Annotated in this window: 91 protein-coding genes and 2 pseudogenes (1 of these 93 running past the window's edge); 51 read left to right on the forward strand and 42 right to left on the reverse strand. The window is 73.4% G+C overall.

Annotated features, from left to right (window positions below):
- Positions 1-99 precede the first annotated feature (99 nt).
- Positions 100-747: an SRPBCC family protein gene (locus ACFYVL_RS30970; protein WP_389250705.1), complete on the forward strand. Its 648-nt coding sequence runs from the start codon at positions 100-102 to the stop codon at positions 745-747.
- A 4-nt stretch (positions 748-751) separates the two neighbouring features.
- On the opposite strand, the gene ACFYVL_RS30975 is transcribed toward ACFYVL_RS30970, so the two are convergent.
- From ACFYVL_RS30975 to ACFYVL_RS30990, 4 genes are all read right to left on the reverse strand, one after another.
- Positions 752-1,336: a hypothetical protein gene (locus tag ACFYVL_RS30975; RefSeq protein WP_389250707.1), complete on the reverse strand. Its 585-nt coding sequence runs from the start codon at positions 1,334-1,336 to the stop codon at positions 752-754.
- Positions 1,333-2,583 (reverse strand): DUF6286 domain-containing Asp23/Gls24 family envelope stress response protein, encoded by a 1,251-nt coding sequence (locus ACFYVL_RS30980; protein ID WP_389250709.1) that lies wholly within the window; start codon positions 2,581-2,583, stop codon positions 1,333-1,335. The genes ACFYVL_RS30975 and ACFYVL_RS30980 overlap by 4 nt, the downstream gene beginning before the upstream one ends.
- The gene (locus ACFYVL_RS30985) at positions 2,580-2,783 is read right to left on the reverse strand and encodes a hypothetical protein (RefSeq protein WP_389250711.1); all 204 of its coding nucleotides are present in this window, start codon (positions 2,781-2,783) and stop codon (positions 2,580-2,582) included. The genes ACFYVL_RS30980 and ACFYVL_RS30985 overlap by 4 nt, the downstream gene beginning before the upstream one ends.
- A 182-nt stretch (positions 2,784-2,965) precedes the next feature.
- Positions 2,966-3,478 (reverse strand): Asp23/Gls24 family envelope stress response protein, encoded by a 513-nt coding sequence (locus ACFYVL_RS30990; RefSeq protein ID WP_389250713.1) that lies wholly within the window; start codon positions 3,476-3,478, stop codon positions 2,966-2,968.
- Between the two features lie 397 nt (positions 3,479-3,875).
- Between ACFYVL_RS30990 and ACFYVL_RS30995 the strand changes: the two genes are divergently transcribed.
- The 3 genes from ACFYVL_RS30995 (at position 3,876) to ACFYVL_RS31005 (ending at position 5,778) form a co-directional block, all read left to right on the forward strand.
- Complete coding sequence (locus ACFYVL_RS30995; RefSeq protein ID WP_389251021.1) at positions 3,876-4,412, forward strand: RNA polymerase sigma factor; 537 nt, start codon at positions 3,876-3,878, stop codon at positions 4,410-4,412.
- The gene (locus tag ACFYVL_RS31000; protein WP_389250715.1) at positions 4,403-5,287 is read left to right on the forward strand and encodes a hypothetical protein; all 885 of its coding nucleotides are present in this window, start codon (positions 4,403-4,405) and stop codon (positions 5,285-5,287) included. The genes ACFYVL_RS30995 and ACFYVL_RS31000 overlap by 10 nt, the downstream gene beginning before the upstream one ends.
- Positions 5,288-5,511: 224 nt before the next feature.
- Positions 5,512-5,778 carry an Asp23/Gls24 family envelope stress response protein gene (locus ACFYVL_RS31005; protein ID WP_389250717.1) on the forward strand — a complete coding sequence of 89 codons (267 nt, stop codon included), beginning with the start codon at positions 5,512-5,514 and terminating at the stop codon, positions 5,776-5,778.
- A 132-nt stretch (positions 5,779-5,910) separates the two neighbouring features.
- Here ACFYVL_RS31005 and ACFYVL_RS31010 read toward each other — a convergent pair whose 3' ends face one another.
- The 8 genes from ACFYVL_RS31010 to ACFYVL_RS31045 all read right to left on the reverse strand — a co-directional run bounded on the left by ACFYVL_RS31010 (position 5,911) and on the right by ACFYVL_RS31045 (position 25,662).
- Complete coding sequence (locus ACFYVL_RS31010) at positions 5,911-6,522, reverse strand: helix-turn-helix domain-containing protein (protein WP_389250719.1); 612 nt, start codon at positions 6,520-6,522, stop codon at positions 5,911-5,913.
- Positions 6,523-6,654: 132 nt separating this feature from the next.
- Positions 6,655-7,821 carry a hypothetical protein gene (locus ACFYVL_RS31015; protein ID WP_389250720.1) on the reverse strand — a complete coding sequence of 389 codons (1,167 nt, stop codon included), beginning with the start codon at positions 7,819-7,821 and terminating at the stop codon, positions 6,655-6,657.
- Between the two features lie 141 nt (positions 7,822-7,962).
- Positions 7,963-8,643 carry a DUF4360 domain-containing protein gene (locus tag ACFYVL_RS31020; RefSeq protein ID WP_389250722.1) on the reverse strand — a complete coding sequence of 227 codons (681 nt, stop codon included), beginning with the start codon at positions 8,641-8,643 and terminating at the stop codon, positions 7,963-7,965.
- Between the two features lie 162 nt (positions 8,644-8,805).
- The gene (locus tag ACFYVL_RS31025) at positions 8,806-18,486 is read right to left on the reverse strand and encodes an amino acid adenylation domain-containing protein (RefSeq protein WP_389250724.1); all 9,681 of its coding nucleotides are present in this window, start codon (positions 18,484-18,486) and stop codon (positions 8,806-8,808) included.
- Positions 18,483-22,520 (reverse strand): amino acid adenylation domain-containing protein, encoded by a 4,038-nt coding sequence (locus ACFYVL_RS31030; RefSeq protein ID WP_389250726.1) that lies wholly within the window; start codon positions 22,518-22,520, stop codon positions 18,483-18,485. The genes ACFYVL_RS31025 and ACFYVL_RS31030 overlap by 4 nt, the downstream gene beginning before the upstream one ends.
- 390 nt (positions 22,521-22,910) lie before the next feature.
- Positions 22,911-24,074 (reverse strand): oxygenase MpaB family protein, encoded by a 1,164-nt coding sequence (locus ACFYVL_RS31035; protein ID WP_389250728.1) that lies wholly within the window; start codon positions 24,072-24,074, stop codon positions 22,911-22,913.
- Between the two features lie 186 nt (positions 24,075-24,260).
- A complete protein-coding gene (locus ACFYVL_RS31040; RefSeq protein ID WP_389250730.1) occupies positions 24,261-25,385 on the reverse strand; it encodes a polyprenyl synthetase family protein in 1,125 nt (374 codons plus the stop codon).
- On the reverse strand, positions 25,378-25,662 hold the full coding sequence (locus tag ACFYVL_RS31045) for a polyprenyl synthetase (protein WP_389250732.1): 285 nt from the start codon (positions 25,660-25,662) through the stop codon (positions 25,378-25,380). Before ACFYVL_RS31045 ends, ACFYVL_RS31040 begins: the two co-directional genes overlap by 8 nt.
- 176 nt (positions 25,663-25,838) lie before the next feature.
- On the opposite strand from ACFYVL_RS31045, the gene ACFYVL_RS31050 reads away from it, so the two are divergent.
- From ACFYVL_RS31050 to ACFYVL_RS31080, 7 genes are all read left to right on the forward strand, one after another.
- Positions 25,839-26,483, forward strand: coding sequence for a PadR family transcriptional regulator (locus ACFYVL_RS31050; protein ID WP_389250734.1), 645 nt, complete (start codon positions 25,839-25,841; stop codon positions 26,481-26,483).
- 77 nt (positions 26,484-26,560) lie between these two features.
- Positions 26,561-27,571, forward strand: coding sequence for an ATP-binding cassette domain-containing protein (locus ACFYVL_RS31055; RefSeq protein WP_389250736.1), 1,011 nt, complete (start codon positions 26,561-26,563; stop codon positions 27,569-27,571).
- On the forward strand, positions 27,571-28,353 hold the full coding sequence (locus ACFYVL_RS31060) for an ABC transporter permease (protein WP_389250738.1): 783 nt from the start codon (positions 27,571-27,573) through the stop codon (positions 28,351-28,353). Before ACFYVL_RS31055 ends, ACFYVL_RS31060 begins: the two co-directional genes overlap by 1 nt.
- A 257-nt stretch (positions 28,354-28,610) precedes the next feature.
- Positions 28,611-29,648, forward strand: a complete 1,038-nt coding sequence (locus ACFYVL_RS31065; RefSeq protein WP_389250740.1) for an aminoglycoside phosphotransferase family protein — start codon at positions 28,611-28,613, stop codon at positions 29,646-29,648.
- A gap of 63 nt (positions 29,649-29,711) precedes the next feature.
- Positions 29,712-30,392 carry a TetR/AcrR family transcriptional regulator gene (locus ACFYVL_RS31070; RefSeq protein WP_389250742.1) on the forward strand — a complete coding sequence of 227 codons (681 nt, stop codon included), beginning with the start codon at positions 29,712-29,714 and terminating at the stop codon, positions 30,390-30,392.
- A gap of 53 nt (positions 30,393-30,445) precedes the next feature.
- Complete coding sequence (locus ACFYVL_RS31075) at positions 30,446-32,416, forward strand: alpha/beta fold hydrolase (protein ID WP_389250744.1); 1,971 nt, start codon at positions 30,446-30,448, stop codon at positions 32,414-32,416.
- Positions 32,417-32,489: 73 nt separating this feature from the next.
- On the forward strand, positions 32,490-32,681 hold the full coding sequence (locus tag ACFYVL_RS31080; protein WP_389250746.1) for a DUF4177 domain-containing protein: 192 nt from the start codon (positions 32,490-32,492) through the stop codon (positions 32,679-32,681).
- Positions 32,682-32,736: 55 nt separating this feature from the next.
- Here the strand turns inward: ACFYVL_RS31080 and cynR are convergent, their stop codons facing one another.
- Positions 32,737-33,645: a transcriptional regulator CynR gene (cynR, locus tag ACFYVL_RS31085; protein ID WP_389250748.1), complete on the reverse strand. Its 909-nt coding sequence runs from the start codon at positions 33,643-33,645 to the stop codon at positions 32,737-32,739.
- Positions 33,646-33,834: 189 nt separating this feature from the next.
- Between cynR and ACFYVL_RS31090 the strand changes: the two genes are divergently transcribed.
- Complete coding sequence (locus tag ACFYVL_RS31090; protein WP_389250750.1) at positions 33,835-34,590, forward strand: hypothetical protein; 756 nt, start codon at positions 33,835-33,837, stop codon at positions 34,588-34,590.
- A gap of 42 nt (positions 34,591-34,632) precedes the next feature.
- Here the strand turns inward: ACFYVL_RS31090 and ACFYVL_RS31095 are convergent, their stop codons facing one another.
- The gene (locus ACFYVL_RS31095) at positions 34,633-35,085 is read right to left on the reverse strand and encodes a nuclear transport factor 2 family protein (RefSeq protein WP_389250752.1); all 453 of its coding nucleotides are present in this window, start codon (positions 35,083-35,085) and stop codon (positions 34,633-34,635) included.
- Positions 35,086-35,444: 359 nt separating this feature from the next.
- Here ACFYVL_RS31095 and ACFYVL_RS31100 point away from each other — a divergent pair, with 359 nt between their 5' ends.
- From ACFYVL_RS31100 to ACFYVL_RS31120, 5 genes are all read left to right on the forward strand, one after another.
- Positions 35,445-36,362 carry an ABC transporter permease gene (locus ACFYVL_RS31100; protein WP_389250754.1) on the forward strand — a complete coding sequence of 306 codons (918 nt, stop codon included), beginning with the start codon at positions 35,445-35,447 and terminating at the stop codon, positions 36,360-36,362.
- A 49-nt stretch (positions 36,363-36,411) separates the two neighbouring features.
- Positions 36,412-38,196: an ABC transporter substrate-binding protein gene (locus ACFYVL_RS31105; RefSeq protein WP_389250756.1), complete on the forward strand. Its 1,785-nt coding sequence runs from the start codon at positions 36,412-36,414 to the stop codon at positions 38,194-38,196.
- A gap of 7 nt (positions 38,197-38,203) precedes the next feature.
- Positions 38,204-39,196 carry an ABC transporter permease gene (locus ACFYVL_RS31110; protein ID WP_389250758.1) on the forward strand — a complete coding sequence of 331 codons (993 nt, stop codon included), beginning with the start codon at positions 38,204-38,206 and terminating at the stop codon, positions 39,194-39,196.
- Positions 39,193-40,911 carry a dipeptide ABC transporter ATP-binding protein gene (locus tag ACFYVL_RS31115; RefSeq protein ID WP_389250760.1) on the forward strand — a complete coding sequence of 573 codons (1,719 nt, stop codon included), beginning with the start codon at positions 39,193-39,195 and terminating at the stop codon, positions 40,909-40,911. Before ACFYVL_RS31110 ends, ACFYVL_RS31115 begins: the two co-directional genes overlap by 4 nt.
- Positions 40,912-41,034: 123 nt before the next feature.
- Positions 41,035-41,688, forward strand: coding sequence for a hypothetical protein (locus ACFYVL_RS31120; RefSeq protein ID WP_389250762.1), 654 nt, complete (start codon positions 41,035-41,037; stop codon positions 41,686-41,688).
- Between the two features lie 33 nt (positions 41,689-41,721).
- Here ACFYVL_RS31120 and ACFYVL_RS31125 read toward each other — a convergent pair whose 3' ends face one another.
- The 3 genes from ACFYVL_RS31125 to ACFYVL_RS31135 are packed head-to-tail and all read right to left on the reverse strand — an operon-like array spanning position 41,722 to position 46,453.
- The gene (locus tag ACFYVL_RS31125) at positions 41,722-43,077 is read right to left on the reverse strand and encodes an MFS transporter (RefSeq protein ID WP_389250764.1); all 1,356 of its coding nucleotides are present in this window, start codon (positions 43,075-43,077) and stop codon (positions 41,722-41,724) included.
- Entirely contained in the window at positions 43,074-45,083 is a 2,010-nt protein-coding gene (locus ACFYVL_RS31130) for a PEP/pyruvate-binding domain-containing protein (protein WP_389250766.1), read from the reverse strand. Before ACFYVL_RS31130 ends, ACFYVL_RS31125 begins: the two co-directional genes overlap by 4 nt.
- The gene (locus ACFYVL_RS31135; RefSeq protein ID WP_389250768.1) at positions 45,080-46,453 is read right to left on the reverse strand and encodes an acetyl-CoA carboxylase biotin carboxylase subunit family protein; all 1,374 of its coding nucleotides are present in this window, start codon (positions 46,451-46,453) and stop codon (positions 45,080-45,082) included. The genes ACFYVL_RS31130 and ACFYVL_RS31135 overlap by 4 nt, the downstream gene beginning before the upstream one ends.
- Positions 46,454-46,856: 403 nt before the next feature.
- Here ACFYVL_RS31135 and ACFYVL_RS31140 point away from each other — a divergent pair, with 403 nt between their 5' ends.
- A complete protein-coding gene (locus tag ACFYVL_RS31140; protein ID WP_389250770.1) occupies positions 46,857-48,152 on the forward strand; it encodes a PAS domain-containing protein in 1,296 nt (431 codons plus the stop codon).
- Positions 48,153-48,255: 103 nt separating this feature from the next.
- On the opposite strand, the gene ACFYVL_RS31145 is transcribed toward ACFYVL_RS31140, so the two are convergent.
- Positions 48,256-48,897 (reverse strand): hypothetical protein, encoded by a 642-nt coding sequence (locus tag ACFYVL_RS31145; RefSeq protein WP_389250772.1) that lies wholly within the window; start codon positions 48,895-48,897, stop codon positions 48,256-48,258.
- A gap of 91 nt (positions 48,898-48,988) precedes the next feature.
- On the opposite strand from ACFYVL_RS31145, the gene ACFYVL_RS31150 reads away from it, so the two are divergent.
- Entirely contained in the window at positions 48,989-49,657 is a 669-nt protein-coding gene (locus tag ACFYVL_RS31150; protein ID WP_389250774.1) for a M15 family metallopeptidase, read from the forward strand.
- A gap of 24 nt (positions 49,658-49,681) precedes the next feature.
- On the opposite strand, the gene ACFYVL_RS31155 is transcribed toward ACFYVL_RS31150, so the two are convergent.
- Entirely contained in the window at positions 49,682-50,722 is a 1,041-nt protein-coding gene (locus ACFYVL_RS31155; RefSeq protein ID WP_389250776.1) for an NAD(P)/FAD-dependent oxidoreductase, read from the reverse strand.
- A 210-nt stretch (positions 50,723-50,932) separates the two neighbouring features.
- Here ACFYVL_RS31155 and ACFYVL_RS31160 point away from each other — a divergent pair, with 210 nt between their 5' ends.
- From ACFYVL_RS31160 to ACFYVL_RS31170, 3 genes are all read left to right on the forward strand, one after another.
- Positions 50,933-51,832, forward strand: coding sequence for a hypothetical protein (locus ACFYVL_RS31160; protein WP_389250778.1), 900 nt, complete (start codon positions 50,933-50,935; stop codon positions 51,830-51,832).
- Between the two features lie 86 nt (positions 51,833-51,918).
- On the forward strand, positions 51,919-52,569 hold the full coding sequence (locus ACFYVL_RS31165) for a GNAT family N-acetyltransferase (RefSeq protein ID WP_389250780.1): 651 nt from the start codon (positions 51,919-51,921) through the stop codon (positions 52,567-52,569).
- Positions 52,566-53,504 (forward strand): PaaX family transcriptional regulator C-terminal domain-containing protein, encoded by a 939-nt coding sequence (locus tag ACFYVL_RS31170; protein ID WP_389250782.1) that lies wholly within the window; start codon positions 52,566-52,568, stop codon positions 53,502-53,504. Before ACFYVL_RS31165 ends, ACFYVL_RS31170 begins: the two co-directional genes overlap by 4 nt.
- On the opposite strand, the gene ACFYVL_RS31175 is transcribed toward ACFYVL_RS31170, so the two are convergent.
- A complete protein-coding gene (locus ACFYVL_RS31175) occupies positions 53,494-56,661 on the reverse strand; it encodes an acyltransferase family protein (RefSeq protein ID WP_389250784.1) in 3,168 nt (1,055 codons plus the stop codon). The genes ACFYVL_RS31170 and ACFYVL_RS31175 overlap by 11 nt on opposite strands.
- Before the next feature lie 24 nt (positions 56,662-56,685).
- Entirely contained in the window at positions 56,686-58,347 is a 1,662-nt protein-coding gene (locus tag ACFYVL_RS31180; protein ID WP_389250786.1) for a glycosyltransferase, read from the reverse strand.
- 273 nt (positions 58,348-58,620) lie between these two features.
- On the opposite strand from ACFYVL_RS31180, the gene ACFYVL_RS31185 reads away from it, so the two are divergent.
- Positions 58,621-59,427, forward strand: coding sequence for a hypothetical protein (locus ACFYVL_RS31185; RefSeq protein WP_389250788.1), 807 nt, complete (start codon positions 58,621-58,623; stop codon positions 59,425-59,427).
- Positions 59,428-59,572: 145 nt separating this feature from the next.
- Here the strand turns inward: ACFYVL_RS31185 and ACFYVL_RS31190 are convergent, their stop codons facing one another.
- A complete protein-coding gene (locus ACFYVL_RS31190) occupies positions 59,573-59,884 on the reverse strand; it encodes a DUF6401 family natural product biosynthesis protein (protein WP_389250790.1) in 312 nt (103 codons plus the stop codon).
- 186 nt (positions 59,885-60,070) lie between these two features.
- Here ACFYVL_RS31190 and ACFYVL_RS31195 point away from each other — a divergent pair, with 186 nt between their 5' ends.
- The 7 genes from ACFYVL_RS31195 to ACFYVL_RS31225 all read left to right on the forward strand — a co-directional run bounded on the left by ACFYVL_RS31195 (position 60,071) and on the right by ACFYVL_RS31225 (position 68,477).
- Complete coding sequence (locus tag ACFYVL_RS31195) at positions 60,071-60,367, forward strand: SCO0607 family lipoprotein (RefSeq protein ID WP_389250792.1); 297 nt, start codon at positions 60,071-60,073, stop codon at positions 60,365-60,367.
- A 373-nt stretch (positions 60,368-60,740) separates the two neighbouring features.
- Positions 60,741-61,673: a cation diffusion facilitator family transporter gene (locus ACFYVL_RS31200; protein WP_389250794.1), complete on the forward strand. Its 933-nt coding sequence runs from the start codon at positions 60,741-60,743 to the stop codon at positions 61,671-61,673.
- 648 nt (positions 61,674-62,321) lie between these two features.
- The gene (locus ACFYVL_RS31205) at positions 62,322-63,620 is read left to right on the forward strand and encodes an MFS transporter (protein ID WP_389250796.1); all 1,299 of its coding nucleotides are present in this window, start codon (positions 62,322-62,324) and stop codon (positions 63,618-63,620) included.
- 101 nt (positions 63,621-63,721) lie between these two features.
- Positions 63,722-65,560, forward strand: a complete 1,839-nt coding sequence (locus ACFYVL_RS31210; RefSeq protein ID WP_389251023.1) for a prolyl oligopeptidase family serine peptidase — start codon at positions 63,722-63,724, stop codon at positions 65,558-65,560.
- Positions 65,520-65,642, forward strand: coding sequence for a hypothetical protein (locus ACFYVL_RS31215; protein ID WP_389250798.1), 123 nt, complete (start codon positions 65,520-65,522; stop codon positions 65,640-65,642). The genes ACFYVL_RS31210 and ACFYVL_RS31215 overlap by 41 nt, the downstream gene beginning before the upstream one ends.
- Before the next feature lie 133 nt (positions 65,643-65,775).
- A complete protein-coding gene (locus ACFYVL_RS31220; protein ID WP_389250801.1) occupies positions 65,776-67,737 on the forward strand; it encodes a RiPP maturation radical SAM C-methyltransferase in 1,962 nt (653 codons plus the stop codon).
- A 59-nt stretch (positions 67,738-67,796) separates the two neighbouring features.
- Complete coding sequence (locus ACFYVL_RS31225; protein ID WP_389250804.1) at positions 67,797-68,477, forward strand: DUF5825 family protein; 681 nt, start codon at positions 67,797-67,799, stop codon at positions 68,475-68,477.
- Here ACFYVL_RS31225 and ACFYVL_RS31230 read toward each other — a convergent pair.
- The gene (locus tag ACFYVL_RS31230; RefSeq protein ID WP_389250806.1) at positions 68,383-69,435 is read right to left on the reverse strand and encodes a class I SAM-dependent methyltransferase; all 1,053 of its coding nucleotides are present in this window, start codon (positions 69,433-69,435) and stop codon (positions 68,383-68,385) included. The two genes, ACFYVL_RS31225 and ACFYVL_RS31230, sit on opposite strands and share 95 nt — an antisense overlap.
- Positions 69,436-69,507: 72 nt before the next feature.
- On the opposite strand from ACFYVL_RS31230, the gene ACFYVL_RS31235 reads away from it, so the two are divergent.
- Both ACFYVL_RS31235 and ACFYVL_RS31240 read left to right on the forward strand, forming a co-directional pair.
- The gene (locus ACFYVL_RS31235; RefSeq protein WP_389250808.1) at positions 69,508-70,137 is read left to right on the forward strand and encodes a TetR/AcrR family transcriptional regulator; all 630 of its coding nucleotides are present in this window, start codon (positions 69,508-69,510) and stop codon (positions 70,135-70,137) included.
- 85 nt (positions 70,138-70,222) lie between these two features.
- Positions 70,223-71,665 (forward strand): acyl-CoA synthetase, encoded by a 1,443-nt coding sequence (locus tag ACFYVL_RS31240; protein ID WP_389250810.1) that lies wholly within the window; start codon positions 70,223-70,225, stop codon positions 71,663-71,665.
- A 119-nt stretch (positions 71,666-71,784) separates the two neighbouring features.
- Here the strand turns inward: ACFYVL_RS31240 and ACFYVL_RS31245 are convergent, their stop codons facing one another.
- Positions 71,785-72,792, reverse strand: coding sequence for a hypothetical protein (locus ACFYVL_RS31245; protein WP_389250812.1), 1,008 nt, complete (start codon positions 72,790-72,792; stop codon positions 71,785-71,787).
- A 289-nt stretch (positions 72,793-73,081) separates the two neighbouring features.
- Complete coding sequence (locus ACFYVL_RS31250; protein ID WP_389250813.1) at positions 73,082-74,518, reverse strand: amino acid permease; 1,437 nt, start codon at positions 74,516-74,518, stop codon at positions 73,082-73,084.
- Positions 74,519-74,795: 277 nt separating this feature from the next.
- On the opposite strand from ACFYVL_RS31250, the gene ACFYVL_RS31255 reads away from it, so the two are divergent.
- Positions 74,796-75,338, forward strand: coding sequence for a sugar O-acetyltransferase (locus tag ACFYVL_RS31255; RefSeq protein WP_389250815.1), 543 nt, complete (start codon positions 74,796-74,798; stop codon positions 75,336-75,338).
- Between the two features lie 187 nt (positions 75,339-75,525).
- On the forward strand, positions 75,526-76,323 hold the full coding sequence (locus ACFYVL_RS31260; protein WP_389250817.1) for a VTC domain-containing protein: 798 nt from the start codon (positions 75,526-75,528) through the stop codon (positions 76,321-76,323).
- Between the two features lie 65 nt (positions 76,324-76,388).
- On the opposite strand, the gene ACFYVL_RS31265 is transcribed toward ACFYVL_RS31260, so the two are convergent.
- From ACFYVL_RS31265 to ACFYVL_RS31280, 4 genes are all read right to left on the reverse strand, one after another.
- Complete coding sequence (locus ACFYVL_RS31265) at positions 76,389-76,799, reverse strand: DUF488 domain-containing protein (protein ID WP_389250819.1); 411 nt, start codon at positions 76,797-76,799, stop codon at positions 76,389-76,391.
- 180 nt (positions 76,800-76,979) lie between these two features.
- Positions 76,980-78,041, reverse strand: a complete 1,062-nt coding sequence (locus ACFYVL_RS31270; protein WP_389250821.1) for a P1 family peptidase — start codon at positions 78,039-78,041, stop codon at positions 76,980-76,982.
- 105 nt (positions 78,042-78,146) lie between these two features.
- Entirely contained in the window at positions 78,147-78,824 is a 678-nt protein-coding gene (locus ACFYVL_RS31275; protein ID WP_389250823.1) for a response regulator, read from the reverse strand.
- Positions 78,825-78,852: 28 nt separating this feature from the next.
- Positions 78,853-80,052: a sensor histidine kinase gene (locus ACFYVL_RS31280; protein WP_389250825.1), complete on the reverse strand. Its 1,200-nt coding sequence runs from the start codon at positions 80,050-80,052 to the stop codon at positions 78,853-78,855.
- A 211-nt stretch (positions 80,053-80,263) separates the two neighbouring features.
- Between ACFYVL_RS31280 and ACFYVL_RS31285 the strand changes: the two genes are divergently transcribed.
- From ACFYVL_RS31285 to ACFYVL_RS31305, 5 genes are all read left to right on the forward strand, one after another.
- Entirely contained in the window at positions 80,264-82,039 is a 1,776-nt protein-coding gene (locus ACFYVL_RS31285) for an oleate hydratase (RefSeq protein WP_389250827.1), read from the forward strand.
- A 19-nt stretch (positions 82,040-82,058) separates the two neighbouring features.
- A complete protein-coding gene (locus ACFYVL_RS31290; protein WP_389250829.1) occupies positions 82,059-82,784 on the forward strand; it encodes a response regulator transcription factor in 726 nt (241 codons plus the stop codon).
- The gene (locus ACFYVL_RS31295) at positions 82,771-84,828 is read left to right on the forward strand and encodes a sensor histidine kinase (protein ID WP_389250831.1); all 2,058 of its coding nucleotides are present in this window, start codon (positions 82,771-82,773) and stop codon (positions 84,826-84,828) included. Before ACFYVL_RS31290 ends, ACFYVL_RS31295 begins: the two co-directional genes overlap by 14 nt.
- A 105-nt stretch (positions 84,829-84,933) precedes the next feature.
- Positions 84,934-85,437, forward strand: coding sequence for a hypothetical protein (locus tag ACFYVL_RS31300; protein ID WP_389250833.1), 504 nt, complete (start codon positions 84,934-84,936; stop codon positions 85,435-85,437).
- 89 nt (positions 85,438-85,526) lie between these two features.
- On the forward strand, positions 85,527-86,210 hold the full coding sequence (locus ACFYVL_RS31305; protein WP_389250835.1) for a class F sortase: 684 nt from the start codon (positions 85,527-85,529) through the stop codon (positions 86,208-86,210).
- Positions 86,211-86,309: 99 nt separating this feature from the next.
- Here ACFYVL_RS31305 and ACFYVL_RS31310 read toward each other — a convergent pair whose 3' ends face one another.
- On the reverse strand, positions 86,310-86,906 hold the full coding sequence (locus ACFYVL_RS31310; protein ID WP_389250837.1) for an HD domain-containing protein: 597 nt from the start codon (positions 86,904-86,906) through the stop codon (positions 86,310-86,312).
- Positions 86,907-87,097: 191 nt separating this feature from the next.
- Here ACFYVL_RS31310 and ACFYVL_RS31315 point away from each other — a divergent pair, with 191 nt between their 5' ends.
- The 3 genes from ACFYVL_RS31315 to ACFYVL_RS31325 all read left to right on the forward strand — a co-directional run bounded on the left by ACFYVL_RS31315 (position 87,098) and on the right by ACFYVL_RS31325 (position 89,649).
- Complete coding sequence (locus ACFYVL_RS31315) at positions 87,098-88,186, forward strand: hypothetical protein (protein ID WP_389250840.1); 1,089 nt, start codon at positions 87,098-87,100, stop codon at positions 88,184-88,186.
- On the forward strand, positions 88,183-89,289 hold the full coding sequence (locus ACFYVL_RS31320) for a hypothetical protein (protein WP_389250842.1): 1,107 nt from the start codon (positions 88,183-88,185) through the stop codon (positions 89,287-89,289). Before ACFYVL_RS31315 ends, ACFYVL_RS31320 begins: the two co-directional genes overlap by 4 nt.
- A gap of 132 nt (positions 89,290-89,421) precedes the next feature.
- Positions 89,422-89,649, forward strand: coding sequence for a hypothetical protein (locus ACFYVL_RS31325; protein WP_389250844.1), 228 nt, complete (start codon positions 89,422-89,424; stop codon positions 89,647-89,649).
- A 203-nt stretch (positions 89,650-89,852) separates the two neighbouring features.
- Here the strand turns inward: ACFYVL_RS31325 and ACFYVL_RS31330 are convergent, their stop codons facing one another.
- Complete coding sequence (locus ACFYVL_RS31330) at positions 89,853-90,422, reverse strand: hypothetical protein (RefSeq protein WP_389250846.1); 570 nt, start codon at positions 90,420-90,422, stop codon at positions 89,853-89,855.
- Positions 90,423-90,571: 149 nt separating this feature from the next.
- Between ACFYVL_RS31330 and ACFYVL_RS31335 the strand changes: the two genes are divergently transcribed.
- Positions 90,572-91,474, forward strand: a complete 903-nt coding sequence (locus ACFYVL_RS31335; protein ID WP_389250848.1) for a hypothetical protein — start codon at positions 90,572-90,574, stop codon at positions 91,472-91,474.
- 97 nt (positions 91,475-91,571) lie between these two features.
- On the opposite strand, the gene ACFYVL_RS31340 is transcribed toward ACFYVL_RS31335, so the two are convergent.
- Together ACFYVL_RS31340 and ACFYVL_RS31345 are read right to left on the reverse strand one after the other, a co-directional pair.
- Positions 91,572-92,021, reverse strand: a complete 450-nt coding sequence (locus ACFYVL_RS31340) for an SRPBCC family protein (RefSeq protein ID WP_389250850.1) — start codon at positions 92,019-92,021, stop codon at positions 91,572-91,574.
- A 99-nt stretch (positions 92,022-92,120) separates the two neighbouring features.
- A complete protein-coding gene (locus ACFYVL_RS31345; protein WP_389250852.1) occupies positions 92,121-94,172 on the reverse strand; it encodes an NACHT domain-containing protein in 2,052 nt (683 codons plus the stop codon).
- 177 nt (positions 94,173-94,349) lie between these two features.
- Between ACFYVL_RS31345 and ACFYVL_RS31350 the strand changes: the two genes are divergently transcribed.
- A complete protein-coding gene (locus ACFYVL_RS31350; RefSeq protein WP_389250854.1) occupies positions 94,350-94,820 on the forward strand; it encodes a GNAT family N-acetyltransferase in 471 nt (156 codons plus the stop codon).
- Positions 94,821-94,934: 114 nt separating this feature from the next.
- Here the strand turns inward: ACFYVL_RS31350 and ACFYVL_RS31355 are convergent, their stop codons facing one another.
- The 4 genes from ACFYVL_RS31355 to ACFYVL_RS31370 all read right to left on the reverse strand — a co-directional run bounded on the left by ACFYVL_RS31355 (position 94,935) and on the right by ACFYVL_RS31370 (position 101,760).
- Entirely contained in the window at positions 94,935-95,732 is a 798-nt protein-coding gene (locus tag ACFYVL_RS31355) for a hypothetical protein (RefSeq protein WP_389250856.1), read from the reverse strand.
- Between the two features lie 177 nt (positions 95,733-95,909).
- Entirely contained in the window at positions 95,910-96,848 is a 939-nt protein-coding gene (locus tag ACFYVL_RS31360; RefSeq protein ID WP_389250859.1) for a serine hydrolase, read from the reverse strand.
- Positions 96,849-97,044: 196 nt separating this feature from the next.
- Positions 97,045-99,210, reverse strand: a complete 2,166-nt coding sequence (locus tag ACFYVL_RS31365) for an OmpL47-type beta-barrel domain-containing protein (protein WP_389251025.1) — start codon at positions 99,208-99,210, stop codon at positions 97,045-97,047.
- 60 nt (positions 99,211-99,270) lie between these two features.
- Entirely contained in the window at positions 99,271-101,760 is a 2,490-nt protein-coding gene (locus ACFYVL_RS31370) for a ThuA domain-containing protein (protein WP_389250861.1), read from the reverse strand.
- A gap of 173 nt (positions 101,761-101,933) precedes the next feature.
- Between ACFYVL_RS31370 and ACFYVL_RS31375 the strand changes: the two genes are divergently transcribed.
- Positions 101,934-102,956 (forward strand): multicopper oxidase domain-containing protein, encoded by a 1,023-nt coding sequence (locus ACFYVL_RS31375; RefSeq protein WP_389250863.1) that lies wholly within the window; start codon positions 101,934-101,936, stop codon positions 102,954-102,956.
- 137 nt (positions 102,957-103,093) lie between these two features.
- Here the strand turns inward: ACFYVL_RS31375 and ACFYVL_RS31380 are convergent, their stop codons facing one another.
- Positions 103,094-104,197: an endonuclease/exonuclease/phosphatase family protein gene (locus ACFYVL_RS31380; protein ID WP_389251027.1), complete on the reverse strand. Its 1,104-nt coding sequence runs from the start codon at positions 104,195-104,197 to the stop codon at positions 103,094-103,096.
- 264 nt (positions 104,198-104,461) lie between these two features.
- Here ACFYVL_RS31380 and ACFYVL_RS31385 point away from each other — a divergent pair, with 264 nt between their 5' ends.
- From ACFYVL_RS31385 to ACFYVL_RS31400, 4 genes and pseudogenes are all read left to right on the forward strand, one after another.
- Complete coding sequence (locus ACFYVL_RS31385) at positions 104,462-106,072, forward strand: FMN-binding glutamate synthase family protein (RefSeq protein ID WP_389250865.1); 1,611 nt, start codon at positions 104,462-104,464, stop codon at positions 106,070-106,072.
- Positions 106,073-106,108: 36 nt separating this feature from the next.
- Positions 106,109-106,294 (forward strand): annotated as a pseudogene (locus ACFYVL_RS31390) (thiamine pyrophosphate-binding protein); the annotation flags it as partial.
- Between the two features lie 9 nt (positions 106,295-106,303).
- Positions 106,304-106,813: pseudogene (locus ACFYVL_RS31395) on the forward strand (thiamine pyrophosphate-dependent enzyme); the annotation flags it as partial.
- A 109-nt stretch (positions 106,814-106,922) separates the two neighbouring features.
- Entirely contained in the window at positions 106,923-107,747 is an 825-nt protein-coding gene (locus ACFYVL_RS31400; protein ID WP_389250867.1) for a hypothetical protein, read from the forward strand.
- Between the two features lie 146 nt (positions 107,748-107,893).
- Here the strand turns inward: ACFYVL_RS31400 and ACFYVL_RS31405 are convergent, their stop codons facing one another.
- Positions 107,894-109,129 carry a serine hydrolase domain-containing protein gene (locus tag ACFYVL_RS31405; protein ID WP_389251030.1) on the reverse strand — a complete coding sequence of 412 codons (1,236 nt, stop codon included), beginning with the start codon at positions 109,127-109,129 and terminating at the stop codon, positions 107,894-107,896.
- 274 nt (positions 109,130-109,403) lie between these two features.
- Here ACFYVL_RS31405 and ACFYVL_RS31410 point away from each other — a divergent pair, with 274 nt between their 5' ends.
- A complete protein-coding gene (locus ACFYVL_RS31410) occupies positions 109,404-111,347 on the forward strand; it encodes an amino acid transporter (protein WP_389250868.1) in 1,944 nt (647 codons plus the stop codon).
- A gap of 314 nt (positions 111,348-111,661) precedes the next feature.
- On the forward strand, positions 111,662-112,915 hold the full coding sequence (locus tag ACFYVL_RS31415; RefSeq protein WP_389250869.1) for a S1 family peptidase: 1,254 nt from the start codon (positions 111,662-111,664) through the stop codon (positions 112,913-112,915).
- A gap of 124 nt (positions 112,916-113,039) precedes the next feature.
- Here the strand turns inward: ACFYVL_RS31415 and ACFYVL_RS31420 are convergent, their stop codons facing one another.
- The 3 genes in view from ACFYVL_RS31420 to ACFYVL_RS31430 are tightly spaced (each overlapping or abutting the next) and all read right to left on the reverse strand, a layout consistent with a single transcriptional unit that may run on beyond the window.
- A complete protein-coding gene (locus tag ACFYVL_RS31420) occupies positions 113,040-113,738 on the reverse strand; it encodes an N-acetylmannosamine-6-phosphate 2-epimerase (RefSeq protein ID WP_389250870.1) in 699 nt (232 codons plus the stop codon).
- Positions 113,735-114,676, reverse strand: a complete 942-nt coding sequence (locus ACFYVL_RS31425; RefSeq protein WP_389250871.1) for an ROK family protein — start codon at positions 114,674-114,676, stop codon at positions 113,735-113,737. Before ACFYVL_RS31425 ends, ACFYVL_RS31420 begins: the two co-directional genes overlap by 4 nt.
- Positions 114,673-115,343, reverse strand: the 3' portion of a protein-coding gene (locus ACFYVL_RS31430) for a dihydrodipicolinate synthase family protein (RefSeq protein WP_389250873.1). Its footprint extends 289 nt past the window's final position; 671 of the gene's 960 nt are visible here — the last part of the coding sequence; its start codon lies off the right edge, out of view — the gene reads right to left on this strand; the stop codon is at positions 114,673-114,675. Before ACFYVL_RS31430 ends, ACFYVL_RS31425 begins: the two co-directional genes overlap by 4 nt.

Here is a 115,343-nt window from a genome sequence, read left to right on the forward strand (position 1 = left end):
CGGCGCCCACGCGGCCACTACGAACCCAACCCACCTCAACAGTCCAGCGACTCACCCACGAGTCGTCTGGAACCGCCTACTCACGAATTAGGAACTCCCATGTCCCGCACGCGCACCACAGCCGTCGCCCTCTCGCTCGCCGTTGCCGCAGGCGCAGGGCTGCTCACCGCCCCCGCCGCCTCGGCAGCTCCGGCCGGGACCACCCCTCACCACACCCCGTCCACCTGCCGCGGTGAGGGCGTCGACCCCGACGCCCGGATCCGCTACGAGACCGACATCATGATCAAGGCGCCGCTCGCCACCGTCTTCAAGCTCCAGACCGACGTCGAGCGCTGGCCGTCCTGGCAGGCGGCGGTCGAGACCATGGAACGGCTCGACTCGGGCCGCCTGCGCAAGGGTTCGCAGTTCCGGTGGACCACCCCGGCGCCCCCGACCACCGGCACGCCCGCCACCACCATGGAGATCACCTCCACCGTCCGCCAACTGCAGCACGGCTCCTGCATCCTGTGGGCCGGGCCCGCCGTGGGGGAAGGGGCCCGGATCGACGAGGGCGTGCACCTGTGGACCTTCCGGAAGGTCAGGGGAGGAGTCCGGGTGCACACGGTGGAGACCTGGACCGGCGATCAGGTCGAGTCGCTGCCGAACGCCACCGAACTGCTCGGCGGCGGACTCGAAGCCTGGCTCCAGGACCTGAAGAAGACCGCGGAGGCCCGTGCGGCCGGGCACCGGGACGCGGCGCGAGACTGACGCCTCACCGGGTCCGCCGGGTGCGATGACCTCGTACGCGGAACCTGAGGTCGGCGTGCACGGCCGTGGGGGCGAGGGCCGCGCGCGCGTGGCGGAGCGGACCCTCCTCCACGGCCTGGAGCACCGCTCGCGGATCGGAGCGGTGCTCCAGGAACACCGTGATCCGGGCGAGCGGCACCTTGCCCGCGCGGTCCAGTACGACCCGCGCGCCTGACACCCCGGCCAACTCCGCCACCTGCGCGGTCATCGCGTCCGCGAGCGCGTCCGGCGCCAGCGAGAGCCGCGGCCCCGCCAGCGCGTACGGTGCCCTCCGGCGCACCCCCCGTACGGCGAGCATGAACAGCCAGCCGAGCGCGGCCAGCAGGACGACCGCCAGCCCGGCCATGACGGCGGGGGCCCACCAGCCGTGCGTCCCTGCCGCGCCCGCCTCCGCGCGCGGCAGCGGCCACCAGTCCGGCAGCCGCGCCGCGGCCGAGTCCGGTTGCCGCAGGGCCCGGTTGCCGAGGGTCAGCCAGGCGCCGCCTACCAGCGAAGCGGCGGCCAGGACCAGCAGCGCGCTGCGGGTGGTGGCGACACGACGTGCGGTCATCGGGCCGCCTCCTCGGTGTTCGGGGCGAAGTCCCGGCCCGTGCCCGTGCCCGTGTCCGGGGCGGAATCACCGTCCGGGCCGTTGTCGCGGCCGACGTGCTGGGGGTCCGCCCGCAGCCGCACACGCGGGCGCAGCGGCCGTGCCAGCCCCAGCGAATCGAGCACGTCGGCCATCGTCGCGGTCAACTCCTTTCGTACGGAGTCGAGTTCGCCGTATCCGGCGCGTGCGCGCACCTTCGCCCGCCGGCGGCCCACCCGCACCCGGACCGAGGTGACGCCCGGGACCGCGAGCGCCCCGTCCCGCAGCAGCAGCCCCACCGCCGTACGGTCCAGCACCGCACGGGTGTCCGCCGTGCGCACCGTCATCGGCAGCCGGTTCCGCAGTCCCGGCAACACGGCGGCGCCCAGCAGCCACAGCCCGCACCCCAGCGCCACTGCCCCCGCCACCAGCGCGGCGGGATCGGAGAGCGAGGCGGTCGCCACCCGGTGCAGCACATCCGGCCGCACCAGGACGGGCAGCACGGCATGCCCGGTGCGCCGCGCCACCGCCTCGGAGAGCAAGTACGCGGCCCCGGCCGCAGCGGCGAACGCCACGACGAGCGCGGGCAGCCGACGCGGCGACCAGGGGCGGCGCGCCCGCGCGGGGGTGAGGGCCTCGGTGGGCGGAAGGGGCGCCCCGCCACCGGGGTGGTTCTCACCCGCCACGGCCGCTTCTGCCGCAGACGTACCGGGGCTGCCGTCTGCAGGGCCGCCGCTCCTGACGGCTCCGAGCCTGGAGCCGGCACCGGGCCGCCGCGCACCGTTCAGCGCCGTCACCCGGACCTCGGGCGGCGGGACCGTCAGTCCGGTGAGTTCGGCGGTGCGCCGTGCCACATGCCGCTGGACGTGCGCTCCCGTAACGGCGAGGTCGGCGCCGTAGGGGAGGGAGACGCGGAGTTCGACGGCGGCGGTGCGGCCGGAGCGGCTGACCGCCGCCGCCGGGGGCGGGGAGCCGCCGGGCGGGAGTGCCTCCAGCGAGGACCGGGCGGCGATCCGGCGCACCACCCGGTCGGCGATCGTGGTCGCGCCGCGTTCGGCCGGAGCGACGGCGGTGGCCGCGCCGACGGGCCGGTCCCGGTCCCTGTCCGTGTACCGGTCCGTGTCTGCGGTGTCGGTCCGGCCCCCGTCCCGGTCGGTTCCGCCGGTGAGGGTCGCGTCCGGGGCACCGACCCCCTCCCGGCCGGAGGCCCGGGGGAGCGGCGTACTCATCGGGTCCTCCGGCCGGACCCGTTCGTCCGGTCCACCCGGTCCCACAGCCGCTGCCGCGCGTCCGGGTCCTCCAGCACGTGGCCGACCGCCCACCCCGCCGCACCGCAGAGCGCGACCACGAGGAACGCGCCGAAGCCGCCGAACCACCCGGCGAAACCCAGGGCCGTGCCCGCGAGCACCCCCACTTGTGACCTGTCCATGGACCTGCCTACTCCCCTTCTCCCTCACGGGTACTGCCTGTCGGACCTGCGGGCCGGGACATTCCGGCCGGGTAGGGGCCATCCGCAGCGGACCGGGGGACCGGCGGACCGGCCGACCAGCAGGCCGGCGGATCGGCGGATCGGCGGTCCCGGTCCGGCCGCAGCGGATCGGCCGGTAGGGGTCAGGCGACGCGCGCCTCGCCCTGCCCGTTGTCCTGGTCGTCCTCGGGGAGGTGCACGTCGTTGACGGTCACGTTGACCTCGACCACTTCGAGGCCGGTGGTCCGCTCGACCGCCGAGATGACGTTCTCGCGCACGTCCCGGGCGAGGTCCGCGATGGCCACGCCGTACTCCACCACCAGGTCCAGATCGATCGCCGTCTGCACTTCGCCGACCTCGACCTTGACCCCGCGGCCCACGCTCGGGCGGCCGACCGGAACCCGGTCGCGAACGGCGCCGATGGTGCGCGAGAGACCGCCGCCCATGTCGTACACCCCGGGGATCTCGCGGGCCGCGATGCCGGCGATCTTCACCACGACGAGGTCGGCGATGGCGGTCTTGCCACGGGTGCCCGCGGGCTCGTCCGAGCCGGTACGCCCGAGGCTCACGGCGGTGTGCTCCGGGTGCGGCACGCGGCCGACGGCCGACGCGTTGGTGGCGGTGGCCGAACCGGTGCCGGTCTGCTGAGAAGCCATGAGAAGTCTCCAGGAATAGCGCTGCTCTTGCTCGGTCACCTCGTTGGACTCCGTACCTGTCGATTCGTCACGCCCCGATTCCGAGAACTTTCTTCGGCTATTCGGACGGGCCCCGAAAACGGGCAGCGTGACGAAAGGGAGTGAGCCGTGTCGAAGAGAGGCACGGCGGTCGAAGAGACGCACGGCGAGGGAGAGGAGCCGGTAAGTGCCCGGAAACGGGGATGACGAGGGTGGCGGTGGCATGGCCGCCGGACACGCCCGGGGCGCCCGCGGCCCGCAGGACGGCAGACGCCCTCCCGAGGACGGCGGGCCCCTTGCCGAGTACGGCGGACGTCCCGAGGACGAACCGGTCGTCGAGGACGGGGCGGACGTCGAGGACGGCGGGGGCGCGACCGCGCTGCCCGACCGGCTGCTCGCCGTGCGTGCGGGCGAGGGCGACGAGAGTGCCTTCGAGGCGCTCGTGCGGCGGCACGGCCCCGACCTGCTGCGGCTGGCCACTCGGATGCTCGGCAGCGCGACCGAGGCGGAGGACGCCGTGCAGGAGGCGTTCGTGAGCGCGTGGCGGAGCCTGCCGGAGTTCCGTGGCGACGCGGCGTTCCGGACGTGGATGTACCGCATCGTCACCAACCGGTGTCTCAACCAGCTGAGGTCCCGGCGCCCCACCACCGATCTCGACGCCGTACCGGAGCAGGAGGCCCCCGGCCACGAGGGCTCTCCCGCCAGGGACGCCGAGGCGGGAGCCGGACTGCGGGAACTGTCGCGCGTACTGGACGGACTCTCCCCGGAACAGCGGGCGTGCTGGCTGCTGCGGGAGATGCACGGACTGTCGTACGAGGAGATCGCGGATACGGTCGGCAGCAGTCCGCAAGCGGTACGCGGCCGGATGTTCCGCGCACGCCGAGCTCTGACGGAGGCGATGGCGGCATGGCGATGAACGGACACACCGGACCGCCGGGGCACGGCGGCACCGGGGAGGACGGCACGTACGGACCCGGTGACGGGCGTACCCGGCCGGACGGGCAGAACGGACACGAAGAGTACGAGGAGTACGAGGGACACGGCCGGCCGGACGGGCGGGACGGACTCGATGCGCCGGGCGGACCGGACGTATCAGAGGGACCAGGTGGACCGGACGGACCAGAGGGACTGGACGAACCGGACGGATCCGACGGGGACGACCTGCTCCCGTGCGGGCGTTCGCTCTACGCGGTGTGGGAGGACCACGAGACCGGCGCGGACCCCGCGACGGACGCTGCCGGGGTGCCCGGCCACCCGCCCGCGGACTGCCCGCACTGCTCGGCTGCGCTCCAGGAGCTCCGGGCGCTGGACGACTTCGTCCAGCGGGCCCGCAGCGAGGAGCAGAGCGCTCCGCAGCCCGACGCGGCGGGAGTCGCCGCACGGGTGATGGACCTGGTCCGGCTGGAACTGCGCCCCGGAAGGACCCTGCCGCTCGGCGAACCCGACGAGGCCCACTGGATCGTGGAGGCCGCCGCGGCCAAGACCCTCAGGGCCGCCGCCGAAACAGTGCCGGGCGTACGTGCCGGAAGCTGCCGGGTCGCACCGGCGGCCGGCGCGAAGTCGGGTCCCCGAGGCCCCGTCCGGGTCACCATCGAGGTCGAGGCGGGCAGCGCAAGGGCCCTGCCCGCACTCGCCGACGCGGTACGTACGGCGGTGGCCGGAGCGGCCGACCGCGCGATCGGCATCCGGGTGGCGATGGTGGACGTCGCCGTCGTCGACATCTTCGACGAGGACGCGGACGAGGACGGCGGCGGACACGCATGGGAAACGACGACGAGGGAGGGCCGGTGATGACCGACGGCGGGTACGAAGAGGACGGGACGCGGCACGGGCGTCCGGGCACGACCGGCGGACCGGACGGACCGGCCGTCGGAGCTGATGCTCCGTCCACAGGGCAGGGCGGATCCGCCGGCGCCGGACGCACGGCGGCGGATCCGGCCCCCCGGGAAAGTGCGCGAGAGACGGGCGAACGCCTGGCACGGACCATCGCGGAAACGGCGTCGGGGGTGCCCGGTGTGGCGTTCCTGCGCCCCAGGCTGAGCGACCTGCTCCGGGGCTCGGCCACCGCTGCCCGCCTGCGCGGAAGCGCCGGTGACCGGCCCCCGGCGGGGGTTCGCGTCCGCCGGGAACCGGCCGCCGCCCGCTGGCGGGTGGAGGTGCAGCTCACCGTGCGGCACGGGCACCGGGCGGTGGACGTGGCCCGCGAGGTCCGTGCCGCCGGGGAGCGGGCGGTGGCCGGGGTACCGGTGGAGATCGAGGTGACGGTCGCGGGGATCGCGTAACCCGGCCGCACCGCCCCGGTCGCACAGCTACCGGCCGCCGGCGCCCCGGGGCCGCCCCGCCTTCGCCGCCCCGCCCCCGGGACCGCCCCGCCCTCGGCCGCATCAGCCCCGCCGGGGCCACCCCACCCTCGGCTACATCAGCGGGAAGGTGGTGTTCAGCAGGTGCAGTACCGCGCCCCAGACCCCGGCGGCGACCAGTACCTGCCGCATCCGGCGCAGCCGCGCCGGGGAGACCGGGTCGCTTCCGGGGCGTACCGGCAGCGGACGCACCGCCGAGGTGGGCAGGCACGTGCGGGGAGGCGTCCCGGCCGCGACCGCCGGTGCCCGCCGCACGGTGACGGCCCTGACCGCCCCGGCGACGCGGGTGGATCCGGCGGGCTCGGCAGGGCCGCCGGATTCGACCGGCCCACACGACTGTGCCTTGCGGCCCGTACTCAGACCCGTACCCGTACCCGTACCCGTACCCGTACGCGCCCGCTCCCCGGACGTCCGCCGGATGTCGGCCTCCGCCAGACCCGCCAGGAACCGGGCGTATCGCAGCCTGCGGCGGCCGGTGGGGGAGGTGCGGCCGGTCTCCCAGGACCGCACGGTGGCGACGGTGACCCCGAACGCGTCCGCCACCTGACGGCGCGTCAGCCCCCAGTTCTCGCGCAGGAGTTGTCTGGCGAGCGGCGGCGGCAGATCGGGAGTGGTGCGGCGGTCGCGGACGGAGGAGCTCTGCTGAGGGAGCGTCAGGATTGTCATGTGCGTACGACAATCATCATGTGCGCGGGTTACGGCCCCGGGCGATAAGTCACCCGGTCGTACGAACGAGGCCCGGGAGACGCCCCCGTACGACCGCCCCTGCCCCCTGCCTTCCCCCGCCCGGCCCCTGCGTCACTTCTCCTTCTTCGGCTCCTGGAACCGGCCGAACATCTTCGTGAACGCGCTCAACGGTGAGCCGTCGCCCTTGCCCTTCGCCGTCGCTCCCGGGGCCGCGCCCCCCGGCGCTCCGTCGCCGCCGTTGATCTCCGCCAGCGCGGCGTGCGCCGCCTCGGCCGCCTCCCGGTAGCGGTCGCGCGAGGTCGTCATGGCTTCCAGGGCCTCGGCGTACTTGGTGACCATGATCCGGGCGTGGGCCAGTTCCTCGTCCGGTGTGAGCAGGTGCCAGCCCTGCCGCAGCCGGGTCAGGGTCTGCTCGGCCTCCTCCGGCATCGACTGCGGCAGCGCGGCGAACTCCTTGATGCTGTCGAGGAGTTCGGTCGGCGTCGAGCCGTCCAGGAAGACATTGCGGACCGTGAAACGATCCGCCTCCGCGTCCGCGCCGCGCGCCGCCGTCGGCAGGACCACGGCGCCGCCGCGCGGCAGCCGCACACCCAGTTCGCGCTTCATCGCGAAGTCGGCGATCTGTGCCTGCTCCGGCGTGGCCCGGTGCTCGACCACCTGGTGGCGCAGGCTGGGCGGCAGGTGCACCGAGACCGGCTGCTGCCCCAGCGCGTCCGGAGTCATCGCCTCGTGCACCACGACGTGCACGTACCAGCTCTGCCGGGTGCACTCCCGCAGCCGCCGCCGGAGCTCGTCGTCGTCCTTCGGCAGCTGGTTCGCCACCCGCAGCCGCACGCCCGGCACCGCGTCGTGGTCCCACTCGATCCGCTCGCTGTCGGGCCAGAACATCAGGGCGGGCGAGGGCCAGTACATGTCCCAGGCGTCCTCCGCCTCGGCGGCGAGCACCCAGCGGACGCCTCCGCCCTCCTTGCGCCTGCCCTCCTGGTCGTACGTCGTCAGCTGCGCGCGCACCGTCACGTCACCGCCCACGCGCCAGCGCGCCTCGAAGACCCGCCGGGCCGCGGGGCCGGGGTCCGCGGACTCGTCGCGCGGGTGCAGCGCGGTGGAGCGGGCGGCCTCGACGGGCTCCAGTTCCAGGAAGTCGTCGAGAACGCCGGCGGCCTTGAGGGCGATCAGGTTGCGCCGGACGTCCTGCTCGGGCTCGGGCCCGAGGTGGCGGCCGTGGGCGAGCCACGCGGTGTCGGGGACGGGGGTCGAGGAGCTGTTGTTTTTCGCCATGGAGTCGTTCTGTGAGGGGGCGGGGGCCCGACCAGTATGCGCGGTGCGGCCGCTGAGGGAAGCAGCACCCCGCCCCCGGCTTCGCGTACGTGCCCGGCGGTCAGCCTGTCGGGCAGTGCGTCGAACGAACGACCCGGCGGCTCAGCGCACCGGGCACTTCTTCCAGGCGAAGTGGTACTTGGTGTTGAAGTTGCCGTCCGTCGAGTCCATGGTCATGAAGCTGTTCGTCCTGACCGTGTCCGACGAGCCCTCGTCCACCAGCACCTCGGTGTTGATGTTGAAGTTGCGCTGGGTGCCGCACGGCGCGAAGACGAGCGCCTCGATCGCCGTGGTGTCGGTGGCCTGCCAGTCGCCCTGGTACGGACCGCGCAACTGGTGGGCGCGCCGCTGCGTACCCGACATCCCCTGGAAGTAGTAGCTCGCCTTCTGGGTGGCGGACGCGCCCTTCTCCAGGCTGGCGAAGCCCCGGTAGTCGGCCGTGACGACCGCGTAGGTGTACCCGTGCGGAACGTTGATGCGCAGCCCGAGCTGGCAGTTCTTGCGGAAGTCGACCGGCTTGGCACCCTTGCCGACCTGCGCCAGGTACTCGCTGTACGTCACGGTGAACGCGGTGTTGTCGGGCGAGACGGCCACGGCGGCACTGCCGGGCCGGCAGCCCGAACCGTTGATCTGCGCGAGATTGATCGTGACCCGGTCCGGCGGAACGGGGGAGAGGGCCGCCTCGGAGCCCGTCGGCGGCTCCGGGGGAACGGAGGGCGCCGAGGGGAGGGTGGCGGCGGCCGCGAGTGCGGCTGCCGCGCCGATGAGTGCCGCCTTGAGCATGGAGGTTCCTTCGGGTCCGGGGCGCGGGAGAGCCTCCCCCGCGACTGGTGCCCGAATTCAAACACGGTGTCACTATTTGTGCGCTTTGAGTGAAGATGGGTGGGTGGTGTGGGGATCCGGTGCGGAGGGGCGGGGGGTTTGCGTCCCCTCCGCACGGCCCGTTCAGCGGGCCGGGGTCCCGTCGGTGCGCAGCACCGCCGCCCGCACGCTCTCGGCGACCGCGTCCGTGTGCGGCGGACGGACGATGCCGTAGTGCGTGGTGTCGAGCACCCGGGACTCCTCGATCAGTGGCAACTCGGCCTTCCACAAAGCCAGTTGCTCGTCGGGCGAACCGTAGACCGGGAATCCGGCCACCGGCTCGCTCGCCAGCCACAGGTAGGACGACGTCCCGGCCAGCCGGGGCAGTTCGTGCCCGGTCATGGCCGCGAGGTTGTCCCGGCAGCAGCGCGCGAGACGCTCCGCGTACGCCTGCACCCCCTGGCTCTGCCCCGCGCCGCTCCGGCCGGGCCGGTCCTGTCCGCCGCCGTGCGCCAGTTCCTGCGCGAAGACCTTCTCGACGCCCTCCTCGTCGTAGGCGAGCAGCTGTGGTGCCGCGTCCGGCGGCGGCGGGTCCAGCAGGTGGAGCCCCTCGGCGGGACGGCCGGCCGCCTCGGCCTCGGCGGCCATGGCGTGGGCCACCCAGGCCCCGAAGGACCATCCGGTCAGCTGCCACCGCCACGTTTCGTGCGGGTACCGCGCCTGGAGAGCGGCGTGATACCCGCGGGCCCGCTCGGCCAGTGACGGGGCAACGGCTTCCGAGGGCTGCCCGGCAGCCTGGCCCCGCAGGGCGGGGTCGGCGATAAGACAGACGGTGAGCCCGGGATCGAGCGCCGACACCAGGCTCCGGTACGCCTGGATGTCGCCGCCCACCGGATGCACCAGACACACCACGTCCCGCCCCGTGCCCTCCTGCCACACCTCCAGTACGACGGGGGGAGCGGACGGTGCGCACGCGTCCTCGGGAGCGGCCGGGGAGCCGTCGGCGGGCGGCGCCGCCTGGCCGAGCAGTATCAGCAGCTCGTTGACGCTCACACGGTGGCTGAGCTGGGAGAGGTCGATCTCGACGGCGTAGTGCTGCTCGGCCTTGGTGATGAGGTCGATCATGGTGAGCGAGTCGGCGCCGTAGTCGTACAGGCTGACCTCGGGGTCGAGTTCCTCCTCGGTCAGCCCCAGCCACTGGCAGAGCCAGCCCGAGAGCACCGCCCCCGGATCGGGTGCGGCCTCGGACGCGGACGCAGCCGAGGGGTGCGGTACGGTGCCGGACTGCGCGACGGGCAGCGGCCCCGCGTAGAAGTCGGGGGCCCGCCCGATGTCCGTCGTCGACACCATCAGATGCGGCAGCTGGAGCCGCAGCGCCCGCGCGAAGAGCCGTCGGCCCTCGGCCGCCGTCAGGCCGACCGCGAGATGGGCCTGATGGCGGGCGTCCGTGTGCAGGGCGCGCTCCGCCATGCCTCCCTCGCGCCAGATGTCCCAGCCGATGGTGAGCCGCGCCGTGCCGTCGTCGTCACCGGAGCCGTACCGGGCGAATCCGTCGAGCAGGCCGTTCGCCGCGGCGTAGTCGAACTGGCCGATGCCGCCGAACTGCGCGGCCATCGACGAGCAGTACACCGCGAAGGCGGGCCGGTGCCGCGCCACGAGCTGCTCCACCAGGAGTGCGCCGTGCAGCTTGGCGGCCGTCGTCGCAGCCATGGCGGCGGCATCGCGCCTGACCAGCAGCCCGCCGCCCGCGACGCCCGCCGCGTGCACCACCCCGTCGACTCTGGGGGCACACCGCTCGATCAGGGCCAGTACCGCTTCGGGCGCGGCCACGGCGAGGTCCGCTTCGACCAAGTCCACCCGGTCGGCAACGGCCGCCAGTTCCGCCGGCAGCACGGGGTGGCGGGACACCAGGACAACCCGGCAGTCGGACGCGCCCAGCAGCTGGGCGGCGAGCGCACGGCCGATGCCGCCGGTGCCGCCGAGGACCACATACGTCGCCGGAGCGCCGGGCAGCCCGCTCGACGCGAGGGGGAGCGTCGCGGACAGCGCCGCCGGGCCCGGGTCGGGCACGGGCAGCAGCGCCTGACGCCACCAGTGGCCCTGCCGGAGCGCGAGCCTGCGGTCCGGGGCGGGCAGGCCGTCCCCGGTCTCCGCCGGGGCCGAGTGCGCCGCCGCGGAGCGCGTCCCCGCCGTCACCCTCCCGGCGAGCAGTCCCGCCACCGCACCCGCCCAGCGCGCCAGCCGGCCGTCCGGCAGGTCGAGCCACCGGCCGTCCACGGCGCACTCCTGCGCCGCGACCTCGGCCGCGCCCGCGAGCAGCCCCGCCTCGGGCCGCAGCACGGGGCCCTCGACCGGCTGGGCGCCGTACGACAACCACCAGGGCCGCAGCCGTACGGAGCCGGAGAGTTCGGCCACCGCGCGCAGGAGTGCGGCCGGTGTGTCCAGGCAGGCCCACCTGGCCTGGGCGAGCGCGGCCTCGTCGACCGGTCCCCCGGCCGCGAGCGGCAGTGCGTGCAGCCAGTCCACGGTCCCGGGCCCCGCACCGTCCGTGCCCGCCGCGGGCAGCAGCGCGCCGAGGAGCCGGCGCACCGAACCCGAATCGGCCGGATCCACCTCGTACAGGTCCGCGCCGAGCTGGGCGAACTCCTCGGCGGCGACAGCCACGACGACCCTGTCGTACACCGCCTCGAAGGGCGCCAGCGCACCGGACGGCAGCGGCCCGGCGACCATCGCCACCAGCAGCTTGCCCTTGCGCGGCACGTCCGGGGCGGCGGCGCGGCCCGCCCGCACCCAGTGCGGCTGGTACAGCCACCGGGACTCCGCGACCCGCTCCGGCCAGGCACCCGCGACCGGGGCGGGCGTGGGGAGCGCACGCTCGAAGTCGTACTCCGCCAGGGCGAAGGCGGGCGGCGGGAAGTCCCAGGGGGCCTGCGCCGACCCCGGATCCCGCTGCTCCCCGGCCTCCGGCGCGCTCGCCTCGTGCGGCTGGGTGGCGCCCTCCGCCACCGTACGCAGCCAGGCCACCGCCGAGGCGGCGTCCGCGCAGTCCGCGGCGACCAGCCAGCGGCGGGCCGGGCGCCCGTCCCGCAGGTGGTGCAGCACCTGCGCGTACGTCTCCGGCCGGTCACGGAGGTAGCCGCCGATACGGGCGGCGTCCTCGCGCAGCGCCTGCGGGCTGCTGCTGGAGAGCACCAGACGAGCCGAGGAAACCAGCCCGCCGGAGCGCACCTGGTCACGGGAGGGAGCCGACCCGTGAGCGCGCGCCCGGTCAAGGGATTCCGGGGCGGCCGGGTACAGAACCCCGCCCCCACCGTCCCCTGTGTTCTCCGCCGCCTCCAGCACCACATGGGCGTTGGTCCCGCCGATGCCGAAACTGCTCACGGCGGCCACCCTCGGCCCGCCCGACGGCCAGGGCACGGCCTCGGTCGGTATGTAGAACGGGGCCGCGTCCGCGCCGATCTGCGGATTGAGCGCCCGGAAGTCCACCTGCGGCGGAATCACCCCGTGGTGCACCGCCAGGGCGGCCCGTACGAGACCGACCACGCCCGCCGCCGCGCCCAGGTGCCCGATCTGGCTCTTCACGGACGCCAGCGCGCACCGGCCGCTCCCGGACAGGTCGAAGGCCTGGCGCAGCGCGCCGACCTCGACGGGGTCACCGAGCGGGGTGCCCGTGCCGTGCGCCTCCACATAGCCCAGGTCCGCACTGGTGCGTCCGCTGCGGCGCAGCGCGGCACGGATCACCTCGCGCTGGCCCGGCAGCGACGGTGCGCTGTAACTGAGCTTGCCGGCACCGTCGTTGTTGAGGGCCGAGCCGGTGAGCACCGCGTACACCGTGTCCCCGTCGCGCCGTGCCAGCCGCAGCGGCTTGAGCACGACCACGCCCACTCCGCTGGCGCCGATGGTTCCGGACGCGTCGTCGCTGAACCCCCGGCAGTGTCCGTCCTCGGAGAAGATGTGCCCGGTGCGGTGCGCGTAGCCGTCCGTCAGCAACGTGTCGACGAGCACCCCGCCCGCCAGCATGACGTCCGCATCCCCCTGCCGCAGCAGCCCCGCCGCGACGTGCACCGCCACCAGGGAGCTGGCGCAGGCGGCCTGCACGGTGAAGGCCGGCCCCGAGAGGTCGAGGTGGTAGGCGACCTTGGTGGTGAGGAAGTCCTTGTCGTGGTGCAGTGCCATCTGGAAGCCGTCGGGGAGCCGCTCGGGGTCCCCTTCGCGCAGCAGGGACTGGAAGTAGGTGTTCTCGCCGCAGCCCGCCACGAGGCCGATCCGGCGGTCCTCCGCCCGGCCCGCGTGCGGAGCTATTCCCGCGTGGGCCAGGGCCTGGACGCAGCTCATCAGCAGATGGCGCTGCTGCGGGTCCATCAGCCGGGCCTCCTGCCGGCTGATGCCGAAGTGCTCCGGGTCGAACGAGAGCAGCCCCGACATCTGGCTGCGTGCCCCGACCAGCCCCTCCGCGGCCTCGAAGTGCTCCACGCCCCGGGCACCGGTGCGCACCAGCTCCCAGAAGGCACCCAGGTCGTCGGCGCCGGGCACCCGCACGGCCATCCCGACGACGGCGATCGGCTCGGCCGTGGACGCTTCGCAGGCGGGGTCACGCTGGACTGACGGTTCGTCAAGCACCCTTGCGGAAATGCCCTGCTGACCGTCCAGATGGGCCGCGAGGCGACGTACCGTGACGTGCTCGAAGAGGTCCGGGATCGAGAAGTCCAGGTCCGGTTCCGCCGTGCAGCGCAGATGGAAGCGCATCAGTCCGAGGCTGGTCGCGCCCGCGTCGAAGAATCGCTGGTCGGGGCCGACCGGGAGCCCCAGAACCTCCTCGAACAGTTCGGCCAGCCGCGCCCCGCGCGGGGACAGCGCGGGCGGCACGTCCCGCGCGGGGCGCCCGGCGTCCTCCGTGCCCCCGGCCCCTATCTCCTCGCCCGGTGCGCCGAGCGCCGCCCGCCGGTCCAGCTTGCCGCTGGGGGTCAGCGGCAACTGTGCCAGAGCGCGGAACCGGTCCACCCGCGCGTACGGGGGAAGCAGCGGCGCGAGGTGCCGGACCAGCTCCGCGTGGCCGGGCACCGGTGCGTCGCCGCGCACCTGAAGACAGGCGACCAGCCCCGCGCCGCCGTGCCCCCGTACCGGATCCGGTACGACCACCGCGTTGACGACGCGCGGGTGCTGGAGCAGCGCGGCCTCGATCTGCCCCAGTTCGAGACGGTGTCCGCTCAGTTTGATCTGCTGGTCGTCGCGGCCCCGGTAGTGCAGCAGCCCGTCGAGGTCGAAGTGCGCCAGGTCGCCGCTGCGGTAGAAGGTGCCCGCGCCCGGCAGTTCGACGAAGCGCGCCTCGTTGAGGCCGGAGCCCTCCGCGTAGCAGGGGGCGGCCATCGTGCCACCGATGAGCAGGTGACCCGGACGGCCGGGCGGCAACGGCTGGTCGGCCTCGTCCACCACACGCAGCCAGGCACCGGCCACCGGCCGGCCGATGGCCGGGCGCTCGGGCCAGTCCGCCGGGTCGCCCGCCAGGCACAGGGCGCTGACCACATGGGTCTCGGTCGGCCCGTAGTGGTTGAAGAGACGCGCCCCCGGCATACCGGCGAACCACCGCTTGATCGCGTCCGTGCACAGCAACTGCTCGCCCGCCGTGACCACTTCGCGCAGCCGCGAGGGGAAGCGGCCCAGCCGCACGCCGTGCTCGGCGAGCAGTTGCAGCGCCACGTACGGCAGGAAGAGCCGTTGGGCACCGGCCGATTCCAGCTGGTCGAGCAGGGCCGGAGCGTCCTGCCGCCACTGCGGGCGCACCAGGTGCAGCCGCCCGCCGCCGCACAGTGTGCCGAAGATCTCCTGGAAGGACACGTCGAAGGACAGCATCGAGAACTGCTGGGTGACGGCCGGACCGGCCAGACCTCCCGACTCCTGCTGCCAGCGCACCAGGTTGCACAGGGTGCTGTCGGGCACCCGCACCCCCTTGGGCACACCCGTGGAGCCCGAGGTGAAGAGCGTGTACAGCGGCCTGACACCGGCATGCGGTTCCGGCGCGGGAAGCAGCTGAGGGCTCGGTGCCGGACGGGACGCGAGGACGACCGGCCGGCGCGGCAGTGAGTCCGGCGCGACACCCGCCAGCGCATCCGCGCCAACGTTGTCACCCGTCTCGTCGCCGTCCGCTCCCGGCGGCACCAGCACGCACAGCGGCCGGACCTCGTCGAGGATCTGCCGCAGCAGCGCGGGCGGGTAGGACGGGTCGAGCGGTACGGCGGTCACATTGAGCCGCGCCAGCGCGAGGAGCGCCACCACGTGCTCTGCCGACGGCGGCAGATGGAGCGCCACACAGCGCGGACTCCCGTCGTCCGGGACCGGCAGGGGATGCGCCTCGATCAGCTGATCGGCCAGTCCGGCCGCAAGGTGGTCGAGCTGGACGTACGTGAGGGTGAGGTCGTCCGTGACCAGGGCGGGCGCGTCGGGGGAGCGGCGCACCTGACGGGCGAAGCCGTCGGCGACGGTGGCGAAGGCCGCGGGCAGCGGGGCCGCGCGTCCCGGCTCGGGCAGCTGTCGCCGGTACGGGGCGACCAGTTCGGCGAGCGTACCTCCGCCCTGGTCCGCGGCCGGGGCCCCGGACAGACCCGTCAGGCGGTCCAGGCCCGCGGCGAACAGCTCGGTCATCGCGGACACCTCGGCGGTGTCGAAGTACCGGGCGTCGTACTCCCACAGGCAGTCGAGGCCGGGGCCCGCCGCGCCGTCCCCGTCCGGCGGCGAGGCGTCCTGCGGGCCGCCCTGCGCGATCACGGACAGGGTCAGCGGGCACTTCGCGGCGGCCGGTTCCAGCCAGTGCGGACGCACCTGGCAGCCCGGCAGCGCCAGCGCGCCGAAGTCCGTGTTCTCCAGGACGAAGAGGAAGTCGAACGGAGTGCTCCCGTCGCTGCCGCCACGGTCGGCGGAGACGTCCGCCAGCGCGTCGGCCAGCGCCACGTCCTGACAGTCGAGCACGGCCTGTGCCCGCGCGCCGATCTCGCCCAGCTGCGAGCGCAGCGACGCGTGGGCGAGCGGTTCGACGGGCAGCAGCACGGTGTTGGCGAACATGCCGACCCCGGACACGAACTCCCGTACCGGCCGGTTGGCCACCGGCCCCGCGACCCGGAGCCCGGTGCGGCCGGTGACCCCGTACAGGCTCCAGGCGTACACGCCCAGCAGAACCTGGAAGCGGGTGAGGCCCAGCTCGGCACAGAGCCGGTCCAGAGCGGCCCGGCGGCCCGCGTCGAGGCGGGTGTGCAGCAGCCGGCCCGCGGGACCCGGTATCCCGGCCGCCGAGCGGACCGGTTCCAGGGGGCCCGGGGTGCTCAGCGCGGTGGCGTCGCGCTCCGCCCACTCGCCGTACAGCGCCCGCAGCTCGGTGCGCCGGGTGTCGTAGGCGTCCTGCCCGAACCACTCGGTCTGCCAGGCGGCGAAGTCGAGCGGAGTGGGCGCCCCTGCCGGCGCTTCGCCGCGCTTCGCCGGCCGTTCCGCGTCCAGGGCCGCCGTGTACGCGGCGGACAGCTCGCCGAACAGCACGTTGAGCGACCAGCCGTCGACCGCGATGTGGTGGAGGCACAGCAGCAACTCGCCGCCGTCCACGCCCGCGTCCCCGGCTCCGGGCACCCAGCTCGCCCGGAGGAGTTCGGGGCGCGACAGGTCGAACGGCTCGGTGAAGAGCGGTGCGGCGGCACTGTCCGCGCCCGCCGGTGCGGGCCGCCCGCCCGGTGCGTGCCACGGATCGTACGGCTCGCCCACCACCTGCCGCAGACCCTCCGGCGTGGCCTCGAACGATGTGCGCAGCGCCGGATGCCGCACGACCAGGGACCGCAGGGCGTGCCGCAGCGCGGGCACGTCGAGCGCTCCCGTCACACGGAAGGAGAGCGGTACGTGGTAGGCGAGGGAGCCCGGGTCCTGCTGCTGGAGCAGCCACAGCCGCTCCTGCTCGGCGGTTGCGGGACCGGAGCGCGCACCCGCGGAGACGGCGGGCACCGGCGGATAGGGACTGCCGCCCCGCGCATGGTCTTCCGCCGGGCCCTGCGCACGGCTCGCCTCCACCGCGGCACCCAGTTCCGCGAGGTCCGCCCGCAGCACCAGGCCCTGGGACAGCTCGACGCCCCACAGCCGCCGCACCTCGAAGCGCAGCCGCAGCGCCTTCAGGGAGTCGCCGCCCACCGCGATCCACCGGTCGGAGCCGCGCAGCCCTTCCACACCCGTGACCGACGACGCCAGCGCGAGCAGCTCGCGCTGGGTGTCGGAGAGGGCCGCGTCCTCGCGCTCGGGGCCGTCCGCGTCCGTGCGCCGCCAGGGCGTGCCCGCCCGGCGCAGCAGCGCGTCCTTGTCGACCTTTCCGTTGGCGTTCAGCGGCAGCTCGTCCACCAGATAGGTGCGGTGCGGGCGCATGTACGTCGGCAGGCCGTCGGCCAGGTGGCGGGCGAACTCGTCGTACGACAGGGACGAGCCCAGCACCAGGTGGGCCAGCAGCTCGTTGACGCCGTGCTCGTCGCGGCGGGTGCACACGTAGGCCTGGCGCACCGCCGGGTGCGCGACGACGCGCCGCTCCAGCTCGCCCGGCTCGATGCGGAACCCGCGCACCTTGACCTGCCGGTCGGCGCGCTCCACGTAGCTGTAGCGGCCCTCGGCGTCCCGGCGCACCAGGTCGCCGGTGCGGTAGTGGCGGTGGGTGCCGCCGTCGTACCAGGGCAGGGTCACGAAGCGGCGTTCGGTCTCCTCGGGGAGGTTGCGGTAGCCGGCCGCCAACGCGTCGCCCGCAAGGTGCAGTTCGGCCGTCTCGCCGACCTCCGCCTCACGGGTGCCGTCGACCACCGCCAGCGCGGCGGTGCCGGGCAGCGGGCGGCCGATCGGCACGACCTCGCCGGTGAAGTCCCGGGGAATGGGGTGGCACAGCGCGAAGGTGGTGGCCTCGGTCGGACCGTAGACGTTGTGCAGCTGGGTGGTGCTCGCGCCGTTGTGCGCGTACCAGCGGCGGATCAGCCGGGCGTTGAGCTGCTCGCCGCCCACCAGCACCTGTCCGATGCCGCCGAAGCAGTGCGGCACCTTGTCGACCACCGCGTTGAACAGCGCCACCGTGATGAACAGGACGTCCACGCGCAGCCGTTCGAGTTCGGCCGCCAGGGCGTCGGGCGTCTGTACCGTCTCGTCGCCGAGGATCACGCAGCAGCCGCCGGTCAGGAGCGGAACCCACACCTCGAAACTGAGCGCGTCGAACGCCGGGTTGGACATGCAGGAGTACCGGGCGCCCTCCGTCACGGGAAGGTACCCGGGCCGGGCGAGCCGCAGGATCCCGGCGTCCAGCACCTCGACGCCCTTGGGGCGGCCGGTGCTGCCGGAGGTGTAGAAGAGGAAGGAGGGCGAGGCCGTGCCTGCGGTGCGCCCTTGGTGGTGTCCCCGCGTACCGTCGTGGGCGAGCAGCGACTCCACGGCCAAAGGCAGCACTCCCCTCGGGAGTTCAGTGGCGACCGAGGCGTTCCGTGCGTCGTGCACCACTGCCGTGCTCGACGAGTCGGCGAGGATGTGCGCCCGTCGCTCGGGCGGGCTCTGGGCGTCCAGCGGCACGACCACCGCGCCCAGCCGCAGTGCGCCGAGCATCGCGCAGACCAGTTGCCAGGAGCGCGGCAGGCACAGGGCGACCGCCTGACCCGGGCGGATACCGTGTGCGTGCAGTGCCTCGGCGACGTTCGCGGCGGCGGCGTCCAGGTCCGCGTAGCTCAGCCGGTGCGTGCCGTCCACGACAGCGGGCGCATCCGGATGGCGCCGGGCCCGGTCGAGCACGGCCGCCGCGAGGCCCGGAGAGGCTCCGGGGAAGGTGATGTCGCTCATGCCCGCACCGCCGTCCCGGCCACGGCGTCCGCACCCGCCGGCGAAGCCGTCTCGATGCCCAGTTCCGCCTTGATGCGCGCCGCGACGCGCGGCAGCTCCGCCGACTCCAGCATGTCCCAGTGCCCGCAGGACACCGGCTCGACCGTGTACGAACCCCCGTCCGTCCGCCGCCCCCAGAACTCGCGCACCTGCCGCAGTTCCTCCTCCGTCGCGCCCTCGGTCGCCTGCATCAGTACGGTCCTTGCTGTCGTCGGGGAGGCGACGTGGTCGACGGTGGTCATCCGGTTGTGGTTGTAGAGGTGGAAGTACTGCTCGATCTGCTGGTCGTCGATGCCCGGGTACATGCCGTTGAACCTGATCAGCTTCTCCCGGAACTCGCCCATCTCGGCGGGCACGACCTCCGCCCGCGCCTGCGGGTCGTCCGTGCCGGGGGTGTCGAGGAGCACCACGCTCAGACCCTCGCGTCCCGCGTCGGCGAGCCTGCGGCCCATCTCGTGCGCGACCAGCCCGCCGTAGGAGTGTCCGGTGAGGACCAGCGGCCCCGGCGAGGCGAGCAGCGGCTCGACGAGCGCGAGGTACGCCTCCGCCATGGCGTCCACCGTCGGCAGGAAGGACTCGCCAGGGTTGACCCCGGGGGACTGGATGCCGTGGACGCCCACCGAGTCGGGCAGCGCCCTGGCCAGCGTGAGATAGCAGAACGCGGTGCCGCCCGCCGGGTGCACACAGACCACCCGGGCATGTCCGTCGCCCGCCCGGAACGACAGGAGGTTGCTCGGCGGCGCCCCGTCCGCACCCCTGCGCAGCCGACCGCCCAGCTCCTCGATGGTCGGGTGCAGCAGCAGGTCGCGGATCGGCAGCGACCGGCCGAACTCCTCGCGCACCGCGTGGGCCAGCTTGATGGCCGAGATGGAGGTGCCGCCGATGTCGAAGAAGCTGTCCCGGATGCCTATGTCGGGGTGCAGCAGCAGCCGCTGCCATATCTGATACAGCGTCAGCTCAATGTGGTCGCGCGGACTGGCCTGATTGACCTGGGTCGGGCGGGCGGCCCGGGAGAGGTCCAGCACGGAGGTCCGGTCGAGCTTGCCGTTCGCGGTCTGCGGCAGCCGGGGCAGCTCGACGAAGAACGCCGGGATCATGTGGCTCGGCAGCCGCCGCGCGAGTGCGGCCCGCCACTGGGCCGCCGACCTCGGGGCGGTGCCCGGCGCGGCCCCGCCCGTGGCGATCGCCGCGACCAGGTACGGCTCGCCGCTCGCGTCGTGGTCGGTGAGCACCGCGGCCTCGGCCACACCGGGCTCGTCGGCCAGCGCAGCCTCGATCTCGCCCAGCTCAACCCGGAACCCGCGCAGCTTGATCTGGTGGTCGCCCCGCCCGACGTACATCAGGTCGCCCCCGGACAGCCGCCGCACCAGGTCCCCGCTGCGGTACATGCGCTCACCGGGCACGAACGGGTCGGGGAGGAACCGCTCGGCGGTGAGCCCGGGGCTGTTCAGATAGCCGCGGGCCAGTCCTGCACCGGCGATGTACAGCTCACCCGTCACACCGATCGCCACCGGCTCGTGCCGCTCGTCCAGCACGTACGTACGCGTATTGGCCACCGGTCCGCCGATCGGGGCCTGCCGGGCGAGCGGCCCCGGCCCGAGGTAGCCGGTGCAGTACAGGGCGGTCTCGGTCGGCCCGTACCCGTTGAGGACACGCAGCCCCGGCAGGGCCTGCTCCATCCGGTACAGACTCTCCTCGGGCAGCGGCTGCAGCCCGGTGCGCACGCACCGCAGCGCCAGTCCCCGCAGCCGCTCCCCGGGAGCCTCGCAGATCCACTTGACGAACGCGGGCGGCAGCAGCACGTCCACGACCCGGTGCTCAGCCAGCCACCCCATCAGCGCCTCCGGATCGTCCCGCACGTCCTGCGGTACGAGATGGAGCACGCCGCCGGTGGTGAGCGGCAGCAGGAACTCCTGCACCGAGGCGTCGAAGGAGAACGAGGGCCACATCGCCGAGGGCAGCCCGGGTGTCGCGCCGAACTCCGCCAGCCAGTAGTCCAGGAGGTTGAGGATGCCCCGGTGGGTGGCGGCCACCCCCTTCGGCCGGCCGGTCGAACCGGAGGTGTAGATCACGTACGCCAGGTCCTGGGGGCGGGACGCGGTGCCGGGAAGGTCCGCGGCGACCGGGGTCCCGGAGCCGCCCGCCCCGCCGCCGGCCGCGCTCTCGGCCTCCAGGGCCGCCAGCGACAGCCGGCCCTCCTGCGGCTCGGCCTCGTTGGTCAGCACCAGCACCGCACCAGAGTCCGCCACCATGCCCGCCAGCCGCTCGGCGGGCAGTGCGGGGTCCATCGGCAGATAGGCGCCGCCCGCCTTGAGCACGCCGAGGATCCCGACAACGGTGTCGAGGGACAGGACGGTGTGCAGTCCCACCACGCGGTCGGTGGTCACACCCCGGGAGACCAGGGCCCGCGCCAGCCGGTCGGCGCGCAGGTCGAGAGCCGCGTAGTCGAGCCGCTCGCCCCGGTGCACCACCGCGGTCTGCTCGGGACGCTCGCGGACCTGGGCCTCGAAGCGCGCGACCAGCCCGGTGGGGTCGTTGGGCAGAGCGGTGTCGTTGAAGTCGACCAGCACCTGCCGCCGCTCCTCCGCGTCCAGCAGCGACAGTTCCGCGGCGGGCCGGCCGGGGGAGGCGGCCATCTCGGCAAGCACCTGGCGCAGATGCCGTACGTACCGTGCCGCGGTCGTTGCGTCGAACAGTGCCACGGCGAAGTCCAGCGTGCCCGTGAGGCACCCCCGCACCTCACCCAGCGACAGCGCGAGGTCGAACTTGGCCGGTGCGTAAGCGATCTGACGAGGCGTGGCCTCGATTCCCCGAAGTGCCCACCCGTCGGCCGCGTCCTCCTCCCGCCAGTCGAAGAGGACCTGGAACAGCGGAGTGCGCGCCAGGCTCCGGGGCGGCTTGACCAGGTCGACGACCTGCTCGAAGGGCAGCGCCGCGTGCTCCGCCGCGGCCCGTGCCACCCCGTCGACCCTCTCGACCACCTCGGCCACCGTCGGCCGCCCGGTGAGATCGATCCGCAGGGCGAGCGTGTTGACGAAGGAGCCGATCAGTTCCTCCCACTCGGCGCGCCCGCGAGAGGCCGTGGGCGTGCCGATCACCAGGTCGTCCTGCCCGGAGTGCCGTGAGAGCACCAGCGACCATCCGGCCAGTACGGCCGTGGAGAGGGAGCAGTTGTGCCGACCTGCGAACTCCCTCAGTGCGGCGGTCAGTTCTTCGCCGAGGTGCACGGGAACCCGGTCGCCGCGATAGACCTGTTCGGCCGGACGGGGCCGGTCGGTCGGCAGTTCCAGCAGTTCGGGCGCGTCCGCCAGGGCCTTCTGCCAGTAGGCGCGCTGGACCTCGGCCGTTCCCTCGGCGCCCTCGGTGAGCCAACGAAGCTGCTCGGCGGCACAGTCGGCGTACTGCCCGGTCGGCGCGGCCGGAGCCTGTGAAGCGCCGTCCACCGCAACGCCCGCATCCACGAAGGCCGCGTACAGCGACCCGACTTCGCGCTTCAGAACGCGCATCGACCGCTCGTCGGCAGCTATGTGATGCACAGTCAGCAGCAGTACGTGACGATCCTCGGCCAGGGCGACCAGGCAGCCCCGCACCGGCAGCTCCGCCGTCAGGTCGAACGGAGCATGCGCCATCTCCGCCGTGAGCGCGCGGAGTTGTTCCTCCGCGTCCGGGAGTCCGGTCAGGTCCCGCAGCGGCAGGGCGAAGCCCGTGTCCGGCCCGGCGACCTCCCTGCGGGGTGCGCCGGCCACATCCGCAAACCGGGTGCGCAGCACCTCGTGCCGGGCGAGGAGAGCGTCCAGCGCACGGGACAGCGCCGAGCGGTCCAGGCCGCCGCGCAACTCCACCGCCACGGGGAGGTGGTAGGCCTCCCCGGCACCCGGGATCCGGGTCAGGAACCACAGCCGCTGCTGCGCCGGGGACAGTGCCTCCGCGGGTCTTCCGCCCGGGTCCTGCCGGAACTCGGTGGTGGAATGGCGGGACTTCGGATTCGCGGGCAAGGCCAACTCTTCCACTCGGTGGTAGCTGCCGTCGGCCGTACGAATGCGAAGCCAGAGCCACACCGTCGACCGGTCCGGCCTTGACCCGGATCATTGAACAACGCTTCCGATCCTGTCAATAGTCGCCCTTTCGTCGCTGAACGAGAGCCAAACCAAAGGAAAAGGGGGTTCAGTTGGAGAACTATCCAAGGCTTGCCTATGCGGCCCCCGATAAGGCAGGTTGTCACCACCGAGTTCGTCCCCGGTGCCGGACCGCCGTCGCGCGGCCCGTCCCGGCCCCCCACCACGTCCCACCCGGACGCCCTGAGACCGCCGTAGGAGCCGTACTCCGATGCTCGAAAAGCTCTTGCCGTACCCGGGTGCGTCCACGCACCCCGACGGCTCTCGGAATCAGTGGTTCACGGTGGGTGCGGGCGGTGTCCAGCGCCGGGTGCGGGAGGGCGTCGAGGGGACGCCGTACTCCTGTCGCAGCTCCTCGGGGATCGCGTAGTGCATGACGCGTCCGCGCGTCAGGGAGGACAGTTCGAAGACCGTCGTCAGATGGCCGAGCCGGTCCAGCGCCCAGGCCCCGAACGGTGACCGGTCCTCGATGGTCTCCAGCACTCCGAGCAGGTGGGGCACCGCACGGACCACCGTGTCGAAGCGGGTGCGGGGCACCTCCAGCCAGTTCGCGCAGGTGTCGCCGACCAGGTGGCGGATCAGGGCGGAGACGATCGGGTCGAGCACCGTGCCGGGCACGACCTCCTCGTAGAGGTCGATGAGCTGCCGGGTCAGCCGCGCGCCCTCCGGGGACGGCCCCATGTACCGGACCATGTAAAGGTCGAGGAACTGCCGGGCCTCCTGGAGGTTCTGCGGTACCGCTTCCTGGTCGACGCCGAGCATGGCACCCACCACGCGCCACGCGTAGTAGTACGCCTCGGCGCCCTCCGTGGACATGTGGATGCCCAGCCGGTGCAGACTGTCCAGCACGAGCATCGAGAAGAACATCTGCCCGCCGATCATGTCCTCCTGGCAGATCGGCACCCCCGGGACCCCCGCGTCCAGGCGGCCCTCGCGGCGGAGGTGGTGCCGGATGGAGGCGTGCAGCAGACGCACCTTCTGCGCCGCGGGAATGAAGCGGCTGCCCGCCTCGAAAGCGTCCGGCCGCATCAGATGGACGGTGAATTGGCCCGTCTCCGCCATCCGCTTGGAGGGGTAATTCAGGCCGTGCGACGCCGACAACAGCTTCGCCACGTGCGGAACGACATAGCACGCCGGCATGGAGGCGAAGGAGAGCGCCGTGGAAATGTGCACGTTGTTGTCGAGGAAGAAGAGCCGGGCCTTCTCCATTTCCGCCCAGTCCACCCAGTCCGGCGGCGCGCTGGTGGCCCGCAGGTACTCCCGGGCCACGTCGGGCAGCCCCTCGGGGAGAGGTGCGCCGACGGTGGACACGTACCGCATCAGGCTGTTGAACCTGCCCACCTCTCCCCGTTCGAAGAGGGTGGCGACCGTGGCGTCGGCCAGCTCGTCGCCGACGTGCCGCAGGGCGTCCATCGATGCTTCGGTGGGGATCATGGCGGGGCTCCTCGTCGCTGTGTGATCGATGTGCGGGTGCGGGTGCGGGTGCGGGTGCGGGTGCGGTTCACGCCCGGCGGGAGCGGGCGGATGGTGGTGGCGAGTGCGGCTCAGGCGGCCCGGTCGCCCCGGGCTCCGGGTTTCCGGCGGTGGCCGGTGCTCCTGGCTCCCCGGGGTGCGGTCGTGTCAGGAGTGCCGGACCGACGCGGAGTGCGCCAGCGAGGTGAGGGCGCCGAGCGCGGCCCGGGGCAGGTTCAGGGCGTCGAGGGCGTCCAGCGACTCGTCGACCCGTACGGCGATCAGCTTCTCCACGCGCTCCGGCGCCCTCAGCCGGCGCATCACCTCGCGCACCGCGTCCGGGCGGGTCCCGGCGGCGGCCTGGTCACCGGTGCGACGGGCGCAGGCCGCGTCCCCCGTGCCGCCCTGTGCGGTACCGCCGTGCGTCGCGTCGTCGGCGCCGAACAGCTCGCGCAGCAGACCGCGTTCCTCCTCCCCGGCCAGGTGCCAGGTCTCCGCGAGCAGGACGGTGGGCCGGCAGCCCCGCACGTCGTCGGCGTCGGCCTTCCCGGTGAGCGCCGGGTCCCCGAACAGGCCCAGCAGGTCGTCCCGCAGCTGGAACGCCTCGCCCAACGGCAGCCCGTACGCCGAGTACCCGGTGCGCAGCCGCTCGCCCGCCCCGGCCAGTGCACCCCCGATCAGCAGGGGCTGCTCCACGGTGTACTTGGCGGTCTTGTACCGCACGACCTTCAACGACGCCGACGTGTCCGGCACGGCACCGGTGTGCAGGATCTCCAGGCACTCGCCCGCGACCAGGTCCCGGGCCAGCGCCGCCCAGAGCGGGCGGGCCCGCCCGAGATAGGCGGCGGGCAGCCCGCTGGTCACGAACAGCTGCCCGGCCAGCGACATCAGCAGGTCACCGACCAGCATGGCCAGCGACCGGGCGGCCTCGGCGGGCGCCGGGTGGTGGGTCACCGCGTCGCGCAGCGCGATGTGCGCGGTGGGCCGCCCGTGCCGCAGGGGGCTGTCGTCGATCAGGTCGTCGTGCACGACGGCTGCCGCGTGCACCAGTTCCATGGCTGCAGCCGCCCGCACCAGGGCGTCGCTGTCCGGCTGGCCCGCTGCCCGCCAGCCCCAGTAGCAGAACGCCGCGCGGAGCCTTTTGCCGGACGCGGCGGCGCCCGCGACCTCCTCGGCCACCGGCCCGAGCGCGGGATCGACCGCCGTGAGCCGCTCGCTCTCCGGCAGGACGAAGGTCCGCAGCGCCTCGTCCACCCGCGCCCTGAATCCGGCCGCCTCCCACCCCTCAGACACCGGCGTCACCGTCTGCCCGCCGGGCCAGCGCGTGCCGGGCGAGCGTCTCCAGGTGCGCGGGCGGTGCCGCCGCGAACCGGTCGAGCACCAGCCGCCCGCGCGCCACCAGTTCCTGCTCGGCATCCGCCGCCAGTTCGGCGCCGTCCGATCGCCGCAACAGACCCCGGGCCACCCCGAGGGCCGAGCCCACCGTGCTCACCGCCAGGTCCGCCAGACCCACCGCCAGCAGCACCACTTGAGCTTCCGGACCCTCACGGTCCGCCGTCTCCCGTGCCATCCGCACCCCGCCCCTCGCCGTGACCGGCACCGCTCGCGTGCCGCTGTCTCCAGCGTGGTGGCGCGCGGGGCGGGAGTCCGGGCGAACTCACCAACGAGTGATCACCTCGCTGACGCGTACTAACCTCGTCAAAGTTGATGAGACCGGGGAATTCAGACAGGGAACGAGGTACGGCGATGTCGGCGATCCGGCTGCTGGTACTGGGAGCCGTGCGCGGGCACGGCCGGGCGCACGGCTATCAGGTCCGCAACGACCTGGAGTACTGGGGCGCCCACGAGTGGTCCAACGCCAAGCCCGGCTCGATCTACCACGCCCTGAAGCAACTGGCCAAGCAGGGACTGCTGCACGCGCACGAGATGGCGCCCAGCGCCGTCGGCGGCCCGCCGAGGGTCGAGTACGAGATCACCGAGGACGGCACGGAGGAGTTCTTCAAGCTGCTGCGCGAGTCGCTGACGTCCTTCGACCAGAAGACGGACATGCTCTCGGCCGGCCTCGGCTTCATCGTCGAGCTGGAGCGGGCGGAGGCCGTCGCCCTGCTCAAGGAGCGGGTGAGCGGACTGGAGGGCTGGCGGCGGGGCGTCACCGAGCACTACACGCCCGAGAGCGGCCCCCAGTCCCTGGGCCACATCGGCGAGATCATGCACATGTGGATCCACACCGCCGACGCGGGCGCCGAGTGGACGCAGGGCCTCATCGAGCGGATCGAGGGCGGGGACTACACCTTCGCGGGCGAGGAAGGCGAACCCTTCGTGGGGGTGCTCGTGGACGGCCAGGTGAACCCCTGGGCGACGGGTGAGAAGCACCCCGAGGACCAACGCTAATCAAGTTTGACTAATCGAGGGGCGGGGTGTACCTTCGCGGCCTTAGTCAAGTTTGACTAGCTGACGGAGGGGTGAAGTTGGCTGACGCGTTGGTCGTCGAAGGAGTACGGAAGCGGTACGGGAAGAAGGTCGCGCTGGACGGGCTCGACCTGACGGTGCGGGCCGGCACGGTGCACGGCGTGCTCGGGCCCAACGGGGCGGGCAAGACCACCGCCGTGCGCATCATGGCCACCCTGCTGCGGGCGGACGCGGGACGCGTGGAGGTAGCGGGACACGACGTGCGGAAGCGGCCGGCCGAGGTGCGCCGGCGGATCGGGCTCCTGGGCCAGCACGCCGCGCTGGACGAGGAGTTGAGCGGCCGGCAGAACCTGGAGATGTTCGGCAGGCTCTACCGGCTGGGCGCCCGCGGGGCCGGGGCCAGGGCGGACGAACTGCTCGCCCGGTTCGGCCTGGCCGACACCGGCCGCAAGGCGGTCAAGCTGTACAGCGGCGGCATGCGGCGGCGCCTCGACCTCGCCGCCTCGCTCATCACGGACCCGGACGTGCTGTTCCTGGACGAGCCGACCACCGGGCTCGACCCGCGCGGCCGGGCGGAGGTGTGGGGTGCGGTGCGCTCGCTGGTCGGCGGCGGCACGACCGTCCTGCTGACCACCCAGTACCTGGAGGAGGCCGACCGGTTGGCGGACCGCATCGCGGTGATCGACGGCGGGACGGTGATCGCGGACGGCACGGCCGACGAACTGAAGGCGAAGGTGGGCGGCGACCGCATCGACGTCGTGGTGCGCGACGCCGTGCAACTGGACGCCGCGGCGATGCTGTTGGGGACCGCGGCGGCGGTCGACGAGGACCGGCGGCTGGTGAGCGCACCGGTCGACGACCGCATGGCGGCGCTCACCGGTGCCGTACAGGCGCTGGCGGGAGCGGGAATCGTGGCGGAGGACATCGCGGTGCGCAGGCCGACCCTGGACGAGGTGTTCCTGCACCTGACGAAGGAGGGACCGGGGAGGGGCGACGCACCGGAGGACCGGTCGGCACAAGTCCGCCCGCGGCGGTCCGGCCTGCCGCAGCAGACGAAGGAGAGCGTGTGATGTCTCTCGGTTACGCCCTGAGCGACTCCTGGACCCTCACGCGCCGTGAACTGGCGCACTGGGCACGCCAGCCGGTGCAGGTGGTGGTGGGACTCGCCTTCCCCGTGATGCTGCTGCTGATGTTCGGCTTCCTGATGGGCGGCGGCAAGGGCCTCGAAGGGGAGTACGTCGACTTCCTCGTGCCCGGCATGCTGGCGCTGACCATGGTCTTCGGCCTCGACGCGACGATGCTCGCGGTCACCCAGGACCTGAACCGCGGAGTGGTCGACCGCTTCCGCTCCATGCCGATGGCTTCGGGCGCGGTACTGGTCGGGCGCAGCGTCGCCGACATGCTCCAGTCGACCGTGGGCCTGGCCGTGATGATCGGGGTCGGGTACGCGATCGGCTGGCGCTGGCACGGCGGCTTCGCGGCGGCCCTGGGAGCCGTGGGACTGCTGCTGCTCCTGCGGTTCGCGATGCTGTGGATCGGCATCCATCTCGCGATGGTCGCGGGCAAGCCGGAACTCGTCCAGGCGGTGCAGATCCTGGTCTGGCCGCTGGGCTTCCTGTCCAACGCGTTCGCCCTCCCGGAGACCATGCCGGCCTGGCTGGGCGCGGTCGTGCAGTGGAACCCGCTGTCGGCGACGGCGACGGCGGTGCGCGACCTGTTCGGCAACCAGACGGGAACGGCGACCTCCTGGGCCGCCGAACACGCGGCGATGCTGGCGGTGGTGTGGCCGGCGGTGCTGATCGCGGTGTTCTTCCCACTGGCGGTACGCCGGTTCGCCCGGCTGAGCCGCTAGGGAGTCCCCGGTGGATCGGGCCGGGTGCGTGGGCCCGGTTCAGGGGTGCCTCCGGGCCGGGTGTGCGGGCCGGTTCAGGGGTGCCTCCAGGGTGCGTGCGCGGCGGGTCCGGTGCGCGGTGCGGCGAGGGGGCGTGCGGGGGGTGTGCCGTCCGGGGTGTGCGGCTGGCCGCCGTGCGCCCCGGGCGGCGCCTTTCGGCGGATCTCCCTGCCTTCCCGAGCCCGCCGCCTCGGCCGGTCGGCTGCCAGGATGGGCGGATGAGGCCGCGACTGAGGTTCGGGGAGCACTTGCGGGCCGAGCTGGGGGTGCCCCGCGGGCCGCGTCTGCTGGACAGCAGCCCCCGCTCGCACGTGTGGCGCGTCGAACTCCCCGGCGGGCCCGCGGTGGTCAAGCATTTGGCCGACGGTCCCGGCGCGGACGAGCGGTACGCCCGCGAGGTCGCGGCGCTGCGGATCGCGGGCCGTGCGCCCGTGGTGCCCGCGCTGCTGGCCACCGACCCCGCCGCCCGCGTACTGGTCCTGGAGCACCTCGACCACCAACGTCCGCCCGGCGACTGGACCGTGGGCTACGCCGCCGCGCTCGCGACGCTGCACGCCACGGCGCGCCCGGCGGACGCGGGCACGCTGCCCCCGTGGCAGGCCCCCGGCCGGGCGGACGTCGAGGCCTTCCTCCGTCTGGCCGAAGCCCTCGGGGTCCCCGTCACCCCCGCCCACGCGGCGGAACTGGACGGCCTGACGGGCCGCCTCGGCCGGGCGCCGCGCAACGCCCTGCTGCACGGCGACCCGTGCCCCGGCAACGACCTCCACACCGCCGCCGGAGTCCGGTTCATCGACTTCGAACAGGCGTCGCTGGGCAACGGGCTGATGGAACTGGCCTATCTGCGCATCGGCTTCCCGGCCTGCTGGTGCGTCACCGCGCCACCCGCACCGGCCCTGGCGCGCGCGGAAGACGCCTACCGCGCCGCATGGCGCGCGGCGACCGGCACGGAACCCGGCGGAAGCAGCCTCGCCGACGCCTGCGCGGGCTGGCTCCTGCGGGGCGACGCGCTGGTCGAACGGGCCCACCGCGAAGGCGCCGACCACCTGGCCGGGGCCGTGCGGAAGGACTGGACCTGGGGCACCGCCACGGCCAGGCAGCGCCTCGCCCACCGCCTCGCCGTGGTCGGCCGGCTGACGGCGGACGACCCCGCCCTGAGCGCCACCAGCGCCCTCGCCACCGCCGTGCACCACCACATGCGCGCCCGCTGGCCCGCACTCCGCCCCGTCCCCGCGGCACTTCCGGCCACGGCGTGGTGACCTTCGGACTCGCCAAATGTCGCTAAGTGACATAGTGTCGTTGAAGGGCACTGGAGAGAGGCGGTGGCGCGAGCGATGGCGGTGACGAAGCGCGGCGGAGGGATGAGCGAGCAGCGGCGTGCGCGGCTGCGGCTGGAGATCTCCCGCGAGGCGGCACGGCTGTTCTGGGAGCAGGGTGTGTCCGCGACGAGCGGCGATCAGATAGCCGAGGCCGTCGGACTGTCGACGCGTACCATCTGGCGCCACTTCCGCAACAAGGAGGCCTGCGCCGAGCCGATCGTGATGCAGGGTGTCGTGACCCTGCTGGGCGTGCTGCGCCGCTGGCCCCGGGAGCTGTCCCTGGAGGAGCACCTCCTCGCCTCGCTGGGCGGGCCGGGCCGGGAGAAGCCGCCCGTCGGCCTCGCGGACGAGATGCTCGCGATGAAGATGATCCGGCTCGCCGACACCGAGCCCGCGCTCCGCTCCGCATGGCTGATGGCCTGCGACCAGACGGAGAGCGAACTGCGCGCGATCATCGGCGAACGGCTCGGCAGACCGGCCGACGACCCGGACGTACGGGTGCACGCGGCGGCGGCGGGCTCCGTGGTGCGGGTGCTCGACGAGCACATCGGCAACGCCATCCTCGACGGCTCCGACCTCACCGGAATGACGGAACTGCAGGCCCTCACCCGCCAGTACGCCGGCGCGATCCGCACCGCCACCGACGGCGCGGTCGGCGACCCGATCGGCGACGGCCGGGGCTGAGCGCCGCGCCACCACCCCGGCGGCGGCAGGTGCCGCACCGGGACGAACCCAGCATGCCGAACCAGCAGGACAAGCCCAGAAGGGTGCGCGACATGCCATATTCCGCCCGTACGCACGACGTTCCGCGGCTCGCCGTCGAGGACATCTTCGGCTCGCCCGTCCGCACCGGTGCGACGATCTCGCCCGACGGCACCAGAATCGCCTACCTCGCGCCGTGGCGGGACCGGCTCAACGTATGGGTGCAGGGCGTCGACGACGACGTCAGCGAAGCCCGCTGCGTCACCGCCGACGACCGGCGCAGCGTCCTGCGCTACCACTGGACCGACGACCCGCGCTGGCTGCTGTACGAGCAGGACGGGGCCGGCGACGAGAACTGGCACGTCTTCCGGGTGGACCTGGACGACCCGGACGCCGAGGCCGTCGACCTCACGCCGTACCCCGGCGCCAGGGCGGTGGGCCTGGAGCTGAGCGTGGCCAGGCCGGGCCGGGCCACCCTGCACCTGAACCACCGCGACCCCCTCGAATTCGACCTCTACGAACTCGACATCGCCGCGGGCGAACTGACCGTGCTGGCCCAGAACCCCGGCCACGTCGGCGGCCTGCTGCACACGCCCGACGGCGAGCTGTACGGCCACGGGCTGACGGCGGACGGCGACATCGAGCTGTCGCGGTGGGACCCCGAAACGGGCCGGATGCACCCCGTCATCACCTTCGACGGCACCGACTACCCCCTGGACATCCAGCCCTTCCGGCTCACCCCCGACGGCACCGGCGCGTGGATCGGCTCCAGCCGCGACAGCGAACGCACCCGGGTGGTGCGGCTCGACCTGGCCACCGGCGAGGAGACCGAGGTCGACAGCCACCCGCTGTACGACCTCGACCCGCGCTCCGCCGTCTTCCCGACCCTGCCCTCACCGCTCGTCCTCGACCGGCGCACCGGGGAACTGATCGGGGTGCGCTACCTCGGCGAGCGGCAGGTGATCCAGCCGCTGGACCCGCACTTCGCCGCCGTACTGGAGAACCTGCAAAAGCTCTCCGACGGCGACCCGATGGCCCTGTCGTCCGACGAGAGCGGGCAGCGCTGGGTCGTCTCCTTCGGCCACGACCGCGACCCGGGCGTCACCCACTACTACGACCACACCACCGGGGAGAGCCGCCTGCTGTTCCGGCCCTTTCCGCACCTGGACCCCGAAGTCCTCGCTCCGATGACACCGGTCACCGTTCCCGCGCGCGACGGACTCGACCTTCCCGCCTACCTGACGCTGCCCGTCGGAGTGGAGGCCTCGCGGCTGCCGATGGTGCTGCTCGTCCACGGCGGCCCGTGGCACCGGGACAGCTGGGGCTTCGACCCCACCGCCCAGTTCCTCGCCAACCGCGGCTTCGCGGTCCTCCAGGTCAACTTCCGGGGGTCCACCGGGTACGGCAAGGCGTTCCTCAAGGCGGGCATCGGGGAACTGGCCGGAGCCATGCACCACGACCTCGTCGACGGCGTCGACTGGGCCGTCGCGCAGGGGTACGCCGACCCGGACCGCGTCGCGATCTTCGGCGCCTCGTACGGCGGCTACGCCACCCTGGTCGGCGTCTCCTTCACCCCCGACCTGTTCGCCGCCGCGATCGACTTCTGCGGCCCCTCCAACCTCGTCACCTATCTGCGTACCGCCCCGGAGTTCGTCAAGCCCTACATGATCAACAACTGGTACCTGTACGCGGGCAACCCGGACGACCCGCAGCAGGAGGCGGACCTCTGGGCCCGCTCGCCGCTCAGCCGGGTGGACGACATCCGCACGCCCCTGATGGTGATCCAGGGTGCCAACGACCCGCGCGTCGTCCAGGCTGAGTCCGACCAGATCGTCGAAGCGCTGCGGGCCCGCGGGGTCGAGGTCGAGTACATGGTCAAGGAGGACGAGGGGCACGGCTTCGTGAACCCGGAGAACAACATCGACATGTACCGCGCGGCCGACCGGTTCCTCGTCCGGCACCTCGGCGCTACGCCGCCCGGAGCGGAGGAGTCCGGCAGCAGGTAGCCCGCACGCCACCCGGCCGGCACCCGTCGACCGGCATCGACCCCCATCGAGCGATACGTACGGAGGCAGACACATGTCCGCACAGTGGGAGTACAAGATGCTGTACTACAAGCTCAAGATGAAGGGCTTCGACTACGGCCAGATGGAGAAGGACCTCAACGAGCTGGGCCGGGAGGGCTGGGAGGCGTTCAGCACGCTCGCACCCAGCTACGGCTCCGGCCAGGCCATCGAGATCACCGTGCTGCTGAAACGGGCCAGCGTCTGACCACGGGCCGGCGTCCGACCACGGGCCGGGGTCCGACCGCGGGCCCCGGCCGGCCCTACGGGGCGGGCGCGTACCCGCGTGCGCTGACGAGGTCCTGGGTCAGCCGGGTGAACGCGCGGGCCGCGGCACTGCGGTAGGCGCCCTCGCGGTGCAGCAGGGTGACGGTCCGGGTGGGCAGGGCCGGGTCCAGGGGCACGGGGGTGAGGTGCGGGTGGTCGTGCGTGATCGCCTCGGGCAGCACGGTGGCCAGTTCGGTGCGCTGGACGATCTCGGTGAGGGCCTGGATGGACGTGGCCTCGACCGCGATCCGCGGGGCCGACCGGTGCTCGGCGAAGTAGTCGTCGATATGGCCGCGAGTGGCGAAGTCCCCACTGAGGAGGGCCAGTTGTTCGTCCTTCAGCGCGTCAACGGGCAGCGGCCGGGGCAGCGCCCGGGTACGCGCGGTACCGGTGACCAGGGTCAGCGTCTCCGTGAACAGAGCGGTGGGGGTGATGCCGGGCAGGTGGCTTCCGGCGAAGGCGATGCCCACGTCGAGACCGTCGGCGAGCAGGGCCGCCTCGATGCGGTCCTGGGTCATCTCCATCAGGGTGAGGCCGACACCGGGATGGCGGGCGTGCAGCTCGGCGGTGAGCGGACCGACGAGGTAGGTGGTGAAGGTGGGGGTGACGCCCAGCCGGAGGTGGCCGCGGGAGAGGTCCTGCACGTCGTGCACCGCGCGTTCGGCGGCGGCCAGGTCGCGCAGCGCCCGCCTGGCGTGGTCGGTGTACACCGCCCCGGCGTCGGTGAGCCGTACGGTGCGCCCGGTGCGGTCCAGCAGCTGCACCCCCAGCGTCCGCTCCAGCTGCTTGATCTGCTGGGAGAGCGTGGGCTGCGAGATGTGCAGCTCCTCGGCGGCACGGGTGAAGTTGCCCTGCTCGGCCACGGCGAGCAGATAGCGCAGGTGTCGCAGTTCGAGAGCGGCCATGAGACGCATCATAGGTGCGATCGATGGATCTTCGGTCTCGTCGCTCCTGGACGCTATAGGCACAGCTCGTCCGGGTCGCGATTCGCGCGACGGCCGACGCGTGGGCCGCTTGCCGGGCAGACCGCCGCACCTCGTGGATGCCGCGGGGGTGCGCGGAGCGCCCGCAACGCCGGGGGTTAGGGTCCGGGGATGCACGAAGATCAGGACGGCGTCAGAAGACACCAGGGCGCGGTCAGGCGCCTGACCTCACTGCCCGCCCCGGTCCTGGTGCTGCTGGGCGCGGTGCTGCTGTTCGTGGTGCTGAACTGCGTACAGGCCTCCCCGCCCTACGCCCGGCACCTCGCTTCGCGGACGATCCTGTCGGCCAAGGACCTCGGTTACCCGTGGCAGCGCGCGGACGATGCCGAGGACTTGGTCGACGGCGATCTGCAATCCGTCCCGCGCTCCCTCTCGCCCGCCTGCCACGACAACCAGCGGACCGTCGAGGATCTCTGGGACCGGCGGGCCGACACCTCCTTCCCCGGAGCCCACGCCGTCTACCGGTACTCCGGCGACGCCTACGACGAGTTCCGGATCGTGGTCGCCCGGCTCCCGACCGCCGGGAGCGACCGCCTCTTCCAGGCCCTGGAAGAGTCCCCGGCGCTGTGCGACGGCATCCGCGAAACCGCCGAGGAGCGCGACTCCCTCTACGGCTGGAGCTACGCCGTGAAGACCCTCCCGGACCCCGGGCTGGGGGACCGCAGCATCGCGGTGCGGCGCTTCGACACCCCGGGAGGCGGCGCGGACTGGCCGGGGCACGGCCGGACCCAGTACGCGATCCAGAAGGGCTCGTACGTGGCCCTGCTGACCTTCGTCGGCCGCGAGGAGCGCTTCACGGAACGCATGGCCGGGACGGTCCGGCACCTGCTGATCACGGCCGCGGACAAGCTCGACCGCGCGCAGTGAGGCCGCTGCTCGGCGAGCCCCGTCCGGGGGCGGGCGCACGGGTCACACCGCCGGTGTCGCCCCGGGCGTGGCGCAGGCCTCGGCGATGGCCCGGGTGTCCCAGTAGAAGGGGCGGACCTCGGTGATCCGGCCGTCCCTGACCGTGAGGGTCTGCAGCATCGGGAAGCGAAGCTCCCGGCCGGTGGCACGGGCCCGTGCCCGGATCCGGGTGGACACCACCGAGGTCCCGCCGATGGCGAGGAACTCCTGATCCGTCATGGCGAAGGTCTCCCACACCCCGCCCATCGTGCGGAAGAACCGGGCCAGCCCCTCGTGCCCGCGCCAAGTGCCGCCGTACGGGAGGCCCTCGGCCTGGTGCAGCGCGACGTCGGGCGCGAAGAACGGTGCGAGCAGATCGAAGGAGGCCGCGTCCGGGCCCCCGGCCGCCAGGTACTCCGCCTCGGCGGCGTACATACCGGTGAGGACGGTGTGCGGGTCGGTGGTGGGGTTCGTCATGGCGTCAGCATGGTGGGCGGGCGCGGCACGGGCTGGCGGCGATCGGACATCGTCCTGGAGTCCGACCCGACATCCCGCGATGACCATCGAAACGCTCAATCAATATGGCTTTTGATCATTGAATGTGTTGGTGAGATTGCAGTTCACCTTGGAACGGCGAAATGTGAGCGGGCTCTCACCTGGTCGTCCGTTCGGTGCTCCGCCGCGGGGGAATGTCCGACTCGTACGCAATCTCTGTGGCGGGAACATTGCGGGCCTGTTGCGCACAACAGGGCGCACGACATGAGCGGTTCGCAAACGGTCATCCAGTGCGGAACCCGATTTGCCGGGCGCCGGGCGGCTGGATTCTCATAGCGGCCATGTCAACGATCCGCGCCCTGCGCGCAGACCGCACCGGCCTGGCGGCGTTCGCCGTGGTCCTGCTCTTCGTGGTGCTCGCGCTCGCCGCACCCCTGATCACGGCCCTCTACGGGAAGAACGCCACCGAGCACTACGGGCAGAACACGCCCGGCCTGCTCAGCGCCGAAGGGCTGCCGATGCTGCCCAACGGCGGCATCTCGGGGGAGTTCTGGTTCGGGATCGAGCCGGGGCTCGGCCGGGACGTGTTCGCCCAACTCCTCTACGGCATCCGGACGTCGCTCCTGGTGGCCGGTGTCGCGGGGGCCGTCATCGCCGTGGTCGGGGTCGTCGTCGGACTGGCCGTCGGATACCTCGGCGGCGTCACCGACCGCGTCTTCGGCTACCTCTCCCACATCCTGCTCGCCTTCCCCACCCTGCTCCTGCTGCTCGCACTGGGCCCCGTCGTCCGCACCAGGTTCGTCGATCCGGGCGAGAACGAGCCCGCCTGGATGCAGTTCACCGTGCTCGTCCTGGTGTTCGCCGCCTTCGGCTGGGTGCCGCTCGCGATGATGCTCCGTACGACCGTACGGTCCCTGCGGGAGCGGGAGTTCATCGAGGCGGCCCGCGCCTCCGGGGCCGGCCGCCGGCACATCCTGCTTCGCGAACTGCTGCCCCACGTGTGGGCGCCGGTGCTGGTGAACCTCAGCCTCACCCTGCCCGGCATCGTCACCGCGGAGGCCGCGCTCTCCTTCCTCGGCGTCGGCATCGACGAACCCGTCCCCGACTGGGGGCGGATGATCTCCCGGGGCGCCGAGGTCTTCTACGACGACCCGACCTACATGGTCTTCCCCGGCGTGGCGATCCTCCTCTTCGTCCTCGCCTTCAACCTGTTCGGCGACGCGCTGCGGGACGCGCTCGACCCGCGCGCCGCCCGCTGAACCACCCCGTACCACCAGTCAATTCACCTCTGCCACACCGGAGTTCGCCATGCCCAGATTCGGTCCGCGCACCGCAGCCGTCCCCGCTCTCGCCACCGCCGCGGCCCTGCTGCTCTGCTCCTGCTCGGCGGGTGCCGGAGCGGGTGCCGGAGCGGGCGGCACCCCGCAGGACGGCACGGTCGGGAGCGGGCAGCGGCTCACCGCCACCGTCGGCACCGCCCAGGACAGCCAGGGCCCGGCCCCCGCCGTCCCGGGCGCCCGGTCCGGCGGCACGATCAAGGTCGCCAACCTCGACGACTACAGCCACCTCGACCCCCAGAAGATCTACGCGGGGGAGGGGTACAGCACCTCCCTGCTGTGGGGCCGCCAGCTCACCCAGTACCAAGTGGTCGACGGCAAGCCCAAGCTGGTGGGCGACCTGGCCACCGACACCGGCCGCCCGTCCGACGGCGGCCGGACCTGGACGTACCGCCTCAAGGAGGGGATCGCCTGGGAGGACGGCCGTCCGATCACCTCCGAGCACGTCAAGTACGGCATCGAACGCACCTTCGCCCCCGGCTTCGAACTCGGCCCGACCTACTGGCCCGAATGGCTCACCGGGTCCGAGGACCGCAGCGCCGCCGTAAGGAAGTACGGCGGGCCGCGCGACGGCGGACTCGACGCCATCCAGACCCCGGACGCCCGCACCGTCGTCCTCCACTTCCCCGAGCCGCAGTCCGACGTGCCGTTCATGGCCGCCCAGTCCTCGTCCTCGCCGGTCCGCAAGGACAAGGACACCGGCACCGGCTACGACGTACGCCCCTTCGCCACCGGCCCCTACCGCATCGTCGAGCACAAGCAGAACCGGAGCCTGACCCTGGAGCGCAACCCGCACTGGAAGGCCGCCACCGACCCGATCCGCCACCAGTACGCCGACCGCTTCGAGTTCACCTTCGGCAAGAAGGTCCTCAACACCGCGCAGGAGGTCTTCAACGGGCGCGGCGACGGCGCGAACACCCTGACCACCAAGGGACAGGTGCCGCCCGAGCTGTACACACAGGCAGACCGCGACCCGAGGAAGAAGCGGCTCGTCGTCTCCGGCAGCCAGGGCGCCTACACCAACGACCTCTACATCAAGAACAGCCGGGTCACCGACCCCGAGGTCCGCAAGGCCATCCACTACCTCTTCCCGCGAGAACAGGCCCGCCAGGTGCTCGGCGGCCCCCGCGTCGGCGACTTCGCCACCACCCTCTCCTCACCGGCGGTCGTCGGCTGGAAGAAGTACGACCTGTATCCGGTGGCCCCCACCGGCGACCTCGCCAAGGCCAAGGAGCACCTCGCCAGGGCCAAGCACAAGGTCACCACGCTCACCTACGCCTACGAGTCCGACGCACCCGAGAACGACCGGCTCGCCCGGGTCCTCGTCGACGCCTTCGCCAAGGCGGGCATCAAGCTCGTCGTGAAGCCCATGGACAAGGCGGCCTTCACCAACCAGGTCTTCCGCGGGCCCGCCCCGTACGACCTGTGGATGTCCACCAACTCCGTCGACTGGCCGACCCCCGCGACCCTGCTGCCCGACAGCTACCACAGCAAGCTCGACGCCCTGTCGAACTCCATCCGCTACAGCAACCCCGAGGTCGACGGGGAACTCGAACGCATCGCCACCGTCGGCGACGCCCGGCAGAAGGCCGAGCAGCTCATCGACCTGGAGCAGAAGGTCATGAAGGACGTGCCGGTCGTGCCGTTCCTCTACACCTCCGTCTCGCAATTCCGCGGCGAGAACATCGGCGGCGCCGCCATCCACCCGATCTACGGCGCCATCGCGGCGGCCGATCTCTACCTCAAGAAGCAGTGATCCGACAGTGACCGGTTACGTCGTCCGACGTGCCCTGCGGGCCGCGGCGGTGCTCCTCGCGATCACCGCCGCCGCCTTCGGGCTCTTCTACGCAGCACCGTCCGACCCGGCCCTCATCGCCTGCGGACCCCAGTGCGACACCGCCCAGGTCGAAGCCGTCCGGCACAGCATGGGGCTCGACCAGCCGCTGGCCGCCCAGTACGCCGACTACCTGCGCGGCCTGGTCGCCGGACGCACCATCGCCGACGTCGACGGCAGCCCCATCGACTGCCAGGCACCCTGCCTCGGCTACTCCTACGCCCTCCACCAGCCCGTCCTCGCAGCGATCACCGACCGCTTCGCGGCCACCGCCTCCCTCGCCGCCGGCGCGCTCGTGGTGATCCTCGTCCTGGGGATCGGCGTCGGCTTCGCGGCCGCCCTGCGCCACGGCACCCGCACCGACCGGCTGCTCTCCGGCTTCACCCTGCTCGGCGCCAGCGTGCAGATCTACTTCCTCGGCTACGCCCTGCAGTACCTGCTGGTGTACCTGACGGGCGTGCTGCCGGTACCGGGATTCACCCCCTTCGGCACGTCGCCAGGGGCCTGGGCCGCCGGGTTGCTGCTGCCCTGGCTGGTGCTCGGCTTCGTCAACGCGGCCGTCTTCGCCCGGCTCTCCCGCGCCCAGCTCCTGGACTCCCTGCACGAGGGGTACGTCCGCACCGCGCGCGCCCGCGGCCTGTCCACCCTGCGCACCCATCTGAAGTACAGCGCGCGCGGGGCCGCCGCGCCGCTGGTGCAACTGCTCGGGCTTGAGGCGGGCGCGCTGTTCGGCGGCGCCTTCATCACCGAGACGGTCTTCGGCATCGACGGCATCGGCAAGCTGGCCGTCGACTCCGTGGTCCAGAACGACCTGCCGACCGTGGTGGGGACCGTACTGCTCGCCGCGTTCTTCGTCGTGGTGTTCGTGGCCGTCGCCGACCTGGTGGTGGCATGGCTCGACCCGAGAGTGAGGCTCGCGTGAGCACCCCACTGGATTCCGCCGACCGCCCCGTGCTGAACGTACGGGGGCTGTCGCTCGCGTTCGCTCCCCGTGCCGGTCGCCCCCGCCGGGGCGGCGGCGACCGTGCCGCCCCGGCGGAGCGGCCCGCCCTCGCCGTCGACGACGTCAGCTTCGAGCTGCGGCGCGGTGAAGTCCTCGGCCTGGTGGGGGAGTCGGGCTCGGGGAAGTCCTCCGTCGGGCTCGCCGCGCTGGGCCTGCACGATCCCGCCCGCACCCGGATCAGCGGCAGCATCGAGGTACGGGGCACCGAGGTGGTCGGCGCCCCCGAGGCCCGGCTGCGGACGCTGCGCGGCTCCCGGATCGCCATGGTCTTCCAGGACGCGCCGGCCGCCCTGTCGCCGTTCCACCCGGTCGGGGCACAGATCGCCGAGGCCTACCGGATCCACCATCCGCGCGCCTCGCGCGCCGAGGGCCGCGAGCGGGCCGCCGCGATGCTGGAGCGGGTCGGCATCCCCGCCGGCCGGGCCGCCGACCACCCGCACCAATTCTCCGGCGGGATGCGCCAGCGCGTCATGATCGCCGCCGCGCTCGTCAACCGGCCGGACGTGGTGATCGCCGACGAGCCCACCACCGCGCTGGACGCCCAGGTGCAGCGCCAAGTCCTGGACGTGCTCGCCGAACTGGTCCGGGAGAGCGGCACCGCGGTCCTCCTGATCAGCCACGACATCGGCGTGGTCGGCGCGGTCACCGACCGCACCGCCGTCATGCGCGGCGGCCGACTGGTCGAGCAGGGCCCGACCGGGCACCTCCTCAAGCACCCCCGGCACCCCTACACCCGCGCCCTGCTCGGCGCCGTACCCACCCTCGCGACCGTACCGGGAAGCCGCCTGGCCACCGTCGACGTACCACGGCCCGCACCGCGCGAGCTGCCCCCGCCGCCGCCCGCCGACGCACCGCCGCTGGCCGAACTGGACTCCCTGCGCGTCGAGTTCCCCGGCAGGCGCGGGGTCCTCGGGCGCCGGGCCGCACCCGTGGTCGCCGTACGGGACGTCAGCCTGCGCATCGCGCCCGGCGAGACCCTCGGCCTGGTCGGCGCCTCCGGCTCCGGCAAGTCGACGACCGCCCGGGTGCTCGCCGGACTGCGCCGACCCACCTCGGGATCCGTACGCTTCGACGGCCGGGACATCTCGGGAGCCGCCACGGACACCGCCCTGCGCCGCGAACTGAGCCGGGACGTCCAGCTCGTCTTCCAGGACCCGTACTCCTCGCTCAACCCGCGCCGCACCGTCGAGGAGTCGATCACCACGCCGCTGCGGGCCCACACCGGCATGACCCGCGAGGAACGGCGCGCACGGGCCGCCGAACTGATGACACAGGTGGGCCTCGCACCCGGACAACTGGACCGCTACCCGCACCAGTTCAGCGGCGGGCAGCGCCAGCGCATCGGCATCGCCCGCGCCCTGGCCGTACGCCCGAGGCTGATCGTCGCCGACGAACCGGTCGCCGCCCTCGACGTCTCCGTCCAGGCCCAGGTGCTCAACCTGCTGGGGGACCTGCGCGACGAACTGGGCCTCTCTCTGCTGTTCGTCTCGCACGACCTGGCGGTGGTGCGGCACTTCTGCGACCGCGTCGCCGTGATGCGCGCGGGCACGGTGGTGGAGAGCGGCACCCGCGACGCGGTGTTCGGCGACCCGCGGGCCGACTACACCCGGGAACTGCTGTCGGCGGTGTACTGAGCGCGAAAGCAAGGGAGTTGGGATGAAATTCGAGTGTCGGGCGGTGTTCGGGGGTAGGGCGCGTGAGGCCATCCAAGCGATCCGCGCGTCCTCGTGACGCGCCAGGAGAAGGGCGACGACGCCATGAACAGATCCGCCTCCAGGGGCCCGGCCCGGCTGGGACTCGCGCTGGGCGCAGCCCTGGCATCGACCGTGCTCGGCGCGTCCGCCGCGCTCACCACCACGGCGAGCGCGGCCGTGCCCGGGGAGACCGGCGGCGCCGGGGCGGCCCCCGTCGCGCGCACGGGTGTCGAACGGGGCTGCCCCGTCGTGTACTTCGACCTGGGCGAGACCCTCGTGCACACCGCCGAGGACGGCAGCACCGGCTACCTGCCCGGTGCCGCCGCCTATCTGCGCGCCCTGCGCGAGCGCCACATCCGGGTCGGTCTGATCACCAATGTGCCGCCCTCCTGGGGCAGCACCGACACCGAGCGCGCCGCCAGGCTGAAGAAGGAGGTGGACGCCACGTGGCGGGGCCCGGCGCCCTTCGCCTGGCAGGACTTCGGCGACCGGATCCGCACGCCCCGCACCGAGGCGGAACGCAAGCCCGCCACCGTGCTGTGGCAGCGGGCGAAGGCCGACGCGGGGCACTGCCGGGTCGTCTACCAGGCGGAGACGGCCGAGGAGGTCGCGGTCGCCGGCTCGCTCGGCTTCGTGCCCTACCAGATCGGACGCCCCCACCGGCCCGCGTTCCTGCCGGTCCCGCTGGTCGAACTCCTCGGCCGGCTGCCCGGCTGACCCGGCGGCGCGTTCCGCCGGCGGGCGGGCCGGTCAGCCGGCCGGCCGGTCCGCCCCGCTGCGGGACCCGGCCCGAGCGGCCGTGCCCTCGGGCCCGGTCCGCCGTACGAAGCCGCTGCGCAGCAGCAGCTGGAAGGCGCCGAACAGGACCGCCGTCGCCAGCGCGCTGTGCCACAGCAGGGCGTCCAGGTGCCCGGCGGACAGGTAGGCGCCCGCGGCGACCGCGGCCAGCGCGCACACCGCGCGGTCCACGATGCTCTCGACCGACAGCAGCGTGGCGCGCGGGGCGTGCGCGGGCACCGCGTCGTTCATCAGTTTGCGCTGCACGGGGTACGCGAAGCCGGTCGCGGCGGCGAACAGGCACAGCAGCGCAACGACCGCCCACGGCCCGCCGAACGTCATCGCCGCCAGCGTGCCCGCGAGCGCCAGGCTGAGCACCGACACCCAGGCCACCGGGGTCAGCCGGCCGCTCAGCCACTGCGGCCGGGCCGACGCCACCGCCTCCGCCACCGTCATCGCGGCCAGCACCCCGCCGTGCGACGCCTCCGCGATGCCGTGGTCCAGCAGGATCGGCTGGAACAGGTTGACCTGGCAGATCCGCGACAGCGTGAACACCGCCACGCCCTGCACCATCACCAGCGCCAGCCACCGCGAGGACGCCACGCAGCGCAGCGCGGCCCCCGCGTCCCGCAGGAACGCACCGCCCCTGCGCCCGCCGCCAGCCCGGTCGGCGGCCCGCCCCGTACCGCCTCCCGAACCGCTCCCGGCCGCCTTGCCGGGTCCGGCGAGCCGGGGCAGCGCGACGGCACAGACCAGCGAGCCCGCCGCACTGACCGCGCTCAGCAGGTACGGGGCCGCGTGCGCCACCGCCATCAGCGGCCCGACCAGCGGCCAGCACACCACCTTCGCCGCCAGCCCCAGGGCCCGCGCGGTGCCCTCGGCCCGCAGATAGTGCGCGTCGCACCCCTCGGCCCGCAGCCCGTCGTACAGGTAGGCGCTCGCCGCGCCCGAGGTCAGCGAACGGCCCGCCGCGATGGCCAGGAAGTGGACCAGGAACCCGGTGTAGGAGGCGCTGAACACCGGGGCCAGGTTCGCCGCCGTCATCACCACCGCCCCGGCCCGCAGGCAGTTGCGGGTGCCGATCCGGTCGGCGATCAGCCCGGTCGGGATCTCGAACAGGCAGAACGCCACGTAGTAGATGCTCTGGATGCCGAAGATCTCCCCGTCGGAGAGACCGGCCGCCTTCTGGTAGGCGTAGAAGACCGGCATCCACCACAGCAGGTTGAACAGCAGCTGGAAGCCGTAGTTGAGCCGGATGATCCGCCGGGCCCGGACCGTCGGCGCCCCGTACGCCGCCTTCCCCGGGCGCCTGCCGGTGCGCGCCCTCACAGCGCGTACGGGCGGATCTGGACCAGCCGGAAGTCGCCCCGCTCCGTCATCAGCCACTCGATGTCCAGCGGCCGGTCCACGTCGGACCCGCTGAAGTGGGACTGCAGCAGCCGCCCGGTCAGCGACAGGTCCGCGAGCCGGGCGCGGGCGGCCGGCGGCAGCGCCTCGCCCCAGGAGCCCAGGGCGACGGTCCGCCCGCCGCCCTCCACCGTGTTGTACAGGTACTGCTGCGGCAGCACCGAACCCTCGACGACCTGCTCGGGGGAGCCGGGGGAGCAGTTGAGGTAGACGTTGCGGAAGTCCTCGCGGCGGGTCGGGTCGCAGGTCACCAGGACACCGCCGAGGGAGGCGGGCACGTACTCCTGGACGATGACGCCCATGTACGTGTCGTCCAGCGAGATCCCGACCTGGTGGCGCAGCCGCACACTGCGCGGCGACACCAGCGACGCCCACACCTGCCGCACCGCGTCCAGCAGTTCGGCGGTGGAGTGCACGGTGGTCACCGAGTCGTAGACACCGGCCGCCGAGAAGCCGGGCAGGTCCTCGGCGTTCGACGAGGAACGCACCACCAGCCGCCCCCGGGAGGCCTCCGGCACCGGGAACGCCTCGTCGATCCGGCGGGCCACCGACCCGGGGACCGGGGTGTGCCGGATCAGGTGCTGGAGGTGCAGGCACAGCGAGTCCAGCACGTCGGTGGCGTCGAGTTCGAGCGCCATCTTCAGCTTGCCGATGCCCTGCTGGAGCGCCGGGGAGGAGGCGAGGAAGTGCTGCTGGAGGGAGAAGGGCAGCGCCACGCCCTCCGGGGCGCCGACCGTGTCGGCCACGAAGTCCGAGGCGCGCGAACGGAGTTCCGCCCGGGACGGGGCATCGAGTCCGAGCCGGGCCGCGAGATGCCCGTAGAGGTCCTCGCGCGGCGGGCGGGGACGGCCGTAGAAGGCGGTCAGGTCGGCGCTGCGGCTGTCCAGTACGTGGTGCAGCTCGCCCAGGTTGGCGGCCTTGGTGCCGTACCGGTCGCGGTCGCCGGCCCGCAGCCGGTGCAGGGCCAGCACGGGTGCGTCCGCCAGCAGCGGCGGTTCCAGCCGGATGCGCTGCTGGTGCCAGGCCGGGGCCCGCAGCTCGGGCTCCTCGGCCAGCCGCTCCAGGGTGACGGCGTCCTCGGACACCCGGTAGCCCACCCACGCGCCGTCGAGACCGTCCCGCTCGACGAGCTCCGCCAGGTCGCGCACGATGGCGTTGGGTATGCCCCAGCCGGAGGCCAGCACATTGGTGTGCGACAGCGGGGTGATCGGGGCGGTGTTGAGGAAACCCGCCACCCGGGGCACGTCGTCCGGCAGGCACGGCATGGCCACGATGTCCGACCAGCCGAGCGTGGACTCCGCCGCCGCGTACTCCTCGTGGTCGCGGAAGTGGCGCAGCCGGCCGACCGCCTCGCCCGGGTTCAGCGGTGTCCGCGTGCGGGAGCCGAACAGCTCGTGGCTCAGGATGCGCGGCAGCCGCTGCTCGCTGATCGCCGCCAGCTCCTCCTCCTGCCCGTGGTTGGCGGGCTTCAGCAGCAGCGGGAGCCGTCCGTCCACCCGCGCCCGGACGAACTCGTGGAAGAACGCCAGGAGTTCGCCGTCCATGGTGTCGGCCTCGGTGGTCTCCAGCACCAGGAAGGTGCGCTCGCGGCCCTCCGCGTCCTCGTCGGTGTGCAGGGACAGCACACCGAGCAGGAACCGCCGCCCGGGATCCATGTAGACGGAGGCGTTGAAGGCGTCCAGCTCCGCGTCCAGGGCTTCCAGCTCCATGCCCAGGACGCGGGTGGCGATGTAGTTCACGTGGAAGGGGTGCGCGGCGGTGTCGAGCAGGTGCCAGGTGTCCTCCGCCCGGTCCACGACGACCTTCAGGTACGGGTGTCCCGCCAGCACCCCGGAGAGCGTGCGGAACAGCGGCAGCGACAGGTACCCGCCGACGACGGTGCGGTCGGTGACGGGCTCGGCGACACCGGTGAACAGCCGGGCGGTCATCGGACGGCCCCCTCGGCACGCGCGGCGGGCAGCACCCGGGGCAGGGCGTCCACCAGCTCCTCGAAGTCGCGCAGCACCGTCCGCGGATCGGTGGCGGACAGCAGGCACAGGGCCGCCATCGTGTTGGCGCCGCCGGCCGGGTCGTAGACCGGTACGGGACTGCCGTCGGGCAGCGAACTCTCCGCCACCACCGACAGCTCGCTGCCCGGACTCAGGGAGACGGACGCGGCGAGCGCGGGGAAGTCCCACACCCTGCGGTCCCGCCAGGCACCGCCCTCGCCGTCCACCGCGAGGACCACCAGGGAGCCCGCGGCGCCCCGCGCCTGCGCCGGGCCGAGGGTGTGCGGCGGCCACTCGACCCGGCGGCCGAGCAGATGGTCGACGAGCATGCCGACCAGATCGAGCCCGAAGACCTCCTCGATCTGCGGCACCGTCATCGCACCGCCGAACCGGGCGGCCGTCTCGATCAGCCACATCCGGCCGTCCGCGCCGAGCTTGATCTCGGTGTGGGTCCCGCAGTCCCGCAGGCCCAGCGCGTCCACCGCCTCCCGGGCGAGTGCCACGACCCGGTCCTGGGCGTCCTGCGGCAGCCGGGCCGGGGTGATCCCGGCCCGCTCCGTGAACGGCTCGACCGTCGGCATCCGGCCGCTGAGGCACACCGGGTGGAAGACCCCGTCCGCCACCACGCCCTCGACGCTGACGTAGTCGCCCCAGCCGGGCTCCTCGAACCAGTCCGACGCGGTACCGGTCACGATCTGCTCGACGACGAAGTCCGCGTCCGCCTCGGCCACATGCAGCTCGGCGAACCCCAGCAGGGCGGATTCGGCCATCACCTCGCGGGAGCGGCGCCAGGCGGCGGACACCTCCTGCGGGGAGCGGACGACCTGGTGCGCGGTCGAACCGGCGCTCCACGCCGCCTTGAGGAGCAGCGGCAAGGGCAGCGAACCGGCCGCCCGGTGCAGGTCCTCCTCGGTGGCGACGGCACGGAACTCGGGCTGCGGCAGGCCGTGTTCGCGCCAGGTGGCCCGCATCAGCCGCTTGTCCCGGGCGAGCGCCGCGGCGCCGCCGGCCCCCGCGAGACCCAGTTCCTCGCAGGCCTCGGCGACGGCCACGACCGCGTACTCGGAGAAGGTGAGCACCGCGTCCGCGCCCACGGTCCTGGCCCGCCCGGCGATCAGGGACACCAGGTCGCGGCGGTGCGCGTCGTCGGGGGTCACCACCGAGGCGCACAGTCCGCGGGCGGTGTCCGCCACGGCGGGAGGAAGCGCGCTGAGCGCCAGCAGGTGGACCTCCGCCCTCGCGGCCGTCCGGGACAGGACGTGACCGAGCGGCGGACCACCCTTGGCATGCACCAACAGCACCTTGCTCACTGAAACTCGTCTCCAATCGTCACTACCGGGGGTGCGGGTTGCGCGCGATGTGCAGGAGTCGTACGAGCCGTACATCCCGTACGAGCCGTACGTCTCGGGGCGTATGCACCCGCTCCTTCAAGGGGACCAGGCGACAGCTGCCCGCAACGACCGCGGAGGTGTCCGCGACTCAGGCAAATGCCTGAGTGGCAGGGCGTGTTGGGGGACGCGGTGAAGACGGCGGCAGGAAAACGCGGGTGCGGTGTGCGCGAGCGCCGTCCGTCAACGGGTGCGTGGGTGCGCCCACTTCGGCCGAGAAGCGGGCTTGCCCGGCGGCGCTGGGGGATACCCATCGCGAGGTGACTGTGCGTCAGCCGGTTGTATACGCGTGGTACGCGTAACGCATAGGGACGGAGAGACATCTGTGGACGATTCCAGCCTCAAGGCGCTTCTCGAACACCTTCCCGTGTTCTGGTGGGAGGTCGACGAACCGTGGCAGGTGCGCGAGCGGGGCGGCGGCGCCTTCCCCGACCCCGACACGGCACGGCGCTTCCTGGAACGGATGCGCCAGGAACTCGCGCCCCCCGGCCACCCGCCGCAGGAAGGGCCCTGGCAGGCCAGTTTCGACGGCCGCACCTTCGACGTGAGCTGGCCGCTGGAGGAGGACGGCGGGCACGGCCGGGTGCGGGGGCTCGCGGTGGAGGTCGACGCCCGTCCGGAGGCCCCGCGCCGGTACGCCGCCTTCGCCGGTCTCGTCGACCTCGCCCCGGCCGCCGCCTTCATCCGCGACCGGGAGGGCCGCTACCTGTGGGCCAACCACGCCTACGCGCACCTCTACCACACCGTGCCGGAAGACCTCGTCGGCAAGTACATCGAGCACTTCGACGCGCCCGCCGAGGCCGACCGGTTCCGCGCCCTGGACCAGGAGATCCTCACCCGGGGCGCCCCGGTGCGGCACACCCTGCGCTACCGGCGCCCGGACGGCAGCCCCGGCCATGCCGTGGGCCACCGCTTCCCCGTCCGGGAGAACGCGCGGACCTGCGTCGCCGGAATCTACGTCGACGTCACCGACCACCTCAGCGCCACCGTCCGCCGGCAGGAGGCGGAGGAGAACCTGCGGGCCCTGCGCGACCACAGCGGCCTGCCCTGCGCGCTGCTGTCGGCCAACGGGCGCGTCGTCGAGGCGAGCGCGGCGGCGGCCGAACTCTTCCACCTCAGCCCCTCCGACCTGGTCGGCCGCCGGGCGCACACCCTGCTCGCGCCCGAACCCGACCTCGACCGGCTGCACCGCAGGTGGAACGGGCTGATAGCACGGCGCACCAGACGGGTGGAGACCTCCACCGTGCTCGTCGACGCCCGGGGCTTCCAGCGCCGCGCACAGCTCCACCTGACGACGGTCGGCCACTCCGCCACCCGCGCCCGCCACGTGTGGGCCGTCGTCACCCACCAGAGCCTCGCCCACGACGCGCACCCCGCGCTCACCGCCGCGCAGATCCGCATCCTCTCCCTCCTCGCGGAGGGCAGCAGCAACGGCGACATCGCCACCTCGCTGAAGCTGTCCCGCCAGACGGTGGACTACCACCTCAGCCGACTGCGCGAACTCCTGGGCGCCGCGACCCGCCCCGCCCTCGTCGCCCGCGCGTATGTCCTCGGCATCCTCGCCCCGCGCGCCTGGCCCCCGCGCTCCGCCACCGCGGCCCACCCGCTGAGCACCGTCTGACGCGGCGGCGCACGGGGGAGCGGCGCGCCGGGCGTCGGGGCCCGGCGGCAGGGAACACCCGCTCAGCCCGCCGGACGACGTTCCAGGCGGCGGGAACACCCGCTCAGCCCGCCGGGCCGAGCGCCACCGTCGTCGTCAGCCGGGTGAGGGAGGGCGCGGCCGGCGCCGAGCCGAACCCGAACCGCACCGGCGGCTCGACCGGAGCCAGCGCCCCCAGGTCACGGCCCTCGAAGACCGCCGACACGGCACGCACCGGCCGCAGGTCCCGCGCGCCGTACCACTCCGTGCGCCCGCCGCCCGCACTGCCACGGGTGCGCACCCCTGGCATCAGCAGGCGTGCGGGCAGATCGGTCAGCGCCACCCACGCCGGACGGCGGGCGAGCACCTCGGGAACGGCGCACAGCAGCCACCCCGGCCACCCCCGCCGCCCGGTGCGAAACCGCAGGTCGAGTTCGCCCGCCGTCACGCGCCAGGTGTCCGCCGCCACCCGCACCGAGACCGGCACGATCCGTACGGTGTCGAAGGTGTACGTGGCGGCGACGAAGGCCGCGATCTCGGCGGTGGGCGCCAGCAACAGCCGCTCCCCGTCCGCCCTTTCGAGCATCACGTCGCTGAACGCCCCGAACGGCGAGCGCCGCCAGTGCCCGAGCACCACGCGCGTGCCGGACTCCGTGCCCACGCCCGCGATCCACCCCTCGAAGCGCAGCAGGGAACGCCGCGCACCACCCTCGGAATATCGACCCATGCCCCGAACGTGCCACCTCGACGCGCCCCGCACGCGCCGCCGCGCCGGACGGGGGCTGTCCCTGCTCCCGGACGCACGGGATGATCACGTCATGACAGAGATCGTTCTGATGTCCGACCCGAAGGTGGCGGCCGTCCCCGTCGCGGAGTGCGGCGAACGCCTCCTCGACATACGGGGGGACGGCCGCCTGACGATCGAGGCGCGCACCTGGCAGGACCCCGCGGGCGCCTTCGCCCACCTGCGCGCGGGAGTCCTCGCCCGGCTCCTGGAAGCCCAGGAGCAACTGCCGCCGGGCTTCAGGTTGCTGTTCGTCGAGGGCTACCGTCCGCCGTCCCTCCAGCGCGAGTACTTCGAGGAGTACGCGGCCGAACTGCGCGCCCTGCACCCGCGGTGGTCCGCCGACCGGATCCACTCGGCGGCCAGCAGCTACGTGTCGCCCCCGGACATCGCACCGCACAGCGCCGGAGCCGCCGTCGACCTGACCCTCGGCGACGCGGACGGACGCGAACTCGACCTGGGGACGCCCATCGACGCCTCCCCGGAGGAGAGCGACGGCGCCTGCTACACCCACGCGGCCAACATCTCCGAGGAGGCGCGCGCCCACCGCGCCGTCCTGAGCGGGGCGCTCACCGCCGCAGGACTCGTCAACTACCCCACGGAGTGGTGGCACTGGTCCTACGGCGACCGCTACTGGGCCCTGCGGACCGGCGCGCCGGCCGCCCTCTACGGGCCCGGGGAACTCGCCCCGCCGCCGAGCTGACCTGTCCGACCGGCGGCGCGGCGTTCAGGCGGCGCGCTCCGCGTCCGTCGCGCGGTCCGCACCCGCCGCCGCGGCGAGGGCCGCGTCCGTGTCGGCGGTGGCCAGGTGGGCGTTGATGTGCGCGCCCGCCAGCGCACCCGCCGCGGCGGACGCGCCGACCTGGGCGCTCAGGTCGGTGACGTTGCCCGCCACCCACACCCCCGGCACCTCGGTCAGGCCGGCCGGGCCGGAGGCGAACCGGTGGCCCATCCCGTCGGGCAGTTCCTCGACGGGCAGCCGCAGCCCCTCCAGGCCCTCGACCCGGGCCCGCATCGAGGTGGCGACCGCGAGCACGCGGCGGGCCACGGTGCTGCCGTCGGCCAGGCGCACCCCGGCGATCTCGCCGTCCGCGTCCTTCCGCACCTCCTCCACCGGGGTGTCGACCACCCGGATGCCGCGGGCCGCGAAGCGCGCCCGGGTGCCGTCGTCCAGCCCGGTGCCGCGGACGAAGTAGACGAGGTCGTCGGTCAACTGGCGGAACAGCAGGGCGTGGTGGACCGAGGCGGGGCCGACCGCGAGCACGCCGACGGGTTCGTCGCGCACCTCCCAGCCGTGGCAGTACGGACAGTGCACCACCCCGTGCCCCCAGTGCTCCGCCAGCCCGGGGACGTCGGGCAGCACGTCGCGCAGTCCGGTGGCCACCAGCAGGCGGCGCGCGACCACGGTCCGCCCGTCGGCCAGGGCGACCGTGAAGCGCGGGTCGCCCAGCGCCGACGGCGCGGCCGGCCCGGCCGACGTCACCTCGCCCGCGACGATCACGCCCCCGTACCGGCGGACCTCCTCGCGGCCTCTCGCGTACAGCTCGGCGGGCGGCGTGCCGTCCAGTGCGAGCAGGCCGTGAACCCCCTCGGCGGGGGCGTTGCGCGGGCTGCCGCTGTCGATCACGACGACGGAGCGGCGGGAGCGGGCGAGCATCAGCGCCCCGTTCAGTCCTGCGGCGCCGCCGCCGATCACCACGGCGTCGACGGTCCGGTCGGGAAGGGGGGCCGTCGTACCGGTGGCGGTCGCGGCAGCAGTCACAGACATGGCTTCACAGCTTTCTCTTCGCGCGTCCGGGCGGAATCCGGAGGCCCGCCCGGTGGGGTCCTCCTGCCTACGACCGTAAGCGCGGTTTGCGTCAGGCGCACAATGAATTGCGTACAACGCAAGAAGGTGCCGAGGTCCCTGCCGCAGGTCCCGCCCACTCGGGCCCAACGGTCCGCGCGGACCGTGCGTCCCGTCACTAGCGTGGACATCATGGATCAACAGCGCATTCTGGACCTCGACCGCGAACAGCTCGCCGCCCTGCGCGGCAGTGCACTGACCCGCGCGGTGGCCGCCGCCGAAGGCCGGACGATGATCGCCGAAGTCTTCGCCGAGCGGGCCGCGCTCTCCCCGCACCCCGACGGGCGCGGGGTGCACAACGCGGAACTGATGGCCGCGTTCGGCGCCGACATCGTCATCCTCAACCTCATCGAACGGGCCTGGGACGGTGAGCGGCTGGTGCTTCCCGGGCTCGGCACCTTCCGCTCGTTCGCCGACCTGGCCGCCACCATCGGCTGCCCGGTCGGAGTGAACCTGGAGCCGGGCGACGTGCCGGAGATCCGGCGGGCCGCTCCCGAACACGCCAAGCGGCTCGTGGACATGGGCGCGGCACTGCTGTGCATCACCGCCAACCCCGGAACCGGCGGCTCGTACGACGCGATGGCGCGCGTCACCGAGGAGGTCCGGGCGGGCGTGGGCGCGGACGCGGCCGTGTGGTCGGGGAAGATGCACCACGCCGGGCACCCGGAGCGGGTCACCACCGCCCGGCTGACCGCACTGGTCGCCGCGGGCGCGGACGGCGTGGTGATGCCGCTGCCCGGCACGCTGCCCGGAGTGACCAGGGAACTCGCCGCCGAAGCGGTGGCCGCGGTGCAGGACGCCGGAGCCGTCGTCATGGGCGCGATCGGTACGAGCCAGGAGGGCGCGCACGCCAACGTGGTCCCGCAGCTCGCCCTGAACGCCAAGGAGGCGGGCTTCGACGCGCACCACTTCGGCGACTCGTACATCCCCGGAATGTGCGACCCGGAGGTCATGTACGCCTACTCGGTGGCCATCCGCGGCCGTCGGCACACCTGGAACAGGATGGCCCTCTCGGGACGCCGGGCCCGCTGACCCTACCGCCGAACTATCACCTCACGTACGATCGTGGACGAAGTGATAGTTCTGCGCGCAGGCGCGCCGCACGGAGGGGGCACGGTATGGCAGCGGACACGACCGGCACCGGGACCGGCACGACGGCGGTGACCGTACGGCGGGGCATCCCGCCCGGCGCCGAACGGCGGGCCGCCGAGCTGTACTGGAACGCCTTCGGCCGCAAGCTCGGCCCCGCCCTGAACCCGCCGGAGCGGGCCGTCCCCTTCCTCGCCGCCCACCTCCGCCCGGACCGCGCGGTCTGCGCGCTGCACGGCGACCGGCTGGTCGGCCTGGCCGGATACCAGCTCGACGGCCGCTCCCTCACCGGGGGACCGGCCGCCGACGTGCTGCGTGCCTACGGCCGGCTGCGCGGACTGCACCGGCTGGCGCTCCTCGCCCTCTTCGAACGCCGCCCGGCCGCAGGCGAGTTGGTCATGGACGGCATCGCCGTGGACCCGGACCTGCGCGGCCGGGGCGTCGGAAGCCTGCTCCTCGCGGAGGTGGCCGCCGTCGCGGAGCAGGCGCACTGCCGGGAGATCAGGCTGGACGTGATCGACACCAACCCGCGCGCCCGGGACCTGTACGAGCGGCGCGGCTTCACCGCCGTACGGACCCGGCGAACGCCGGTACTGCGCGGCCTGATGGGGTTCGGCGCGGTGACCACCATGCGCCGCCCCGTCACGGCGCACGACGAGCAAGGACCGAACATCCCGTGAGCGAGCACGCCACTGCCCGCCCTCCGCACGGCGAAAGCCCCGCCGCCGACCCCGTGGAGATCCCCACCCGCACGCTCGTCCACGCCCTGGTCCGCGCGGACGGCACGGTCGGCGCCGACGAGCTCTACTCCGTCGCCTCGGCCCTCGGCATGAGCGACCAGCAGGTACGGCTGTGCGTCAAACGCCTGGTCAACGAGGGGCGGTTCACCCACGAGGGCCGCGGGCGCAAAGCGGTGCTGCACGCCACCGAGGACACCGCGCACGCCCTCGCCCCGCAGCCGGACTTCCTGCGGCACGCGTTCCGCCAGGACGCCGGACTCGCCCCCTGGGACGGGGTCTGGCACCTGGCCGCCTTCGCCGTGCCCGAATCGGCGCGCACGGCCCGCGACGCCCTGCGCGAGAAGCTCGTCCACCTCGGCGGCGCCCCGCTCCAGGGCGGACTGTACGTCTGTGCCAACGCCTGGGAACCGTACGCGGAACAGGAGGCGCGGCGGCTCGGCGCCCACGGCGCGCTCACCCTCCTCACCACGAGGGACCTGCGCCGGGGCGAGGTGGGCGAGCCCGCCGCGCTCGCCCGCGCGCTCTGGCCGACGGCGGAGATCGCCGACCGCTACCACCGGCTCGCCCGGGTTGCCCGGCCCCGCCTCGACCGGCTCACCGGTCCCGCGGAACTCGCCCCCTGCGACCTCCTCACCCTCGCGGTCGAGCTGGCCGCCGAACTGTCCCGCGCCCTCGACCCCGACCCGCTGCTGCCGCCCGAACTGCTGCCCCGGCCCTGGGCGGGTGCCGAGGCCAGGGAACTCGTCGCCCGGTGCTGGGCGGCCCTGGACGCGCGCGAGCACGCACAGGGCCGCCCGGGACGGGCGGCACTGCCGGTCCTGTTCCGCCGCTACGCGGAGGTCGCCCGCGAGGCGGCGGCCCGGTTCACGGCCTAGCCGCCCCACCGGACCGGGTCTCGCCCCGGCCGCCCCCGGACCGGCTCGGACCCTGGTCGCCCCGCCCGGCAGCCCCGGGGGGTGCGGCGGCCGGTGCGCCCGCCCGTACCGACACGGCGACGTGGTCGACCCGCATCGGGTGCCCGGGTTCGGTGGCCGGGCCCGGCACCCCGCCGTCCCCGCGCGGCAGTTCCCCGCCGACCGCCACGTTCAGGATCAGGAACAGCCCGTGGTCCACGGCCCGCCGCCAGGTCGCCGGGTCCATCCGGGCCGCGGCCACCCGGTGGTACACCCGCCCGTCCAGGTACCAGCGGACCTCCTCGGCGCCGGGCGAGCGGTCGATCTCCACCGCGTACGTGTGGAAACCCGCGCGGCAGTCCGGGCACGGCTGCGGGGCGGAGGAGAGGCCGGCGGGCTCCTCGCAGGGGCCGCCCCGCAGCACACCGCAGTGCATCGTGCCGAAGACGGTGTCCCGGCCGTTGACCGACTCCATCACGTCGAGTTCGCCGATGCCCGGCCAGCCGGTGTACCCGTCGCGCAGCGGTGCTCCCAGGGTCCAGAACGCGGGCCAGTAGCCCGCCGCCCGCGCACCCGTCACGTCCGGCAGGGCGATCGACGCCTCGACGCGCAGGGTCCCGCCGGGCGGCGCGGCGAAGTCCGCGCGCCGGGTCTCGATCCGGCCCGAGCTCCAGCGGCCGTCGCGCCGGGTCGGGACGATCTCCAGCGCGCCCCTGCCGTCGAGCCGCACGTTGTCGGTCGAGTCGGTCATCGTCTCGATCTCGCCGGTGCCCCACCGCGGGGCCGGGCAGCCCGGGTAGCAGGTGCCCACGTCGTGGAGCCAGGTGGCGGGGGAGGGGCGGCTGCCCGCGGGGCCGTCGAAGTCGTCCCGCAGCAGCCGCGTCCAGCCGTCGGGCCCCGGCCGCCCGGCCGCCGCGCCCCCCGGCGCCGGCCCGCCCGCGGCACGGTCCGCGCCGGGGGCGGGGAGCGATCCGGCTTCCGTCAGCAGCCGCTCCAGCCGGGGGGTGAGGACGACGGCCGCCGCGTTCGTCAGATGGGCGTCGTCCCGGTAGAGCAGGACCCGCTCCCGGACCGCCGGGCACTTCGGCCCGGTACCCGGGCACAGCACCCCGTTCAAACCGACCGTCCGCACCCCGGGCAGCGCCCCGGACTCGATCCGCCGGGCCAGCGGGTCGGGCCGCAGCGCCTCCTGGCGGTCGAACGCGCAGGCCCCGGGCGCCTCCTGGTGCCCGGAGACACAGGCCGGTACGTCCGTTCCCGGCACCGGGGTGTCCTCCAGGTAGACGATCGGCACCCCCAGCTCGCGCAGCGGACGCAGCGTCCTCTCCCAGCCCTCGGCCAGCAGCGCGCGGTCCTCGGTGTAGCGGTTGAGCGAGGAGATCACGATCAGCCGCGGTCTCGGCTGCTGCCGCAGCCCGCGCAGCGTGTCCGCCCGCCAGGTGTCGCACTCGCGGTAGGCGCGGCCCAGCTGCGGGCTGCGCACCGCGACCTGTGGCAACGGGCAGCCCTGCTTGACCAGTTCCTGCAGCGCCCACCCCCGCTTCGCGGCGAGCGCGAGCACGGGTGAGAACCACTGCCCGGCGTGCGAGTCACCGAGCAGCACGATCCGGTCGGGACTGTGCACCGCACCGAACAGGCACGTGGGGCCGCGCGTCACGGCCGGGGCGAGCTGGCACTCCCCGTCCGGCGGGAAGTCCGCACGGGCCTGGGCGGGACCCGGCACCACCGGCCCGTCCGGGAGGGGCACGCCCGGCCGGCGCACCAGCAGGTGCGGCCCCGAGGCGGCGCCCTCCGGCAGTCCGGCCACGTCCACCGGCCCCGCCGACCCGAGCAGGTTCAGGGACGTGGTGCCGACCACCAGGGCGAGCGCGACCGGCAGCACGATGGCGGTGATGCCCACCGAGATCCCGCGCCGGGGATGCGCGGACACCGTACGGCTGCGGCGCAGCGGCCGTTCCACCCAGCGCATCGTGGCCAGCGCGAGCAGCGCGGCCCCCAGCGTCAGCGCCGTCCGCGCGGGCCAGCCGAGCGCACCGGTCCGGGCCTCGGCCAGCACCAGCACCGGCCAGTGCCACAGGTACCAGGTGTACGACAGCCGCCCCACCGCCCTGGGCGCGCGCAGCGCGAGCAGCCGTCCCACCCCGAGGGCGTCCTGGGCGCCGCGCTCGCCCCGGCCGGGTATCGCGGCCAGCACGACGGCGGCGGCACCCAGCGTGGGCACCAGCGCCGCGACACCGGGATACGGGGTCGAGGCGTCGTACGACACCACGCACCAGCCGACGGCGACCGCCCCGGCCCAGCCGCACAGCAGCCGCAGCGGCCGGGGCCCGCGCATCAGGTGCCAGGGCAGCAGGGCGAGCAGCGCCCCGACACCGAACTGCCAGACCCGCGACGGGGTCGCCAGGTACGCCAGCGACACCGAGTCCCCGGTCCAGTACAGCGACAGGAGGAACGAGGCGACGGCCAGCGGCACGACGACGAGCGCCACCGCGGCACGCACCGCGCGGCCCCGGCGCACCGCGCGCGCGACGCACAGCGCGGCGAGCGCCAGCAGCGGAGCCCAGCAGAAGTAGAACTGCTCCTCGACCGCGAGGGACCAGAAGTGCAGCAGCGGGCTCTGGTCGTGCCCGGCGGCCAGGTAGTCGGTCTGCTGGGAGACGAACCGCCAGTTGACGACCGACAGCGCCGCCGCGACGACGTCGTGCTCCAGGTCCGTGCGCCGCAGCGGTACGGTCAGCCAGGCGCCGGCCGCCGCCACCGCGACGAGGACCACCGCGGCGGACGGCAGCAGCCGCCGGGCCCGCCGCGAGAAGAAGTCACCGAGGGCGATCCGGCCCGTGCCGATCGCCTCGCGGACCAGGAGACCGGTGATCAGATAGCCGGAGATGACGAAGAAGACGTCCACGCCGACGAAGCCGCCCTGCATGCCGGGGATCTGGGCGTGGAAGGCGAGGACCGCGAGGACCGCGACCGCGCGCAGCCCTTCGATGTCGGGCCGGAACGCGGAACGGTGCGGGCTGGGCCCCGACTCCGGGTTTCCGGGAGGTGAGGGGGCGCCGGGCGGCGGGGCACTGCGGCCCGGCGGCGCCGATTCGGTGGTGCGGGAGTGCCGTTGGCCGGGGGCCGCGGGGGACGACATGGAGACGGTGCCTTTCGGATCGGCTCAACTGAGCCAGGGGAGCATCGGGTTGACCCAGCCGGACGCCAGCAGGGCGGTCAGCAGCAGGACGGCGGACGCGGCGAGGGTCTCGGGCCAGCGCCGCGGCAGCATCCCGGCCGGGGAGAACGCGGGGAGCCGGACCTTCGGGAGGAGTTCGGCGGCCAGGTGGCGCATCAGCGGCACGTTGATCTGGCACTGCACCAGCAGATACAGCAGCAGCCCCCAGTTGGGCTCCCAGCCGTTGCGGTGCACGGCCAGGACCAGCCCCGCCGCGGCCGCCCCGTGGGACAGCAGCAGCCAGACCAGCGAGACGGCCACCACCCGGCGGGCCATGCCGCCCCGCTTCCCCGCGCCCCGGACACCGGTGGGCACCCAGGCGGCGCTGCGGCCCCGCAGCGTGTGCACGAACGCCGCCGCGGTGGCCACGCTCGTCAGGACGTTCGCCCGGATCACCTCCACCCGCCAGCGGGTGCGGCTGACCCGCGGCAGCAGCACGTGCCACAGCCACAGCGGCGCCAGCAGCGGCAGCACGTGCCAGGGCCGTACGTCGTCGGGGTAGCCGAACATCATCACCAGCGGCGGCAGCGGCGCCACGAAGGTGTTCACCGCCGTGGTCAGGTAGCCGACGATGCCCTCGGCGAAGCACAGCCGCATCCGCCACGGCGCGCCCATCCGCTTCAGCACGGGGGTGCTCAGCAGATGCAGGTTGCCCATCGCCCACCGGTACTGCTGGTTGACGAAGGAGGTGACCGACTCGGGGGAGGTGCCCTTGGCGACGAGCACCGGCACGTACAGGGTGCGGAACCCCCGCGCGTGCAGGGCCAGTCCGGTGTACAGGTCCTCGCTGTGGTCGAGCCGGGCGAAGCCGCCGGCCAGGTCGACGGCGCTGCGCCGGTAGACGGCGTTGCTGCCGCAGCAGATCGCGGCGTCGCTGACGTCCCGGGACGGCTGGATCCAGCGGAAGAACCACTCCTGGGCGCTGCCCGCGGCGCGCTGGATCCAGCCCATCGACTCGTCCGTGTCGAAGCACTGCGGGCTCTGCACGATGCCCACGGTGGGGTCGGACAGGTAGGGGACGAGGTGGCGCAGGAAGTCCGCCCGGGGCGCGAAGTCCGCGTCCAGGATGGCGACGACCTCGGCGCTGCTCAGGGTCAGCGCGTGGTTGAGGTTGCCGGCCTTCTTCAGGTGACCCCGGTCGGGCCGCACGACGTACGTGTGGCCGAACGAGGCGGCGAGCCGCGCCACTTCGGGGCGGTCGGCGTCGTCCAGCACCCAGACGGTCAGCGGCGCGGACCAGTCCAGCGCGGCGACCGCCCGGTAGGCGTTGGCCAGGACGTCGAGCGGTTCGCCGCAGGTGGGCAGGTAGAGGTCGACGGACGGGGGCCGGGCGGGCTGCCAGGCGCGGACGAGGAGTTCGTGCGAGCGCCGGGTGAGCCGGCGGCTGCGCAGGCTGTTGACGCAGGAGAGCCCGAGCGCCACGACGTTGAGGCCGAGCACGGCGAGGAAGACCCATAACGCCGGGGTGCGCAGCGCGAAGGTGAACATGGTCGCCGCCGTGAGGACGAAGGCGAGCGAGGTGGCCACCAGCACCCAGCGGTGCTGCGGCCCGAAGTACCAGTAGAGCTCTTCGTCGGACGGAGGTTGCGGAAGGTGTTGCACGGTCATGAAGCCCCACCGGGAACGAGACACGGAAGCGAAACGACTCAAGTGGTCCAGACCTTTGAGTCGTTTCCCATCCGACAGGCCGCGCCCCCTGGCCCGGTGGGGTCGCGGGCCACGTCCGGATGAACAGCTTCCGAACAGTCGCCCGGACCGGGCGGGCGCCGCCCCGGCCCGGCATTCACCCGAACGGCTCTTGCGCGTGCCCTCCCCGCGGGTGGCCGCGGCGGGGCGCTGGTACGCACGAGGGAGAAGAACGCGTCGACGAAAGGTCCGATCGTGCTCTCACCCCAAGAGAACGCCGCACTCGCGGTGGAATTCCAGCAGGGCATCTCCGATGCCTGGTCCAAGGTCGCCCAGTTCGTGCCGAAGCTCGCGGGCTTCCTCGTCGTCCTGGTGGTCGGCTGGTTCGTCTCCAAGATGATCGCCAAGGTCGTCGACAGGGTCCTGCGCAAGGTGGGCTTCGAGCGGCTCAGCGAGCGGGCGGGCTCCGCCCGGATCTTCGACGACTCCAAGTACGACGCGACCTCCCTGGTCTGCAAGGTCGTCTACTACGCACTGCTGCTGGTCACCCTCCAGCTGGCCTTCGGGGTGTTCGGCCCCAACCCGGTCAGCGGCATGATCGACGGCATCGTCGCCTGGCTGCCGCGGGCACTGGTCGCGCTCGTGCTGATCGTCGTGGCCATGGCCATCGCCAACGCCGTCCGGGGCATCGTCGGCGGCGTGCTGTCGGCCGCCTCCTACGGTCCGATGGTCGCCCGCCTCACCTGGGCGGTCATCGTGGTCCTCGGTGTGATCGCGGCCCTCGGCCAGGTCGGCATCGCCACCACCGTCACCCAGCCCGTGCTGATCGCGGCGCTGGCCGCCGTCGCGGGCATCCTCATCGTCGGTGTCGGCGGCGCCATGATCCAGCCGATGCGCGGTCGCATCGAGCGCTGGATGGACACCGCCGAGGCGGAGACGGGCCGGCTGCGGGCCCAGCAGCCGTCGGCCGACGGCACTCGCGACGGCGCCTACCAGGCGGGCCGGGAGGACGCGCTGCGCCACCAGCCGGTGGTGGACCCGGAGCGGGTCGACCCGATGTGACCTCCGCTGTCCGTCGCGCGTACGTCACCGCCGGTGCCGTGTGCACGCACCTCACCCGGCCGACCCGGTCCGCGCGCCTCGCGGACCGGGTCGGCCGCGTGGAGGGGGCGATCAGGTCGCGCGGAGCGCGAGCGGGTCGCGCGGGTCAGTCGCGCGGGGCGACGAGCCGGTGCCGGTTGGCCAGCCAGCTCAGGGCCGTCAGCCGGCACACCGCGTAGTCGTGTCCCACGGGCTCGCGCCACCCGGTCTCCGTGAGCGCGTCCAGGAAGCCGAGGGCGTAGTCGGCGAGGGCCTCGCGGGGCGGTGCGGGCGGCTCCAGCCCGGCGTCCCGCACACCCAGCCGCGACCGGATCTCCGCCACGTGCTGGTCCACCGCGGCGGCGAAGCCGGGCTCGAAGGCGAACTCGGCGAATCGCCGGTCGAAGTCGGCGCAGATCGCCGTCAGAACACAGGGCATGGCCTGACGTTAGGCGACCGGTGCGGTTGTTTTGATACCGGAAGACCGTTCTGGGACGTATCTCACGCGGCGGATTTCCGGCCGAAGAGGGTTGAGTACGCGTACTCATGATCGTGACGCCGCGTTCCGGGCAGGGTGAAGAGAACGAACACGACCGGTGCCAGCCTCTCTCCGACGGGAGTCACCATGCGACAGTCCCTCCGAGTCCGTACACCGCTGTGGGCCGCCGGTGCGGCCGCCCTCGTGCTCGCCGCCACCGGGTGCTCGATGCAGGACGCGATCTGCGGGGGCGGCGAGTACCCCGTGCTCAACATCGGGTCGACGGGCAGCGCCTGTGTGAAGGACGGCGAGGACCCGCCCCAGGGCTACACCCGCTACCCCGAGGGCAAGGTGCCCCAGCACGTGGACGACGAGTGGGCGGTGTACTGGCAGACCCACACCGTCGACAAGAACGGAAAGATCGTCGACGCGCCCAAGGACTGACGGGCGCGGAACCCCGCGCCGCCCCCGGTCCCGCACCCGCCCCTTTGTGCCGCCCCCGTCCACGCCTGCTCCTCGCGGCGCCACCACGGCGAGCCGCCGGACGCGTCGCGCCGGGCGTTCGTCGCACAGGGCGCCTCGCCGCCCGCCAGGTGCGCCCACGTGAAGCCCTCCGGCCCGCGGGCCCGCTCCCGGCCCGTACCCGCCCGCTCCCCGATGCCGCACCCCGCTGGCCGACGGCCGCGAGTCGTGGTCCGCTGAAGTCCCACCGGCGCCCGCGAGCGGGCGGCGGGCGGGGAACCGCGCCCGGGACCGGCGAACCGACGCCCCCGGTGCGCACACGCGCAGGCACCACGGCCGCGGCTGGAGGCAGAGCATGGGCCACGATCACGGCGCGCCGACGGCCGCGTCCGGCACCCTCAGCGGCCGGTACCGCAAGCGGCTCCTGTGGACCATCGGCATCAGCGCGTCGATCACCGTCATCCAGGTGGTCGGCGCCCTGCTCTCCGGCAGTCTGGCCCTCCTCGCGGACGCCGCGCACAGCCTGACGGACGCGGTCGGCGTCTCGCTCGCCCTCGGCGCGGTCACGCTCGCCCAGCGCGCCCCCACTCCCCGCCGCACCTTCGGCTTCTACCGGGTCGAGATCTTCTCGGCGGTCCTCAACGCCCTGCTGCTCCTGGCGATCTTCGTCTGGGTCGTGTGGTCGGCGATCGGGCGCTTCAGCGAACCGGTGGAGGTCAAGGGCGGGCTGATGTTCGTGGTCGCCCTCGGCGGGCTCGCCGCGAACCTGCTCGGCATGTGGCTGCTGCGCGAGGCCAAGAACGACAGCCTCAACATGCGCGGTGCCTATCTGGAGGTGCTCGGGGACGCGCTGGGCTCGGTCGCGGTGATCATCGGCGGCCTGATCATCCTGTTCACCGGCTGGCAGGCCGCCGACCCGGTCGCCTCCATCGTCATCGGACTGCTCATCGTCCCCAGGGCCTACGGGCTGCTCCGCGACGCGCTGCACGTCCTGCTCGAAGCCACCCCGCAGGACACGGACCTCGCGGAGGTGCGCGGGCACCTGCTCGACGAGCCGGGCGTGGTGGCCGTGCACGACCTGCACGGGTGGACCGTCACCTCCGGAATGCCGGTCCTGACCGCGCACGTCGTGGTGACCCGGGAAGCCCTGGCCGCCGGGCCGGAGGGCTACGCCGCACTGCTCACCCGGCTCCAGGCCTGCGTCGGCGACCACTTCGACATCGCGCACTCCACGATCCAGCTGGAACCGGAGGGGCACGACGAGGCCACCGGCGCACTGCACCACTGACACCACCGGCCTCCGGGCGCACCGTCCGGGACCACCGGCCCGACGCCCTCGGGGGGACGGCCTCTTTCGGCCAATGATCGGGTCGGGGCGAACCCCCGGCCGGAGTCCGGCGGGAGTCAGCCGTGGCTCCACCGGAGTTCCACCGTCCGTCGAGCCGTGCTCCGCCGCCCCGCGAGCGGCCCCGTCCGCACGAGCGCCGCGCTTCGCCACCGAGAACGCGCCGGCCGCGGAAACGCCGTAAGCCGTGTGACCACTGTGACGTGTGAGGAACAAGAGTCCCCGTGTGGGCCGATTCGCCCGAGGGTGCGCCGGTACGGGTGTGCTCGTGCGAAGGGGTACGCCGTACGAGACGCCGGGCGCGCGGGCGCGGAGCGAGCCCTTCCGGTGCCCTCGGCGGCCGGGTCCCGGCATCCGCGCGTACTCGTTCAACACCGTTGCGCACAAGCGGAATTGAGCCGCCCAGTGGGTGGCGCGGTGCGGTGACGGGCCCTTGTGGCGCCCGACGGCGCGTGGTTAGGCTCCGGCTCGTTTCAGATCCTTCGTAGTTTCTTCAAGTTCTGGATATTCAGTGAACGAAATTGCATGCCGCCGTGTGCGGAGGCGATCCGCCGCGCCTCGACGGCGGCGGGAGACGGGAAGGGGGTGCGGATGACGGACACGACCGAGTCCCGGGCCCACGAGACCCCGCCCGCACCCCACCCGGCGGCGACCGGCGCCACGCCCCGCGACCTCCGCCTCTTCTGGTGGTCGAACACGGCCGACGCCCTCGGCAGCCAGACCTCCGGCGTCGTCCTCCCGCTGCTGCTGCTCGCCCTCGGATACTCGGCGACCGCCGTCGGCGTCATCGTGGGCGTCTCCGCGGCCCTCGGGCTGCTGCTCGGCCCCCTGGCGGCAGTGCCCGCCGACCGGGGCGCCCGCAAACCCGTCATGGTGTGGTCCGCGAGCCTGGCCGCGCTGGCCATGGCGGGCGTGGCCGTCGCGGTCGCCGCCGGACGCCCGCCACTGGCCCTGGTGCTCGGCGGCGTCCTGGTGGAACGCTTCTGCACGGCCGTGTACGAAGCGGCGTCACGCGGCACCATCGCCATGATCTGCCCGCCGGCCGGCTACCCCCGGCTGGTCGCCCGCCTCGAAGTCGGCGACCGGCTCGCACTGGTCCTCGGCCCGGTGCTCGGCGGCGCGCTCTACCAGCTGGGCCGCGCCTGGCCGTTCGTCGCAGACGCCCTGTCGTACGCCGTGACCGCCCTGTGCGTCCGGTCGATGCGCGCCGACCTCAGCGCCCCCGCCACGCCCGCCCCGGAACGCCCCCGCCCCGGCACCCGCAGGCCTCCGCGCCGCGCCGCGCGCACCGAACTCGCCGCAGGACTGCGGCTCGTCGCCGGCTCGGCCGTCCTGCGGCAGGTCCTGCTGTGGACCTCCGTCGTCAACGGGGTCCTGGTCGCCCTCTACTTCGCGATGCTCCTCACCCTCCAGGGCGAGGGCCACAGCGGCACCGCCACCGGGGCGGTGCTGGCCGTGGCGGGCGGCGCCGGCATCGCGGGCGCCCTCGCCGCCCCCGCGCTCGCCACCCGGCTCGGCGGCGCCCGCAGCGTCCTCGGCGTGACCTGGGCGCTCGTACCGCTCACCGCGGCCCTGGCCGCCACCCGCACGCCCTGGGGCCAGGCCGCCCTGTTCGGCGCGATCTGCGTGACCATGCCGGTCGCCACGGTCGTCCTCCAGTCCCGGGCCATCGCCACCACCCCGCCGGACCTCCAGGCCCGCGCCGGAGCGGTACTGGCCACGGCGGCCGGCGCCACGGCCGCGCTCGGGCCGGTCGCGGCGGGCGTGCTCGCCGGACTGCTGGGCACGGGCGGCCCCGCACTCACCTGCGCCGCCGTCCTCACCGTCCTCGCCCTGTACGTCAGCTGGACGCACCTGCGCACCCCGGCCCGCACCGGAGCCACCGCGTGAGCGCCCGCCCGTTACCCGGCGGACGGGCCGGCGACTCCGCACCGGCCTACCGGGTCTTCCGCGCCGAACTGCCCGAGGTGTGCGCGGGCGACCCCGCGCGCATGGTGTTCACCGCCGACGCCCAGGGCCGCTGCGAGGTCTTCACCTGGGACGCCCGGACCTCCGCCGCCCGCCGGGTGACCGACCGGCCCGGCGGCACCTTCCACTGCTCCATCGACGCCGACGCCCACGTCTGGTGGTTCGAGGAGGACGCCCACGCCGTCGGCACCTGGCGCTACCAGGACTTCGGCGGCGGACCCGTGCACGAGGGACTGCGCGGCGTTCCCGCCGGGCTGCCGCGCGGCCTGGCCGTCGGCCGCACCGGCGCCGTCGCCCTCGCTCTGGGCGACGACCGGGGCACCACCGTCCACGCCGGCCAACGGGGCGGCCGGGCCCGCACCGTGACCCGGCTGCCGCACCACGCCCGCCTGACCGGCATCAGCCCCGACGGCGCGCTCCTCGCGGTCGGCGGACAGGCCCGCTCTGCGGACGCCGTCACCGTCCTCCACGTCCGCGACGGCAGCCGTGCGGCGGCGCTCGGCCCCCAGGGCGGCGCACTGTGGTCCCTCGGCTTCGGCCCCGCGGCGGGACAGCGGGACCTGCTGCTGGTACGGCAGGACACCGACAGGTACGTGCTCGCCACCTGGCGGCCGGGGGAGTCCGTGCGCACCCACACCTGGTGCGCGTTCGACACGGAGATAACCGCCCGCTGGTGCCCGGACGGCCGCCACGTACTGATCCGCCAGGACCGCCACGGGCGCAGCGTCCTGCACCGCGCCGACCTGCGCACCGGCACCTCGGAGGTCCTGCCCACCGCCCCCGGCACGCTGCTCGACGCGGCCGAGCACACCGGCGGCGACCTGCACACCCTGTGGACCAGCACCACCCTGCCGCCGCGCACCGCCTCCAGCGCGGGCACCCCGCTGCCGTCGCTGCCGCAGCTGCCCGAACCCGTACCCGGGGAGCAGCACGACGTGTGGACCCCCGGCCCGGACGGCGACCTGCACACCCTCGTCACCCTGCCGGACACCCCGCACGGGCGCCCGCGGCGTCCGCTGCCCACCGTCTTCCTCGTCCACGGCGGCCCCGCCGACCACGACCGGGACGCCTACGACGGCACCGTGCACTCGCTCGTCGCCTCCGGGTTCGCCGTCGCCCGCGTCAACTACCGGGGCTCCACCGGATACGGGCCCGCCTGGCGCGCCGCGATGACCGAGGGCGTCGGCCTCACCCAGGTCAACGACCTCGCCGCGGCCCGCGCCGACCTGGTCGCCCGCGGCTGGGCCGACCCCGCGGCACTCGCCCTGTGGGGCACCTCGTGGGGCGGCTACCTCACCCTGCTCGCCCTCGGCGCCCGCCCCGGGCTCTGGCGGGCCGGCGTCGCCGTGAAGCCGCTCGCCCGGCTCGCCCAGGCGCACGCCACCACCACCCCGGCCCTGCGCGCCCTCGACGAACGGCTCTTCGGCGGCACCCCCGACGAGGTCCCCGAGCGCTACGCGCGCAGCTCCCCGCACACCTATCTCCCGCACCTCGACGCCCCGCTGCTCGTCGTCGCCGCCCGGCACGACGCGAAGTGCCCGCCCGGCCAGATCCGCGACTACACGGCAGGCCTGGCGGCCCACGGCAAGCGGCACGAGGTGCTCTGGCTGGACACCGGCCACGACGGCTACGACGGCGCGGACCACGTCCACGTCCTGCGCAGGGCCGTCGTCTTCCTCGACCGCGAACTGCGCGGCCGGCCCCGCACCACCCCCACAGCGCCCCCCGCCACCCGGCGGGGGGAGTCCGGCAGTACGGCGCGCCACGCGCCCGTACCGGCCGGAACAGCCACAGTGCACCTCACGGAGAGGACCACAGATCATGCAGAAGGACATCATCCACAACGACCCGCTCGCGGGTGACGAGGAAAACCGCAAGCCGAGCGTCGGCATCACCGTGACCGTCCCGTTCCGCAACACCGAGGAGGGCGCGGACGAGGAGTAGGCACCCCGCCACTCCCGCTCGGCGCAGCACGGACCGGTCCGGGGCGTACCGCGCCCCGGACCGGCTCCACCCGCCGCCCGGCCCGTTCCTGTCCCGTCCCGTTCCGCCTCGTCGCCGCCGCAAAGGAGCCCCCGTGCGGGTACTGCTGGTCAACATGCCCTGGTCGCCCATCGACCTTCCGTCGCTCGCCCTGGGGATCCTCAAGCGCAGCGTCGACGAGCGCGTGCCCGGCGCCTCGGCGACCGTCCTGCACGCCAACCTCGAATTCACCGACTGGATCACCGCGCGCACCGGGTTCACCGCCGACGACTACGAGTACTACGCCCTGTCCTCGTACTTCATGGGCTGCGGCGACTGGGTGTTCTCCTCCGCCCTGTACGACGACCCGGCCTGGCGGGAGAAGGAGTTCACCGAGACCATGCGGACCCGCCTCAACAAGGCCCGCATGAAGATGTCCCACGAACTGCACGCCGTCGTGCCCGAGTTCGTCGACGAGATGGCCCGGCGCATCGTCGCCGAGAACCCCGACGTCGTCGGCTTCACCTCCACCTTCCAGCAGAACACCGCCGCGCTGGCCGCCGCCAAGCACGTCAAGCGCCTGGCCCCGCACATCAGGACCGTCATCGGCGGCGCCAACTGCGACGCCGAACAGGGCGCCGCCCTGCACCGCAACTTCGACTTCGTCGACTTCGTCGTACGGGGCGAGGGCGAGGCCGCATTCCCGCAACTGCTCACCGCGCTCGGCGAGGGCAGCGACCTCAGCAAGGTCTCCGGGCTCTGCCGGCGCACCGAGGACGGCGAGTCCGTCGCCAACGCCATGGCCACCAGCCCACTGCCCCCGGCGACGATCCTGCCGCCCGACTACAGCGGCTACTTCGAGCGCCTCGCCGCCTCCGTCGCCCGCAACTGGGTCGAGCCCAAACTCGTCGTGGAGGGCGCGCGCGGCTGCTGGTGGGGCGAGAAGCACCACTGCACGTTCTGCGGACTCAACGGCTCGTTCATGCAGTTCCGCAGCAAGAGCCCCGACGTCTTCTACGACGAGATCATGGACCTCGCCCGCAGGCACAAGGTCCTCGACATGTACGTCGTCGACAACATCCTCGACATGGGCTACCTCTCCACGGTGCTGCCCCGCATCATCGACAGCGGCTACGACCTGCGCCTGCACATCGAGATCAAGGCCAACATGCGCCGCAACCAGCTGCGCACCCTCTCCGACGCGGGCCTGATCTACGTCCAGCCCGGCATCGAGAGCCTCAACAACCGGGTCCTCGACCTGATGGACAAGGGCGTCAGCGGCTGCCAGAACGTCCGGATGCTCCGCGACGGCGCCGAGACCGGTCTCTCCGTCTCCTGGAACTACCTCCACGGCTTCCCCGGCGAGAGCGCCGAGGACTACGACGGCGTCATCGGACAGCTCGCCGCCCTCGAACACCTCGACCCGCCCGTCGACCTCTCCGCCCGCATCGCCATCGAACGCTTCAGCCCCTACTTCAACCGCCCCGAACTCGGCTTCGACGGACTGCGCCCCGAGGCCCACTACCGCTTCACCTACGACCTCCCCGAAGCGGAGCTGTACGACCTCGCGTACGTCTTCGAGGCACCCGAGCGCGGTATCACCGAACCCACCGTCTCCGCCCTCAACGACGCCCTCGCCCTGTGGAAGAAGCACCACGCGGACGCCCGCCTCACCCACACCGACCTCGGGAGCCGCATCGTCCTGGTCAGCAGGCGGCGCGCCTTCCCCTGGCGTACGAAGGAACTCACCGACCCCTTCGAACTCGCGCTCTTCCGCCTCCTCGACCAGCCCCACGCCCCGGCCGCCCTGCTGCGCAAGGCGGGCGCCAGGGTCCCGGGCCACGGCCGCACCGAGGCCGACGTCGAGGCGCTGCTCACCGGATGGGTGGGGGAGGGGCTGGTCTTCACCGACGCCGGACAGTACGTCCACCTCGCCCCGGCCGCCGTCAACGAGGACCTCCTGCGGCTCGACTTCATGCGGCACACCCATGCCGCGACCGCACCGGACCCCGACGCGGCGCACACCGGCGCCGCCGACGTGGACACCGCGTCCGGCCGGGCCCCCGTACCGGCGTGAACCCGCCGTCCTCCCGGCCCGCTCCCGACCGCACCCCGACGACCCGCAAGGACCCCGCCATGGACGCAGCCCCCGCCACCGCCGAGGACACCGCCCCGCTGGGCGTCACCGCCTGGCGCGACTACGACGAGGCGGCCTGCGCGCTGCCCGGCATGTACCTGGGCGAACTCGAACTCACCGGCCCCGTCGCCGAGGAGAGCGACCGGCTCTGGGAACTCGGCGCCCGCCGCGTCGCCCTGTCCGCACCCGTAGACCTCACCGCCACCGGCGACCTCGGCGCGGCCCGCCGCACGGTGCGGGCGCTCAGCCTCGTCCGGGACCTCACCGCCCGCGCCGTACTCGTCGAATGGGACCTCCGCCTCGACCCGGCGCGCCCGCAGGACCCGGGCATCCTCAGCCACCTCCAGCCCCCGCGCACCCTGCGCGGCGTCCCCGACGCGGACGCCGCGCTCGCCCGCTGGCGCGCAGGTCACTACCTGGGCAAGTGCCTGTGGCGCAACGGCCCCGGCTTCTTCCAGATCCGCGACCGCCGCTGGGGCAACCTCCAGCGCTTCACCGCCGACGAGCCGCACTACCGGACCGCCGTCGACGCCCTCGCCTACGGGGCGCTGCCGCAGTCCGTCGCCAAGGACGCCCTGGACGACTTCACCGAGGAGCACCTGGTCCTGCACCTGGGCCCGCTGGCCTGGTGGGTGCCGTACCGGGTGAGCCGGTGGACCCAGGAGGCGATGGCGATCTGACGGCTGCCCCTCCGCCGCCGTCGAGGCTCCCGCCGGTGCGCACGGCGGTCGTCGCGAGGGTGGTGAAGGACATCGTGAAGCTGCCGCCCAGGGCGTCGACGGCGTCCCCCACCGGGCCCAGCACCTCGGCCAGCGGGCCGGGGCCGAGCCCGGTGAGGGGCCCGGTGGTGGGCAGCAGGTCCAGCCACTGGTCGCGGGTGTACGTCCGCACCCGGTCGAACCGCCACTGCTCGGGCTCGCCGAACCGCCCCGACTCCCGGATCCCGTCCGCGACCTTCGCGTACATCGCCCGGTAGACGCTCAGCGGGCGCCGGGCCGGCTGTCCGTGGAACGGGGAGTCGGGCACCGCCCGGCGGTAGGCGGCGGCGAAGGCTTCGGCCACCTCGGCGGGCGGTTCGTAGACATGCCCGAAGACCGCCAACCGGCCACCGGGCAGCAGTACTTGGGCCGCCTTGGCGGCGCCCGCGACCGGGTCCACCCAGTGCCACGACTGGGCGGCGACCACCGCGCCGAACGTTCGCCCGGCCGGCTCCCAGTCCTCGAAAGTGGCCACTTCGACCCGCAGACCGGTGGCCCGTGCCCGCGCGGCCATCCGCGCGTCGGGCTCGACGCCCAGCACGGAGCAGCCCACGGCCAGGAACTGACGGCCCGCGATGCCGGTGCCGCACCCGACGTCGAGCACGTCGAGCACGCCGGACCCGGGGCCCAAGGGGCGGCCGGAGCGCCCGGAGTCCTCGATGCTGCCGGGGCTTGGGGTGCGGCCAGGGCCTGCGGTGCTCGTAGCGCTCATGATTCTCGTGGGGCTCGTAGAGACGATCCGTGCCACCAGCTCCTCGGGGTAGCCGGGCCTGGCCCGGTCGTAGCGAGCCGCATCGGAGCCGAAGGACTCGGCGATCCGACGGGCCAAGTGCGCTTCCACCGGCGGCTGTTCGGGCTGCTCTCGCGGTAAAGTGGGCATGCGCCCACCTTAGTGGGCGCATGCCCACTGGGCAATGGCCGTCGGCCGGGCGACGTACGGGAGGATGGGGGAATGCCGACTGGGGTGCATCTGCGCGACGCGAAACAGCAGCTGTTCGACGCTGCCGAACGAGTGCTGCTGCGGGACGGGCCGAACGTCCTGACCAGCCGGGCCGTCACGGACGAGGCGGGCTGCGCGAAGGGCGTACTGCACCGGCACTTCGCCGACTTCGACGCGTTCCTCGCCGACCTGGTGCTCGACCGCGCCGCGCGCCTCGCGGCACAGACGGGCGAACTGCGCGGGGCCGCCGGCACCGGCACGGTCGCCGGCAACCTCACCGGCGCGCTGACCACCCTGTTCGGACCGGTTCCGGTGGCGATCATCCCGCTCATCACGTTCCGCGACGAACTGCGCGCCCGGCTGAGGCAGGCCAGGCCCGGAGGCGGCATCGCGATCCTCGCCGAGGCCACCACCGCGATCTCCGCCTACCTCGCCGACGAGCGCACCCGGGGCCGCATCGCGGCGGACACCGACATCGACTCGCTCACCCTCTCCCTCGTGGGCGGCGCACACCTGCTCTCGGCGGACCGCGACCCGGGGCCGCCCGCCGAGGCGGCCGTCGGCAGGCTCGTCACCGCGGCCCTCCGCGGAGCCGAGGTGACGGAGGCCGAGCAGCCGCGTGGCAGCGAAACCGCTGACTAGCCGTCAACACCCGCACACCCGAACCGAGTTACCGACTCCACGCTCCGGCCCAGAGAACGCCGACCCTCCCCGTAGGAGATCCGACATGCCCAGGCTCTTCCCCGCCCTCGACACCCTCGGCGACGCCCCCGCACTGCGCTTCGGCGACCGCTCGCTGGACTACGCGCAACTGCGGGCCGCCGCCCTCGCCACCGCGGCGCGCCTCGACGGGGCCCGGCGGGTCGCACTGTGGGCCACCCCGACCCTGGAGTCCGCCGTCGGAGCGGTCGCCGCGCTCCTGGCCGGGGTGCCCCTGGTGCCGGTCAACCCGGGCAGCGGAGCCCGTGAGCTGGCACATGTGGTGGCGGACAGCGCGCCCGAACTCGTCCTGGCCGCACCGGGAGCGGAGCTTCCGGAGCCGCTGGCCGCGCTGCCCGTCGTCCACCCCGACCTCGCGCCCCGAGGGCCGCTGCCGCAACTGTCCGAGGAGCCCGGCGAGGAGGAGCCGGCGCTGATCATCTACACCTCCGGCACCACCGGCCCGCCGAAGGGGGCCGTGCTGCCGCGCCGGGCGGTCCGGGTCACCCTCGACTCCCTCGCGCAGGCCTGGAAGTGGAGCGGGGACGACGTGCTGGTGCACGGGCTGCCGCTGTTCCATGTGCACGGCCTGGTCCTCGGGGTGCTCGGACCGCTGCGGCGGGGCGGCAGCCTGCGCCACCTCGGCCGGTTCTCGCCGGAGGGAGTGCGGGCGGAGCTGTCGAGCGGGGCCACGATGCTGTTCGGGGTGCCGACGATGTACCACCGGATCGCCGAGGCGCTGCCCGCGGATCCGGCGCTCGCCGAGGCCCTCGCCGGAGCCAGGCTCCTCGTCTCCGGCTCAGCCGCGCTGTCCCGCCGCGACCACGAGGCCATCGCATCGGCGACCGGCCAGCAGGTCGTCGAGCGGTACGGGATGACCGAGACGCTGATGAACACGAGCGTACGGCCGGGCGGCGTGCCCGCACCGGGCAGCGTGGGCACCCCGCTGGACGGCGTCGAACTGCGTCTGGTGGACGACGAGGGCCACCCCGTCGAGGAACGCGACGGCGAGACGATCGGCGAGATCCAGGTGAAGGGCCCGAACCTCTTCACCGCCTACCTGGGCCGCCCGGACGCCACCGAGGCGGCCTTCGACCGGGGCTGGTTCAGGACCGGCGACATGGCGACGCTGGACGCCGACGGAAGCGTACGGATCGTGGGCCGCAGGTCGACGGACCTGATCAAGAGCGGCGGCTACAAGATCGGCGCGGGCGAGATCGAGAACGTCCTGCTGGAGCACCCGGCCGTCGCCGACGCCGCCGTCACCGGCGAACCCGACCCCGACCTGGGGGAGACCGTCGTCGCCTGGATCGTCCCCCGCGACCCGGCGGCTCCGCCGAGCGGGAAGGAGCTCGCCGACCACGTCGCCCGCCAGCTCACCCCGTACAAGCGGCCGCGGATCGTCCGGCTGCGGGAGTCGCTGCCGCGCAACGACATGGGGAAGATCATGAAGAAGGCGCTGAAGGACTGACCGGACGGCGGCCCGCCGGTCCCGGCCGTCCACGCCGGTGACACGCCTCCACCCCTGCCGCCGGACGCCGGGCGTCCTGCGGGCAGGGGTGGGGAGCAGAGGGTGTGGAGGGGGAGGGCTCAGGCGCCGTTGCGGTTGCGGCGCAGGAAGGTGTAGCCCAGCCCCGCGGCACTGGCCGCCGCGACACCGCCCGCCGCCATCAGCAGCCCTGACGGACCGGACTCGTGCACGTTCTCGGCACCCGCCCGGACGCCGCCCTTCGGGACGGCGCCGGTAGCCGTGTGGACGGTCCGGTGGGCCGGTGCGGTCCGGTTCTGCCGCGGGTCCGTCCGGTCACCGTGGTGCGTGTGCCGGGAGTTGAGGTACGTGATGCCGATGTGGCCGTTGGAGGGGTGGAGTTCGTAGGTGACGTTGTTGTCGGTGACGGTGGGGTGGGTGGAGGAGAGGGTGGCGATTTCCTTGCCGTTGACGGTGATGGTGGCGACGTAGGCTCCGCCGCGGTTCTGGATGCGGGCGGTGGCGCCGTTGCCGAGCTTGACGGTGTAGACCTCGCCCCACTTGCCGGACCGGTCGTGGCTCTTGTCCTGGTCCTTGTTCTTGGTGTCGTCCCTGCCCTGCTCCTTCTTCTTGTCCTTGTCCTTGTCCTTGTCCGACCCGTCGGTGTTCTTCAGGTACGTGATGCCGATGTGGCCGTTGGAGGGGTGGAGTTCGTAGGTGACGTTGTTGTCGGTGACGGTGGGGTGGGTGGAGGAGAGGGTGGCGATTTCCTTGCCGTTGACGGTGATGGTGGCGACGTAGGCTCCGCCGCGGTTCTGGATCTGGGCGGTGGCGCCGTTGCCGAGCGTGACCGTGTAGACCTCGCCCCACTGGTTGGCCTGGTCGCCCTGGGTCTTGTCGCCGTCCTTGCCCTGGGTGCCGGTGTCCGTGCTCGTGCCTGTGCCGGTGTCCGTGGCAGTGGCAGTGCCGGTGTCAGTGCCAGTACTCGTGCCGTCCTGCTGGGTGCCCTGGGTGTCCACCGGGGCCGGGGTGTCCGCGAAGGCCGCCGCGGCGGGGACGAGCAGCGCACCGGCGACGACCGTGGTCATGGCTGCCGTGCGGATCAGGTTCTTGGGGCGGTTCGTGGTCACGGGGCGTTCCTTACGGTCGGTTCGCTCGGAGGCGATCGTTCTGACACCAAGAACGCTAAATGCCCGTTATTGCGGCGATTTGTTTGTTTCGTAACGGTGGGCCGTACCTGTCAGGGACGTTCTGTTACGTAGGACGTTCGGCCCGCCGGGGCCCGGGACCTTGGGCTCGGCGGCCCCTTCCGGAGGCGGGACTTCGGGCACCGTCCGAGGGGAAACGCCGACGCCGGCCACCCGGGGCTGAGAAGCCCGAGTGACCGGCGCCGTCGAACCGCGGAGCCGAGCCGTGCGGTCAGCCCACCGGCTGCCGCGTCGCGTCCCTGCGCTGCTTCGCCCAGCCGCCGAGCGCCAGCGCGGCCACCATGACCGCCGAGACGTACAGCTGGTCGCGTCCGCCCGGTGTCGTGGCCATCGCCACGAAGACTCCGCAGATCGCCACCAGCGCGGCCCACGTCAGGTACGGGAAGCCCCACATCCGGACGGTCAGCAGCTCGGGCGCCTCCAGCTCCAGCCTGCGCCGCATCCTCAGCTGGGTGACGCAGATGAAGACCCAGCCCACCAGGACGGCGACGCCCGTGGTGTTCATCAGCCAGGTGAAGACGGTGTCCGGCCACCAGATCCCGGCGAACACGGCGAAGAAGCCGAAGCAGCAGGAGGCGACGACCGCGGCCATCGGCACCCCGCCGCGCACCCCGCCCAGGAAGCGCGGGCCCAGGCCGCGCGAGACCAGCGAGTACGCCATCCGCGAGGAGCCGTAGATGTTGGCGTTCATCGCGGAGAGCAGCGCGATCAGGATGACGACCTGCATGATCGTGCCTGCGGCGGGGATGCCCAGCCGGTCCAGGACCGTGACGTACGGGCCGTCGGCCGCCACCCGCGGGTCGTTCCACGGCACCAGGACGACGACCAGGGCCATCGAGCCGACGTAGAACAGGGCGATCCGCCACACGGCGGTGCGCACGGCGCGGGCCACGTTGGCGCGCGGGTCGTCGGACTCGGCGGCGGCGATGGTGACGGTCTCCAGACCGCCGTACGCGAACACCGCGGTCAGCAGCCCCGCGATCAGCCCGGTCGTACCGGTCGGGAAGAAGCCGCCCTCACCGGTGAGGTTCGAGGTGCCCGGCGCCTCGCCGAACACCCCGCAGATGCCCAGCACGCCGAGGACCAGGAACGCGCAGATCGCGGCCACCTTCAGGGCCGAGAAGCAGAACTCGAACTCGCCGAAGTTGCGCACCGCCGCGAGGTTGCTGAGGCAGAAGAAGACCATGAAGACGGCGACCCACCCGTAGGCGGGCAGGAACGGCACCCAGCCGTGCATGATCTCGCCCGCCGCCGTCGCCTCGGCGGCCACACCGCAGCACAGCATGGTCCAGTACGTCCACCCGGAGGTGGCTCCGGCCCACGCGCCCAGCTCCCGCTCGGCGTGCACCGAGAACGAACCGGTGGCGGGCCGCGCGGCGGACATCTCGCCCAGCATCCGCATCAGCAGCATGACGACCGCGCCCGCGGCCGCGAACAGCAGCACCACCGCGGGACCCGCCGCGGCGATGCCCGCTCCCGAACCCACGAAGAGGCCCGCGCCGATGACTCCGCCGAGGGCGATCATCGAAAGGTGCCGCTGCTTGAGCCCCTGGGAGAGGCCGCTGGGCGAGTCGGCTTCGGCGGGGCTGTGCGACGGCGGGGGGTCGGCCAGTGCCGTACCCGCGGGAGTTGTCCGGTTCATGGTCATGCCTGTTCGCTATGTGAGACGCGTGCGGTCACAGTATGGGGCGATCATGCGAGGAGTGGAGCGGGCGTCCGATATTCGGACAGGTGTCTGCGGGGACTGGCCGAAGTGGCGGACGTGCGGCGGCGGTCGAGGCCCGGGAGGAGAGGTGGGGGGGTGTGGCCGGCCGCCCGGTCGGCCGAACCTAGGATGGGCCGGTGCGCCGGTGGGGGGAGGCGTCGGGCGGGATGCCCGGCCGGCTCGCCGGCGCGTACCGGCGAACCCCAGGGAGGACCGCGGCTTGTCCAGCGACCGTCTGATGCGTATTCACAGTGAAGAGTTCCGGGCCATGGCGGATCGGGTCCTTCGGGTCACCGAACTGACCTCGCGCCTGAACGTGCTGCCCTTCGAGGACGAGGCGGGCAAGGCGGAGCTGTTCGCGCAGATCCTCGGCAAGCCGCTGCCGTCGCGGGTCACGATCTACCCGCCCTTCTACACCGACCACGGTCTGCGGCTCGACCTCGCCGAGCGCGTCTTCATCAACCAGAACTGCACGTTCCTCGACTACGCGGGCATCCGGCTCGCCGAGCGCGTGATGGTCGGCCCGAAGGTCACGTTCATCACCAGCGGCCACCCCGTCGACCCCGAGGAGCGGCGGCACTACCTCACCGGGGCGCCCATCGACGTGGCGGAGAACGTGTGGATCGGCGCCGGCGCGACGATCCTGCCCGGTGTCAGCATCGGCCGTGACTCGGTGATCGCCGCCGGTGCTGTCGTCGCCGACGACGTGCCCCCGGCGACCCTGGTGACCGGCGCGAAGGGCACCGTCCAGCGGCAGTGGTGACGGCGTGGCGGGGGCCGGCGGGACCGCCCCCGCCCCGATGAAGATCAAGATCAGGGGAAGTGCGGAAATTCCGGAAAGAAGATTCCGGTAAGCGAAATTCTGTAGGGGATGTGTGGTGTTTGCACCCCTCTTGCGGGCAGGGTGTCCCTGTACGACGAAGACCACAGCCCGCAACCCAGGAGATCGCGTGATCCCCGCCGTACGCGCCATCGGGCGCGCCGCACTCGCCGCCCGCCCGCTCTCGCTGAGCGAACTCGACCGCAGCGCCCAGCTGTTGGTGCGCCGCGACCGCAACTACCTCGTGCCCGTCGACGTCTTCGAGGACTTCGCCGCCCTGCTCACGGACACCCGGCGGCCCGAAGGGCCCTTCCGCGCACTGTCGTTGAACGGACGCCGCTGGTTCTCCTACCGCTCCACCCACTACGACACCACCGACCTGCGCACCTACCACGCCCACCGGCAGGACCGGCCGGTCCGCTACAAGATCCGGGAGCTGCGCTACCAGGACACCGGGGAGCGGCAGTTCGAGATAGAGCTGCGCAACCGGCGGGGCGAAACGGTCAAGCACCGCCGCCGTCTCGCGGGCGACGACCACGTTCTCGACCCGGCCCAGCGCGGCCTGCTCGCCCGCGTCCTCGGCGGGCCGTACGACATCGAGCAGTTCGGCGACCTGCGCCCCGCCCTGGTCGCCGACTACCAGCGGGCCACCCTCGTCGCCGACGGGCAGCGGGTGACCTGCGACGCCGGGCTCGTGGCGCACGACCCGCACAGCGGCCGGACGGTACGCGCGGACAGCGGGCTGGTGCTGGTGGCGATGAAGACGCGCAAGCACCGCACGGAGGCGGAACGGGTGCTGCACCGGTTCGGCGTACGGGCCACGGACTTCACCAAGTACCTCGGCGGATGCGCGGCCCTGCGACCGGAACTGGGTGCGGGGCCGTGGGCCCGCTCGGCACGGCTGGCGTTTCCCGGCGCGGGCTGCTGAGAAGGCCGGCGGACGGCGCCCCGGACGGCGGGGGAGCGTGGCCGGAGGAGGCTGCGGGCCGGGCCTCAGCCGTCGTTTGCCTCGCTCCCGGCGTCCGCCGCCGCTTCCATCGCCTCGCGCAGTACGGCCGTGTGCGCGTGCTCCGGGTCCTTGGCGGCGGTCAGCAGGGTGAGGGGGCCGCGCCCGGCCAGATCGCGCAGGTGCTCCAGGGCCCGTGCCGCGGCGGGCTGCCGCAGTTCCGCCTCGTAGCGGTGCCGGAACTCCTCGAAGGAACCCTCCGGCCCGTGGAACCAGCGCCTCAGCTCCGTCGACGGGGTGACGTCCTTCAGCCACTCGTCGAGCCGCGCCTTCTCCTTGGACTCGCCGCGCGGCCACAGCCGGTCGACGAGCACGCGGTAGCCGTCCTGCGGCTCCGGCGCGTCGTAGACGCGGCGCAGCCGGACGCCGGAGGGGGAGCGGGGGGAAGCGGCGGCCATCGTGGCTCCGTGCGGTGTCGGGCCCGGCCGGGTCCGGTGCGGTGCTGCGAGGCGCGGTGCCGTGCCGTGTCGTGCCGGGGAACGGTGGGAGGTATTCCGCCCTGACACCCTACGACCGGGCGCACGAATCCGCTGGCGCGCGGCCCCGCCCCGGAGCGGTGCCGCCCCCGCCGCGACGCGTCAGAGGGCCGAGGGGCCCGCCCCGGTGTCCGGGCCGTAGAGGTCGCGGTAGGACAGATGCGTGCCGCCGGGACCGTGCACGGACTCGGCCGCGCGTACGGCCCTCACGATCGCCCGGGTCACCAGGTCGGCACCCGCCGCGAGGATCTCGTTGAGGGCGAGCGGGTTCGCGGCGTCGAGGGCCCTGGCACCCGTGGCCACGGCGAAGACGGTGTCGCCGTCGTTCAGCAGGTGCACCGGCCGCACGGCGCGCGCGATGCCGTCGTGGGCGGTGCCCGCCATCTTCTGGGCCTGGGCCCGGGTCAGGTCCGCGTCCGTGGCGACGACCGCGAGGGTGGTGTTGAGCGGGGCCGGGCCGTTCGCGGCGGCGGCCTGCGCGAGCCGTTTGCCCGCCGCCTCGTGCACCTCGGCCGCCGGGTAGGCCACCGGGCCGCGCTCCGCGAAGAAGTCCCCGTACAGTGCGCCGGTCGACGGATCCACGGCCGAGCCCGCCGCGTTGGCGACGACCAGGGCGCCCACCGTGATCCCCGAGCCGAGCACCGTGGAGGCGGTGCCGACGCCGCCGCGCAGCCTCCCGACGAGCGCGCCCGTGCCCGCGCCCACGTTGCCCTCCTCGACGGGGGAGCCCGGCCCGGTCGCCGCCGCGGCCTCCACCGCCGCCCGGCCCGTCGAGGCGTCCGGGCGGGCCCGCCAGTCGCCGCCGCGGCCGAGGTCGAAGACGGCGGCAGCGGGCACCACGGGGACGACCCGGTCCCGCGACCCCAGCGACACGCCCCGACCCTGCTCCTCCAGCCACGCCATCACACCGGACGCGGAGTCGAGCCCGTACGCGCTGCCACCGGTCAGCACGACCGCCTCGATGCGCTGCACCAGGTTGCGCGGATCGAGGGCGTCGGTCTCCCGGGTGCCGGGGCCGCCGCCGCGTACGTCGACCGCGGTGACCGCGCCGCCCTCGGGGGCGAGCACGACGGTGGTACCGGTCAGGAAACCGTCACCGGTGCGGTGGGCGTGCCCGACGCGCAGCCCGGGAACATCGGTGAGGGAGCCGTTGAGGGTGGTCATCCTCCCTGCCTATCACGGGACTTGGGGCCGGTCGACCCGGCCCCCGGGCGGAGCGTCGGGTCCGCCCGGCGAGCGCTGGACGTCACGAGGGGGCGGCTCCGGACGTCACGGGGAGGGGTGCCCGCCTCCCGCCACCACCAGCCCCGACTCGTACGCGAAGACCACGGCCTGGGCACGGCTGCGCAGGTCCAGCTTGCTCATCACCCGGTGGAGGTGCGTCTTGACGGTGGCCTCCGAGATGCAGACCGTCCCGGAGATCTCCTCGTTGGACCGGCCCTGGCCGACGAGCCGCAGCACCTCCGTCTCCCGCTCCGTCAGCGCCCCCAGCATCGCCGGATCACCCGTCCGTCTGCTGACGGTGGCCACCCGCTGCTCGACCAGCCTGCGCACCCGGTGCGGGGCCACCAGCACGTCGCCGGAGAGGGTCGCGGTGACGGCGGCCAGCAGCTGCGCGGGCGGGGTGTCCTTGAGCAGGAAGCCGCTGCAGCCGATGCGCAGGGCCGCGTACACGAACTCGTCCTCGTCGAAGGTGGTCAGCACCACCACCCGGGGAGCCGGGTCCAGCGGCAGGGCCAGGATGTGCTCGGCCGCCGTGAGGCCGCTCATCTCCGGCATCTTGATGTCCATCAGGACGAGATCCGGCCGCCCCGTGCGGGCCGCCTCGATCGCGCCGGGACCGTCCGCGGCCTCGGTGACCGGGGAGAGGGCGGGGTCGGTGCGCAGCAGCGCGAGCAGACCGGCCCTGATCAGGTGCTGGTCGTCCACGACGAGAACGCCCGGCATCGTATGACCTCCGTTGTGCCGTGCGGTGTCATACGGATGCCGATGACGAGGGCCGCTCCTGGAGGGGGACGCGCAACTGCACGGCGAATCCCCCCTGTTCGCGTGGCCCCGTGACCAGGGAGCCGTTCCAGATCTTGGCGCGCTCCCTCATGCCGGGCAAGCCGGAGCCGGAGCCGGGGGCGGATATGGCCGGTTTTCCCTCACCGCCCGGGTCGATCACGTCGACCTGGAGGTGACTGCCGCCGAAGTCGAGGGTCACCTGGGCACGGTCGGCGGGCGAGTGCTTGACGACATTGGTCAGGGCCTCCTGGACCACGCGCAGCACACAGAGCTCAAGACCCGGGTGGAGCGGCCTGGCGGTGCCCGTGGTGCGCAGCTCGACGCGCAGCCCGGACGCCTCCAGCCGGTGCGCGTACTCGGGGATGCGGGCGAGCGGGGAGGGTGTCCCGGCCGGGTCCGGCGCCGACTCGTCGGACGCGTCGGCCCGCAGCACCAGCAGCAGCCGGCGCAGCTCGTCGAGCGCGGCCCGCCCGGCGTCCGCGGCCGTGGACAGGGCGTTGTGCGCGGTGGGCGGATCGGCGGTGAAGAGGTACTGGGCGACCCCGGTCTGGAGCGTGATGACGGCCATGTGCTGGGAGATGGTGTCGTGCAGCTCGCGGGCGATGTGCAGCCGCTCGTCGGCGACCGCGAGGGCCGTCTCGCGCTCCTGGTGCCGGGCCAGTTCGAGGGTGATCGCGCGCAGTTCGTCGTTGCGCCGGGCGAGCGCGCGCTGGGTGCGCCCGAAGGCGAGCGCCACCGGGGGGACGACGGCCGCCTGGACGGCCACCACCACCGGGTGCACGTGTGCCGCGACGCCGCTGTGCACCAGCACCGCGGCCGTGGCGAGCGCGCCCGCGACGACCTTCGGGCGGCTGCCCCGGGTGGCCAGTCCGGTGAGCGCGATCGGCGGCACCCAGAAGTTCAGCGAGGGCTGGTAACCGCAGGCCAGGTACACCGCCAGCCCGCCGCAGCAAGCCAGCAGGGCCGCCAGGGGTGCGGCGCGCTGCCACAGCAGGGGCAGGGCGATGGCCCAGGTGAGGACGATCGCCCAGCCGTCGAAGGCGGGCCAGGGGGCCGGCCGCAGGAACCACCCCGCCAGACATCCGCTCACGGCGAGCCCCACGGTCAGTACCGCGTCGACCCCGCGTGGCGACCGCAACCGCCGCATCAGCACCCCGTCCCTCAGCACCCGGCCATGCTGCCAGGGCCCACCGGCGGCGCCCAGCTCCCGGCAGGCCGAGGGCCGGGCAGGACGGGTGACAAGTGCCGCCTCCCGGTGGCCACAGGCCGTACCTGGCAGGCGGAATCGCAGAAAATGTCCCACTCTTGGTAGGTCTCTGCGTGCTGCCCCGCAGTCCACGGGAGCAGCGGACACGCACCCGGCGACGGAGGAGCGGGCGTTGTACTACAGCAGTGGGAACTACGAAGCGTTCGCACGGCCGCGCAAGCCGGAAGGCGCCGACCGCAAGAGCGCGTGGTTCGTCGGGGCCGGGCTCGCCTCACTGGCCGGGGCCGCCTTCCTCGTACGGGACGGCCAGGTGCCCGGCGAGCGGATCACGATCCTGGAGCGGCTGAAACTGGCCGGCGGCGCCCTCGACGGGATCAAGGAGCCGAAGAAGGGCTTCGTCATCCGCGGCGGGCGTGAACTGGAGGACCACATGGAGTGCCTGTGGGACCTCTTCCGCTCGGTCCCCTCGCTGGAGATCCCCGACGCCTCCGTACTGGACGAGTTCTACTGGCTCAACAAGGACGACCCGAACCGCTCGCTGCAGCGCGTCACCGAACGCCGGGGGCAGGACGCGGGCACCGACGGACTGTTCGCCCTCAACGACCGCGCCCAGAAGGAACTCGTCAGGGTCTTCCTCGCCACCCGCGAGGAACTGGAGGGCAAGCGCATCGACGAGGTGTTCGGCCGGGACTTCCTCGACAGCAACTTCTGGCTGTACTGGCGCACCATGTTCGCCTTCGAGGAGTGGCACGGCGCCCTGGAGATGAAGCTGTACGTGCACCGGTTCGTGCACCACGTCGGCGGGCTGCCGGACCTCTCCGCGCTGAAGTTCACCAAGTACAACCAGTACGAGTCGATGGTCCTGCCGCTCACCCGCTGGCTGATGGACCAGGGCGTGACCTTCCGCTTCGAGACCGAGGTCACCGACATCGACTTCGACCTCACCCCCGGACACAAGCGGGCGACCCGCATCCACTGGCTCGCCGACGGGCAGGAGGGCGGCGTCGACCTCGGCGAGGACGACCTGGTCCTCACCACCATCGGCTCGCTGACCGAGAACTCCGACGAGGGCGACCAGCACACCCCGGCCCGGCTCGACGAGGGCCCCGCCCCCGCCTGGGACCTGTGGCGGCGGATCGCCGCGAAGGACCCGTCCTTCGGGCACCCCGAGGTGTTCTGCGGCAACATTCCCGCGAGCAAGTGGGAGTCGGCGACCGTCACCACCCTCGACCCGCGCATCCCCCGCTACATCCAGAAGATCGCCAAGCGGGACCCGTTCAGCGGCCGGGTGGTCACCGGCGGCATCGTCACCGCCAGGGACTCCAGCTGGCTGCTGAGCTGGACCGTCAACCGCCAGCCGCACTTCAAGCAGCAGCCGGACGACCAGATCGTCGTCTGGGTGTACTCGCTGTTCGTCGACCGCCCCGGCGACTACGTCCGCAAGCCGATGCAGGAGTGCACGGGCGAGGAGATCACGCGGGAATGGCTGTACCACCTGGGCGTGCCCGAGGAGGAGATCGGCGACCTCGCGGCGAACGCGGCCCGCTGCGTGCCGGTGATGATGCCGTACGTCACGTCGTTCTTCCTGCCCCGTCGGGCCGGCGACCGCCCCCGGGTGGTGCCGGAGGGCGCGGTGAACTTCGCCTTCATCGGACAGTTCGCCGAGACGACCAGGGACACCATCTTCACCACCGAGTACTCCGTGCGCACCGGCATGGAAGCGGCCTACCAACTGCTCGGCATCGAGCGCGGGGTGCCCGAGGTCTTCAACTCCACCTACGACGTCCGGGCGCTGCTGACGGCCACGAGCCATCTGCGCGACGGCGCGGAACTGAGCCTGCCGGGACCCGAGTTCGTCCGCCGGCGGCTGCTGCGGAAGCTGGAGTCGACCGAGGTCGGCCAGCTCCTGGCGGAGTTCGACCTGCTCGGCGGGGACGACGGCAAGTAGCCCTTATACGATCGCTGGCGTGTGTGCCCATGTGATCATCGCCGAGGACGACGAGAAGCAGGCCGAACTGCTTCGCCGCTATCTGGAACGTGAAGGACATGCCGTGACCGCCGTCGGCGACGGTCTCGCGACGCTGGAGGCGGTCCGGCAGCAGGAGCCGGACCTCCTCGTCCTGGACGTGATGATGCCGCGCGCCGACGGCCTGGACGTGGTGCGCATCCTCCGCGCCGAACAGCGGGAAGTGCCGGTGCTGATGCTCACCGCCCGCTCCACCGAGGACGACCTGCTGCTCGGCCTCGACCTCGGCGCGGACGACTACGTCACCAAGCCCTACAGCCCGCGCGAACTGATGGCCCGCATACGCACCCTGCTGCGCCGCACCCGGCGCACCCCGGGCGAGGCTCCCGCCGCGGACGGCGTGCTGCGGGTCGGCGGGCTGAGCGTCGACCCGGTACGGCACCTGGTGTCCGTGGACGGCCGGACCGTCGAGTGCACACCGGGGGAGTTCCGGGTCCTCGGCGCGCTCGCCGCCGAACCCGACCGGGTCTTCTCCCGCCAGCAGCTCCTCGCCGAACTCCACGGCTTCGACCGGTACATCAGCGACCGGACCGTCGACGTCCATGTGATGAACCTCCGCAAGAAGATCGAACCGGCCCCGCGCAGACCGGTCCGGCTGCTCACCGTCTTCGGCGTCGGCTACAAACTGACCGACCCGGCGAAGGCGGCTCCCCGTGCGTCCTCGTAGGAACCCCCGGGACGGGGCCGCCGAGAAATCCGCGGCGTCCGGGAAGCGGTCGCGACTGCCGCTGCGCAAGAGCGTGCTGGGCCGGCTGCTGGCCGTGTCCGCGCTGGTGGCGGCCTGCTCGGTGGCCGCCACCGCCTGGCTCGCCGTACAGACGACGTCGGGCGCCATCCGGCAGGAGCAGGGACAGAACCTGACCGCCGACGCCCGCATCTACCACGGCCTGCTCGGCTACGCGGCGGCCCACCGCACCTGGGACGGCGTCGGGCCGACCGTACGCGAGCTGGCCGAACAGTCGGGCCGGCGGATCACGCTGACCACCGAGACCCGCGTCCCGCTCGCCGACTCCGCCACCGCGGAAACCGCGACCGCCCTGCCCGCCCAGGCCTCGGCGGTCGTCGACCCGCTGTCCGTGGACACCGCGCTGGCGGCCGAGAGCTCCGGCAGCGCCGGCACCTCCGCGGACCGGGTGGACCCGCGCGCGGTGGGCCCCTTCCGGCTGCCCGCCAAGGAACTGGGGGAACTGCGCAGCATCGCCGACCGGCTGGTCACCTGCCTGGGCCGGTCGGGAATCGCCTCGGACGTCGTCGCGAGCCCCAGCGGACGGCCCAGGATCCAGATGGTCGGCAACGACCCCGACCGGCTCCAGGGCTCCGAGTGCGCGACCGACTCCCTGGACGCCCCCACCCCCACCGAACGCAAGGCGCTCGACGCCCTCAACCAGCTCGCCGACGCGTGCCTCAAACGGCAGGGCCGGGCCCCCGTCCGGCTCAACCTCGACCTCTCCTGGGGCTCCGCCTTCAAGATCCCGCCGACCGCCGCCCCCGCCGCGCCGGTGCCCTCCGAAGCCCCGCGCGACGGCGTGCCCAGGGTCGCCCAGGGCGACGCCGAGGGAGACCGGGCCATCGCCTCCTGCGTCGGCACCGCCCGCCGCGAGCAGCTCGGCTCCTACGTCGCGTCGCCCGCGCTGCTGTTCATCGGCGACACCGGCGCCGCCACCGTGCCCGGCTTCGACCTCTCGCCCGCCAACACCGCCAAGATCGCCGGCACCGCCGCGCTCGTCCTGGCCCTCACCGTCGGCGCCTCGGTGCTGGCCGGCGTCCGGCTGGTACGCCCCCTCCAGGCACTGACGAGCGCCGCCCAGCGGATGCGCGACGGCGCGGACACCACACCGGTGCGGGTGGGCGCGGACAACGAGATCGGCCGGCTCGCCGCCACGTTCAACGACATGTCGGCGCACCGCTCCCGGCTGGAGGCCCAGCGCAAGGCCATGGTCAGCGATGTCGCGCACGAACTGCGCACCCCGCTGAGCAACATCCGCGGCTGGCTGGAGGCGGTGCAGGACGGGGTGGCCGACGCCGACCCCGCCCTCATCGCCTCCCTGCACGAGGAGGCGGTCCAGCTCCAGCACATCGTCGGCGACCTCCAGGACCTCGCCCAGGCCGACGCCGGGGCGCTGCGGCTGCACCGGGAACCGGTACGGGTGGCCGAACTGCTCGCCCAGGTCGCCGCCGCCCACCAGACGCACGCGGAGACGGCGGGCGTCGCCCTGACCGTCGGCGCACCACCGCGGGACCGCCCCCTGCCGGGCCTGCACGCCGACCCGGTCCGGCTGCGTCAGGCCGTCGGCAACCTCGTCTCCAACGCGGTCCGCCACACCCCGGCGGGCGGCCGGGTCAGCCTGCGCGCCCGGGGCACGGCGTCCGGGGACGCCGTCCTCGTCGAGGTCGCCGACACCGGCGTCGGCATCGCACCCGAGGACCTGCCGCACGTCTTCGACCGGTTCTGGCGCGCCGAGAAGTCCCGCAGCCGGCGCACCGGCGGCAGCGGGCTCGGGCTCGCGATCGTACGCAAACTCACCGAGGCGCACGGCGGCACGGCGTACGCGACCAGCACACTCGGCCTGGGTTCGGTGTTCACCCTGCGCCTGCCGAGCGCCTCGCCACCGGCCGCGGCCGGTGAGCGGGCGCGCGAGGAGCAGCACAGCCCGGCACCGGCACCGGACCCGGCCCCGTACAAGCCTGATCCGATGACAACGACGTCCTGACAGCTTCCTCACAAGTTCGCGCCAGCCTGGGGCATGCCTCGCGGCGCGGGCACGCCCCCGTACCCGCGCCGCCGTCGAGGCCGAACAGGAACGGAGCTCTTGCTTATGTCGTTGAAGTCCCTCAGGAACCCCCTGCGCCACGCGGTGCTCGCCGCGGTCACGGCGGGCGCCGTCTGCCTCCCGGCCACCGCCGCCTTCGCCGACAGCAGCCCGAAGCCGGCCCCGGCCACCGAGCGGACGGAAGCCCCCACCCCGGCCCCGTCCGCCGAGCCGCCCACCAAGGCGCCCACCCCGGCCCCGGGCGAGCCCTCCGCGGCACCGGCGCCCGCCGCCCCCGGCGTCAAGGCGCCGCGCGGCGGCGTCGCCGCGGGCGACCGGCCCGCCGTGAGCGAGCCGGGCGCCGCCAGGAAGGCAGCCGCGCCGCAGGAGGCCGCCGAGCCGAAGGTGGCCGCACCCCGTGGCGGCGTGGCCGCCGGTGAGGAGCCCGGCACCGGGGCCGCCGGCAGCACGACCGCGGTCGTGGGCACCGCCGCCGGAGCGGCGCTGCTGCTCGTCGGCGCCGGAACCCTGGTGATCCGCCGCCGGACCGCCGCCCGCCACGACGGCTGACCCACCCCGCATCCGACGGCCGGTGCGGACGGCGCCCCTGCGCGGGGCCGCGTCCCGCCGGCCGTCGGCCTTTTCAGGAGCCCTTCGTCATGTCCCGTGCCACCACCCGCAGTCACCGCACCGCCAGGCCCCGCAGGCACGCTGTCGCGCACGCCTGCGCCGCGCTGGGCGTCACCGTGCTGGTCGCCGTGACCGGCTGTTCCGCCCCCGCCGGCACCGCGTCCGCCTCCCGTCCCGACACGGCCGCGGGCGCCGACTCGCCCCGCACCGGGCCCGCGTCGCAGGCCCCCTCCACCGACAGCGGCACGAGCAGGGCGAGCGACGCCGAGCCCGCCGACCCGGTGAACCTGTCCATCCCCTCGCTCGGTGTGAACAGCCCCGTGATGCGGCTGGGCCTCAACGCCGACGGCACGGTGGAAGTGCCGCCCGCCGACAAGGGCATGACGACCGGCTGGTACACCGGCGGCCCGGTGCCGGGCGCGCGCGGCCCCGCCGTACTGATCGGCCACAACGAGACCCGCAACGGGCGTGCCGTCTTCTACCGGTTGAAGAAGATCGCCCGGGGCGCCTACATCGTCGTCCGCGACGCCCGCGGAACGGACATCCACTTCAAGGTCACCGGCCGCGAGACGGCGAGCAAACAGGCCTTCCCCACGGAACGGGTCTACGGCCGCACCGACGGCCGGGTGCTGCGGCTGATCACCTGCGACGGCGCCTTCGACGCCCAGGGCCACCCGGTGGACAACCTGATCGTGTACGCCATGCGGTCCTGAACGCCAACCAGCCCTTCCGGCAACGCCGTTGACGGCCCGGGACGGTCCCGGACCGCCGCCGGTCCCGGGCCGCCGCCGGGCACGTGCCGGGTCGAAGGCTCAGCGCCCCACGGGGAAAGCCCCCTGGAACGCCAGACGTTGGTCCGCCGTGCCGCCCAGCTGTTCGAGCACGTCGTCCAGGGCGAGGTACTCCTCCCAGTGCGGCCGGCCGGTGCCGAGGGCGATCCGGGCCACGAGGAGGTCCTCCAGCTCCGGGACACGCTTGTTCTTCCAGACCTTGTCCGCGGTGCTGACCAGCAGGTCCTCGACCGTGGTCCCGGCAGCCCGCCAGGAGGCGTGCGTACCGGCGAAGCGCGCGAGGCGCGGCGGAAAACCGTGCTCCAGCAGCAGCGCGCGGCCCGCCTCCTCGTGCGCCGAGCCGGGGCCGGACAGCTCGGCGACGTGCACCGTCTTGCCGATGTCGTGGGTGGCCGCGCCGAACAGCACCGCCTCCCGGTCCGTCCCGAGCCCCGGACACCGCTCCTGCACCCACTCCACCAGGCGGTACGCCACGTCGTGCACCGCACGCAGATGCGCGGCCAGCCGGGGCGGGGCGTCGAGCGCCAGCAGCAGTTCGGCGGCGGCGGACGGCAGCGGGCGCAGCGGCGGGTCGGCGGGGGAGTGCAGGGCACGGGCAAGGGCTTCGGAGGGTGGCATGGAGGCAGGGTAGGCGCCGCCCGGCGGAGCGGGGCGCACCCGCCCGCAGCGGACGCGGGGCCTCCGCCGCGCACGGGCGACCGCGCAGAACGCACCGAGGGGCGCGCCGGAGCAACTGAGGTGCGTGCGTGCTCTGTTCATGGTGGGGCAACCCCCTTAGGCTGTGCGCCCTTCGTGCTCCGGGAGGTCATGTGAACGGTCTCCGTGCGGTCCTCGTCTGCGTGATGATCGCGTGCGTCACCGCCCTGTCGCCGGCACCACCGGCGGACGCCGCCGCGCGGCCGGGCTGGTCCGACGTACCGCTGCCCGCCACCGCCCCGCCCGCCTCCGTGGCCGACGTCGCGGCCCGGGGCCCGGACGAGGCGTGGGCGACCGGGTCCGAGAGCGCCGCCGAGGGATCGCGGCCCCTGCTCCTGCGATGGAACGGCAGGACGTGGAACCGGGACACCGGCTTCCCGGGCGCCGCCGAACCCGGCTCGCTGCGGACCGTGCGGTTCGTCGGCGAGGAAATGTGGATCTTCCGCCACCGGGCCGGCGTGGGCGAGATCCTGCGCCGCTCGGCACCGGGCCCCGACGGGTCGGTGACCTGGAGCGTCGTCACCGTGCCGCGGATCCTGTGGACCTACCAGGACTTCGTCGCCGTGCCCGGTGCCGCCTGGGTGGTCGGCGAGGACTCCACCGGGCTGAAGGTGCTGCGCTTCGACGGCTCCGGCTGGAGCGAACAGCGCACCCCCGACGGCGTGCTGTTCCTGATGGGCATCACCGCCAGGTCCGCCACCGACGCCTGGGCCTGGGCGGACACCACCTCCGGGACCGCCGTCCTGCACTGGGACGGCACGTCCTGGAAGGACGCCGAGGTGCCGCTCCCGGCGAACGCCAACGTGCACACGATGCTCCTGGAACCCGCGGGCCGGATCACGGTCGGCGGCAGCCAGTACACCGACGGGGTCGGCCGCACCTACCTCATGACCCGCAGCGGCGGCACCTGGCGCACGGTCTTCCCGACGGCACTGGGCGACGCCCACACCGCGGAAATGGTCCGCGGCCCGGACGGCGCGCTGTGGTTCCCGATGCGCAGCGACCGCGCGTTCCAGTCGAAGTACGCGCGCGTGGACGGGCCCCGCGTCACCTTCACCTACGGACCCGCCCGGGAGAACGCGATCGAGGTCAAACCGCAGGCGCTGACCCGGGCCGGAGCCGCACTGCTGGCCCTGGGAACCGCCGAGATCTACGGCTCGAAACCGAACCTCATGAGCGAGCGGCTGGGAGGCCGACCTTGAAACGGCGCGCACTCATCGTCACGGCCCTCGCGGCCCCCCTGACCCTCGCCCTGCCCGCGGCGTCCGCGGACACCCCGTCCTGGCAGCACGTACCGGCCCCCGGACAGGTCCGCCCGCAGGCCGGTCTGAACGAGACCGTGGCGTCCGGCCCCCGCCGGGCCTGGGCGGTGGGCACCGACGCAGTCGGCCGCTCCGCGCCCGGCTACCCCCTCGTCCTGCGCTGGGACGGCACCGCGTGGCAGCGCCAGAGCCTGCCGGGGATCCGCTGGCAGGGCGAACTCCTGTCCGTCGCCGCGCCCGCACCCACCGAGGTCTGGGCGGTCGGCCGCGACTCCGCGGGCGCCACCCGCCTGCTCCGCTCCAACGGCACCACCTGGTCCGAGAGCCGGGCCCCGAGCGGCTTCGTCCTGACGAAGGCCGTCGCGGGCGCCGGCCGCACCTGGCTGATCGGCACGCGGGACCAGGCACCGGCGATGCTGCGCCGGGACGGGCGCGGCTGGCAGGAGTTACCGGCGCCGCCCGGCTCCGTGTACGGCATGCACGTCCTGGCCGACGACGACGTCTGGGCCGCGGGTGCCTCGGAGTTGGGTGCGACGGCTTCCCACTGGGACGGCAGGGCGTGGCAGCAGACCATCGTGTCCGGGTCCCCGCGAGCGGTCGTCGGCAGCATCCTGGCCGTCTCGCCGACGGAGGTGTGGGCGGGCGGCTCGGGCGGCTTCATCGGAGGCCCGCCGGGCAAGCCGATCCCGCCGCTGCTGGCCCGCTGGGACGGCCAGACCTGGGAAAGGGTCGCCGTGCCCACCAACTTCGGCGGCATCACCTCGCTGACCCCGGGACCGTCCGGCGAACTGGCATGGGTCGCGGTGGCCCGCTCGCTGAAGTGGGCCCCGCCGGGCAGCAACCCGCCGCTCGTCCCCGGCCCGGACTTCCTCGCCCGGAACGGCCAGTCGTTCGCCGAGTACGACGAACCGCAGGTGCCCGGCGAGGGCGACTCCTACTCCCTGCAACTGGCCGCCGTCCCCGGCACGTCGATGGTCTGGGCGGTCGGCCGGGCGGGCGGACCCGACGGCACCTTCGCACCGCGCATCCTGCGGTTCGGCTGAGAGGCAGGGGCGCCGCGGGACCCGTGCGGGCTCGTGGGGCCCCTTTTGCCTGCCAGGTGGCCAATCCGCCCGGGGCCACCGCCGCGAATCCCCTGTGTCCGACAACTCAGCAGCAGAAGCAGGGAGTCAGCGATGCAGCGCAACACCACCAAGCCGGGCCGCACCTGGACCGGGCGAATCGCCACCGCCGTCGCAGCCGTCGGTGTCCTCGTCGGCGGCGGGATCGCCGTGGCCGGTCCGGCCAGTGCCGACACCTTCTGCGGGGCGACGGGCGACGGCGGCTTCGGATGCGTGATCGACCAGGGGGACGGAACGTTCAAGATGGTCAACAGCAACGGGGACATCGTCTACAACTGGTGAGCCCCGCCGACGTCGCACCCGCGGCGTCCCGCACCGGTACCCGGCCTTGGTGATCCGGGGCCGGGCCGACGGCGGGCGGACCACGAGCGGCTGCTGCCGACGGGAGTCCGCCCGCCGTGTGCTGTCCGCCCGTCCGCCTGCCACCGGGCGACACGGACAGCGCCGTCGGGCGAACGTCCCGCACACCTGGGAGGGACGCGCCGCTACGCGTGCTTCCCCGGCCCGTACCGCTCCCGGTACCAGGCCACCGACTCGGCACTCATCGACGACGAGATGGCATGTACATCGCCCCGGAGTTGGCCGCCGTGCCGGCACCTCTCACCGCGAGTGGTCCGCCGTGCCATGACGGACACCTGCGAGGCGGGCTGCCAGTGCAGGCTGTACTGGGGTGCGTTGGCATCCGGTACGTCCTCCAGCCGTACGCCGCGGCGGTCCAGCAGCCGCTCCAGCTTGTCGTAGCGCAGATGGCGGTCGAAACGGCCGTACCGCCCGCGGATCACCGGGTTGACCGTGCTGCCGCCCCAGGCCGCCGGGAGCCGATGGACCTGCAGGGTGAAGTGATGCCCCCGCCACGGGTGGTCGCGCGACTCCCGCTCCCAGAAGAACTCGACCATGCCGTAGTCGCGCCACATGCTCCCGCGGCTGGTGGAGTTCTCCGCGAAGCCGGTGCCGAGGACGGCGGTGACCTCCTCGGGACCCGCCGTCGGCGCGAGACCGAGAACCGTTCCGGAGGTGATCACGTCCAAGTAGAACGCGAGGGAGTACGGGGTCAACGGAATCTTCCTGGAAAGGGCGGTACGGCCGACGGCAACGGCGCCACGGCTGCCCCAGCATAGGGGGGCGAAATCCGCCGCCCCGAACCGGCCGAAGTGACGCGGCCCGTACGACACCTCCGACCCGGTCCGGACACTCTGGAGTCAGCATGAGCAGCAGAGCACCGTACACCCTGGGCCGCGCGCTTCTGCCCGCGCTCCTCGCCGCTGTCCTGGCCGCCGCCTCCGGCTGCGGCAACAGGAACGAGCGGGCCGACGACGACGCCAAGGCGTCGGCACACCGCGCCCGGCAGGTCGCCGACGCCTGGCAGGGCTCGACCGCGGCCGCGGCCTGGCGGGCCGGCTACCACCCCATGGGTGACGTGGTCCAACTCCCCGAGGGCGGCCTGCGCGGCGCCTCCGACCGGCAGGCGTACGCGGCCCACAGCTTCGTGCTGCGCGCGAAGCTGCCCACCACCTCGCCCGCGCAGGGCCAGGTGGTGTGGTCGGCGAAGGAACGGCTCGCACGGCCCCTCCAGGGCGCGGACGCGTCGTACCGAGCCCTGGCAGGCGACCGGGACGGCCGGGCACCCCATCTCACGGTGACCGCCGTCGAACGGGGCGAGATGACCGTCGCCACCAGCCGCGGCCCGGCGGTGGTCCCGGCCTGGCTCTACACCCTGGACGGCTACGACTCCCCGCTGCGGCGGGCCGCCGCCGTCCCGTCGCCACTCCCGCGGCCCCCGATCGCAGAGGCTCGCGACGTACCGGGACACGCACTGCGCAACCTCGTCCGCACGGGCCGGGACGGACGCTCGGCGACCGTGAACTCCCTGCACGGCACCTGCGACGCGGGCCCCGTCGTCGCCGTGCTGGAAACGGACGACAGCGTGGTCCTGTCCGGCTCCGTCTCCTCCCCGGAGCACCGGCGCGCCTGCACGAAGCAGGGGAGGATCCAGCAGGTGACCGTGCGACTGCGGCGCCCCCTGGACGACCGGGTGCTCCTCGACGGCCACACCGGGCGCCCCGTCCCCTACCAACCGCCCAACGGGCCGTCGCCAAGCTGGAGTTGACGGAGCGCGCTCGTCGGGGCCGTTCCCGTACCGCGGTCTTCCGTGCCGTGCCGACCGACGCCCGGAGGACGAGCCGATGCGATCCGGGCGCAGGTCCCTAGCTGCCCGGAGCGCGGTCCATCCGCCGGGCCAGCTCCGCCAGTCGGCTGCCCTGGACCTTCGTCGCCTGTCCGACGACCAGGGCCCGCAGGATTCCCGGGAAGGTGACCCGGACCGTTTCGCTCACCCGGGTCTTCGCGGAGTCGTCGGTCAGCACGACCGTCGACTCCAGCCGTACCCGGCCGGGGCTCCAGACCTCGCTGACGATCCGTCTGCCGGGCTCGGGAAACGTCATGGTCACCCTGATCGGGTTGTCCCAGCGCAGGGCCCGCAGACGGAACCGTTCGACGGCGACGTAGCGCACCGCGTCCGCCGACACGTCGACCTCGCGCACCGCGACGATCAGCGGGGACAGCCCGATGTAGCTCTCCGGGCGCGCCAGGTGCGCGAACACCTCCTCCACGGGACGCGCGACCACGACGCTCCGGGTGAACTCCTCGGTAGGCATGGGCACATCATGCCCCGGAACCGTGTCCGGCACGGCGAGATCCCTCGCGGAGGACGCGGACCCGCGGCCCGGCTGCGCGCGTCCGGGGACCGACGGGCCTCAGCGGTCCGGGCGCGGCTCCCCGGCCAGATGGCGCTGGAGGCTGATGTGACGGAACTGGTGGACGGTGCCGACCTGGCGCAGCACACCACGCGCGTGCGCGTCGCCGAGGAACGACATCAGCGACCAGGGGAGATCGCCGCGCATCGCCAGACAGGCCCGGGTCACGGCGAACTGCGCCCAGGCCGTCTCCGCGCAGCCGACCTGGAACCCGCGCGCCAGCCCCACGGTGAGCCCCACCGCGAGGCCACCGGCGACCCCCAGCGCGGGTACGAACCCGAACGCGCTGCGCAGCCCGAACAGGAAGACGCCCCAGGCGCCGAACGCCAGGGTGTACACGAGCACGATCCGCACGAAGATCCGGCGGTCTTGGACCACCAGCGTCCGCGGGCCGATCCGGACCGTGAGGTCGGCCCGCTCCAACGACAGCCGCCCCGACAGCTTCTCGAAGAGGACCAGCCCGGCGAGACCGCCCACGACCTGGACGACGTACACACCGTTCAACCGGTACACCACACCGGCCACCAGGACCGCCGCCAGGAGCCCCGCGATGAGGGTGCTGCGGAACCGGGCGCTCGGATAGACGACGTCCGCCGCTCCCCGCAGGCCCGCGCGGGCCGCGAGCCCGGTGGCGAGCCCGCCGGCCGCCGCGCCGAGCAGCCCCCAGCCGGGGCCGAAGCCGAACGCGACGACGAGACCGACCGCCACCGCGCCGACGAGACCCGCCGCCAGGGCCGCCGTCAGCAGCCGTCGCCCGGCGGGGACCGCCCGGCTCAGCTCCCACCACGCCAGGTCGGTACCGCCGAGTGCCTCCAGGTGCCGGGCGAGCACGGTCAGCGCGTGCCGGGCCCGCGGCGCGCGCCCGCGGGGCCGTTCGGCTCCGGTGCCGTCGTCGTAGACGGCGGTGAGGAACCGGCTGAAGAGATGACGCTCCAGCTCCTCGCGGGTGCCCCACGCCGTGGTGTCGCAGAGTTCGTCGGGATGCCGGAGCGGTTCGGGCTCCCCGGCCCGGGGCGGCGGCGCGTAGACGGTGCGCGCCAGGTAAAGCCCCAGCGGTGTGCTCAACGTCAGGCCCACCGGTGTGTCGCCCCCCAGGCGGTCGACGACCGGGTTCCACCGCGAGGGGTCGGGCAGCCCGGCGCGCAGATAGGCGGCGGCGGGTCCGGGGGCGAGCGGCACCAGCCGGACGCCGGCGGCACCGTCCAGGCGCCTGGCGTCCGGCCGGTCCAGGGCCGCGCGGTAGACGTCGGTGCGGCAGGCCAGTACCAGGGGCCGGGTCCGCCACGCCTGGTTGATCCCGTGCAGGGCCACGGAGTGAAGGGCGGGCGGGATCTCGTCGAACCCGTCCAGCAGCGGCAGTACGAGACCGCTGTCGACCAGCGCCTGCGCCCGGTCGGTGCCCGGCGGCTCGCCCCGGGCGGGTTTGCGCAGGGCGACGTTGCGGTTGCGGCGCAGCTGCTCGGCCATCCACGCGCGCAGGTCCTCCTCGGCCGGGTTCCAGGAGGCCAGCGAGAACAGCACCGGCACCGGTCCGCCGGGCTCCGGGCGCACCAGCTCCTGGAGCAGCCGGATCAGCAGTGCCGTCTTGCCGGACCCGTGCTCGCCCAGGACCAGCAGGCGGTGCGTGGGCACCCGTTGGAGGAAGACCTCACCGATCTGCGGGTAGGTGCCCGCCAGTCCCGTGGCGTCCGCGGGCCAGTTGTCGCCGCCGGCGGGCGGACCGCCGGGCAGGCCGCGGGCGGTCCTGACCAGGTCCGCCCAGTCCTCGGCCAGGGCGGCTCCGGCGGGCTGCCAGGCCACCGGCAGCGCGGAGGACTCGACCAGCGCGTACCTCGTTGCTCTCGCGTCCGACTCCCGCTGGACGTCGGCGGCCAACTCCCGTGCCACCGCTTCCAGTTCCTTCGCGTCCTCAGGGCGGTTCGTCAGCAGACCAACCAGGCCCGAGACGACGGCCAGCGCGACCAGCACGTAGGAGAGCTCCTGCCCGATGCCCTTCAGCCGCACCGCCAGCACCAGGACGACCAGCGCCACCAGCAGCAGTACCTTGCGCACCGTGCCACGCCGTCGGCCGAACCACCCCACCCGCATGGCACTTCATGATGCCGTGCCCGCACCGCGCGCGGACCCGTTCGCGACAAGCCCGCGAAGAGCGGACAGTGGCAGACAGTGGCCGTGCGCGGCGGTAGGTTCGGCGGAACACACGGCGGCCACCGGGGGAGGACCCGAGAAGTGAAGATCACCTTGCGTGAGGTGCGGGACGGAGACCTGGACGTCTTCTGGGCGCACACGAGCGACCGTACGGCACAGCGGATGGCCGCCGTCACGAGCGACTACCACAACGACCGGGGGCTGTTCGACGCGCACTGGGCGAAGGTGCGTGCCAACCCCGGGGTCACGGCGCGGACCGTGCTTGCGGACGGGGCGGTGGCGGGCAACGCGGCGGTGTTCGGGCCGCCCGACGAGCGCGAGGTGACCTACTGGATCGCCGCCGAGTACTGGGGGCGCGGGGTCGCCGGTGCCGCGCTGAAGGAACTCGTCGCGCTGGAGCCGACCCGGCCGCTGTACGCCCACGCGGCGGCGGACAACGCCGGCTCGCTGCGCGTCCTGGAGAAGTGCGGCTTCACCGTCACCGGCCGCGGCCGGATCTTCGCGCAGGCGCGCGACGAGGAGATCGACGAAGTGGCACTGGTCCTGGAGTGACGCGGGGGTGCGAGCGCCGGCCGCACGGACTCCCGCGGGCGACCGGGACCGCTTCGAGGGCCCGGTGCGACCGCGCCGTACGCCCATCCGTCCCGGTGTGCCCGCGCCGGATGCTCACCCCCGGCGAAGTCCCTCGGCGTCGCAGGGCAGTTCGGAGGCGGAGTGGTTGGCGAGGAAGTCGCGGTCGGCCTGCCGCCCGATCTCGGTGATCGCGGTCGGCTGCACCGCGGTGACACCCCCGAAGGGCCGGTCGACGTCGCGGATGATGCACAGCGTCGTCGTCAGCAGCGCCGTGATCAGGGCGAGCGTGATCAGCTGGCCGCGGTTGTTCCTGCGGGGCAGACAGACACCGAGCGCCATGACCGTGAGGGTCAGGGTCGCGAGCAGGAACCAGAAGATGGCGCCGGGAATGCTGGGCGTGGCCTGGGTGAGCCGTTCCTCGCGCTCGTCCGACCGCTTGTGGTCGGCGCCGACCAGCATCCCGAACACCGGCGTGCCCTGCACCTCGGCGAACGCGCGCCGGAAGTCGGTCGACCACACGCTCGGCGCGGTCGACCCCTTCCCTTCGGCCATCGCGGGCCACTCCCGGGACCGTACGGCGCGCGCGTAGCAGACGGCGTCCGCCTGGATGCGGCCCCGCTGGGCGGCCGGCGCGTACTCGGCGGTCTCGACGAGCTGGTCCAGGGCGCGTGCCTCCCCGCGCGCGGCGACCTCCGCCTTGCCGTACGAACCGGAGGCGGTGACCAGGACGAAGGCCAGCAGCAGGATCGTCAGGGTCAGCAGCGGAGCCACGAGGTCCTTGACCGCCATGCCCTCGCTGTCGTCGGCGGTGATGATCCGTGGCCGCAGATAGCGGTTGGCGGCGAGTCCCGCGAGCAGGGCGAGCACGGCGACAACGATGACGACGACCACGGGCAAGGACCTCCACGACGACGGGGCCCGGACGCACCCCGGGCCCCGTGATCATGTCCACGGGCCAAGGGGCGAGACCCGAAGAAACGTTCGTCCACCTCGAACGGGCTACCCGGTTTACGCCGGAGGGCCCCGCCCGCCGGGCGGCGACCGCCCCGGCGGCCCGTGAGAGCGCCGCTACCCGCGCGGCATCGGCGGAACGACCTCCTGCGGGACGGCCGGCGGCTCGACGACCGGGACCGGTGCCTCGAAGAGGCGGGCGGTGCCGGCCGTGCCCGCGTTGAGGTCGCGGTGGACGGCCCGGGACACCGCCTGGATGGTGTCGACACCCTGCTGCATCGTCTTGTTGCCGTGGGTCAGCACCGTGATCGTGTAGTCGTGGCCCTGGCCGGTGAACGCGCCGAGCGAGTGCACGCGCCACCCGTTGGTGGCGCGCGGCAGCCACCCGTTCTTGACGTGCACCTTGGCTCTGCCGGGCGCGCCGACCGGGGTGCCCCAGCGCTGCCCGGACACGACGGCCGCCATCCGGTTCAGGACGTACGCCCGGGAAGCGTCGCTCAGGACGTTGTTGTGCAGGGTGATCGTGCCCAGGAGCTTGCTCTGCTCGGAGGCGTTGACCTGGGTGAGTCCCCAGTAGCCGCCCGCGCCCGGCTTCGTGTACTTGATCCCGGCGGCGCGCAGGAACCCGTTGATCTTTCCGGTGCCCAGCTGGCGCCACAGGGTGCTGGTCGCGTTGTTGTCCGACTTGGTGATCATGGCGTCGACGAGGCCGCGCTCGCGGGTGGTGAGGGACCGTCTGGTCTTCTGCGCGTCCCACATCAGGGCGGACAGGACGGTGACCTTGACGATGCTGGCGGAGTCGAAGGAGTTCCAGGCGCGCAGCGAACAGTAGGTGCGGCTGGAGTGCTCGTAGACGGTGACCGCGACGGTACCGGGTCTGCCGCGCAGGGCCGCGGTGATGTCGCCCCTGAGCTTGTTGGCCAGCCCGGCCTTGTTCGAACTGCACGCCACCTGCGGCGCGGCGGCCCCGGCGGGAGCGGCGCCGGCCAGCGGCAGGACGACTCCCGCGGCCAGGGCGGTGGCGGTCAGGGCACGCGGTATGCGCTTGTCGGACATGGGTGGAGCCCCCCGTGAGTGTGAGTGAGCCGGGAGGACGCACCTGCTCGCGTCACTCCCGACTCAGTTGACTCACGAGAAGGGGAATGGTTGTACGGATCGGGCAGAGGTGAGCGACACGTCCGCCGACGCCCCGGCGGGTACGGCCGCGCGTCCGCGCGCGAGCCGTCCCGCCGGGCCCCGGTGGCCGACGCCGCTACAGCTCCTTGATGCGCACGTCGCGGTAGGAGATCACATCGGTGGTCCCGTGGACCTGGAGGCCGATGTAGCCGGAGGCGTACCGGCGGCCGTCCGTCCCCGGGTCGTCGCCGCGCGGCGGGTAGAAGTCCTGCCCGCCGTTGTTGTCGAACTCGTTGATCAGGACACCGTTGCGGAAGAGCGAGTAGTGCTGGCCCTCCACGCGGATCTCGTAGTCGTTCCAGGTGCCCTTGGGCGTGACGCCCGCGCCACCCAGGCCCACACGGTCGAAGCCGTACACCGAGCCCGTCTTGTACATGTCGCCGTCCGGGCGGTCGAGGATCTGCATCTCGTGCCCGTACTTGATGGCGACCCACTCCGGACGCGACTCCTCCGGGTGGTCGTGGACCTGCGGGAAGCGCACGAAGACACCGCCGTTGGCGTTGCCGGTGCCCGGTGCGTCGTCGCGCCAGCGCAGCTTGAGCGAGAAGTTCTCGTACTTGCGCCCCGGGAACCACAGCATGCCCATGCCCGGCGTGGTGGTGGAGCTGGTCATCGAGCCGTCCGCGTTCAGTCCGAAGGAACCGCCGCCGACCTGCTCCCAGCAGTCGAAGGACGCCTTCGAACCGTCGAACAGGTCCCGGTAGCCGCCCGTCTGCCCCGGCTTGCCGATGCCGGACTGCTTGGCCGCACGGTAGATCACACGGGTCTCGCGCGCGTCGACGACCCCGTCGTACAGCAGCTTGTCGAGGACCGTGTCGACGTGCTTGAGGAACAGGGCGTGGGAGGTCCACTCCCGCTCGTCCTCGATCAGCTCGTTGATGGTGCAGCGCCGGTTGGTGATGCGGTTCGGTACGCCCGAGTCGACGGTGCCGACGATGACCGTCAGCCGTTCGTCGTGCTCGGGGCAGTTCGGTGCCGGCACGCCGCCGCCCTCCGCGACGGAGAGCGCCACCTTCTTGGCGACGGAGGTGTTGCCCGCCTTGTCGGTGGCGCGGTGGTCGACGGTGTGCCGTCCCACCCGGTCGACGATCACCGGCGCGGTGTACGCCAGGTACGGGCCGCCGTCGAGCGAGTACTCGACCTTGTCGACGCCCGAGCCGCCCGCGTCCGTCGCGGTCAGCGTCACCTTCGCGCTGCCGATGTACGCGCCGTCGGCGTTCCGGTCGCCGCTGACGGCGGCCGTGGTCTCCGGCGGGGTCTTGTCCTGCGTCGGCGGCGCCACGACCGTGAAGTCGACCGCCTTCTCCGCAGCGACGTTCCCGGCCCGGTCGGTGGCCCGGTAGCGGACCTTGTGCGTGCCGACCTCGTGGACCATCACCGGCCCCGTGTACGCGGTCCAGGCGCCGGCCGCCCCGACCGCGTACTCGATGGTGTTGACGCCCGAGCCGGTGTCGGAAGCGGTCACCGTGACCGTCGCCATGCCCAGGTACTGGCCCTCCGGGTTCTTCTCGCCGCTGACCGTCGCCGAGGTCTCGGGCGGGGTCTTGTCGTCGGTGGGCGGTGCGACGACGGTGAAGTCGACGGCCTTCTCGGCGGCGGTGTTGCCCGCCTTGTCGGTGGCCCGGTAGCGGATCTTGTGCGTGCCGACCTCGTGGACCATGACGGGCGCGGTGTACGGGGTCCAGGCGCCGTCCGCCCCGACCGCGTACTCGATCCTCTCCACGCCCGAACCCGCGTCGGTGGCACCGACCGTCACCGAGGCGTGCCCGATGTACGCGCCGTCGGCGTTCTTCTCGCCCTCGACCTTCGCCGTGGTCTCCGGCGCGGTGGTGTCCTCGCCGCCGCCCTCGGTGACGGTCAGCACGCCCTGCATCGCGCCGTGGCCGGGGATGGTGCAGTGGTAGAAGTACCGGCCGGGCGTGAGGGTGACCGTGGCGGTGTGCTTGCCGCCCTTGTCGTCGTTGGGGTTGGCGAGGATGTTCAGCTGCACGTCGCTGTTGTACTCGGGGTCGGACACCCCGAACGTCAGCGTGTGCGGCATCGAGGTGGTGTTGCCGGTCGCCGTGCTGTTCTCGAAGACGATCGTCGTCTCGCCCGCGACCGCCGTCTTCGGGAAGGACAGATAGCGGTCGATCGGGTCGCCGGCCGTCCAGGTCAGCGTCTGGACGGGCGCCGCCGCGCCCGCTGCCGCACCGCCGTCGTCACGCCCGTACGCCGCCGTCGACGTCAGGCCGAGGACCATCAGCAGGGCGGCCACCAGCGCCGTCCACAGCCGCGGGGTTCTGCGTTTCCTCTGCACTGCCTACTCCGCCTTCCTGGCCAGGTCACCGGCGGCCGGGGTCGGCTCGCCGCCCTTGTACGTCACGCGCCACAGCGCCGACTGCGCGTCCGAGGTGAAGAAGCCGCGCCCGTAGTCGAGGACGTAGAGCGAGCCGTCCGGCGCGAACTTCCAGTCCATGAGGTTGCGGATGCCGTTGGTGCCGACCGGGATGATCTTCTTGAGGGACTCGGCGTGGGTGGGCAGCCCGCCGTTGCCGACGGTCTTCGGGTCGGTCAGCACCGCGTGGCGGGGCTGGTCGCCGTCGTAGAAGTCACCGACGAACCACTTGCCGTCCCAGTACGAGGGCCACTTGTCCTTCGATTCGCTCGAACCGTCGAAGCGGTAGACGGGGCCGTTCATGGTGGCCTGGCCGCCGCCCTTGAGCCACGGCAGCAGCAGCTTCTGCTCCTCCTGCTTGTAGCTGGGCACGCCGTTCGCGTCGCGCGGATAGTCCACGCCGCCGCCCTGGGGCGAGTACCAGATGGTGTTGGGCGTGACGGGCGGCAGGTTCACCAGACCGTTGTTGTTGGGCGACTCGTTCTTCGGCGCCTTGCAGTCGTACCAGCCCAGCGGCTTGCTCGGGTCGGGCAGATTGCGGTCGCGGTAGGGCTGGTTGTTGCCCATGCAGTACGGCCAGCCGTGGTTGCCCGGCTTGGTGATCGCGGCGAACGTGTCGTACTTCGCCGGGCCCCAGGTGGTGCTCGGCGCCCCCGCGTCGGGGCCGACCCACCCGGCGTACAGGGTGTCGGTCTTCGGGTCGACCGCGATGCGGGCGGGATTGCGCACGCCCATCACGTAGATCTCGCCGCGCGTCTTGCCGCCGCCCTCGTCCGGCTCCTTGCCGGTGAAGAGGTTGCCCGCGGGCAGGGTGTACGTACCGTCGTCCTCGGGGTGGATGCGCAGGATCTTCCCGTTGAGGTTGTTGGTGTTGCCGGCGGTGCGGCGGGCGTCGGCGAAGGAGACGCCCTTGAAGTTGGGCTGCGGGTTGTTGCCCGAGTAACCCTCGCTGAACTGCGAGGAGTTGTTGTCCCCGGTCGCGATGTACAGGTTCTGCTTGGAGTCCCAGGCCAGGCCGCCACCCGCGTGGCAGCAGCTGTGGATCTGGACCGGCCACTTCAGCAGGACCTTCTCGGAGGCGAGGTCGAGCTTGTTGGTGGCGAGGTCGAGGGTGAAGCGGGAGACCCGGCGCTCTGCCATGTGGGTGTCCCTGTTGATCTGCGAGTGGGGCGTGTAGTGCAGGTACACCCACCCGTTGGAGAGGAAGTCCGGGTCGGTCTCGACGCCGAGCAGACCCTCCTCGTTCTTGACCAGTTCGTCGCCGCCGCCCTTGTTGCCGAAGACCGTCAGCGCGCCCGCGAACGTCACCTTCTTCGTCTTCGGGTCCCAGACGTGGATCTGGCCCTGGCCCTTGCCGATGTCCGGGTTGTTCCAGTCGGTGACCACGGGCGCGTCGTTGTCCCCGCCGCCGCGGCCGATGTAGATGATCCGGCCGTCCTTCGCGGTCACCAGGCCGTGCGGCTCGCCGATCTGGTCGGCCTGGCCCGGCTGGTTGGGCGCGGTGAGCCGCTCGGCCTTGTAGTGCGCGTTGATGCTCGCCTTGCAGTCGGCGCGCGACAGGCGCGTCGTCCACTGGAGGGCGCCGCGCAGGTGGTCGCGGAAGTCCGTCTCCTGGAAGGACTCGGCGGTCCCGCCCATGCCGGTGTAGAAGGACCGGCCGCCGTCGTAGTCGCGGCACCAGGAGACCGGGTGGTCCCAGCCGTTGGCGCTCGCGCCCGGCTTGTAGGTGGCCTCTCGCACCCGCGCCACGGTGTGCACGTCGCCGGACGGGTTCTTCGTCCAGTTCAGCCACTTGTCGGGCCGCTTCCACTGGAGCGGCAGGTCCTTGGTGGCCGGGTGCTGCCGGTCGCCGACCTCCACGGTCGCGCGCTGGACGCCCGCGGGGCTGTTCGCGGCGGGCCGGGCGCCGATCAGGCCGCCGAACCAGTCGGAGTACGGCTCGGTGCGCGCCGCGTCGTGGATGCCGAGGAAGCCGCCGCCGGCCTCCATGTACGCCTCCAGGCCCGCCTCCTGCTCCGGGTCCAGCACGTCGCCGCCGCCGGTCAGGAAGACCACGGCGTTGAACTTGCCGAGCTTGGCGGTGGTGAAGACCGACGGGTCGTCCGTGGCCTCCACGCGGAAGCGCTGGGCGGCCGGACCGGACTGGCCGATCTTCTCGATGGCCTCGATGCCGGCGTTGACGGTCGGCGGCTCGTCCGCTCCGGCGGAGCCGTGGAAGACCAGCACGCGCACGTTCGCGCCACCGGGGGGAGACGGCAGCGCGGGAAGGGACAACGTTGTCTTGGGCGGAGGTTCTGGGAACGGCCGCGCGGAGGCCGCGCCGCCGCCGAGCAGGCCGGATGCGACAACTCCGGCCGCCAGAGCGGCAATCAGCCCGCGTCGGCGTCTTGACCGGTGATGTGGTGCGCGATGCATGTGTTCACCCATCCCTCTGTGGTCACAGGAACAGCCGATGAAGCTAGACCTCTTTTCGTCACTCGCCAAGAGGTATGACCGGAGTACCGCAAACTTTGTCCTCAGTGTGGATGAACTGCGTTCGCCCGGCTACGGTGTGGCCGTCAATCTCCGTACGGAGTGGGGAGTTGGGCATGGACAGACGGAGCTTCAACAGGCGCCTGCTGGTGGGCGGGGCGGTCGCGGCGACCGGTGCGACATCGTTGTCACTGGCGGCGGAAACCGCACCCCCGGCCGCGGCGGCCGCCGCGGCCGACAGCCCGCCGAAAACCGCACCGGCGGGCGGCCGGATCCACCGGCTGAAGATGTACGCCGAGAAACTGCCCGACGGGCAACTGGGCTACGGCTTCGAGAAGGGCAAGGCGTCCGTGCCGGGCCCGCTGATCGAGGTGATCGAGGGCGACACCGTCCACATCGAGTTCGAGAACACCCTCGACGTGCCGGCCAGCCTCCATGTGCACGGCGTCGACTACGAGATCGGCAGCGACGGCACCAAGCTCAGCAAGAGCCACGTCGAGCCCGGCGGAACCCGGACCTACACCTGGCGCACCCACGCCCCCGGCCGCCGCAAGGACGGCACCTGGCAGGCCGGCAGCGCGGGCTACTGGCACTACCACGACCACGTGGTGGGCACCGACCACGGCACCGGCGGCATCCGCCAGGGCCTCTACGGCGGTGTCATCGTGCGCCGCAAGGGCGACATCCTCCCGGACAAGACGTTCACCATCGTCTTCAACGACATGACCATCAACAACAGGCCGGGCCACCAGAGCCCCGACTTCCGGGCCACGGTGGGTGACCGCGTCGAGATCCTCATGATCACGCACGGCGAGTACTACCACACGTTCCACATGCACGGACACCGCTGGGCCGACAACAGGACCGGCCTGCTGACCGGCCCGGACGACCCCAGCCGCATCGTCGACAACAAGATCACCGGCCCGGCCGACTCCTTCGGCTTCCAGATCATCGCGGGCGAACACGTCGGCGCGGGCGCCTGGATGTACCACTGCCACGTCCAGAGCCACTCCGACATGGGCATGGCCGGACTCTTCCTGGTCGCCAAACCCGACGGCACGATCCCCGGGTACGAACCGCACCACCCGGCGGAGCACACCAGCAAGGACCGCGCCCCGGCGGCCGGACACTCCCACTGACCGCACCCGCACACCGACCCCGGCTGCCACCGTCGACGCCCGCGGTCAGGCCGGCGACCACCGGCCCGACCCGGCACGATCCTCCCCGCCGGCGGCACCGGCGGCACCGGCGGCGCGGGGGAGCGGACCCTCACCGGTCACCAGCCGATCCTGGCCGCCACCGGGAGATGGTCGCTGCCGGTCCTCGCCAGCAGCCACGCGCCCACCGGCTCCACACCGCGCACCAGGACCTGGTCGATCCGCGCCACCGGGAACGCGGCGGGCCAGCTGAACCCGAAGCCGTCCCCGGCCGCGTCCTGGACCGAGCGAAGCCGCGAGGTGAGAGGGGCGAACGCCCGGTCGTCCGTCGTGCCGTTCAGGTCACCGAGCAGCACCACCCGCGCACCGCGCTCGGCGGCGACGGCCCGCGCGAGCGAACGCGCGCCCTCGTCCCGCTGGTCCGTGGAGAACCCCGCCCGCGGATTCACCCGCACGGACCCCAGATGGGCCACGTACACCACCAGCGGCCCCCGCTCCGTCGCCACCGTCGTGCGCAGAGCGCGGGGGGTGGCCGCCCGCTCCTCGGGCGTCAGGTGCGCGGCCAGCGGCCCGGCCATGCCCTGCATCGCGACGTCGACCGTGCGCGTGCCGGACAGCGGCAGCCTGCTCCACAGCCCGACCGTGCCCCGGACCGTGTGGTGCGGGTACGCCTCGGCCAGCGCCTTCTCGTACACCGGCTCCGCCTCCCCGGTCAGCTCCTGGAGTGCCAGCAGGTCCGCGCCGGAGGCGGCCAGGGCACGGGCGGTACCGGCCGGGTCCGCGTTCTCGGCGCCGACGTTGTGACTGACCACGGTGAGGTCACCGCCCGCACGGGACCGGTCCCCGAGCAGCCCGCCGAACAGACCCGCCCACACCAGTGCGGGCAGCAGCAGCGCGACCACCGCGGACGCGGACCTGCGCCACAGCGCTGCGGCGAGCAGCACCAAAACGCCCAGAGCGGACCACGGCAGGAAGGTCTCCACCAGACTGCCGAGGCCACCGAAGTCCGTGAGCCACCCGTGCCCCAGCATCACCAGGCCCAGCAGCAGCGCCGAACCGGCCAGGACACGGCCGCGCCGCCACGGCGCGGGCGTGGCCAGCGGGGCCAGGGCCCGGCGCACCCGGGCCCGCCGCCTCCCGGTGGCCCGGCCGTCCGGCACACCGGAGTCTCCCGGGCCGTCCCGCCCCGCCCGTTCCCCCCGCGGGGTGTCCGTCTTCGTCATCGTCGCGGTCCGTGCTCGCTCGTCGCTGTTCACTGCTGTGTCCTCGGGTCCTGCGTGGGTTCGACGCGACCAGTGAAAGCAACCCGCCGTTGCCGGCCTGTATGCGGTTTTCGATACGCGGACGATATGCGCCCGCCGCGGAACCGCCCCCGAGCGCACGGCACGGCCGCCGGGGGCGGGAGCCGCTGGGCCGTTCGCCGCGCGCAGGGAGGTGCCACCTGGACGGCGGGCATGAGGGCACCGACCGCGGTCAACAGATCAGCCATGAAGCGTTTCGGTGCTGTCGCCCTGCTGGTTCTGTGCGCGGCCGCCGGTACGGCGGCGGCCCTCCTGCTGTCGCCCTGGTGGTGGCCGGCCGCCGTACCCCTGGCCGCCGCCGCGCTCGTCGGCCTGTACGACCTGACGCAGCGGCGCCACTCGGTGCTGCGCAACTACCCCGTGATCGGGCACGCGCGGTTCCTCCTGGAGGCGGTCCGGCCGGAACTCCAGCAGTACTTCGTCGAGCGCAGCTTCGACGGACGGCCCTACGACCGGGACACCCGCAGCATCGTCTACGAGCGGGCCAAGGGCGTGGACGCCGAGGAACCCTTCGGCAGCGAACGGGACATGTACGCCCGCGGCTACGAGTTCCTGGTGCCGTCCATGCACCCCGCCGACGTGCCCGCGACCCCGCCCCGGGTCCGCGTCGGCGGCCCCGACTGCACCCGGCCGTACGACATGGCCCTGCTGAACGTCTCCGCCATGAGCTTCGGGTCGCTGTCCGCGAACGCGGTGCTCGCCCTCAACACGGGCGCGGCCCGCGGCGGCTTCGCCCACGACACCGGCGAGGGCGGGCTCTCCGAATACCACCTGAGGCCCGGCGGCGACCTGATCTGGGAGATCGGCACCGGCTACTTCGGCTGCCGCACCGAGGACGGCGGCTTCGACCCCGAACAGTTCCGCGAGAAGGCCGCGCACCCCGCCGTCAAGTGCGTCTCCCTCAAGCTGTCCCAGGGGGCCAAGCCCGGCATCGGGGGAGTGCTCCCGGGCGGCAAGGTCAACGCCGAGATCGCCCGGGTCCGGGGCGTCCCGCAGGGGCGGACGGTCGTCTCGCCGCCCTACCACCGGGTGTTCTCCACCCCGCGCGAGCTGGTGCGCTTCCTCGCGCGGATGCGGGAACTCGCGGACGGCAAACCGGTCGGCGTCAAACTCTGCCCGGGATCGCGGGTGCAGTTCCTCGCCCTCTGCAAGGCGATGCTCGCCGAGGGCACCGCCCCGGACTTCGTCGTCGTGGACGGCGCCGAGGGCGGCACCGGCGCGGCCCCGCTGGAGTTCGCCGACCACCTCGGCATGCCCCTGACCGAGGGGCTCGTCACCGTGCACAACGCCCTGGTCGGGGCAGGTCTGCGGGACCGCGTCAGGATCGGCGCGAGCGGCAAGGTGGCCACCGGGTCCGACATCGTCAAACGGCTCGCCATGGGCGCCGACTGGACCAACGCCGCCCGCGCCATGATGTTCGCCGTCGGATGCATCCAGGCCCAGCGCTGCCACACCAACCGCTGCCCCACCGGAGTCACCACCCAGGACCCGCGCCGCGCCCGCTCCCTGGTCGTCGCGGACAAGTCCGAGCGGGTCCACCGGTTCCAGGAGGCGACCGTCGCCAGTGCCCTGCAGATCATGGCCGCCATGGGCGTCACCGACCCCGCGGAACTCGGCCCGCACCTGCTGCGCCGGCGTGCCACCGACGCCGACGACTTCCGCTCCTACGCGGAGCTGTACGAGTGGCTGACCCCCGGCGAGCTGACGGCCGGCCCGCCGCAGGGATGGGCGGCGGACTGGGCGGCGGCAGACCCCGACACCTTCCGGTACACGGGAAGTTCCGCCAAACGCGCGTGAGCCGCCCGATCCACGGAACCCGTAAAGGTCTCCTGGGTGGGCTGCCGGCACGAAGAGGCCGCCGCGTTCGCCGCCGTCGCGCAGTCGCAGCTCACCGGCTCCCTCGGCGTCCGCATGGGCACGGTCGGCCCCGGCGCGGTCCATCTCCTCAACGGCCTGTACGACGCCGCCAAGAGCGGCACCCCGGTGCTGGCCGTCGCCGTGCAGGTACCGCTGGCCGAGATCGGCACCGAGATGCGGGGCGCGCGCAGGCTGCTCGGCTCCTACAACCTCGGCTCGATGGCCAACGCCATGCCCCAGGCGATCGGCGCGCAGCTGCTGGACCGCGACCGTCAGGTCGTGGCGTTCTGCGGCGACGGCGGTCTCTCGATGTTCCTGGGGGACCTGATGACGATCCGCGCCGAGCGGCTGCCCGTGAAGCTCGTCGTCTTCGACAACCAGCGCCTGGGAATGGTGAAGCTGGAACAGGAACAGGCGGGCCTGCCCGAGTTCGGTACGGTCCTGGACACCCCGGACTTCGCCGCCGTCGCGCAGGCACTGGGCATCACCGGAATCCGCGTCACCGGGGCCGAGGAACTGGCCGACGGGGTACGGCGCGCCTTCGAGGAGCCGGGGCCCGTGCTCCTCGACGTGCTCACCAACCCCGACGAGATCGCCGTCCCCGCCAAACCGACGGTCCAGCAGGGCTGGGGGTTCGCCATCGCCAAGGTGCGGGAGAACCAGCGCAGCGCGGGCGACTGAGCGCACCGGGCCCGCCGCACCCGCGACCGGCCGCCCAGGTGGGGCCTTTCGCCCCTGTCGGCGCGCCGCGCGACTCCCGCAGCCTGTTGCTTCGGACAGGTGCGGAAGTGTGGGTGATGGGGTGGGTGCCGGGCGGGACTCGGGACGGCGCGGTACGACGGGGAGGCGCCGCGATCCGGCGCCGCGGCGGGCCGTCGCCCGGGTGCGGCGGCTGCGGGCGACGGGCTGCCTGCTGGCGCCGCCCGTCGCGTTCCTGCTGCTGATGGGGGTGGCGGGCCTGCTGTCGATGCCCGAGGCGGTGGCCGAGGAGGAGGCGTACCCGCGGGCGCGGCCGTGCGTCGGCGCGCAGCGGTGGGACTGCTTGTACGAGGAGACCGCGACCGTCGGCGAGGTCACCGTCGAGAACCCGGAGTCGAGCAAGGGCCGCGACATCAAGGCCGACGTGGTCGGTGACACCCGGCACGTCGAGCGGCTCTCCTTCGGCACCCACGAGCCGTTGGTGAAGACCCTGCGGCCGGGGGACAGGGTCACCGTGACCCTCTGGCGCGACTACGCGGTCGAGCTGTCGAAGGACGGCGTGCGACAGACCACCGAGGACACCCCCGACGGCACCAGCCTGTGGCTGCTGGGCCTGGCCCTCGCCCTGCTGGTCGCGGGAGGCTGGGCGGCTCCGCTGTGCTGGCGGCTGCTGTTCCGGGCCCGCGAGCAGGCGGAGTCGGGGTGGCCGCGCCACGTCGGGCGGCGGGCCCGGTGCGCCCTGTGGTGTGCACTGGGCCTGATCCCGGCGGGGGTGTGCGGCCTCGTCGTCCGTGACCTCGGGGGCTCGTCGGTGTGGGGCGGGGCCGTGGTGATGACCGCCGTATGGGTGGTGGTGTGCGGGGTGACCGCCGCCGTCCTGCGGTGGCGGGACGGAGCGGCCGTCACGGCTTCCTGACGGCCCGTCGTCGGCGGGCCGCGGCGGCCGGGGGGCCGGGGGCCGGGCACGGCACGGCTCCGTGGCTGCCCGTTCGCGGCCGTGCGGGAACCGGCTCCGTGCCCCCGGCCACCGCACGGCCGTGCGGTGGCGCCCGCAGGGCCGGGTCAGTCGTCGATGGCCTGGTAGAGCGTGGTCCAGAAGTCCTGCATGGCGTGCGCCGAGTCCGGTGTGGACATGCCGGTCTGGGTGAGCAGCATGCCGACGAGCCCGTTCTTGGGGTCGGCGTACGTGGTGGTGCCCGCCCCGCCGTCCCAGCCGAACTGGCCGACGGGCGCGTAGTCCCCGCGGTAGGTGCGCACCGTCATCCCGAACCCCCAGCCGCCGGTCTGCCCCTGACCGTGCGACAGATGGACGACGCTGCGCGCCCAGGACTGGAGGGAGGCCGTCTGCTCGGCCGTGAGGCGGTTGGTGGTCATCAGCTCGACGGCCTGCCGGGACAGGATCCGATCGGTGCCGTGCGTTCCGCCGTTCAGGAGCATCCGGAAGTAGGCGTGGTAGTCGTCGACGGTCGAGTCCAGTCCGCCGCCGGCCGAGGCGAACGCCGGGGGCCTGCTGTGGTGCCCTCCTTCGGCCGGGTCCCCCACGGTGAACTCGCCGGTCCGCGGGTCGGGGGCGTACAGCGGCGGCAGCCGGTGGATCTTGTCGGCGGGCACGTGGAACCCGGTGTCCTTCATGCCCAGCGGCTCGAAGATCCGCTCGCGCAGGAACGCCTCGAACGGCCGGCCGGTCACGCGGGCCACCAGCACCCCGAGCACGTCGTCGCTGACGTTGTACATCCACCGCTCGCCCGGCTGGTGCATGAGCGGCAGGGTGCCCAGTCGCCGTATCCACTCGTCCGGTTCCACCGCCGGGAGCAGCCAGCCGTTCTCACCGTAGATCTTCCGGGCGAAGTAGGCGGCCATCATCGGGGAGTCCGCCGCGGTCATGTCCAGGCCGAGTCCGCAGGTGGAGGTGAGCAGGTCGCGCACGGTGATCGGCCGCCGCGCCGCGACGGTGTCGTCCAGGGGGCCGTCGGGGCGCCGGAGGACCTGTCGCCCGGCCAGTTCCGGCAGCCACTCGTCCACCGGGTCGTCGAGCCGCAGCCGGCATTCGTCGAGCAGGACCATGGTGGCGGCGACCGCGACGGGCTTGGTCGTGGAGGCCATCCGGAAGATGGTGTCCCGCAGCATCGGTGCGCCGCCGTCGTGACGCATCGTCCCGATCGTCTCGACATGGGTCTCCTCGCCCAGGCCGACCAGGGCGACGAGCCCGGGGATCCTCTTGGACTCCACGTGCGCCTCCAGTACCTCGCGCAGGCGGCGGAGTCCTGCCGCGGAGAGGCCGTTGCCGCTGTTCGCCATCATGAATCTCCTTGTACGCAAGGGTCGCCCCGGCTAATCAGTGCTACTGAGTACCGGTACAACGTAGTACGGAGTACCGGTACTCGGCAACAAGTAGTACCGGGGGAGGGGGTGCTGCGCCGCCCGCTCTCCCCGGTCACCGCGCTCGCCCCCTCCTTCCGTTCGCGCAAGGATGAGCAGGGAACCGCTCCTCGCACCTCGGCACGCGGAACGACCGGCAGGCGGCATGCCGACGGGCACCACGGTCGGCGAGCAGAACAGGAACCCCCACCCCATGACCGAAGAGCGCTCCTCCCGGCGGGCCCGCGCGTGGCTGCTGGAGGGGCTGAGCGAGCAGTCGGCCCGGCACCCGGGACCGCACGGCACACCACCGGCCGAACACACCGGGCACACCTGGTGGCGCGTCATGTGCCTGACCGGCGTCGACTACTTCTCCACGCTCGGCTACCAGCCCGGCATCGCCGCCCTCGCCGCCGGACTCCTCTCCCCCCTCGCCACCCTCGTCCTGATCGCGCTCACCCTGCTGGGGGCGCTGCCGGTGTACCGGCGGGTGGCCCGTGAGAGCCCGCACGGCGAAGGATCGATCGCCATGCTGGAGCGGCTGCTGCCCTGGTGGGCGGGGAAGCTGTTCGTACTCGTCCTGCTCGGGTTCGCCGCCACCGACTTCATGATCACCATCACTCTTTCGGCCGCCGACGCCTCCGCCCACGTGGTGGAGAACCCGTTCGCCCCGCACTGGCTGCGCGGCGAGAACGTCTGGATCACCCTCGTCCTGGTCGGCGCGCTCGGCGCCGTCTTCCTCAAGGGCTTCCGCGAGGCCATCCGCGTCGCGGTGGTCCTGGTCGCGCTCTACCTCGGCCTGAACCTGGTGGTGCTGGCCGCCTCCGTCCGGCAGATCGCCGCCGGCCCCGTGGTGATCGAGGACTGGTGGCAGGCCGCCACCGCCTCGCACTCCTCACCCCTGGCCATGGTCGGCGTCGCCCTCCTCGTCTTCCCGAAGCTGGCGCTCGGCATGTCCGGCTTCGAGACCGGCGTGGCCGTCATGCCCCAGGTCAGGGGCGACGCCTCGGACACGTACCGCAAACCCGCCGGGCGGGTGCGCGACACCCGCAGACTGCTGACCACGGCCGCCCTCGTCATGAGCTGCTTCCTGCTGCTCTCCAGCCTGGCGACGACGCTGCTGATCCCGCAGCAGGCGTTCGAGTCCGGCGGCCGGGCGAACGGCCGGGCGCTCGCCTATCTGGCGCACGAGCACCTCGGCGAGGTGTTCGGCACGCTGTACGACGTCTCGACCATCGCCATCCTCTGGTTCGCGGGGGCCTCCGCACTGGCCGGACTGCTCAACCTCGTACCCCGGTACCTGCCGCGCTACGGCATGGCCCCCGAGTGGACCCGCGCCGTACGCCCCCTGGTACTGCTCTTCTTCGCCATCGCCGTCGCCATCACCCTGTGGTTCGACGCGGACGTCGACGCGCAGAGCGGGGCGTACGCGACGGGCGTCCTGGTCCTCATGCTGTCCGCCTCCTTCGCCTCCACCGCCGCGGCCCGGCGCCGCGGGCACCGGGCCGCGACCGCCGGATTCGGGGTGATCACGGCGGTGTTCGCCTACACCCTGGTCGCCAACGTGGTGGAACGGCCCGACGGCATCAAGATCGCCCTGCTGTTCATCCTCGGCATCCTGCTGACCTCGTTCGCCTCTCGGGTGCACCGCGCCTTCGAACTGCGCGCGGCGACCGTGACGTTCGACGACACGGCGCTGCGGCTGATCGACGCGGCGGCGGCCGACGGACCCCTGCGGATCATCGCGAACGAACCGCAGGAGCACACCACGGCCGAGTACCGGGCCAAGGAGTACGAGCAGCGGGAGCAGACCCACATCCCCGACGGGCGGCCCGTGCTGTTCCTGGAGGTGTTCGTCACGAACTCCTCGGACTTCACCACCGACCTGCACGTGCACGGCGACGAGAAGCACGGCGTACGCAGACTCCGGGTCCGCGGGCCCGGAGTGCCCAACACGATCGCCGCCGTACTGCTCAGGCTGCGCGACCGCACCGGCCGCGTCCCGCACGCCTACTTCGACTGGACCGAGGGCCATCCCCTCGGGCACCTCATCCGCTTCCTCGTCTTCGGAGACGGCGAAGTCGCCCCCGTCACCCGCGAGGTGCTGCGCCGCGCCGAACCCGACATGGACCGGCGGCCACGGGTGCACGTCGGCTGACACGGCGCCGACGGCCGCTCGGCCCGGCGCGCAGAAGCCGACGGCGGGCCGGCGGCACGGTCCGCCCCGCCCCCCGCATGTGCGGCTTTCGCCCACTTCGATACGGGTGGGCCACGCCGGTATCTGTGAACTTTTGCGCGGAGTTGGAGAAAAAGAAGCACTTCGGTGTGCTCTTGGTATGGACCATTTTCCGAGCCTTCGCTACTGTCCCGGACCGGACGCCGCCGTGACCGAGGGCTTCCGGCGCTGCCGCGTTCCGTTCCGTGTTCCGCACCCCCCCACGTACGCGAGAACAACGACGAAGGGTCACCGCCATGAGACAGAGATCGGGCACGCCCGGATCCACCCCCTCCAGCCACCGTCCGAGCCGGTCCGCCGCCGCCCCCGGCGCGGCCTTCGTACGACGTCCGGCGCGCCGGGGCCGCGCGGGCATCGCCGTGCTGGCGCTCGTGGGAGCGCTCCTGTCCACCGGCGCGCTCTCCACCAGCGCCGGAGCCGCACCCGTCGCACCCGCCGGCTCCGCCGCCGGGGCACCCGCCTCCAGCGGCCTGATCGCCGCCATGCAGCGCGACCTCGGGCTGACCGCGGCGCAGGCACGGGCCCGGCTCGACGCGGAGACCACCGCCCGCGCCACCGAACCCCGCGCCCGCGCGGCGGCCGGTGCCGGATACGCGGGCGCCTGGTTCGACACCGCGACCCACCGCCTGACCGTCGCCGTGGCCGACGCCGCCCGCGCCGACGCCGTACGCGCCACCGGCGCCACCGTGCGCACCGTCACCCACAGCGCCCGGACGCTGGCCACGGCCCACCGGGCCATCGACGCCCTCAAGGCCCCTGTCGCGGTGACCAGTTGGGGAGTCGACCCGCGGGCCAACAGCGTCGTGGTGAAGGTCGTCGCGAAGGAGGCCAGGACACCCGCGGTCAGGGCCTTCCTGGCCGCCGCGCGCGCGGCAGGCCCCGTACAGGTCCAGGAGACCACCGCGGCGGCACGGCCGCTGGCCGCGGGCACCGTGGGCGGCGACCCCTTCTACACCGGCAACGTCCGCTGCTCCATAGGCTTCTCCGTGCACGGCGGCTTCGTGACCGCCGGGCACTGCGGCGGCGCCGGACAGAGCGTGCGCGGCTGGGACAACAGCGCCATCGGCTCCATCCAGGCCTCCAGCTTCCCCGGCGACGACATGGCGTGGGTCAACGTGGGCAACGGCTGGTGGACCACCCCGGTCGTGCTCGGCTGGGGCACCATCCCCGACCGGCTCGTGCGCGGCTCCGGCGTGGCCCCGATCGGCACCTCCGTGTGCCGCTCCGGCTCCACCTCCCACTGGCACTGCGGCCAGATGAGCGCGTACAACGAGACCGTCAACTACAGCGACGGCCGCACGGTCTACGGGCTGACCCGCACCAGCGTGTGCGCCGAACCGGGCGACTCCGGCGGCTCGTTCATCAGCGGCGACCAGGCCCAGGGCGTGACCTCGGGCGGTTACGGCAACTGCTCCTCAGGCGGCGAGACCTGGTTCCAGCCCGTCAACGAGATCCTCGCGAGGTACGGGCTGAGCCTGGTGACGTCGTGACCTTGTGACGTCGCGACGGCCGGACCGGCCCTGAACCGGTCCGGCCCTGAACCGCTCCGGCCCTGAAGAGGATTCGCGGGACGCCCCCGGCGCGTCCCGCGAATCCTCGTCCGCGGCCCCCGGGCTACCCGGCCGGGGCGTCGCCGGACCCGCCGAGTCCCGCCACGAACAGCCGGGTGAGCGCGGTCGGCGCGGTGATCGCGGTGCCGACGACCACGGAGGCCGCGCCCGCCGCGAGCGCCTCGGCGGCCTGGGCCGGGGTCGCGATGCGCCCCTCGGCGACGACGGGCGTCTCCAGGGCCGCGGCCAGCTCGGCGACCAGCCGCAGGTCCGGCGCGGTCTGCCGCGGCGAGCCGGGTACGTAGCCGGAGAGCGTCGTCGAAACGAAGTCGGCCCCCCGGCGCGCGGCTTCCAGACCCTCCGCGAGGCCGGACACATCGGCCATCACCAGTGCCCCCGCGGTGTGCACGGCCGCGACCAGATCGGCGAAGGTGCTGCCGTCCGGCCTCGGCCGCGCGGTCGCGTCCGCGGCGACGACCGCTGCTCCCGCGTCGACGAGCGCGAGGGCGTGACGCACCGTCGGGGTGATGTAGACGCCGGTGTCACCGTCCTTCCACAGGCCGATGACGGGTACGCAGACGGCGGCGGCGACGGCCGCGACGACCTCGGGCCCGTTGACCCGGACGGCTGCGGCCCCTCCGTCCTGGGCGGCCCTGGCCATGCGGACGAGGGTGCCGGTGTCGCGCATCGCGTCGCCGGGAGGCGCTTGGCAGGAGACGACGAGGCGGCCGGCGAGGGTGTCGGCGAGCGGGGTGGCGGTCATCGGGGCGCTCCGGTGGTGCGGGTGCGGGGGGCGTGCAGGGGCAGGGTGCGGGTGAGGCCGGCAGCACCCAGGACGGCGGCGTCGTGCCCGACGTGCGGCGCGGTGGGCCTCAACTCCCGCAGCGGGGTGATGAGTTCGGCGGCGAACGCCTCGCACAGTGCGTCCCGGTACAGCGCTCCCGTACGGAGTACGCCGCCCGCGACGACGACGCGCTCGGGGCCGAGCGCGTTGGCGAGCCCGCCCAGCGCGCGTCCCACCGCGCGGGCACCCCTGGTGAGGGCGGCCAGGGCGTGCGGGTCGCCGTGGCCCGCGTACGCGGCGACCCGCTGGAGCGGGCCGGGCGAGGTCCCGGTGAGCCGGGCGTAGTGGGCCGCGATGGCCGGCCCGGCCGCGACGGCTTCGAGGTGGCCGGTGGCCCCGCAGGTGCAGGGCAGGCCGGTGGCCTCGGGGCTCGGCAGGTGGCCGAGGTGCCCTGCCGCCCCGGCGACCCCGTGCAGCAGGCGCCCGGCGACGGCGACGGCGCCGCCGACCCCGGTGCCGACCGCCGCGTAGAGGAACGAGCCGCCGGGCAGCGCCAGTTCGGTCGTCGCGGCGGCCCGTACGTCGTTGTCGCAGGCGACGGGGAGTCCGGTACGGGCGGCGAGGCCCGCGGCGAGCGGGGTTCCCGCCCAGCCGGCGATGGTGTCGGTGGCACTGGTGACCGTTCCGGTGACGGGGTCGATCACCCCGGCCGCGGCGACACCGAGGGCCGCGGCCTCCGGCCCGCGCACCGCCCGTGCCGCCTCGGCCAGGGCGTCCAGGACGGCCTCGGGGCCCTCGGTCGCCGGGGTGGGGGAGCGGTGCCGGGCCAGCACCGTCCCGTCGGCCGCGACCAGGGCGGCGTCGATCTTCGTGCCGCCCAGGTCGAGGCCGACGACCGGCGGGGAGCCGGGCGTCATCGGACGGGCAGCAGGCCGGCGGTGCGCAGGTGCCGCTCGACGAGGGCGACCGGCTCCGTGCCCAGCGGGATCTGCGGGTCCGCGGTGGTGCCGTGGGTGAACACCCCGAGCAGCCGCAGCGCGTGCTTGAACGCGCCGATGGCGGAGGAGTTGCGGCCCATCTCGCCCTCCGGGCCCGCGTCGACCATGCCGAACAGCTCGACGAGGCGCTCCTGTTCCTTGACGGCGGTGTCCAGGTCGCCGCCGCGCACGGCGTCGTAGAGACGGACGTACCCGGCCGGGTCGACGTTGCCGAGGCCCGGTACGACACCGTCGGCGCCCGCCAGCAGGGCGGCGTCCACCGTGAGTTCGGACCCGGTGAGGATACTGAAGGCGGGGGCCGGGCCGTCCGCGCGGCCGTGCCTGCCGCCGAGTGCGACGAGGAGCCGCCGCAGCGAGCCCTCGTCGCCGCTGCTGTCCTTGAGCCCGGCGAGGGTGCCGTCCTCGGCCAGTTCGCGCACCAGGGCGGGCGCGAGCTTGCTGTGCACGCAGACCGGCAGGTCGTAGGCGAACAGCGGCAGGTCCGCCCGCTCGCGCAGGATGCGGAAGTGCCGGGCGATCTCGACGGGATGCGTGCGGGCGTAGAAGGGGGCGGTGGCGACCAGGGCGTCGGCGCCCGCCGCGAGGG

The sequence above is a fragment of the Streptomyces sp. NPDC004111 genome, assembly GCF_042874215.1.
GTDB lineage: Bacteria > Actinomycetota > Actinomycetes > Streptomycetales > Streptomycetaceae > Streptomyces.

What these genes read in the sequence shown, in the direction of transcription:
- ACFYVL_RS31375 (WP_389250863.1), top strand. Translation starts at nt 101,934, where the DNA reads ATGGACAGACGGAGCTTCAACAGGCGCCTGCTGGTGGGCGGGGCGGTC.
- ACFYVL_RS31360 (WP_389250859.1), bottom strand. Translation starts at nt 96,848, where the DNA reads ATGTCCGACAAGCGCATACCGCGTGCCCTGACCGCCACCGCCCTGGCC.
- ACFYVL_RS31335 (WP_389250848.1), top strand. Translation starts at nt 90,572, where the DNA reads ATGAGCAGCAGAGCACCGTACACCCTGGGCCGCGCGCTTCTGCCCGCG.
- ACFYVL_RS31205 (WP_389250796.1), top strand. Translation starts at nt 62,322, where the DNA reads ATGACGGACACGACCGAGTCCCGGGCCCACGAGACCCCGCCCGCACCC.
- ACFYVL_RS31200 (WP_389250794.1), top strand. Translation starts at nt 60,741, where the DNA reads ATGGGCCACGATCACGGCGCGCCGACGGCCGCGTCCGGCACCCTCAGC.
- ACFYVL_RS31000 (WP_389250715.1), top strand. Translation starts at nt 4,403, where the DNA reads ATGGCGATGAACGGACACACCGGACCGCCGGGGCACGGCGGCACCGGG.
- ACFYVL_RS31270 (WP_389250821.1), bottom strand. Translation starts at nt 78,041, where the DNA reads ATGACCACCCTCAACGGCTCCCTCACCGATGTTCCCGGGCTGCGCGTC.
- ACFYVL_RS31010 (WP_389250719.1), bottom strand. Translation starts at nt 6,522, where the DNA reads ATGACAATCCTGACGCTCCCTCAGCAGAGCTCCTCCGTCCGCGACCGC.
- ACFYVL_RS31080 (WP_389250746.1), top strand. Translation starts at nt 32,490, where the DNA reads ATGTCCGCACAGTGGGAGTACAAGATGCTGTACTACAAGCTCAAGATG.
- ACFYVL_RS31180 (WP_389250786.1), bottom strand. Translation starts at nt 58,347, where the DNA reads ATGACCGTGCAACACCTTCCGCAACCTCCGTCCGACGAAGAGCTCTAC.
- ACFYVL_RS31095 (WP_389250752.1), bottom strand. Translation starts at nt 35,085, where the DNA reads ATGACGAACCCCACCACCGACCCGCACACCGTCCTCACCGGTATGTAC.
- ACFYVL_RS31415 (WP_389250869.1), top strand. Translation starts at nt 111,662, where the DNA reads ATGAGACAGAGATCGGGCACGCCCGGATCCACCCCCTCCAGCCACCGT.
- ACFYVL_RS31120 (WP_389250762.1), top strand. Translation starts at nt 41,035, where the DNA reads ATGAACAGATCCGCCTCCAGGGGCCCGGCCCGGCTGGGACTCGCGCTG.
- ACFYVL_RS31410 (WP_389250868.1), top strand. Translation starts at nt 109,404, where the DNA reads ATGACCGAAGAGCGCTCCTCCCGGCGGGCCCGCGCGTGGCTGCTGGAG.
- ACFYVL_RS31250 (WP_389250813.1), bottom strand. Translation starts at nt 74,518, where the DNA reads ATGACCATGAACCGGACAACTCCCGCGGGTACGGCACTGGCCGACCCC.
- ACFYVL_RS31210 (WP_389251023.1), top strand. Translation starts at nt 63,722, where the DNA reads ATGGTGTTCACCGCCGACGCCCAGGGCCGCTGCGAGGTCTTCACCTGG.
- ACFYVL_RS31020 (WP_389250722.1), bottom strand. Translation starts at nt 8,643, where the DNA reads ATGCTCAAGGCGGCACTCATCGGCGCGGCAGCCGCACTCGCGGCCGCC.
- ACFYVL_RS31300 (WP_389250833.1), top strand. Translation starts at nt 84,934, where the DNA reads ATGTCGTTGAAGTCCCTCAGGAACCCCCTGCGCCACGCGGTGCTCGCC.
- ACFYVL_RS31060 (WP_389250738.1), top strand. Translation starts at nt 27,571, where the DNA reads ATGTCTCTCGGTTACGCCCTGAGCGACTCCTGGACCCTCACGCGCCGT.
- ACFYVL_RS30975 (WP_389250707.1), bottom strand. Translation starts at nt 1,336, where the DNA reads ATGACCGCACGTCGTGTCGCCACCACCCGCAGCGCGCTGCTGGTCCTG.
- ACFYVL_RS31310 (WP_389250837.1), bottom strand. Translation starts at nt 86,906, where the DNA reads ATGCCACCCTCCGAAGCCCTTGCCCGTGCCCTGCACTCCCCCGCCGAC.
- ACFYVL_RS31090 (WP_389250750.1), top strand. Translation starts at nt 33,835, where the DNA reads ATGCACGAAGATCAGGACGGCGTCAGAAGACACCAGGGCGCGGTCAGG.
- ACFYVL_RS31365 (WP_389251025.1), bottom strand. Translation starts at nt 99,210, where the DNA reads ATGGTCCTCGGCCTGACGTCGACGGCGGCGTACGGGCGTGACGACGGC.
- ACFYVL_RS31240 (WP_389250810.1), top strand. Translation starts at nt 70,223, where the DNA reads ATGCCCAGGCTCTTCCCCGCCCTCGACACCCTCGGCGACGCCCCCGCA.
- ACFYVL_RS31165 (WP_389250780.1), top strand. Translation starts at nt 51,919, where the DNA reads ATGGCAGCGGACACGACCGGCACCGGGACCGGCACGACGGCGGTGACC.
- ACFYVL_RS31265 (WP_389250819.1), bottom strand. Translation starts at nt 76,799, where the DNA reads ATGGCCGCCGCTTCCCCCCGCTCCCCCTCCGGCGTCCGGCTGCGCCGC.
- ACFYVL_RS31275 (WP_389250823.1), bottom strand. Translation starts at nt 78,824, where the DNA reads ATGCCGGGCGTTCTCGTCGTGGACGACCAGCACCTGATCAGGGCCGGT.
- ACFYVL_RS31405 (WP_389251030.1), bottom strand. Translation starts at nt 109,129, where the DNA reads ATGGCGAACAGCGGCAACGGCCTCTCCGCGGCAGGACTCCGCCGCCTG.
- ACFYVL_RS31050 (WP_389250734.1), top strand. Translation starts at nt 25,839, where the DNA reads ATGTCGGCGATCCGGCTGCTGGTACTGGGAGCCGTGCGCGGGCACGGC.
- ACFYVL_RS31385 (WP_389250865.1), top strand. Translation starts at nt 104,462, where the DNA reads ATGAAGCGTTTCGGTGCTGTCGCCCTGCTGGTTCTGTGCGCGGCCGCC.
- ACFYVL_RS31015 (WP_389250720.1), bottom strand. Translation starts at nt 7,821, where the DNA reads ATGGCGAAAAACAACAGCTCCTCGACCCCCGTCCCCGACACCGCGTGG.
- ACFYVL_RS31225 (WP_389250804.1), top strand. Translation starts at nt 67,797, where the DNA reads ATGGACGCAGCCCCCGCCACCGCCGAGGACACCGCCCCGCTGGGCGTC.
- ACFYVL_RS31195 (WP_389250792.1), top strand. Translation starts at nt 60,071, where the DNA reads ATGCGACAGTCCCTCCGAGTCCGTACACCGCTGTGGGCCGCCGGTGCG.
- ACFYVL_RS31425 (WP_389250871.1), bottom strand. Translation starts at nt 114,676, where the DNA reads ATGACGCCCGGCTCCCCGCCGGTCGTCGGCCTCGACCTGGGCGGCACG.
- ACFYVL_RS31145 (WP_389250772.1), bottom strand. Translation starts at nt 48,897, where the DNA reads ATGGGTCGATATTCCGAGGGTGGTGCGCGGCGTTCCCTGCTGCGCTTC.
- ACFYVL_RS31380 (WP_389251027.1), bottom strand. Translation starts at nt 104,197, where the DNA reads ATGACGAAGACGGACACCCCGCGGGGGGAACGGGCGGGGCGGGACGGC.
- ACFYVL_RS30985 (WP_389250711.1), bottom strand. Translation starts at nt 2,783, where the DNA reads ATGGACAGGTCACAAGTGGGGGTGCTCGCGGGCACGGCCCTGGGTTTC.
- ACFYVL_RS31035 (WP_389250728.1), bottom strand. Translation starts at nt 24,074, where the DNA reads ATGATCCCCACCGAAGCATCGATGGACGCCCTGCGGCACGTCGGCGAC.
- ACFYVL_RS31045 (WP_389250732.1), bottom strand. Translation starts at nt 25,662, where the DNA reads ATGGCACGGGAGACGGCGGACCGTGAGGGTCCGGAAGCTCAAGTGGTG.
- ACFYVL_RS31305 (WP_389250835.1), top strand. Translation starts at nt 85,527, where the DNA reads ATGTCCCGTGCCACCACCCGCAGTCACCGCACCGCCAGGCCCCGCAGG.
- ACFYVL_RS31150 (WP_389250774.1), top strand. Translation starts at nt 48,989, where the DNA reads ATGACAGAGATCGTTCTGATGTCCGACCCGAAGGTGGCGGCCGTCCCC.
- cynR (WP_389250748.1), bottom strand. Translation starts at nt 33,645, where the DNA reads ATGGCCGCTCTCGAACTGCGACACCTGCGCTATCTGCTCGCCGTGGCC.
- ACFYVL_RS31420 (WP_389250870.1), bottom strand. Translation starts at nt 113,738, where the DNA reads ATGACCGCCACCCCGCTCGCCGACACCCTCGCCGGCCGCCTCGTCGTC.
- ACFYVL_RS31340 (WP_389250850.1), bottom strand. Translation starts at nt 92,021, where the DNA reads ATGCCTACCGAGGAGTTCACCCGGAGCGTCGTGGTCGCGCGTCCCGTG.
- ACFYVL_RS30990 (WP_389250713.1), bottom strand. Translation starts at nt 3,478, where the DNA reads ATGGCTTCTCAGCAGACCGGCACCGGTTCGGCCACCGCCACCAACGCG.
- ACFYVL_RS31155 (WP_389250776.1), bottom strand. Translation starts at nt 50,722, where the DNA reads ATGTCTGTGACTGCTGCCGCGACCGCCACCGGTACGACGGCCCCCCTT.
- ACFYVL_RS31130 (WP_389250766.1), bottom strand. Translation starts at nt 45,083, where the DNA reads ATGACCGCCCGGCTGTTCACCGGTGTCGCCGAGCCCGTCACCGACCGC.
- ACFYVL_RS31100 (WP_389250754.1), top strand. Translation starts at nt 35,445, where the DNA reads ATGTCAACGATCCGCGCCCTGCGCGCAGACCGCACCGGCCTGGCGGCG.
- ACFYVL_RS30970 (WP_389250705.1), top strand. Translation starts at nt 100, where the DNA reads ATGTCCCGCACGCGCACCACAGCCGTCGCCCTCTCGCTCGCCGTTGCC.
- ACFYVL_RS31075 (WP_389250744.1), top strand. Translation starts at nt 30,446, where the DNA reads ATGCCGAACCAGCAGGACAAGCCCAGAAGGGTGCGCGACATGCCATAT.
- ACFYVL_RS31325 (WP_389250844.1), top strand. Translation starts at nt 89,422, where the DNA reads ATGCAGCGCAACACCACCAAGCCGGGCCGCACCTGGACCGGGCGAATC.
- ACFYVL_RS31105 (WP_389250756.1), top strand. Translation starts at nt 36,412, where the DNA reads ATGCCCAGATTCGGTCCGCGCACCGCAGCCGTCCCCGCTCTCGCCACC.
- ACFYVL_RS31370 (WP_389250861.1), bottom strand. Translation starts at nt 101,760, where the DNA reads ATGCATCGCGCACCACATCACCGGTCAAGACGCCGACGCGGGCTGATT.
- ACFYVL_RS31230 (WP_389250806.1), bottom strand. Translation starts at nt 69,435, where the DNA reads ATGCCCACTTTACCGCGAGAGCAGCCCGAACAGCCGCCGGTGGAAGCG.
- ACFYVL_RS30980 (WP_389250709.1), bottom strand. Translation starts at nt 2,583, where the DNA reads ATGAGTACGCCGCTCCCCCGGGCCTCCGGCCGGGAGGGGGTCGGTGCC.
- ACFYVL_RS31065 (WP_389250740.1), top strand. Translation starts at nt 28,611, where the DNA reads ATGAGGCCGCGACTGAGGTTCGGGGAGCACTTGCGGGCCGAGCTGGGG.
- ACFYVL_RS31190 (WP_389250790.1), bottom strand. Translation starts at nt 59,884, where the DNA reads ATGCCCTGTGTTCTGACGGCGATCTGCGCCGACTTCGACCGGCGATTC.
- ACFYVL_RS31215 (WP_389250798.1), top strand. Translation starts at nt 65,520, where the DNA reads ATGCAGAAGGACATCATCCACAACGACCCGCTCGCGGGTGACGAGGAA.
- ACFYVL_RS31175 (WP_389250784.1), bottom strand. Translation starts at nt 56,661, where the DNA reads ATGTCGTCCCCCGCGGCCCCCGGCCAACGGCACTCCCGCACCACCGAA.
- ACFYVL_RS31025 (WP_389250724.1), bottom strand. Translation starts at nt 18,486, where the DNA reads ATGAGCGACATCACCTTCCCCGGAGCCTCTCCGGGCCTCGCGGCGGCC.
- ACFYVL_RS31160 (WP_389250778.1), top strand. Translation starts at nt 50,933, where the DNA reads ATGGATCAACAGCGCATTCTGGACCTCGACCGCGAACAGCTCGCCGCC.
- ACFYVL_RS31235 (WP_389250808.1), top strand. Translation starts at nt 69,508, where the DNA reads ATGCCGACTGGGGTGCATCTGCGCGACGCGAAACAGCAGCTGTTCGAC.